This is a genomic window from Paenibacillus barengoltzii NBRC 101215 (genome assembly GCF_004000745.1).
Taxonomy (GTDB): domain Bacteria; phylum Bacillota; class Bacilli; order Paenibacillales; family Paenibacillaceae; genus Fontibacillus; species Fontibacillus barengoltzii.
This window is the reverse complement of sequence record NZ_BILV01000001.1, coordinates 115344-204570: the sequence shown is the minus strand read 5'-3', so window position 1 is coordinate 204570 and position 89227 is coordinate 115344. Positions and strand designations below refer to the sequence as shown.

Annotated in this window: 78 protein-coding genes (1 of these 78 running past the window's edge); 67 read left to right on the top strand and 11 right to left on the bottom strand. The window is 52.8% G+C overall.

Going from position 1 to position 89227, the window contains the following annotated elements; translation table 11 throughout:
• Nucleotides 1-253, bottom strand: a 253-nt coding sequence (locus PBA01S_RS01020) for a transposase (RefSeq protein ID WP_164744059.1), incomplete at its 3' end; no start/stop codon positions are given.
• A gap of 393 nt (nt 254-646) precedes the next feature.
• On the opposite strand from PBA01S_RS01020, the gene PBA01S_RS01015 reads away from it, so the two are divergent.
• Together PBA01S_RS01015 and PBA01S_RS01010 are read left to right on the top strand one after the other, a co-directional pair.
• Nucleotides 647-1552: a selenium metabolism-associated LysR family transcriptional regulator gene (locus PBA01S_RS01015; protein WP_028538323.1), complete on the top strand. Its 906-nt coding sequence runs from the start codon at nt 647-649 to the stop codon at nt 1550-1552.
• Nucleotides 1553-1580: 28 nt separating this feature from the next.
• Nucleotides 1581-2474: a PHP domain-containing protein gene (locus tag PBA01S_RS01010; RefSeq protein ID WP_127575113.1), complete on the top strand. Its 894-nt coding sequence runs from the start codon at nt 1581-1583 to the stop codon at nt 2472-2474.
• 106 nt (nt 2475-2580) lie between these two features.
• On the opposite strand, the gene PBA01S_RS01005 is transcribed toward PBA01S_RS01010, so the two are convergent.
• Nucleotides 2581-4344: an Rqc2 family fibronectin-binding protein gene (locus PBA01S_RS01005; protein WP_127575112.1), complete on the bottom strand. Its 1764-nt coding sequence runs from the start codon at nt 4342-4344 to the stop codon at nt 2581-2583.
• A gap of 199 nt (nt 4345-4543) precedes the next feature.
• On the opposite strand from PBA01S_RS01005, the gene PBA01S_RS01000 reads away from it, so the two are divergent.
• The 18 genes from PBA01S_RS01000 (at nt 4544) to spoVM (ending at nt 25482) form a co-directional block, all read left to right on the top strand.
• Nucleotides 4544-7348, top strand: a complete 2805-nt coding sequence (locus PBA01S_RS01000) for a calcium-translocating P-type ATPase, SERCA-type (RefSeq protein ID WP_028538320.1) — start codon at nt 4544-4546, stop codon at nt 7346-7348.
• A 72-nt stretch (nt 7349-7420) separates the two neighbouring features.
• Nucleotides 7421-8257 (top strand): diaminopimelate epimerase, encoded by an 837-nt coding sequence (gene dapF, locus PBA01S_RS00995; protein ID WP_028538319.1) that lies wholly within the window; start codon nt 7421-7423, stop codon nt 8255-8257.
• A 233-nt stretch (nt 8258-8490) separates the two neighbouring features.
• Nucleotides 8491-10416 carry a bifunctional homocysteine S-methyltransferase/methylenetetrahydrofolate reductase gene (locus PBA01S_RS00990; protein WP_028538318.1) on the top strand — a complete coding sequence of 642 codons (1926 nt, stop codon included), beginning with the start codon at nt 8491-8493 and terminating at the stop codon, nt 10414-10416.
• A gap of 32 nt (nt 10417-10448) precedes the next feature.
• Nucleotides 10449-11336 carry a YicC/YloC family endoribonuclease gene (locus PBA01S_RS00985; RefSeq protein WP_016311613.1) on the top strand — a complete coding sequence of 296 codons (888 nt, stop codon included), beginning with the start codon at nt 10449-10451 and terminating at the stop codon, nt 11334-11336.
• Between the two features lie 53 nt (nt 11337-11389).
• The gene (gene remA / locus PBA01S_RS00980) at nt 11390-11650 is read left to right on the top strand and encodes an extracellular matrix/biofilm regulator RemA (RefSeq protein WP_009225246.1); all 261 of its coding nucleotides are present in this window, start codon (nt 11390-11392) and stop codon (nt 11648-11650) included.
• A 13-nt stretch (nt 11651-11663) separates the two neighbouring features.
• Nucleotides 11664-12242 carry a guanylate kinase gene (gene gmk, locus PBA01S_RS00975; RefSeq protein WP_016311614.1) on the top strand — a complete coding sequence of 193 codons (579 nt, stop codon included), beginning with the start codon at nt 11664-11666 and terminating at the stop codon, nt 12240-12242.
• Between the two features lie 50 nt (nt 12243-12292).
• Nucleotides 12293-12517, top strand: a complete 225-nt coding sequence (rpoZ, locus tag PBA01S_RS00970; protein WP_016311615.1) for a DNA-directed RNA polymerase subunit omega — start codon at nt 12293-12295, stop codon at nt 12515-12517.
• A gap of 108 nt (nt 12518-12625) precedes the next feature.
• Nucleotides 12626-13846, top strand: coding sequence for a bifunctional phosphopantothenoylcysteine decarboxylase/phosphopantothenate--cysteine ligase CoaBC (gene coaBC, locus PBA01S_RS00965; protein ID WP_127575111.1), 1221 nt, complete (start codon nt 12626-12628; stop codon nt 13844-13846).
• Entirely contained in the window at nt 13843-16407 is a 2565-nt protein-coding gene (gene priA, locus PBA01S_RS00960) for a primosomal protein N' (RefSeq protein WP_127575110.1), read from the top strand. The genes coaBC and priA overlap by 4 nt, the downstream gene beginning before the upstream one ends.
• Before the next feature lie 106 nt (nt 16408-16513).
• Nucleotides 16514-16996: a peptide deformylase gene (gene def / locus PBA01S_RS00955; protein ID WP_127575109.1), complete on the top strand. Its 483-nt coding sequence runs from the start codon at nt 16514-16516 to the stop codon at nt 16994-16996.
• 10 nt (nt 16997-17006) lie between these two features.
• Nucleotides 17007-17960, top strand: a complete 954-nt coding sequence (gene fmt / locus PBA01S_RS00950; RefSeq protein ID WP_028538315.1) for a methionyl-tRNA formyltransferase — start codon at nt 17007-17009, stop codon at nt 17958-17960.
• A complete protein-coding gene (gene rsmB / locus PBA01S_RS00945; protein WP_028538314.1) occupies nt 17957-19477 on the top strand; it encodes a 16S rRNA (cytosine(967)-C(5))-methyltransferase RsmB in 1521 nt (506 codons plus the stop codon). Before fmt ends, rsmB begins: the two co-directional genes overlap by 4 nt.
• A gap of 153 nt (nt 19478-19630) precedes the next feature.
• Complete coding sequence (rlmN, locus tag PBA01S_RS00940) at nt 19631-20677, top strand: dual-specificity RNA methyltransferase RlmN (protein WP_028538313.1); 1047 nt, start codon at nt 19631-19633, stop codon at nt 20675-20677.
• 6 nt (nt 20678-20683) lie between these two features.
• On the top strand, nt 20684-21457 hold the full coding sequence (locus PBA01S_RS00935) for a Stp1/IreP family PP2C-type Ser/Thr phosphatase (protein ID WP_016311622.1): 774 nt from the start codon (nt 20684-20686) through the stop codon (nt 21455-21457).
• Complete coding sequence (gene pknB, locus PBA01S_RS00930; RefSeq protein ID WP_127575108.1) at nt 21454-23634, top strand: Stk1 family PASTA domain-containing Ser/Thr kinase; 2181 nt, start codon at nt 21454-21456, stop codon at nt 23632-23634. Before PBA01S_RS00935 ends, pknB begins: the two co-directional genes overlap by 4 nt.
• A gap of 32 nt (nt 23635-23666) precedes the next feature.
• Nucleotides 23667-24584 carry a ribosome small subunit-dependent GTPase A gene (rsgA, locus tag PBA01S_RS00925; RefSeq protein ID WP_028538311.1) on the top strand — a complete coding sequence of 306 codons (918 nt, stop codon included), beginning with the start codon at nt 23667-23669 and terminating at the stop codon, nt 24582-24584.
• Nucleotides 24585-24588: 4 nt separating this feature from the next.
• Nucleotides 24589-25263: a ribulose-phosphate 3-epimerase gene (gene rpe / locus PBA01S_RS00920; RefSeq protein WP_028538310.1), complete on the top strand. Its 675-nt coding sequence runs from the start codon at nt 24589-24591 to the stop codon at nt 25261-25263.
• A 138-nt stretch (nt 25264-25401) separates the two neighbouring features.
• Entirely contained in the window at nt 25402-25482 is an 81-nt protein-coding gene (gene spoVM, locus PBA01S_RS00915) for a stage V sporulation protein SpoVM (RefSeq protein WP_036621610.1), read from the top strand.
• Between the two features lie 157 nt (nt 25483-25639).
• Here the strand turns inward: spoVM and rpmB are convergent, their stop codons facing one another.
• Nucleotides 25640-25828 (bottom strand): 50S ribosomal protein L28, encoded by a 189-nt coding sequence (gene rpmB / locus PBA01S_RS00910; protein WP_009225259.1) that lies wholly within the window; start codon nt 25826-25828, stop codon nt 25640-25642.
• A gap of 211 nt (nt 25829-26039) precedes the next feature.
• On the opposite strand from rpmB, the gene PBA01S_RS00905 reads away from it, so the two are divergent.
• The 14 genes from PBA01S_RS00905 to PBA01S_RS00840 all read left to right on the top strand — a co-directional run bounded on the left by PBA01S_RS00905 (nt 26040) and on the right by PBA01S_RS00840 (nt 39740).
• Complete coding sequence (locus tag PBA01S_RS00905; protein WP_016311626.1) at nt 26040-26399, top strand: Asp23/Gls24 family envelope stress response protein; 360 nt, start codon at nt 26040-26042, stop codon at nt 26397-26399.
• A 15-nt stretch (nt 26400-26414) separates the two neighbouring features.
• Nucleotides 26415-28190, top strand: a complete 1776-nt coding sequence (locus tag PBA01S_RS00900) for a DAK2 domain-containing protein (RefSeq protein WP_127575107.1) — start codon at nt 26415-26417, stop codon at nt 28188-28190.
• Nucleotides 28191-28215: 25 nt separating this feature from the next.
• The gene (locus tag PBA01S_RS00895) at nt 28216-29088 is read left to right on the top strand and encodes a DegV family protein (protein ID WP_028538308.1); all 873 of its coding nucleotides are present in this window, start codon (nt 28216-28218) and stop codon (nt 29086-29088) included.
• Between the two features lie 331 nt (nt 29089-29419).
• A complete protein-coding gene (recG, locus tag PBA01S_RS00890; protein ID WP_127575106.1) occupies nt 29420-31465 on the top strand; it encodes an ATP-dependent DNA helicase RecG in 2046 nt (681 codons plus the stop codon).
• Nucleotides 31466-31771: 306 nt separating this feature from the next.
• Nucleotides 31772-32677 (top strand): N-acetylmuramic acid 6-phosphate etherase, encoded by a 906-nt coding sequence (gene murQ, locus PBA01S_RS00885; RefSeq protein ID WP_016311629.1) that lies wholly within the window; start codon nt 31772-31774, stop codon nt 32675-32677.
• A gap of 42 nt (nt 32678-32719) precedes the next feature.
• Nucleotides 32720-34174: a PTS transporter subunit EIIC gene (locus tag PBA01S_RS00880; RefSeq protein ID WP_016311630.1), complete on the top strand. Its 1455-nt coding sequence runs from the start codon at nt 32720-32722 to the stop codon at nt 34172-34174.
• Between the two features lie 115 nt (nt 34175-34289).
• A complete protein-coding gene (locus tag PBA01S_RS00875; protein WP_127575105.1) occupies nt 34290-35144 on the top strand; it encodes a MurR/RpiR family transcriptional regulator in 855 nt (284 codons plus the stop codon).
• 104 nt (nt 35145-35248) lie between these two features.
• Nucleotides 35249-35539: a stage VI sporulation protein F gene (locus PBA01S_RS00870; protein ID WP_009225267.1), complete on the top strand. Its 291-nt coding sequence runs from the start codon at nt 35249-35251 to the stop codon at nt 35537-35539.
• A 226-nt stretch (nt 35540-35765) separates the two neighbouring features.
• The gene (locus PBA01S_RS00865; RefSeq protein ID WP_085170455.1) at nt 35766-36449 is read left to right on the top strand and encodes a TetR/AcrR family transcriptional regulator; all 684 of its coding nucleotides are present in this window, start codon (nt 35766-35768) and stop codon (nt 36447-36449) included.
• Nucleotides 36446-37192, top strand: coding sequence for a type I methionyl aminopeptidase (gene map, locus PBA01S_RS00860; protein WP_085170456.1), 747 nt, complete (start codon nt 36446-36448; stop codon nt 37190-37192). Before PBA01S_RS00865 ends, map begins: the two co-directional genes overlap by 4 nt.
• 202 nt (nt 37193-37394) lie before the next feature.
• Nucleotides 37395-37781 carry a YhjD family protein gene (locus PBA01S_RS00855; RefSeq protein WP_016311635.1) on the top strand — a complete coding sequence of 129 codons (387 nt, stop codon included), beginning with the start codon at nt 37395-37397 and terminating at the stop codon, nt 37779-37781.
• Entirely contained in the window at nt 37778-38167 is a 390-nt protein-coding gene (locus PBA01S_RS00850; protein ID WP_255315258.1) for a YhjD family protein, read from the top strand. The genes PBA01S_RS00855 and PBA01S_RS00850 overlap by 4 nt, the downstream gene beginning before the upstream one ends.
• Entirely contained in the window at nt 38164-39408 is a 1245-nt protein-coding gene (locus PBA01S_RS00845; protein WP_127575103.1) for a DNA polymerase IV, read from the top strand. The genes PBA01S_RS00850 and PBA01S_RS00845 overlap by 4 nt, the downstream gene beginning before the upstream one ends.
• Entirely contained in the window at nt 39405-39740 is a 336-nt protein-coding gene (locus PBA01S_RS00840) for a YolD-like family protein (protein ID WP_016311638.1), read from the top strand. The genes PBA01S_RS00845 and PBA01S_RS00840 overlap by 4 nt, the downstream gene beginning before the upstream one ends.
• Nucleotides 39741-39846: 106 nt before the next feature.
• Here the strand turns inward: PBA01S_RS00840 and arsC are convergent, their stop codons facing one another.
• The 3 genes from arsC to PBA01S_RS00825 are packed head-to-tail and all read right to left on the bottom strand — an operon-like array spanning nt 39847 to nt 41691.
• Nucleotides 39847-40275, bottom strand: coding sequence for an arsenate reductase (thioredoxin) (gene arsC, locus PBA01S_RS00835; protein WP_016311639.1), 429 nt, complete (start codon nt 40273-40275; stop codon nt 39847-39849).
• 20 nt (nt 40276-40295) lie between these two features.
• The gene (gene arsB, locus PBA01S_RS00830) at nt 40296-41351 is read right to left on the bottom strand and encodes an ACR3 family arsenite efflux transporter (protein WP_016311640.1); all 1056 of its coding nucleotides are present in this window, start codon (nt 41349-41351) and stop codon (nt 40296-40298) included.
• 16 nt (nt 41352-41367) lie between these two features.
• The gene (locus PBA01S_RS00825) at nt 41368-41691 is read right to left on the bottom strand and encodes an ArsR/SmtB family transcription factor (RefSeq protein ID WP_016311641.1); all 324 of its coding nucleotides are present in this window, start codon (nt 41689-41691) and stop codon (nt 41368-41370) included.
• Between the two features lie 185 nt (nt 41692-41876).
• Here PBA01S_RS00825 and PBA01S_RS00820 point away from each other — a divergent pair, with 185 nt between their 5' ends.
• The 9 genes from PBA01S_RS00820 to PBA01S_RS00780 all read left to right on the top strand — a co-directional run bounded on the left by PBA01S_RS00820 (nt 41877) and on the right by PBA01S_RS00780 (nt 52495).
• Nucleotides 41877-42323, top strand: coding sequence for a MarR family winged helix-turn-helix transcriptional regulator (locus PBA01S_RS00820; protein WP_127575115.1), 447 nt, complete (start codon nt 41877-41879; stop codon nt 42321-42323).
• Between the two features lie 71 nt (nt 42324-42394).
• On the top strand, nt 42395-43192 hold the full coding sequence (locus PBA01S_RS00815) for an arsenite methyltransferase (protein ID WP_127575102.1): 798 nt from the start codon (nt 42395-42397) through the stop codon (nt 43190-43192).
• A gap of 922 nt (nt 43193-44114) precedes the next feature.
• The gene (locus tag PBA01S_RS00810; RefSeq protein WP_127575101.1) at nt 44115-46346 is read left to right on the top strand and encodes a hypothetical protein; all 2232 of its coding nucleotides are present in this window, start codon (nt 44115-44117) and stop codon (nt 46344-46346) included.
• A 26-nt stretch (nt 46347-46372) separates the two neighbouring features.
• Nucleotides 46373-47128, top strand: coding sequence for a hypothetical protein (locus PBA01S_RS00805; RefSeq protein ID WP_127575100.1), 756 nt, complete (start codon nt 46373-46375; stop codon nt 47126-47128).
• A 43-nt stretch (nt 47129-47171) separates the two neighbouring features.
• Nucleotides 47172-48569: a glycosyltransferase family 2 protein gene (locus PBA01S_RS00800; RefSeq protein WP_036624697.1), complete on the top strand. Its 1398-nt coding sequence runs from the start codon at nt 47172-47174 to the stop codon at nt 48567-48569.
• Between the two features lie 132 nt (nt 48570-48701).
• On the top strand, nt 48702-49511 hold the full coding sequence (locus PBA01S_RS00795; RefSeq protein ID WP_028538296.1) for a response regulator transcription factor: 810 nt from the start codon (nt 48702-48704) through the stop codon (nt 49509-49511).
• Nucleotides 49512-49577: 66 nt separating this feature from the next.
• On the top strand, nt 49578-50918 hold the full coding sequence (locus PBA01S_RS00790) for a nucleotide sugar dehydrogenase (protein ID WP_036645319.1): 1341 nt from the start codon (nt 49578-49580) through the stop codon (nt 50916-50918).
• An 11-nt stretch (nt 50919-50929) separates the two neighbouring features.
• Complete coding sequence (locus PBA01S_RS00785) at nt 50930-51859, top strand: glycoside hydrolase family protein (protein WP_009225288.1); 930 nt, start codon at nt 50930-50932, stop codon at nt 51857-51859.
• A gap of 123 nt (nt 51860-51982) precedes the next feature.
• Nucleotides 51983-52495: a Crp/Fnr family transcriptional regulator gene (locus PBA01S_RS00780; RefSeq protein ID WP_009225289.1), complete on the top strand. Its 513-nt coding sequence runs from the start codon at nt 51983-51985 to the stop codon at nt 52493-52495.
• A 71-nt stretch (nt 52496-52566) separates the two neighbouring features.
• On the opposite strand, the gene hmpA is transcribed toward PBA01S_RS00780, so the two are convergent.
• The gene (hmpA, locus tag PBA01S_RS00775) at nt 52567-53772 is read right to left on the bottom strand and encodes an NO-inducible flavohemoprotein (protein ID WP_009225290.1); all 1206 of its coding nucleotides are present in this window, start codon (nt 53770-53772) and stop codon (nt 52567-52569) included.
• A gap of 444 nt (nt 53773-54216) precedes the next feature.
• Between hmpA and PBA01S_RS00770 the strand changes: the two genes are divergently transcribed.
• Entirely contained in the window at nt 54217-54882 is a 666-nt protein-coding gene (locus tag PBA01S_RS00770) for a YitT family protein (RefSeq protein WP_127575099.1), read from the top strand.
• Between the two features lie 27 nt (nt 54883-54909).
• On the opposite strand, the gene PBA01S_RS00765 is transcribed toward PBA01S_RS00770, so the two are convergent.
• Nucleotides 54910-55395 (bottom strand): DinB family protein, encoded by a 486-nt coding sequence (locus tag PBA01S_RS00765; protein WP_028538292.1) that lies wholly within the window; start codon nt 55393-55395, stop codon nt 54910-54912.
• A 130-nt stretch (nt 55396-55525) separates the two neighbouring features.
• On the opposite strand from PBA01S_RS00765, the gene PBA01S_RS00760 reads away from it, so the two are divergent.
• A complete protein-coding gene (locus PBA01S_RS00760; RefSeq protein WP_127575098.1) occupies nt 55526-56092 on the top strand; it encodes a CGNR zinc finger domain-containing protein in 567 nt (188 codons plus the stop codon).
• A gap of 65 nt (nt 56093-56157) precedes the next feature.
• Here PBA01S_RS00760 and msrB read toward each other — a convergent pair whose 3' ends face one another.
• On the bottom strand, nt 56158-57147 hold the full coding sequence (gene msrB / locus PBA01S_RS00755; RefSeq protein WP_016311654.1) for a peptide-methionine (R)-S-oxide reductase MsrB: 990 nt from the start codon (nt 57145-57147) through the stop codon (nt 56158-56160).
• 453 nt (nt 57148-57600) lie between these two features.
• On the opposite strand from msrB, the gene PBA01S_RS00750 reads away from it, so the two are divergent.
• Nucleotides 57601-58302: a TerC family protein gene (locus tag PBA01S_RS00750; RefSeq protein WP_127575097.1), complete on the top strand. Its 702-nt coding sequence runs from the start codon at nt 57601-57603 to the stop codon at nt 58300-58302.
• Nucleotides 58303-58384: 82 nt separating this feature from the next.
• On the opposite strand, the gene PBA01S_RS00745 is transcribed toward PBA01S_RS00750, so the two are convergent.
• The gene (locus PBA01S_RS00745) at nt 58385-59206 is read right to left on the bottom strand and encodes an AraC family transcriptional regulator (RefSeq protein ID WP_127575096.1); all 822 of its coding nucleotides are present in this window, start codon (nt 59204-59206) and stop codon (nt 58385-58387) included.
• Nucleotides 59207-59355: 149 nt separating this feature from the next.
• Here PBA01S_RS00745 and PBA01S_RS00740 point away from each other — a divergent pair, with 149 nt between their 5' ends.
• The 9 genes from PBA01S_RS00740 to nirD all read left to right on the top strand — a co-directional run bounded on the left by PBA01S_RS00740 (nt 59356) and on the right by nirD (nt 68339).
• A complete protein-coding gene (locus PBA01S_RS00740; protein ID WP_127575095.1) occupies nt 59356-60414 on the top strand; it encodes a Gfo/Idh/MocA family protein in 1059 nt (352 codons plus the stop codon).
• Between the two features lie 35 nt (nt 60415-60449).
• Nucleotides 60450-61220: a sugar phosphate isomerase/epimerase family protein gene (locus PBA01S_RS00735; RefSeq protein WP_028538287.1), complete on the top strand. Its 771-nt coding sequence runs from the start codon at nt 60450-60452 to the stop codon at nt 61218-61220.
• On the top strand, nt 61213-62295 hold the full coding sequence (locus PBA01S_RS00730; protein ID WP_016311659.1) for a Gfo/Idh/MocA family protein: 1083 nt from the start codon (nt 61213-61215) through the stop codon (nt 62293-62295). The genes PBA01S_RS00735 and PBA01S_RS00730 overlap by 8 nt, the downstream gene beginning before the upstream one ends.
• A gap of 18 nt (nt 62296-62313) precedes the next feature.
• Nucleotides 62314-63282: a sugar phosphate isomerase/epimerase family protein gene (locus PBA01S_RS00725; protein ID WP_085170742.1), complete on the top strand. Its 969-nt coding sequence runs from the start codon at nt 62314-62316 to the stop codon at nt 63280-63282.
• Between the two features lie 169 nt (nt 63283-63451).
• Entirely contained in the window at nt 63452-63769 is a 318-nt protein-coding gene (locus PBA01S_RS00720; RefSeq protein ID WP_009225301.1) for a winged helix-turn-helix transcriptional regulator, read from the top strand.
• A gap of 63 nt (nt 63770-63832) precedes the next feature.
• Nucleotides 63833-64399: an FAD-dependent oxidoreductase gene (locus PBA01S_RS00715; protein WP_009225302.1), complete on the top strand. Its 567-nt coding sequence runs from the start codon at nt 63833-63835 to the stop codon at nt 64397-64399.
• A gap of 169 nt (nt 64400-64568) precedes the next feature.
• The gene (locus PBA01S_RS00710; RefSeq protein ID WP_127575094.1) at nt 64569-65288 is read left to right on the top strand and encodes a hypothetical protein; all 720 of its coding nucleotides are present in this window, start codon (nt 64569-64571) and stop codon (nt 65286-65288) included.
• 239 nt (nt 65289-65527) lie between these two features.
• Nucleotides 65528-67960, top strand: a complete 2433-nt coding sequence (nirB, locus tag PBA01S_RS00705; RefSeq protein ID WP_127575093.1) for a nitrite reductase large subunit NirB — start codon at nt 65528-65530, stop codon at nt 67958-67960.
• Nucleotides 67961-67991: 31 nt separating this feature from the next.
• Nucleotides 67992-68339: a nitrite reductase small subunit NirD gene (gene nirD / locus PBA01S_RS00700; protein ID WP_028538283.1), complete on the top strand. Its 348-nt coding sequence runs from the start codon at nt 67992-67994 to the stop codon at nt 68337-68339.
• A gap of 295 nt (nt 68340-68634) precedes the next feature.
• Here nirD and PBA01S_RS00695 read toward each other — a convergent pair whose 3' ends face one another.
• Complete coding sequence (locus PBA01S_RS00695) at nt 68635-69351, bottom strand: Crp/Fnr family transcriptional regulator (protein WP_028538282.1); 717 nt, start codon at nt 69349-69351, stop codon at nt 68635-68637.
• Nucleotides 69352-69799: 448 nt separating this feature from the next.
• Between PBA01S_RS00695 and adhE the strand changes: the two genes are divergently transcribed.
• From adhE to PBA01S_RS00635, 12 genes are all read left to right on the top strand, one after another.
• Nucleotides 69800-72415 (top strand): bifunctional acetaldehyde-CoA/alcohol dehydrogenase, encoded by a 2616-nt coding sequence (adhE, locus tag PBA01S_RS00690; protein WP_127575092.1) that lies wholly within the window; start codon nt 69800-69802, stop codon nt 72413-72415.
• A gap of 244 nt (nt 72416-72659) precedes the next feature.
• Nucleotides 72660-74927: a formate C-acetyltransferase gene (gene pflB / locus PBA01S_RS00685; RefSeq protein ID WP_016311667.1), complete on the top strand. Its 2268-nt coding sequence runs from the start codon at nt 72660-72662 to the stop codon at nt 74925-74927.
• 115 nt (nt 74928-75042) lie between these two features.
• Entirely contained in the window at nt 75043-75783 is a 741-nt protein-coding gene (pflA, locus tag PBA01S_RS00680; RefSeq protein WP_028538281.1) for a pyruvate formate-lyase-activating protein, read from the top strand.
• A gap of 209 nt (nt 75784-75992) precedes the next feature.
• The gene (locus PBA01S_RS00675; RefSeq protein ID WP_127575091.1) at nt 75993-77378 is read left to right on the top strand and encodes an ABC transporter substrate-binding protein; all 1386 of its coding nucleotides are present in this window, start codon (nt 75993-75995) and stop codon (nt 77376-77378) included.
• A gap of 92 nt (nt 77379-77470) precedes the next feature.
• A complete protein-coding gene (locus PBA01S_RS00670; protein ID WP_009225312.1) occupies nt 77471-78355 on the top strand; it encodes a carbohydrate ABC transporter permease in 885 nt (294 codons plus the stop codon).
• A complete protein-coding gene (locus PBA01S_RS00665) occupies nt 78355-79182 on the top strand; it encodes a carbohydrate ABC transporter permease (RefSeq protein WP_016311670.1) in 828 nt (275 codons plus the stop codon). Before PBA01S_RS00670 ends, PBA01S_RS00665 begins: the two co-directional genes overlap by 1 nt.
• 51 nt (nt 79183-79233) lie before the next feature.
• Entirely contained in the window at nt 79234-81084 is a 1851-nt protein-coding gene (locus tag PBA01S_RS00660; protein ID WP_085170739.1) for a cache domain-containing sensor histidine kinase, read from the top strand.
• Nucleotides 81059-82666 carry a response regulator gene (locus PBA01S_RS23235; protein ID WP_127575090.1) on the top strand — a complete coding sequence of 536 codons (1608 nt, stop codon included), beginning with the start codon at nt 81059-81061 and terminating at the stop codon, nt 82664-82666. The genes PBA01S_RS00660 and PBA01S_RS23235 overlap by 26 nt, the downstream gene beginning before the upstream one ends.
• A gap of 34 nt (nt 82667-82700) precedes the next feature.
• Nucleotides 82701-84308 (top strand): beta-N-acetylhexosaminidase, encoded by a 1608-nt coding sequence (nagZ, locus tag PBA01S_RS00650; RefSeq protein WP_127575089.1) that lies wholly within the window; start codon nt 82701-82703, stop codon nt 84306-84308.
• Between the two features lie 214 nt (nt 84309-84522).
• A complete protein-coding gene (locus tag PBA01S_RS00645; protein WP_127575088.1) occupies nt 84523-86712 on the top strand; it encodes a stalk domain-containing protein in 2190 nt (729 codons plus the stop codon).
• 154 nt (nt 86713-86866) lie between these two features.
• Entirely contained in the window at nt 86867-88462 is a 1596-nt protein-coding gene (locus tag PBA01S_RS00640) for a response regulator transcription factor (protein ID WP_127575087.1), read from the top strand.
• A protein-coding gene (locus PBA01S_RS00635; protein ID WP_127575086.1) for a sensor histidine kinase crosses the window boundary here: on the top strand, nt 88455-89227 show its 5' end (the start). The gene runs 991 nt beyond the window's last position; only the first 773 of its 1764 coding nucleotides appear in the window; the start codon lies at nt 88455-88457; its stop codon lies off the right edge, out of view. Before PBA01S_RS00640 ends, PBA01S_RS00635 begins: the two co-directional genes overlap by 8 nt.

Genomic DNA, 89227 nt, shown 5'->3' with positions numbered 1-89227 from the left:
GGAACCACTTCACCAAAGGCAGATGAGTTCTTTCAAAAATGGTGCCGACCAAAGGCGAGGCTTGATAACTGCATCTTCCGCATTCAAACAAAGGAAGCCGGCGGGTGGATAGACGGTTGCTCTCGGTATAAGCGCAGCGCGGGCAGACAAAGCCATTTGGCCACTTCATCGCGATGATCGCCTCGATGCAGTCGGCTTCTTTTTGAAAACGACGGCTGATAGCTTGATGCTCCGTATTCATGCCTAATTTCATGTCCGCTTCCTCCATTAAATGCGTACATACGTTCTCTTTTCTAAATTATACCAAACGTACGTTCTATCATCAAGAAAAAAATACACATTGACCATCCGATATTCAGAGGTTGATCGGATTTCCGGGTAACCTCCTTACCATCGGGCTTATCGGACCCTCTTTTCTGAACAAAGGGGATAATGGTGCAAAAAGGGCGGTAAGAAGATGATCCTCCTGAATCTCCCTCTTCTGAGCAAAAGGGATAATGGTGCAAAAGAGGCGCACAAGACTATATACAAGCGCGTTTTTTTGATCCTGCATCAAATTCATGGTACGGGCACTTTATGGAGTTGGGGCGAGCATGCTATTGTTAATGGAGAGCTTTGCAATGGAGAGAAAGGGGAGTGCCGGACGATGGCGTTAAACTATCACCAGCTTCATATTTTCTATACGGTGGCGCAGCGTGGCAGCTTCTCGGCTGCAGCCCAGGCCCTGCACATGACTCAGCCTGCGGTTACGATGCAAATCCAATCGCTGGAAGATTACTTCGGCACCAAGCTACTGATCCGTTCTACCAAAAGAATCGAATTAACGGAAGCCGGACAAACTTTAATGCCGTTTGCTCGCCAGAGCGTTGAGTTAATTCGTGAAACGGAGCAGGCCATGTCGCGGCATACGTCGATGCTGGAAGGGCGGCTTCAGCTCGGCTCTAGCTTGACGATCGGGGAATATGTCCTTCCTCGGCTCCTAGGTCCGTTTGGGCAGCGATATCCTCATATTTCAATTGTGATGAAGGTAATCAATACGACGCAAATCATTGAGGAGATTCTGAATCACCAACTGAATTTTGGGTTAGTTGAGGCACCGGTTCAACATCCGGACTTGGTATCTGAACCTGTCATGGAGGATGAGCTTAAGCTGATTGTTCCCGCCGGTCACCCGCTGTCAGGGAGAAGGTCCGTCACGGTGGAGGAAGCGATTCATTACCCCTTTGTACTGCGGGAAAAAGGCTCTGGTACTCGTCAGGTGATGGAGGATGAATTGCGGAGATGTGGCGTTGACATCAACCAACTTCGTACTGTGATGGAACTTGGCAGCACGGGGGCGGTAAAATCGGCCGTCGAGGCCGGGATCGGCATCACAATTATTTCGCCTTCTTCCGTTAAGCATGAGCAGGCGCTGGGACTGCTGGAGGTGCTGGATATTGAAGGGTTGTCTTTTAAACGGATGTTTTATTCGATTCATTTGAAGTCGACGCTGTTGCCGGTCACCGCAGTGACGTTTTTGACTTTCCTGCGGGAATACCCGCAAACTACGTAAAAACTTGCGAAATGAAGGATGGGATCACATGGAACCACATATGGAAGACGAATGTTACGACCTTCATTCACATACCCAAGCTTCGGACGGGATGAATAAGCCGGCGGAAAACGTAAGGCTGGCCAAGGAAAAAGGGCTCACTGGCTTGGCTATCACAGATCACGATACCGTTGCGGGGATTGAGGAAGCATTGCTGGCCGGGAAGGAGCTTGGCGTGGACGTTGTCCCCGGCATTGAAATCAGCACAAGGGCCGGGGGCAAAGACATCCATGTGTTGGGATACTTCCTGGATTACGAGGATGAGCAGCTTCAGGAGCGCTTGGCCCGGCTTCGCTCGGTTCGGGAGGAGCGAAATCATCTAATTATCGCGAAGCTTCAGCAGTTAGGCGTTGAGATTACGATGGAGGAAGTGCAAGCTGGGCTGGACCGGCCGCTGCGTCCGGGGGAAAGCCTAGGCCGGCCTCATATCGCAGATGCCCTTGTTCGCAAGGGATATGTATCGGATATGCGCGAGGCTTTTGATCGATATTTAGCCGAAGGCAAACCCGGCTATGCTTCTCTGCCGCGCATAGCACCGGAAGAGGCCATCATGTGGATTCATGAGGGAGGCGGCGCGGCAGTGTTAGCGCATCCGGGCTTGTACGGGGACGACGAGTTGGTACGGTCAATCCTGGAGCACGGGAAGCCGGATGGGATTGAAGTGTATCATTCTGACCACGGCCCAGAAGAGGAGAGCCGTTATACCGCCATGGCCGAGCAGTACGGGCTAATCGTTACCGGGGGATCTGATTATCACGGTGTGCGGCAGGGGGTTGTTTTTCACGGTGATTTAGGTGGACGCACGGCACCGCCGGGTACGGTGGAACGGTTGAAACAGGCGGCAGAGGCGGTCAGACGGGCTGGGAAAAACTTAGCAAACTGATAAAATCGAAAAAACGGTGGTCCAAAGGGTCTACGCATTGATAAACCCTTTTGGAGCACCGTTTTTTATGACATTTGAGTATCGCCAACAGTCATCTGTCATCCAATCAGCCGTTCTTCACCGTGTTTGGCAACGATTTAATAAGCTGCTCATCCGGTGTGACATACAACGTCCGTTGATGGTCATAAATGACGAAGCCGGGCTTGGCGCCGTTTGGCTTGCGGACGTAGCGGATGAGCGTGCAGTCTACCGGAACGCTGCTGGATTGCTTCGCCTGGCTGAAATAAGCGGCAAGTTGCGCGGCCTCATTCAGCGTTGCGTCTCCGTATGACTCGCTGCGGATCAGGACGTGGGAACCCGGGATATCCTTCGTATGGAGCCAAGTATCGTTGGGTTTGCCGAGCCGGTTGGTGACGTATTCGTTTTGCAGGTTGTTTTTGCCGACGTAAATTTCGATGCCCTCCGACGAAGTATAGACGTGCAGCGTCGGACGGTCGTTCTTTTTCTTCTTCTTGCCCCGCTTGGCCCGGTCTCGCAAATATCCCTGCTGAGTCAACTCCTCGCGGATTTCGTCGATATCGCTTAACGTCGCATCGTTTAACTGCTGCAGCAAGCCGTCGAGGTAAGCAATTTCCTCTTTCGCCAGCTTCATCTGTTCTTCGATGACGGCGAGACTGTTCTTAAATTTGTTGTACTTCTTAAAATACCGCTGGGCGTTCTCCGATGGGGTTAGCAGCGGATCCAGTGGAATCGTCTCCATTTTCTGCTCTTCATCGTAGTAGTTGATCAGCTCCACGCTGGTGTCCCCTTTGCGAATCGCATGCAACGAAGGCAGCAGCAACTCACCCCAGATGCGGTAACGTTCGGCATCCTCGGCTTCGCTTAGATCCTTCTCCAGGTTGGTCAGCTTCTTGATGTTTTTGTTTCGCTCGTTTTGCAGGAAGCGCAGCAGGTCGCTCGTCTTCTGTTTGACCGTATCCCGCAGCGCTTTATCCCCGTAGTAATCTTCCATGCATTCACTGATCGAAGAATAGGTGCGAATCTCCCCGTGGGCGCTTGTGAGACGGACGGCGGAGAAGATGCTTTTTCCTTTGGCGTTTTCGCCGGTCATGGGGGAATAGTTCTGGCTGTGAACCTCCCCCATCAATCCGTTAAAAGCCCCCCATAACCGCTCCGCCTCCTCCGGGTTAAGCCCGATCTCGGCTGCAATGCCGCTGACTCCGGCGCGGGCGTAGATTTCGCCGACGATCAGCGGGCTGAGCCCGGCGAAGGCATCGACCAGCCAGTTGCTGCCTTTGCCTTCGGCTGTTGCCGCTTGCCAGGCGCCCATAAACGCCGCCCGATCCGCTTCGAGCGGATGAAGCTTGTGCTGCTCCGGCGGCGCGGTATAGGCGAAGCCGGGCATGACGACCCGATAGCCGGAAATGGCCGGCGTCACGTGATGTATCCCGTCCAACTGGGTGCCGGTGGCTGGGTCAACCAAGATGATGTTGCTGTGTCGTCCCATCAATTCGATGATGATCCGCTTGATGGATAAATCTCCAAGCTCATCGCGAGTACGGACGTCGATATGGATGATCCGCTCCATGCCGACCTGCGTCACCGCTTCGATGGTCCCGCCTTCGCAGTGCTTGCGCAGCAGCATGCAGAACATCGGTGCCTCCAACGGATTCGGAAATGAACTTTCCGTGAAATGAATCCGCGGGTATGTCGGATTCGCCGACAGCAGGAGCCGCTTATTGCCCGCATGCGTGCGTAAGTGAAAGACGAGGTCGCTTTCTGCGGGCTGGTGTATTTTATTGATGCGACCGCCGATGCAGGCTTGCAATTCGTGTACGATCGCTCGGGTTACGATGCCGTCGAGTGCCATTTTATGATAATCTCCTGTTCTGAAACTGTGGTATAAAAACGGCGGCTTCACGAGAAAGCCCCCTTCTATGATGCCATACTTCGGGCAAAAACTTAAGGGCTCCCCTGTGATAATTTGGGACTGGCTGGAATACATTTACCCTAGGTGGAAAAGCCTTCACGCCGATACTGCATAATAAACGGAAGGGGAATTAAGGAGGATGGAACAAAAAAACTGGCACCAGTGGAGCAGTGATGCGCTTTTGCAACACTTCGGCGTCACGCGTGAACAGGGCCTGACCGATGAAGAAGCGCAGAAGAGACGCGAGGAATTTGGCTGGAACGAACTGAAGGAAGGAGAGCGCATCTCTCCGATTCTGCTGTTCCTGAACCAGTTCAAGGATTTTATGATGCTGGTACTGATGGGTGCCACGCTGATATCCGGTTTTCTCGGCGAGTATCTGGATGCCGTCACCATCATCGCCATCATCATTCTGAACGGGGTGCTTGGATTTATCCAAGAATTCCGTGCGGAGCGTTCCCTGCGGGCATTAAAAGAACTGTCCGCGCCCCATGCCAATGTGCTGCGCCAAGGCGTCGTCAAGCATATTCCTGCCAGAGAGCTTGTTCCAGGGGATATTGTCCTGCTGGAAAGCGGGGACCGGATTCCGGCTGATATCCGGTGGTTATCTACGAACAGCTTGGACGTGGAAGAATCTGCATTGACTGGCGAATCGCATCCGGTGGGCAAACATGCGGGGGTGCTTAGTGAAAGCGACGTCCCGCTGGGCGATCAGAAGAACATCGGCTTCATGGGCACGATGATTACCCGCGGGACGGGCCGGGGGATCGTGATCCGCACGGGCATGGACACCGAGATGGGGAAAATCGCCGATTTAATCCAAAATACCGAAGTCCAAGAAACCCCGCTGCAACGGCGTCTGGAGCAGCTCGGCAAAATTTTGATTTATGTGGCGCTCGGTTTGACCGTCGTTGTGGTGCTGCTGGGGATTCTGCAGGGACAGCCGGCAGCCAGCATGTTCTTCGCCGGAGTGAGTCTCGCCGTGGCTGCGATCCCGGAAGGTCTGCCAGCCATCGTGACGATCGCGTTGGCACTAGGCGTGCAGCGTATGATCAAACGCAAGGCGATCGTTCGCAAGCTGCCGTCGGTGGAAACACTGGGCTGCGCTACGGTCATCTGTTCGGACAAGACCGGCACGCTGACTCAAAACACAATGACCGTAACCCGGGTGTGGCTGGAAGGCCGGTCGCTGGAAGTGACGGGCGAAGGCTATGAGCCGGTTGGCAATATTCTGGACCAAGGCAAGCCTGTCGATATGCGCAATGATCAAAGCTTGCGCCGCTTGTTGCAGATCAGCGCGCTGTGCAGCAATGCGGTGATCTATGAGGACGATCCGGAGAAGCGCGGCCGCCGCAAGACGAAGGAGGAAGCCGCTGCAGGTGGTTCGGTCTGGAAGCTGAAGGGCGATCCAACCGAGGGAGCGTTGGTAACGCTGGCGTCCAAAATGGGAATGACGCCGGGAACCTTGAGCGGAATGTATGTCCGCGATCAGGAGTTTCCTTTTGATTCCAAGCGGAAACGGATGTCCGTCATCGTCTCCCATCAAGGCGGCAAAATGGCGCTTGTCAAAGGGGCACCGGATATGTTGCTTGAACGCTGCTCTTATATCCTGTGGGATGGCAAAGTGGTGCCTTTCACCGGCACGTTCCGGCAAAAAGTGCAAGCAGCCAACGAACAAATGGCCCGCAGTGCCCTTCGGGTGCTTGGGCTGGCCTACCGCGATTTGAAGCCAACCGAGGGGGCGGAGCATGAAGATCAAGTGGAATCCCAACTGATCTTCGTAGGCCTCACCGGCATGATCGATCCGCCGCGCCGCGAAGTGCGGGACGCGATTACCGTCTGCCGCCGGGCAGGTATCAAGACGGTGATGATCACCGGCGACCATGGGCTGACCGCCGAAGCGATCGCCGCCGATCTGGGTATTTTGCCGCGGGGCGGCACCTCGATGTCAGGCCAGCAGCTGGAGATGCTGAGCGACGAGGAGCTGGAGAAGCAGGTAGAGCACACCTACGTCTACTCCCGGGTGTCGCCGGAGCATAAGCTGCGGATCGTGAAGGCGCTGCAGCGGAACGGGCATGTGGTGGCGATGACCGGCGATGGCGTAAACGATGCGCCGGCCATCAAAGCCGCTGATATCGGCATCGCCATGGGCATGACCGGCACCGACGTCTCCAAAGAAGCGTCCTCGCTCATCCTCAGTGATGACAATTTCACGTCGATTGTCGCTGCAATTGAGGAAGGACGCAGCATTTACGAGAACATTCGCAAGTTTATTCGTTATTTGCTGGCCTCCAATGTCGGCGAAATTCTGACAATGTTCTTCGCCATGCTGGCAGGCTTGCCGCTGCCGCTGCTGCCGATCCAGATTTTGTGGGTGAACCTGGTGACCGACGGTTTGCCAGCGATGGCACTCGGTGTCGATCAACCGGAAAAAGACTTGATGGAACACAAGCCGCGCGGCAAGAACGAAAATATTTTTGCCCGTCGGTTAGGGTGGAAGATCATCAGCCGCGGCGTGCTGATCGGCGTATGTACGCTGGGGGCGTTCTGGCTGACGCTGCGCCATGCGCCGTCGGATCCGGCCCAACTGGTCAAAGCGCAATCCGTCGCCTTCGCGACGCTGGTTATGGCGCAGCTGATCCATGTGTTTGATTGCCGCAGCTCGCGGTCGATTTTCCATCGTAACATTTTGCAAAATAAATATTTAGTGGCCGCCGTCCTGTCGTCGATTGTGCTGCTGCTTGGCGTCATGTACATTGAACCGCTTCAGCCGATCTTCAAAACGGTACCGCTTGGCACGCGGGAGTGGGCAATCACGCTGGTGGCCGCAGGCATTCCGACCTTCCTAATGGGCGCGGGCAGCGTCTGGTCAGGCAATCGGAAACGGCGCAGCAGTGGACCGCGTCCCTTTGTTACCGCGAAAAGTACAAACATTCGTGCATAAAATCAATAGCTTTTCTACCGGGCAAAGGCGTAGACTAACCCTATCATCCAACGATGCAGGAGTGGGGTTAGCATGGAATTTACAAAAATGCATGGACTAGGTAACGATTTTCTCGTATTTTATGGTGAACAACAGCTGCCGGATAACGTATCCGAACTGGCGATCCGGTGGTGTGACCGATATTTTGGCGTTGGCGGGGACGGATTGGTATTTATTCTCCCGTCGGACAAAGCGGATTTTAAAATGCGGATTATTAACTCGGACGGTACGGAAGCAGAACAATGCGGCAACGCGATTCGCTGCGTAGCCAAATACGTCTATGACAACCGTCTGGTGGATAAAGACAGCGTAACGATTGAAACGTTGGGAGCAGGCGTTCAGCAAGTGACCTTGCAGGTCGAAGACGGTGTGGTCAAGACGGTGCGGGTCGACATGGGCGAACCGATCCTGGACGGCCTGACAATTCCAACGACGCTGAATCAAAATCCGATAGTAAGCCAGCCGATTGAGACGGACGGTCAAGAATTTAAGTTTACGGCCGTCTCGATGGGCAATCCACATTGCGTCATCTATGTGGATGATGCGCCGAATTTCGAAGTGACCACGTGGGGACCGAAGCTGGAGGTACATCCATACTTCCCGCGCAAGATCAACGTAGAATTCGCCACGGTGACGAATCGTGAGCGGGTGGAGATGCGCGTATGGGAACGCGGGGCAGGCCCAACGCTGGCTTGCGGTACGGGCGCTTGCGCTACGCTGGTGTCCTCCGTCCTAAACGGATTGACGGATCGCGCCGCCTGGATAGGACTCAAGGGCGGAGACTTGTTCATCGAATGGGATGAACGCGACAATCATGTCTATATGACGGGGCCAGCCGAAGCGGTATACAAAGGTAACGTCGAAGTTTAAGTCGGAGTTTACGTGGTCGAAATAATCGAAGCATAACGTTCATCCGAGAGGATGATGAACAATCGCCGGGTTCCCTGATCGGGAGTCCGGCTTTTTTTACGGTAACTACCAGCGATCTTCACCGGCGATACCTTATCAATCAGAACGATTTATGATAAATTAATATGATAATAGTTTGCGCCGGGATTGATTCATAATGCGAGTTAACTTCACGGCAGTCAGGGGGCAGAAGCATGAAACCGGATTTGCGTGCGACTTTGGAGCGCGAAGTTATTGTCGGCGACGGGGCCATGGGGACGTATTTGTACCAATTGGGTTTTCCGGTCGGCATTTCTTATGAAGAATTTAATTTGCTGCGCCCCGACGTGATCGGCGACATCCATCGCCGCTATCTCGATGCTGGGGCAAGGCTGTTGGAAACCAATACGTTTTCGGCAAATTACTATAAATTGTCTAAATTCGGACTGGAGGCCAAGGTGGAGGATATCAACCGGGCTGCAGTACGGATCGCGAAGCAAGCCGCGGGCGAACGTGCGTATGTTGCAGGAGCGGTTGGTTCCATCCGCGGCGGCAAGCGGGCGAACGTCACCGACCAAGAGCTTGGCAAATATTTTGAGCAGCAAATTGCTGCTTTGCTGAGCGAAGGGGTGGATGCGCTGCTGTTCGAGACGTTTTACGACCTTGGAGAAATGCGAATCGCTTTGGGACAAGCTCGCAAGCTGACGGATGTTCCGGTGATTTGCCAGTTCGCCGTCGATCAAATCGGACGCACGCTGGACGGATTTACGATTCCAGATGCGTTTGGAGCGGTGGTTGAGGAAGGGGCGGACGTGGTTGGCTTCAACTGCCATTCCGGTCCAAAAGGAATCATGGGTGTGATGGATGACGTGGAGGGGCCGCTCAACGTGCCGATGTCCGTTTTCCCCAATGCAGGTTTGGCGGACTATATCGATGGAGAATATGTATATGGAGCGACTCCGGATTATTTTGGAAAGTGTGCCCGTGCTTTCGCCGATTTAGGGGCGAGATTGATTGGAGGCTGCTGCGGTACGACACCGGAGCATATTGCCGCGATGGCCAAAGCCTTGGAAGGGTACGCTGCTCAGCCGCTGGCGAAGGAACAGAAGCTGCCTAAGCCGCATCTGTCTGCTAGCCTATCAATCAACGAGCAGTCGAATGCCGTATCTGTCGCCTCCAGCGACAAGGGGACTGTACCCGGCGGTGGGGAGAACCACAAGCTTCCGAGCTTGACCGAGCTCGTGAAAGAACGGCATACCGTTATCGTTGAGTTGGATCCGCCGCGCGACCTGGATATCGGGAAATTTATGGAGGGCGCAGCTGCACTGAAAGAAGCGGGCATCGATGCGCTTACGCTGGCGGATAACTCGCTGGCGGTGACGCGGATGAGCAACATGGCGCTTGGACATCTCGTCCAGTCTCAGCTTGGCGTAAGACCGCTGGTGCACATCGCCTGCCGGGACCGCAATCTCATCGGTACGCAGTCGCATATGATGGGATTCGATGCGCTGGGCATCGACCACGTGCTCGCGGTGACGGGCGACCCTGCCCGCTTTGGCGATTTGCCGGGAGCGAGCTCAGTGTACGACTTGACGTCATTTGAGATCATTCGGATGATCAAGCAGTTGAATGAAGGGATTTCTTTTTCCGGGAAGCCGTTAAAGCAAAAAGCCAAATTCGTCGTAGGCGCCGCGTTTAATCCGAATGTAAAGCATTTGCACAAAGCGGTGGAGCGGCTGGAGAAGAAGATCGCCTCCGGCGCGGATTACATCATGACTCAGCCGGTATACGATCCGGAGCTGATCGTGGCGATCAAGCAGGCAACGGCGCATTTGGACGTGCCGATCTTCATCGGCATTATGCCGCTGGCCAGTGGCAAGAACGCTGAATACTTGCATAATGAGGTGCCTGGAATCCAGCTGTCGGATGAAGTTCGCAAGCGGATGGAGGGCCTGCAAGGTGAAGAGGGACGGGCGATGGGCGTTGAGATCGCCAAAGAGCTGCTCGATACGGCGATGGAGCATTTTAACGGAATTTATCTCATGACGCCGTTTATGTTCTACGAAATGAATGTCGCATTAACGAATTATATTCGCGAGAAGTCCAAACGGGACTCGGCCCACTTGTCTCGGTTGTCATAATCAATTACAATAGGGTAACGGATGTGATGCCTATGTCGCACAGTATGACTGGGTACGGTGGGGCCGTCAGATCATATGGCGGTTACGTCGTCCAATTTGAAATCAAGTCCGTCAACCATCGGTATGCTGAGGTTGTTCTGCGGATGCCGCGGGAATGGACGTGCTACGAAGACGGACTAAGGCGTCTGGTTCAGCGCCATATCAAACGGGGACGCATTGATGTATACATCAGTAAAGAACGCGATGAATCCGGCACCCTTCCTTACGTATTAAACCGTCCGGTCGTCGAAGCATACCTGAAGGCAGCGGGTGAGCTCGCCAAGCACTACGGTGTTGACGCGAAGCTAAGCGCCAAAGATTTGCTATCTCTGCCGGATGTCTTGACGACGCCCGAGGAAGCGGCTCCGGCCGGCAGTGCTGATCCCGGATGGGAACAGGTGCTGACCGAAGGCTTGGAGGAAGCGCTGATTGGGCTTTTGGGCATGCGGGAACGGGAAGGGAAGCATTTGGCCGCCGATTTGGGTGCGCGACTGCAGCGGCTGGAAGCGATCCATGGCGAACTGGTTCGGTTAGCTCCGGAAGTTGTGAAAGAGTACCGAACCCGTCTGAAGAATCGGCTAACCGAACTGCTGGACGGGAACTACGACGAGCAGCGATTTGCGATGGAAGTGGCCGTGTTTGCGGACCGGTCGAACATCGACGAGGAACTGATTCGGCTGAAGAGTCACTTCGAACAGTGCCGCAGTCTGCTTCAAGCTTATGAACCGGTAGGGCGCAAGCTGGATTTTCTCATACAGGAAATGAACCGGGAAACCAATACGATTGGATCTAAAGCCAATCATTTGGCTCTAGTCAACCTGGTTGTCGAGATGAAGGCTGAGTTAGAGAAGATCCGCGAGCAGGCGGCGAATCTCGAGTAAGCCATCTACCCGGCGCCGGGTGAGTGAAGCAAATTAGGGGGAACTACCTGAACATGGCAATTAAACTTATTAACATCGGCTTTGGTAATATCGTATCGGCCAACCGGATCATATCGATCGTCAGCCCCGAGTCTGCGCCGATCAAGCGGATCATTCAAGAAGCGAGAGATCGCCACATGCTGATCGATGCTACATACGGGCGGCGTACGCGCGCGGTGATCATCACGGACAGCGATCATGTGATATTATCGGCGGTCCAGCCAGAGACCGTCGCTCATCGTCTGTCCACCAAGGAAGAAGACAACGACGAATAAAATGGAGAGAGCTATGTCTAAAGGGTTACTTATCGTATTATCCGGACCGTCTGGCGTTGGCAAAGGAACAGTATGCACTGAGCTGCGCAAGCGGATGCCGGAGCTGGTTTATTCCGTCTCGGCCACCACACGGCAACCCCGAGCTGGGGAAGAGAACGGCGTCAATTATTTCTTCAAAACCCGTGAGCAATTCCAGGAAATGATCGAGAATGATCAGCTTCTGGAGTATGCGGAGTACGTCGGCAATTTTTACGGGACTCCCCGCGATTTCGTGGAGGAAACGCTGGCTGGCGGGAAGGATATCATTTTGGAAATCGAGGTTCAGGGAGCGCTCAAAGTGAAAGAGAAATTCCCTGAGGGCGTGTTCGTGTTCCTGCTTCCTCCATCGCTTGATGAACTGAAAGGCCGGATTCAAGGTCGGGGGACGGAGAACCAGGCGACGATCGATCATCGTATGAGCGTGGCAGCCCATGAGATCGGACTGATGGAGAATTATGATTACGCCGTCGTGAATGACGAGATCGATTTAGCTTGTCAGAGAATACAATCCATTATCATCGCGGAGCATTGCAGAATTCGCAAGTCGTGCTAGCTAACGCTTCATATGGCGATGAGTCCAAATAAGAAGAGGTGTTTTTGAACATGCTGTATCCATCGATTGACAAAATGCTTGGAAAAGTCGGCAGCAAATATTCTTTGGTTGTAGCGGCTTCCCGGCGCGCGAGACAGCTGCGTGAAGGGGAGAAGAGCGAACTGAAGCAACCGAAGTCGCACAAGCAAGTGGGCATTGCCCTCGAAGAGATCTACGGGGACTACATTAAGTTGAAACAAGATGACGTAGTGACGGAAGAGATCAACAAAGACTAACACCAGACTCATTCAGAGAACAAAGCATATACGAAAGGCCTCCGGGCTTCTTTTTACGACAACCGCGAGGTTGTTATTTTTTTCGTTTGGGGAAAGCGAGGGATAGCGATGTTAACCGGTAAGAAGGTTTTGTTAGGCGTGACCGGCGGTATCGCCGCGTTCAAAGCGGCATCCTTGTGCAGCAAGCTGGTGAAGGAAGGCGCGGAGGTTCGCGTCATTATGACCCAATCTGCGACCAAATTTATCACAGAGCTGACGATGCAGGCGTTATCGAAAAATTTCGTATACACCGATACCTTTGACGAAAAACACGCCGATTCCATCGCACATATTAATTTGGCGGATTGGGCTGATCTGGTGCTGGTCGCTCCGGCCACCGCGAACATCATCGGCAAAATGGCAGCAGGGATCGCAGATGAGATGCTCTCGACGACGCTGCTGGCGACCCAGGCGCCAATTATGCTGGCACCGGCGATGAACGTGCACATGTACGAGCACCCGGCGGTTGTCCGGAATATGGCAGAGCTGACGGCGCGCGGCGTCATGATGATCGAGCCCGGCGAAGGCCTCCTGGCGTGCGGTTATGTCGGGAAAGGACGGATGGAGGAGCCGGAGTCGATCGTCCGGGTGGTAAAGGATTATTTTGCACGGGAAGCCCGTATCGAGCAGAAACCTTTGGCCGGCAAAAAAGTTGTCGTCACTGCGGGAGGGACCGTGGAACGAATTGACCCGGTTCGCTATATTACCAACGATTCCTCGGGAAAAATGGGCTTCGCCATCGCCAAAGCAGCACAGCGCCTCGGTGCGGAGGTCGTGTTGATCGCCGGGCATACGCAGGTAGAGCCTCCAGTTGGCATTTCGGTTACCCGCGTGCAGTCTGCTCGGGATATGTTCGAGGCGGTACAAGCCGTATGGGCGGATACCGACATCCTTGTTAAGGCCGCCGCCGTAGCGGATTACCGGCCGAAGGAAGCCGCTGAACAGAAAATCAAAAAAACCGGGGATTCGCTTGTGCTGGAGCTCGTAAAAAACATCGATATCCTGGAGACCCTAGGCAAACAAAAAACAACGCAGTTCCTGATCGGCTTTGCCGCTGAAACAGAAAATGTGGAGCAGTATGCCATGGATAAGCTGAAACGCAAAAACTGCGATCTTCTGGTTGCGAACGATGTGACCGTGCAGGGAGCGGGATTTGGTACTGAAACGAACATCGTGAATATCTACGACGCATCCGGCTTAGTTCGATCTGTGCCGCAGATGACCAAGGATGAAGTGGCGCTGCAGATTATGGAGCTGGCTGCCGAACGGTTGGCGGGAATTGACCGATGACCTACCGTATGGCCAAAGTGATTGTTGATGTGCCGAGCCGGGAAACCGACCGGCCTTTTGACTATTTAATCCCTGAATCGATGGCTGGCTGGATCGAGGTGGGCAGCCGGGTGGGTGTTCCGTTTGGGCGCCGTACGGTTCAGGGCTTTGTCGTGTCCTTACATGAGCAGCCGGAGATGGACCCGGCGCGGATGAAGCCGATTCAGGAGCTGCTTGACATGATGCCGCCGCTGCCGCCGGACCTGGTGGAATTAGCGGAATGGATGAGCCGGAAATATGCCTGCAGTCTCATTGCCGCGCTGCAAGCGATGATTCCGGCGGCGCTGAAGGGCAAGGCGGAGCGGTATATTCGCGCGGCGGATGACGCCGCTGAAGAAGGGGCGTTGACCGGGGCGGTTGGACGGGTAGAAGGCGAAACCAATGACTTCACCTTATCGCATTTACTCACGCCGGCGGAAGAGGAAATTTTACGTTTCGTCCGAGCTTCCGACACCGTCACGATGAATCAGCTAGGTGCTAAATATCCGGAGGCTGCCGGCCTCATTAAAGATATGTTAGCCCGGGGCGTGCTGACGGAAAGCCAGGCGATCAAGGACAAGGTGCGCAAGAAGACGGTCAAAACCGTTGCTGCCGCAGTCAGCGGCGAGGCGGCGCAGGAGGCGCTCGCGTCGTTTGGCCCGCAGGCGCGTCGGCAAAAGGAAGTATTGCAATACCTGCTGGAGGTGGGGTTGCCGCAGTCGCTTCAAGACGTTCTGCAGGCGCTGCAGGTAACCGCCGGTACTGTGAAGAAGCTGGCGGAGAAGGGATTTGCCGTCATCGAGGATGTCGAGGTGTTCCGCGATCCGTACCAAGGCCGGCGCTTCCAGCGCAGTGAGCCGCTGCCGCGCACGCCGGAGCAGGAGTTGGTTTACCAACGTCTTGCGGAAACGCTGGACGCTCAGCGGCATGAAGTGTTCTTGCTGCACGGTGTGACGGGCAGCGGCAAAACCGAAGTGTACTTGCAGACGATCGAACGCTGCATTGCTTCGGGTCGCCAGGCGATCGTCCTCGTGCCGGAAATTTCGCTGACCCCGCAAATGGTCGAACGATTTAAGGGGCGCTTCGGCGCGAAGGTGGCGGTACTGCACAGCCGCTTGTCCACCGGCGAACGGTACGACGAATGGCGTAAAATCCGCGAAGGCCGCGTCGAAGTGGCGATTGGCGCACGCTCGGCGATCTTCGCCCCGTTCAGCAAGCTTGGGCTGATCGTAATGGACGAAGAGCATGAAACCTCCTATAAGCAAGAGGAAACGCCAAAATACCATGCCCGCGACGTAGCGGTGAGACGGGCCCGCCAGCATGGGGCTGCCGTGATTCTAGGTTCGGCCACGCCGTCGCTGGAAAGCTACCACGCGGCGCGTTCCGGAGGCGGCGAGTACGGGGAGTTTGCCCCGATTCTGCTGGAGATGAAGCAGCGTCCGGCTGGCAGCCGGCTGCCCGGCGTGCAAATCGTCGATATGCGTGAAGAGCTGAAGGAAGGCAATCGCTCGATGTTCAGCCGCGCGCTGCATCAAGGCATCGCCGCCCGGCTGGAGCGCGGGGAGCAAACCGTGCTGCTGCTGAACCGGCGGGGATATTCGACGTTTGTCATGTGCCGGACCTGCGGGTATGTGGCAAGTTGTCCGAATTGCGACATCTCGCTCACGTATCATCAGAAGTCAAACAACCTGCGTTGTCATTATTGCGGTTATGCGGAAGTCGCGCCCTCTGTGTGCCCGGAATGCGGCAGCGAGCATATCCGTTACTTCGGTACCGGAACCCAGCGGGTGGAAGGTGAGCTGGCCAAGCTGTTTCCCGGCATCCGCGTCATTCGCATGGACGTCGATACCACTAGCGAAAAAGGCGCCCATGAGAAGCTGCTGCAGGCGTTCCGCGAGAAAAAGGGCGATGTCCTGCTAGGCACGCAGATGGTTGCGAAGGGGCTGGATTTTCCTGATGTGACGCTGGTCGGCGTCATCGCGGCGGATACGGCGCTGAATTTCCCGGATTTCCGGTCGGCGGAGAAGACGTTCCAGCTGCTCACGCAGGTTGCCGGGCGTGCAGGGCGGCACCAACTGCCCGGTGAGGTATTTATCCAGTCTTATATGCCAGAGCATTATTCGATTATTCATGCCAGCGGCCACGACTATTTATCGTTTGTCCGCGAGGAGCTGAAGACGCGCAAGACGATGCATTATCCGCCGTACAGCCGGTTGATCCTGGTTACGCTGTCGCATGAGAAGCTGCCGCTGCTGCTGCGCATGGCTGAAAATTTTGCCGGCGATCTGCGGGCAAAAGCTCAACGCCAGGGATGGTTCGGCAGCCTAGATCGGTTCGTGCCGGCGGCGTTGGATATACTTGGCCCGGTCGCTTCGCCGATCCCGCGAATTAAGAACCGTTATCGGATCCAATGCATGGTGAAATACCGCGGTGATCTTGATGCGGTAGGCCTGGTCCGGGAGACGGCCGCGGCAACGCTGGACCAATGGCGCGATGCAATGCTTCAGATCAGTATCGATGTCGATCCGCAAATGCTGATGTAAGCACGGAAGAAATGATCCATTTTTCATCCGCTAGCATATATTTGGGATAAAATAGGGAAAGAGCAAGAGAAACTATGAAAGTGATGACGGGAAAGGGAGTGCCATCATGGCGATTCGGATTATTGTGAAGGAACCGGATGAAGTGCTACATCAGGTAGCTAAAGAAGTGAAGAAGATTACGCCGAATATTCAAAAACTGTTGACGGATATGGCGGATACGATGTATGACGCGGAGGGCGTAGGTCTGGCTGCGCCGCAAATCGGCATCCTCAAGCGGGTGATCGTGGTTGATGTCGGCGATGAGCACGGACTGATTGAGTTGATCAATCCCGAGATCGTGTCCAAGGAAGGTGAGCAATTCGGGCCGGAAGGCTGCCTCAGTATTCCGGGATATCGCGGGGATGTTCGCCGTGCTATGACCGTTACCGTGAAGGGACTGGACCGCAACGGCAATGAAGTGACTTATACGGGCTCCGATCTGCTAGCGCGCGCGTTCCAGCATGAAATCGACCATCTCAATGGTGTATTGTATACGGACATTGCGGAAAGAGTGTACGAAATTACCCCTGAGGGTGAAGAGAAGGAGTGAACAGCGCCCGATGAATATCGTATTTATGGGGACGCCGGCGTTTGCGGTGCCTTCGCTGGAAGGACTGCTGCGCGAAGGATACAACGTCGTAGGCGTGGTCACGCAGCCGGATCGGCCGCAGGGGCGCAAAAAAGTGCTGACGCCAACGCCGGTCAAGGAAGCCGCTTTGCGTCATGGGCTTCCGGTGCTGCAGCCGACGCGGATGCGTGCGCCGGAGGCGGTGGCGGAGGTCGCCGCTTTGCAGCCTGACTTGATCGTCACTGCAGCGTACGGTCAAATTTTGCCGAAGGGCGTGCTCGATCTGCCGAAGTACGGCTGCCTGAACGTACACGGCTCGCTGCTGCCGAAATACCGCGGCGGAGCGCCGATCCAGCGGGCGATTATTAACGGCGAGAAAGAAACGGGCATCACCCTGATGTACATGGCTGAGGGGCTTGATACCGGCGATATGATCGCCAAGACGGTGGTGCCGATCGACGATGAGGATACGTCGGGGACGTTGTTCGAGAAGCTGAGCGAAGCCGGGGCACGACTGCTGCTGGAGCAGCTGCCGTTGATCCTTGACGGCAAGGCAGACCGGATTCCGCAGAACGATGCGGAAGCGACCTATGCACCAAATTTGACGCGGGAGGATGAGCGCATCGATTGGAGCGCGACCTCGCGGCAAATTTATGATCGCGTGCGGGGACTGGTGCCTTTTGCCGGCGGGTTTACAACCTGGAACGGCGAGGTCTTTAAGGTTTGGGCGGTGGCCAAACCTGCGGAGACAGGTGCCTCTGCGAATGGTAAGGCATCTGAACCCGCGCCGGGGACGGTGCTGGAGCTATCGGCGCAGGGCATCAAAGTGAAAACCGGGGACGGCGCGGTATGGCTGACCCGGGTGCAGCCCGCTGGTAAGAAGGCGATGGAGGCCGGCGATTTCATTCGCGGCGGCGTAATGCAAGTTGGGACGGTCTTGTCATGAGCGGCACCGAAAAGCGGCCGGGTTCAGGCTCGGGCGGTGGCAAAGGACCTGGAACCGGCGCGAAAACAGCTGGACAAGCCAGCCGCAGCGGGGGAGTAAATAAGCCGTCTGGCACGCCTTCATCCCGCGGGGGCGGCCGAAATCAGACGGCTGCATCGGCCCGCAGCGTAGCGCTTGAGGTGCTGACCGCCGTTGAGCAGGAAGGAGCCTACAGCAATTTACTGCTGAATGGAGCGCTGCAAAGGTCCGGATTAACCGGGCCGGACGCAGGCCTGGCTACCGAGCTCGTCTACGGCACCATACAGCGGTTGAACACGATCGATTATTTTCTCGAACAGTTTGTGACGAAGGGGCTCGCAAAATTAGCGCCTTGGGTGCGTAATCTGCTTCGACTTAGCTTCTATCAGCTGCAATATCTGGACAGGATCCCTCCGCATGCCGCTGTGAACGAAGCGGTGAACCTGGCGAAACGCAAGGGGCATCAGGGGATATCCGGCATGGTGAACGGCGTGCTTCGCAACGTGCTGCGCCGCAAAGAGGAGTTGCATTTACCGGAGGGACTGGCCCCTGTGCAGCGCATTGCCCTGGAGCATTCGCACCCGGAATGGATGGTGGCGCTCTGGATCCGGCAATACGGCGAATCTGCCGCAGAGGCGATCTGCCGTGCCAACAATGAGCCGCCTTCGGTCAGCGTTCGGGTTAATCGCACGAGAGCGAGTCGGGACGAGGTGTTGCGCCTCATGGAGGAGCAAGGGTTGCGAGCCTCGGCCTCGCCGATCTCCCCGGACGGCATCGTTGTTCACAGCGGCGGCAATATGGCGCTGACCTTCTGGTACCGGGAAGGCTTGATTTCCGTTCAAGACGAAAGCTCCATGCTGGTTGCCGAAGCGTTGGATCCGCAGCCAGGGATGAATGTACTGGACTGCTGCGCTGCGCCTGGCGGCAAGACATGCCATATCGCTGAGATCATGAAAGGCCGCGGCCGGGTGCTGGCGAACGACATCCATCCGCACAAGGCGAAGCTGATCGAGGACCATGCCAAGCGGCTGGGGCTGGACAACGTCGATACGTTGTCAGGCGACGCTCTGAAGCTCGCGGAGCGGCTGGAGGCCGCTTCCTTCGACCGAATATTGCTGGACGCTCCTTGTTCCGGACTTGGCGTGATTCGCCGCAAGCCGGATTTGAAGTGGGCGAAGACGCCGGAGGACATCACGGAGATTACCGGCATCCAGAATGCACTGCTCGATTCGGTGAGCGGGCTGCTCAAGCCGGGCGGCTTGCTGGTCTACAGCACTTGCACGATTGAGCCGCGCGAAAATGCCGAGATGGTTGCCTCCTTCCTGAGCCGCCATCCGGAATTCGAGCTGGCGGATGAGCTGATCAGCTGGGAGGAACGTGGTGCTTTGGCAGCTGCCGCTGGGCGAGTCGAGGCTGGCCTGCAGATTTTGCCGCAGGACGCTCACTCAGATGGGTTTTATATTGTCCGACTTCGCAGGAAGTTGATAGAGAAGAATTGACATGCCAAGGTCAAGCAGCCGTTTGAAACGGCGGGCTTGGCCTTTTTGCGCCGCTGCTGTCGGAAGCTCGACTTTAGTCGGAAGCCAATTTATGATAAAATGGGAAGAATGAGTGGGTAACTTTTCAAAATCGAGATGGACAGGTGTGTGAAGATGAAACCTTTTATATATGATTATACGTTGGAAGAATTACAGGAATGGGCCGTATCGCAGGGAGAACCCGCGTTTCGCGGCGGGCAGATCTTTGATTGGCTGTACGTCAAGCGCGTCAGCTCCTTCGATGAGATGACCAACCTGTCCAAGGCGCTTCGGCAGAAGCTAAATGACGAATTTGCGTTCGTTACGCTGCAGGAGATTACGAAGCTGGAATCTAAGGACGGAACGGTGAAGTTCCTGTTCGGGCTGCATGATGATCATGCTATTGAAACGGTCATCATGAAGCATAACTATGGCAACAGCATCTGCGTGACCACCCAGGTCGGCTGTAAGGTCGGCTGTACGTTTTGTGCCTCGACATTAGGGGGGCTGAAGCGGAATTTGACGGCGGGAGAAATTGTCGCCCAGGTCGTGCAGGCGCAAAAAATTTTGGACGCCAAAGGCGAACGCGTCAGCAGTATCGTGATTATGGGAACCGGCGAGCCCTTTGAAAATTATGATGCCACGATGAAATTTTTGCGGATTATGATCCATGAAAAGGGCTTGAACATCGGACAACGGCATATTACTGTATCAACGAGCGGGATTGTCCCGAACATTTATCGGTTTGCGGACGAGAACACGCAAATTAACTTGGCGATTTCGATCCATGCGCCAAATGATGCGCTCCGCTCGAAGTTGATGCCGGTCAACCGGCGCTTTCCGTTTGACGACGTGATGGAGGCGCTCCGTTATTACATTGCCAAAACCGGCCGCCGCATTACGTTCGAGTACGCGCTGATCGGCGGGGTGAATGACCAGCCGGAGCATGCGGAGGAACTGGCCGACGTGATCAAGGATATGCTTTGCCACGTCAATTTGATTCCAGTCAACTATGTGCCGGAGCGTAAGTATGTGAGAACGTCGCGTAATGATATTTTTAAGTTTCAGCGCGTATTGGCGGATAAAGGCATCAATGTGACCATCCGCCGGGAGCAAGGCCATGATATTGCCGCTGCCTGCGGACAATTGCGGGCGAAGCACATGGAGTCTGGTGCGAGGTGAGCGAATGTGATGAATTGTGTGTTTGTAAGTGATGTGGGACGAGTCCGTTCCGTCAATGAAGATTGTACCTGGGTGGACCAGCTGGAATCCGGATACACGCTGGCGATTGTTGCGGACGGAATGGGCGGCCATCAGGCTGGAGACATTGCCAGCCGCATGGCGGTAGATACCATTACCGAGGATTTGGTATCGCTGCCGGCAGGGTTGTCGGCGGAGGCTTGCGGGGAAGAATTGAAGAAGGCAATTCTTCACGCGAACGAAGCCGTATTCCGCAAAGCGTCAGAGCATGTGGAGTACCATAGTATGGGCACCACAGTTGTTGCGGGGATCTTCGCAGGCCGCGACGGCGTGATCGCCCATATCGGTGACAGCCGGGCCTACCATTTCCGGCAGGGCCAGCTCGTCCAACTGACGGATGACCACTCGCTGGTCAATGAGCTGCTCAAGAACAACCAGATCAGCGCGGAGGAGGCGACGGTGCATCCGCATCGGAATGTCGTAACCCGCGCGCTGGGAACCGATGAGCAAGTTGAGGTCGACTTGAACCGGGTGTCGTTGGAGCCAGGGGATATTTTGCTGCTTTGCAGCGACGGTCTCAGCAACTACGTAACACCGGAACAAATGGCTCTGACGCTGGGATCAGAAGATCTTGGGTTACAGGGCCGGGCCGACCAATTGCTCCAGCTGGCGCTGAACGCAGGAGGCGACGATAACATTAGCGTTGCTCTGCTGGAACAACATGAGGATGCCGGGTCGGGCAAAAAGGAGTGGAATTCATGATCGGACACGAATTGGGCGGTCGTTATCAAATTATCGAGAGGATCGGCGGAGGGGGCATGGCGCTTGTCTACAAAGCGCAGGACCTGCTGCTGAACCGCTACGTGGCCATCAAAGTGCTGCGTCAACAATTTGTGAACGACGAGGAATTTATCCGGCGATTCCGCCGGGAAGCGCAGTCTGCTGCATCCTTGTCGCACCCGAATATCGTCAGCGTGTATGACGTTGGACAAGAAGATGAGATTCATTACATCGTGATGGAATACGTTGAAGGGCAGAACCTCAACGAAATCATTAAGGAGCGGGCCCCGCTTCAGGTCGAGGAAGCCGTTCGCATTGCGTCGCAAATCGCCGATGCGCTGGACCACGCCCATCAGAACCAAATTATTCACCGGGATATCAAGCCGCATAACATTTTGATTGGACGAAACGGACGCGTCAAAGTGACCGATTTCGGGATTGCCCGTGCCGTCACGTCGGCGACCATTACGCAAACCGGCTCCGTGGTGGGCTCGGTGCATTATTTCTCGCCGGAGCATGCGAAAGGTGTAGCCACCGGGGAGAAATCTGACCTGTATTCGCTGGGGATCGTGTTGTACCAGATGCTGACCGGTCGGTTGCCGTTCCTTGGGGAAAGCCCCATCAGCGTAGCCTTAAAGCATTTGCAGGAGCAATTTGATGAGCCGCGCATGGTGAATCCGATGATTCCGCAAAGCGTGGAGAACATCATTTTGAAATCGATGCGGAAGAATCCGAACGAACGCTATCAGTCTGCCAAAGAGATGCTTCGCGACCTGGAGACCTGCTTGTTGCCGGAACGAAGAACGGAATCGAAATTGGCCTTTATAGATGATCATGACGAAGACAGCACGCGAGTCATTCCAGCGATTCGTCCGCAGTATCAACCTCAAGGTGCGGCAGCAGGACCATCCAAACTGTCCCGCGACAGCGGATCAACGATGGCAGAGGAACGAGAAAATGCTCCTAAGAAAAAGGCTTGGAGCAAGCCAACGCTTTGGGTCAGCCTGACGCTGGTTGTCCTGCTCGCCTTAGCCGGTGTGGCCTGGTACGTGACGAGCTTGGTGACCGTTCCTGAAGTCGCTGTGCCAAACGTGCTTAACTTAGAAGAGCAACAGGCAATCCAAACTTTGACCGATAAAGGGATTGCCGTCGGGGAGATCACCCGGGAATACAAAGAAGGCGTGGACGAAGGGATCGTCTATGAGCAGAGCAAGCCGGAAGGGACGATGGTCAAGGAAGGTTCGGTCATCGACTTGAAGGTGAGCACGGAGAAACCGCCGGAGAAGATGCCGTCATTAACGGGCAAAACCTATGATGATGCGCTCCAGCAATTGAAGGATCTTGGAGTAGACGAGTCCCGCGTGCAGAAAGTAGAGGAAAACAACGCCGAGATTGAGCCAGGCAATGTCCTCAGCCAATCGCCGGAAGCGGGAGAGGATTTTAACCCAGAGACGGATACGATCGTGCTGAAGGTCAGCAAGGGACCGTCTGAGGTGAAAATGCCAGACCTCGTGAACAAGACACAAGCGGAAGCGGAAAAAGCGCTCCGAGACGCAGGGCTGGTGTTGGCAGAGGATGGTATCAAAGAAGAATCGAGCTTCGAGGTCGAGGCGGGCAGAGTAACGAAGCAGTGGCCTTATGCCCCGGACGATCTGGTGGCACCGGGTTCAAAAGTAACCTTGTTTATCAGCACCGGCTATCCGCAGGAAGCGATTAACTATACGTTCCAAGTACCGGCTGCACCTGCACAGGAAGGCCAAATCAGTAAATATACGATCGTGTACGGCGATGCTCGCGGGGAGGGGCGCGAATGGGGTTCGCAAAAGGTAGGCAAACCGCAATACCTGTCGGTTGACCTGGTTCTGGCGCCGAACAAGAACGGTTACGTAACGGTGACGCGTGACGGCGTCTTGCTGGACACTTACCCGATCTCGTACATCGATGCGAAGCAAGGAACCGTACCTGTGCCGCAATTCCCGGACCAAGGCGGCGGTACGGAAGATGAGAACACCATGGATATGAACTCGGGCGATAATCCGCCCGATACCGGCATGATCTTATCCGGTAAGCTGGCTTCGGTCCAGAAGGAACAAGGCGCAGCCCAAGGTAAAGGAAAGGCGGGTAAACCCAAAGAACATGGTAAGGGCAAAGACAATTAAGTTAGACCGATATGAAAGCGAGGCCGGCATCTATGCCTGAAGGCTTGATTGTGAAGGCATTAAGCGGATATTACTACGTGAAGCCGGCGACGACGGCGCAGGACGGGGCAGCGGAGGGGTATATCCAGTGCCGCGGACGAGGGATTTTTAAGAAGAAAGGCATTACACCCTTGGTAGGCGACAGGGTGATTTATTCCCCCACCGAAAACGGGGAAGGGACCGTGGATGAAATCCTGCCAAGGGAAACCGAGCTGATCCGTCCGCCGATTGCCAACGCCAAGCTGGCGGTGCTGCTGTTCTCCCTGCGGGAGCCGGATCTCAATCTGCAGCTGCTAGACAAGTTTCTGGTGCATATCGAGCACGCGGGTTTGCAAGCCCTGATCTGCCTTACCAAGGAGGATTTGCTGGAGGAGAATGGAGCGGAAGAAACTCCAGAAATTATTCGCCAGGTCAAAGCCATGTATGAATCCATCGGTTATGAGGTCATTGTCACCAGCTCCGTGACCGGAATGGGAACCGAGGAAGTCAAATCCCGTTTGGCTGGGGAGATCAGCGTCTTCTCGGGCCAATCGGGGGTCGGAAAATCCTCGCTGCTTAACGCGATGCTCGGGTTAGCGCTGGAGACAAGTGAAATTAGCCTCAAGCTGGGCCGGGGACGTCATACGACGCGGCATGTCGAGCTGATTGAGCTGGAGAACGGCGGTTACGTGGCGGATACCCCCGGCTTTAGTCAGCTGGATTTTCTCGAGTTAGGGATCGAGGAGTTATCCAGCTGCTTCCGGGAATTTACCGATTACGCGGAGGGCTGTAAATTCCGCGGCTGCAGCCATTTGCATGAGCCCGGCTGCAAGGTCAGAGAGGCTGCGGACCAAGGAGAAATCGCCGCCAGCCGTTATGAGCATTACGTACAGTTCTATGAAGAGATGAAGGACAAGAAGCGGAGGTATTGACGTCATGAGCAACAACATCTATATCGCGCCGTCGATTTTGTCGGCGAATTTTGCCAAGCTGGGTGAGGAGGTCGCTGACGTAGAGCGGGGAGGCGCTGACTGGCTGCATGTGGACGTAATGGACGGCCATTTCGTCCCGAACCTGACGTTTGGTCCGCTGGTGCTGCAAGCGATCGCTCCGCAAACCAAGCTGCCGCTGGACGTCCATCTGATGATTGAGAAGCCCGAGGAGTATATCCCAGCCTTTGCCAAAGCAGGTGCGCATCTGATCACCGTCCATGCGGAAGCTTGCGTCCATCTGCATCGAGTGCTCCACCTCATTAAGGAGCAAGGGGTGAAGGCAGGAGTAGCAATTAATCCAGCCACTCCGGCTTCAGCTGTTCGCGAGGTGCTGGAAGACGTTGATCTCGTGCTGGTTATGACGGTAAATCCCGGCTTTGGCGGACAGGCGTTTATTCCGGGCACGCTGCGCAAAATTCGGCAGCTGAAGGCCTGGAAGGATGAGCTGGGCTTAACAGACTTGCGGATTGAAGTGGACGGCGGGATTGCTGCGGCGACGGCGCCGCTGGTTGTCGAGGCGGGAGCGGATGTGCTGGTCGCCGGCAATGCGGTGTTTGGCCAAGCTGACCGACGTGCGGCGATGGCAGAAATCCGCGAGAGCCTGGTCGGATTGGCATAGGCGCCTTAAGATGCGCATACATTGGTTACATGAGCGAAGGTTCTCATGTAGCCTTTTTTTTGTGGCGGGAATACACGGGTAAATGACATCAAACATAGAATATGGGTGAAGGCATGAGCACGATGGGGAGGGTGAACGATGAAATTTTACACATTCAAGCTGCCTAAGTTTTTGGGAGGATTCGTTAAGGCGGTACTGAACACGTTTCACAAGAACTAACGGGCGGGGCCTGAATACCCGCCCCGAGCAGCGGAAGGGCGCGCCTAGCGGTTCCCGCCAACAAGGATTGCTTGGGCGCTGACTTCAAGGGAAAATGCGCAGTAAAAAAGCACCTCCATAGGAAAAGGTGCTTTTTGTCTATAATTCGTCCCGTCTGTTACACGCGGGTCACTTTACCGGATTTCAAAGCCCGAGTACTAACGTATACGCGTTTCGGTTTGCCGTCTACCAAGATCCGGACCTTCTGCACGTTTACGCCCCAAGAGCGCCGATTGCGATTGTTTGCGTGAGATACATGGTTACCGCTGCCTGGCTTCTTGCCAGTCACATAACATTTGCGAGCCATTCATTACACCTCCTGTTCCAGATACACCTGTCTTGAAAATAACACTAACACTTCAATATCACGGTTATTGACAATACTTAAATATAATATCACAGTAAAAAAAGCTCCGTCAACAGCTATTGACGTTCGACTCTTTTATTTATTTCTCTCTGCTCTTATAGTACAATATAGTTTAGTCCATAATAATTTCTATGGAAGGAGTGAGATAGGCGTGGCTGTAAATCTTACGACCGAATATGGACGAATCGATATTTCGGAGGAAGCCATTAAGGTGATCGCCGGATCGGCCGCCATGGAGTGTTATGGACTGGTTGGAATGGCAAGCCGAAAGCAGTTCAAGGACGGCATTGCCGAATTGCTGGGGCGCGAGAATTTGGCCCGGGGTGTGGAAGTGAACCTGGATAATCATCGATTAGCTATTTATCTTTATATTATAGTCAGTTATGGCACGAAAATTTCCGAGGTCGCACACAACATACAGCTCAAAGTGAAATACGTATTAAATGAAATCGTTGGACTCGAAGTGGATCAGGTGAATATCGTAGTCCAAGGTGTACGCGTATCAAGCTAGGAAGGGGAATTTTCATTGAGTAAGCGTTCTTTAACTGGAACAGATTTCACCGCTATGGTATTGGCAGGCGCGAAGCGGCTGACAGAGCATGCTGAGCACGTCAATTCCTTGAACGTATTCCCGGTACCCGATGGGGATACTGGAACGAATATGAATTTGACGATGACCGCCGGCGTAACGGAATTGAAAGATCACGGAACCGGAGGTTTGGGCAGCAGAGCAGCCACTTTATCCAAGGGCCTGTTGATGGGCGCACGCGGGAATTCCGGCGTGATTTTGTCCCAACTGTTCCGTGGCTTTAGCCGTTCTGCTGCATCATTGGAAGAGATGAATGCAGCCCAATTTGCCGCTGCGCTGCAAAGCGGGGTAGATACCGCTTATAAAGCGGTCGTCAAACCGGTGGAGGGCACGATTCTGACGGTAGCCAAGGAAGCAGCTAAGCATGCCGTCTATTATTCGCGCAGAACAACGGATATCACGGAATTGATGAGCGAGGTGCTGGCCAAAGCGAAGGAAGCGCTCGCGAATACGCCGGAGCTGTTGCCGGTATTGAAACAGGTTGGCGTCGTGGATTCGGGCGGTCAAGGACTTGTTTATATTTATGAAGGATTTTTACAATGGCTGCAAGGCGGCGCCAGCAGTGAAGCCGCTGCGACATTGGGACAAGCCCCCGCACTCGTTGCCAAACCAGAGCTGCGTGCTCCAGCGGCCGCACCGGTGCATGCTCCAACTTCGGCACAAGCTAAGCTCGAAACAGAGGATATCGAATACCTCTATGACATGGAATTTTTCATTAATCGAAAAATCGGTGAAATCAAGGATGCTGTTTTTGACGAGGATCAGTTCCGGAAAGCGCTTTCGGTCAATGGGGATTCGATTATCGTGATCGCGGACGACGAGATTATCAAAGTCCATGTCCATTCGAAAACGCCGGGCGACGTGCTGAATCTGGCACTGCGTTACGGTGAAATTACACAAATTCATATTTTGAACATGCGTGAGCAGCACCGGGATCTGTTGATCGCGGGGATGGATGCCGCGCCGCCGATGCCGGAGCTGTTCGCCGAGATTCCAGCAGAACCGGCTCAACCGGTGGATCCAGCAGGGATTCCTGCGGATGAGCTGGCGCCTTATGGCTTTATCGCCGTTGCTTCTGGAGACGGGATTTCGGAAATTTTCAAGAGCTTAGGCGTGGATGTCGTCCTGTCCGGCGGGCAGACGATGAACCCAAGCACGGAAGATTTCGTGAAGGCGATCCGGTCGATTTCGGCTCAGCACGTGTTCGTTCTGCCGAATAACTCGAATATTATTCTGGCTGCACAGCAGGCGCGTGATTTGCTTGAAGGGGAGCGCAATGTGACAGTCATCCCAAGCAAAAGCATTCCTCAGGGGATTGCCGCAGCGTTTGCTTTCCAAGAAGAAGAAAGCGTGGAAGCCAACGCGGATAATATGCAGAACGCGGTGCAACACGTGAAGACGGGCCAAGTGACGTATGCGGTCCGCGACACGATGTTTGATGATTTGGAGATTACGGCAGGTCATTATATCGGTATTGCAGATTCTAAAATCGTGGCCACCGAAGAGGGCTTGCTGGAAACGAGTCAGGGCTTATTAGCCAAGATGCTCACTGGCGGCGATGAAATCGTGACGGTGCTGGCCGGTGAAGAAGCTGACGAAGAGATGACGAATGCGCTGGTGGCCTGGATTCATGAGGAGTATCCCGACGTCGAGGTAGAGGTCCATAACGGCGGGCAACCGATTTATTATTATCTGTTTTCGGTAGAATCCTAATCCCCATGAGAGGATGAAGATGCTTATGAATCAGGCTATCATTATTGCCGACAGTACGGCGGATATCCCGCAGGCGACCGTCTCGGAATACGGAATTCATATCGTACCGATGCGGCTGGCCTTCGGAGACCAATCTTATCTTGAAGGCATCGACATCACCGCGGAAGAGTTCTACGATAAGTTGATCCAATCGAAGGAACTGCCTACCACTTCGCAGACCTCGCCGTCTCAGTATGTGGAGGTATACCGCAACTTGCTTGCCGCCTATCCCGGTTCACCGATCATTTCGATCCATATCTCCTCCGGGATGAGCGGAACTTATCAATCCGCAGTGCTGGCGAAGGAGATGCTGGAAGAAGAGCTGGGGCATCCGGTCGATGTCACGGTCATTGACTCGCTGTGTGCGACGTACGGTTTTGGCCTTCAGGTTGTGCATGCCGCGCGGATGGCGAAGCAAGGGGCTTCGGTCGAGGAAATTCGAGCTGAGGTTGAGCGGCTCGGGAAGGCGCGTCGGTTATATTTTCTCGTCGATACGCTGGAATACTTGCAAAAAGGCGGACGGATCGGTAAAGCCGCAGCCATTCTGGGCAACCTGCTGAACATTAAGCCGATCTTGTCGGTGGACCAGGAGGGCGTGATTTACGCTGTCGATAAAGTCCGAGGCCGCAAGAAGGCTATGGCCCGCGTCATCGAGTTGTTTGTGAATGATTTTGCCGGGGTGAAGGACATTAACGTGGCCGTTTGCGATTGCGTGAATCCGGAAGGCTCCGAGGAGATCCTAGCTCTGCTGCGGCAGCACTTTACGCTGCATGAGGTTGTCCGCAACAGCATCGGTGCCGTGGTTGGCACGCACGTAGGTCCGGGGACCGTGGCGACGTTTATTTGGCCGGCGAAGTGATGGGACTAGGGGCGAAACTGGTGATATCCGGATGAAGCACGTCGTTTGTGCCTGGACAGCAAATCTAACGGACAGTAAAGACCTTATTAGCTTTAATTCCCGGATATTTCCTGCGTTAACGGACTCCGGAGACCTTATTTGGCATATACGAACGGTATCTGGTTGGTTTTGATCCAAATAAGGGCTGCTCGGTCCGTTAGAAACGGAAGTTATCGAGAACTGGTGGATTAACGCCTCTGGTGTCCGTTAGACTGCCAGCCGGGCTCGCGCCCGTGCTTCGTGATCCGAAGATGCGTTTTTGAACTACCTCTATAAAGTGAGGGGATGAAAGTTGGATTTACATCACATCCCCGTAAAGCAAGTCAGCGGCGTGAGCGCTCTTAAACAAGAAGAGCTTCACGCCTTTGGCATCTTTACGGTGAATGATTTGATTGAATATTATCCGTTCCGGTATGAGGATTACCGGCTGCGCTCCTTGACGGAAGTGAAGGACGGAGACAAGGTAACGGTGCAGGCGAAAATCATGGGGCTTCCGGTCCTGCAACGGTACGGGCGCAAATCTCGCCTGACCTGCAAAATGATCGCCGATGACTGGATGTTCACGGCGACATGGTTTAACCGTCATTTCCTCAAGGATCAGCTGACGACGGGACGGGAGATTATCCTGACCGGCAAATGGGACATGCGTCGCAGCCAGCTGACGGTGTCCGAGTCGGAGTTCCCTGACCGCGGGACGCTCCGCAGCGGCAGTTTGCAGCCGGTCTATTCGGTCGGCGGTAAAATTACGCAACAGTGGATGCGGAAGACGATTGGACAAGCGCTGCAGCAATATGGGGAGATGATCCCGGAGATTCTGCCGCTCGAACTGCTTCGCAAATATGGGCTGATGCCCCGCAAGACGGCGATTTTGCGGCTGCACCAGCCGCAGGACAGTGAGGAGGGGCAGCAAGCGCGGCGCCGTATGGTGTACGAGGAGCTGTTCCTGTTCCAGCTCAAGCTGCAGGCGTATCGGGCGATGAACCACGAGCGGATGGACGGGGTTGCGCATGTGGTGGATAACGCCACGATTCGGGAATTCGTGCGCAGCCTGCCGTTTGAGCTGACCGATGCTCAGAAGAAGGTGGAGCTGGAAATTCTAAAGGATATGCGCTCGCCTTATTGCATGAACCGATTGTTGCAAGGCGACGTAGGTTCCGGCAAAACGGTCATCGCCGCCATCGCGTTGTACGCGGCGGTGAAGTCGGGGCACCAGGGGGCTTTTATGGTGCCGACGGAAATTTTGGCCGAGCAGCATATGCGCTCCCTGTCCCGGCTGTTTGAGCCGTTTGGTATTACGGTTGGCCTATTGACCGGCAGTGTGACGGGACGAAAACGCAAGGATTTGCTCGGCTCGCTGCAAATGGGGCTCACCGACATCGTGGTGGGGACGCATGCGTTGATCCAAGAGGACGTGTTCTTTCGGTCGCTGAGCTTGGTCATCACGGATGAGCAGCACCGGTTTGGCGTAAATCAGCGCAGCATTTTGCGGCGCAAAGGCTTTAACCCGGACGTGCTGACGATGACGGCCACTCCCATTCCGCGCACGCTGGCGATTACCGCCTTTGGCGATATGGACGTATCCACCTTGTCGGAGCGCCCGAAGGGGCGCAAGCCAATCACGACCTATTGGGTGAAGCACAGCATGATGGACCGTGTGCTTGGCTTTATTGAGCGGGAGGTATCGCAAGGCCGCCAAGCCTACGTCATCTGCCCGCTGATCGAAGAATCGGACAAGCTGGACGTGCAGAACGCCATCGACTTGTACGTGTCGATGCAGCAGGCGTTCCCGCATATGAAGGTCGGGCTGCTGCACGGGCGGATGACGGCGGCGGAGAAGGACGAAGTGATGCGTGCGTTCTACGAGAACGAGGTGCAGCTGCTCGTCTCGACGACCGTCGTAGAGGTCGGCGTCGACGTGCCCAACGCCACGCTGATGATCGTGATGGATGCCGACCGGTTCGGCTTGTCCCAGCTCCACCAGCTGCGCGGGCGTGTTGGCCGGGGGGAGCACGCGTCGTATTGCGTGCTTATCGCCGATCCGAAGTCGGAGGTGGGTCAGGAGCGGATGAAGGTCATGACCGATACGGACGACGGCTTCGAGGTGGCTCGGCGGGACCTGGAGCTGCGGGGTCCCGGGGATTTCTTCGGCACGAAGCAAAGCGGTGTGCCGGATTTTCGTGTCGCGGACATGGTCAGCGACTACGCGGTGCTGGAGGCGGCGCGGGACGACGCCGCCCGGCTGGTTGCGGGCGAAGCGTTCTGGACTTCGCCCGAGTACGGACCGCTGCGGGATTATCTGCGGCGGGAGCAGGTTTTTCAAGGTGAGCTGATCGATTAAATTTCATACGAAAAAGCAAGTATCCAACCGTTCGCGGGATCCGCGGACGGTTATTTTTTACCCGAAAATCCATCCTAAAGTTGACAGGTTGCGTCTAGCGTTGCTCTTTTTACTGGAATATCTGGGATGTCAGGCCTTGAAGCGGATACGTTCTAACCTCTTCAACTAGAACTAGCAAGAAGTGACATGGTTTGACATATTATTTCAACCAAAAAGTTATATATTGAAATAAAATATCAAATGAATTATAATCATGTCGAAAACACTTACAACTAGGGTTGTTGCAAACAAAGGAGTGTATCTGAAATGCTGGAAAATTTGACAACTGAGGCGAGAAACGAGCGAACGATGCGTTTGGATGAAATGGATGTAACTGAGCTGCTTACGGTGATGAACGAGGAGGACGCGAAAGTTGCTGGAGCGGTGAAAAAGGAAATCCCCAAAATCGCCCAAGCCGTGACTGCCATTACGGAATCGCTAAAAAAGGGCGGTCGACTGATTTATATGGGAGCCGGCACGAGCGGACGGATCGGCTTGCTGGATGCGGTGGAGTGTCCGCCGACATTTGGGACTTCCCCGGACCAGGTGGTTGGTCTGATCGCAGGCGGAAGCAACGCTTTTATCAAGGCCGTTGAGGGAGCAGAGGATCGGGCCGAGCTGGGGCGCATCGATCTGCAAAACCTCGAGCTTACCGCCAAGGATGCAGTCGTTGGAATCGCTGCCAGCGGTCGTACACCTTATGTCATCGGGGGATTGGAATACGCGAAGCAAATGGGTGCCAAAACGATTAGTATCAGTTGTAACAAGAATGCGGTGATTAGCACCATTTCCGATATCGCAATCGAGATCGAGAACGGTCCCGAGGTGCTGACCGGGTCGACACGGCTGAAGGCAGGAACCTCGCAGAAGCTGGTCTGCAATATGCTGTCTACCGCGTCGATGATCGGCTTAGGTAAGGTTTACGGCAATTTGATGGTTGATGTTCAGCCCACCAATGAGAAGCTGGCCGATCGCGCGAAGCGGATCGTGATGGAGGCAACCGGCTGCGATGCATCAACTGCGGAGAACACCTTGCGCCTTACCGAAGGTAAACCGAAACCGGCGATTCTGATGATTTTGACGGGATATTCGTATGAGGTCGCTTTGGAGAAATTAGAGGAGAACCAAGGGTTTATCGGTAAAGCTGCGAAGTCTGCGACTGCAATACGTTAAGAAAAAAAGTTAGACCATCCTATAGAGGCAGGAGGCTTCCCAATGAGCAAATATGAAACGATGGCGAAACGGATCTTGGAATCCATCGGCGGTTCTGACAATGTGGAGCAATATACAAACTGCATGACCCGGTTGCGGGTGTCGGTCCGGGATCGCAGCCAAATTGATGAAACTGGGCTTAAACAGATCGAGGGCGTACTTGGGGCGGTGGATGATGAGACGTATCAAGTGATCCTCGGTCCGGGGGTTGTCAATAGTGTGGCGGAGGAATTTGGCAAACTTCTGAAAGCGCAGGGTCACGGCGGCGGTCAAGGAGCTGCAACTGGCGGTCAAACGGCGGCGCTCCGCGAGGGCTCGGACATCAAGGCCGAGCTTAAGAAGAAGAACAACACGCCTTTCAAAAATTTTCTGCGTAAAATCGGCAACATCTTTATTCCGCTGATTCCTGCGTTGGTCGGGGCCGGGATCATTAACGGTATTGCCGGTCTGATCAACAACCTGATTACCTCCGGCAATGGGGCGGATTGGCTGCTGACGCTCCAACCGATTATCAGCGTCATTGGCTCGGCCTTCTTCGGATATTTGACGATCTTTGCCGGGGTGAATGCCGCGAAAGAGTTTGGAGGAACGCCCGCGCTTGGCGGTGCTGTGGCGGCGATTATCGTTGCACCGGCGGTGGCGAATATCTCTTACACCTATCCCTTGTTTGGGGAAATTAAACTGAATGCGGGACAGGGCGGTATCATCGGGGCGATTTTGGCGGCAGGGTTGATCTCGGTGTTGGAAAAATGGATCCGAAAACGGATGCCGGCAGCAATTGATATCATCGTCACTCCTACAATTGCGTTGCTGCTTGCCGGCTTAGTTACCGTGTTCTTCCTGATGCCGGTCAGCGGTATTATCTCTCAAGGCATCGGACAGGCTACTACTTGGCTGCTAGCCCATGGCGGACCGCTGTCCGGATTTGTACTCGCTTCGCTGTTCCTGCCGTTGGTTATGTTCGGTTTACACCAGGCGCTCATTCCGATCCATGCTGAATTGATTTCGCAGGTTGGATACACCGCGTTGCTGCCGATCCTGGCCATGGCAGGTGCAGGTCAAGTTGGCTCGGCGATCGCCATTTATATCAAGTTGAAGCAGAACTCCCGGATGCGCAACATGATCAAAGGGGCGTTGCCCGTCGGATTTCTTGGCATCGGTGAACCGCTCATTTACGGGGTCAGCTTGCCTCTGGGCCGGCCGTTTATCACCGCTTGTCTCGGCGGTGGTTTTGGCGGGGCTGTGCTTGGTTTGTTCGCAATGACCGGCAACTTCATCGGTTCGGTCGCGATTGGACCTTCCGGCCTTGTCCTGATCCCGCTGATTCAAGGACCGATGGGAATCGGAATGACGATTCTCGGTTACTTGGCCGGGCTCGTTGTCTCTTATATCGCCGGATTCTTGCTCACGTATTTCTTTGGTTTTACAAAGCAGATGCTTATAGAGCATAATAGATAATACAAGTCAGCAGAAGAAACGTTGGGCTGCCTTTTACCGGGCTGCCGCGTTTCTTTTGCGTTTTAGGGAATTGGAAATAAGCATCAGACGGATGGGGAAAACGGAGGGGATGCCCGTGACGACGGGAAGTATACTTACGCAAATGGAGGCCATGCTGGAACAACTGCCTGAATCGGAACGAAAGGCGGCCCAATATATTTTGGCGGCTTCGGCGGAAGTCTCCGGCTTAAGTATCCATGCGGTCGCCGATAAAGCGGGGACCAGTGCGGCGGCGATTACCCGGCTATGCCGTTCGCTGGGGCTGAGCGGATTTCCTGATTTGAAAATGCGTTTGTCGGTCGATAATGCCAAACCGCAAAGACCAGGCTATTATGACATCGAACGCGGGGAGACGATTCAAAACGTCATTCAAAAGACGGTCTCCAACAGTCTCCAAGCCATTCAAGATATGATGCTTCACCTGCAGCCCGAACTGATCGAGCAGGTGGTGGACAGCTTCCGAAAAGCTTCCGTCATCCATATGTACGGGGTAGGCGCTTCGGCCATCGTCGCAGCGGATGCCGCACAAAAGTGGCTGCGCCTGGGGAAGCAAGCGTTCGCTCTGCAGGACGAGCATCTAATTGCGGCCGCGCTGGCCAGCGCTCCGCCGGGGGCCTTGTTTATGGGCATCTCTTACAGCGGGAACACCAAGGAAGTGCTGCAATTGTTCCGGGTTGCCCAAAAGTACGGCGTGCGCACCATCGGCTTGTCCCGTTTCGGCAATCATAAAGTAGCCGAGCTGGCCGATTTGATGCTGTACACGCCGCAGGCGCCGGAAGCGACCTTGCGCAGCGGGGCGTCCAGCTCACGGCTTACGCAATTGGTCATGATCGATATTTTGTTCTTTGCGTACGCCTCGACGCAATACGAAGAGACGATCCTCCGATTGAGTCAAACCCATGAGGCAACGGCGTTCCTCAAACAGAACTAGCGGCTTTCCCGCGTGCTTTTGGATTTTCAGGCACTATGGACAGCCTTACCGTCATATATTAGGGTTGAAGTCCGGAAATGACGGGACAGGAGGTGCTAGTCACGATGCCCAGCTATTATCAGTATGGAATCAGTCCGCAGCTGGTCGAACGGGTGAAGTTGAAAATGAAAAATCCGGCGATCAAAGAGCGGATGAAACAGGTCGTCGACGGCCTCACCCGCGCGGATTTGCAGGATCGCGTTAAGGTGCGCAGGCTCGTTAGAACGGCCGCTTCTGTGCTTGGCGAAAGATTGAGCGGCGTTCAGGAAGAGCAAATCGTCCAATTCGTCATCGATCAGCGAATCGACCCGCGGAATACGCTTCACTTGCTGCGCTTATGGGGAATGTTCCGCTAGAGCAAGCGCGCAGAGATGCGGCGGGACGGGTGATAAGGCCCTGGGGACCGGTACCCCGGCGGCCTTTTGCTATTTTCTCGGAGGGATGATCCGGGGCCAGGCGAGATAAGCTAAACGATACATGAGCGGGGCACAAAGCGCCGGGAGTCATTTCTGCTTGCCAATCTCCATGTTTTGTTTTATATTGACATGAGAGTAGGTCAAAAATAAAAGGAGGTTGTGGCGGATGACCCCGCGTACGAAGGAACAAAATGAAGAGATCAGGCTGCGCCGGCTTGCTCAAATTCGTGTCGCGGCCGCCGATGTGTTTCTGGAGAAAGGCCTGACGTTAGAGATTCGGGACGTGGCGACCAAGGCCGGGCTTGGTTACGGCACGGTCTACCACTATTACAGTAATAAAGGGGATCTGCTGCATGACGTGCTGTGGACGGCGATGGACCGGGCTGGGGAATGGATCGACCTGAGGACGGAGGAGCAGGAAGCGGCCGCCGATTCCCTTGTTGCGGCAGGTACCCGGCTGCTGAAGCTGTGGGCCAAGGATCACGGCGTTTATCTGTTGTATAAGCTGGCGGCGGATGGCTTCCAGCTGCTTCCAGAAGCGCGGGCGCTGCCGCTGGCGGAGACGTTCCGCCGTCAGGTGTTGCAGCCGTTCGCCGCGGTGCTGGAGCATGGGGGACCGCCGGGGTCCGGTGTGATCGTTGCGACTGCGAGCACAGCATCGGCGGGACAAGAAGCCGTTGGAGAGGGCGTCCGGCAGGCAGAACGGTTGTTGGCTGCGCTGGCCGGTTGCGCCGGCTCTCCGCTGCGCCAAGGCACGCTGGACCATGAAGCGGAAGACATTGCGCGCCTGCTATTGTATCGGCTGTCGGAGCGAACCCGACAGACCCTCGAAGGAGTGAGAGCTGAATGATTATATTGAAATCGCCGCGGGAAATTGAAGAGATGAAACGGGCGAATCAGATTGTTGCGGATTGTCACCGGGAGGTCGCCAAAATGATTCAACCCGGGGTCACGACAAAGGAAATTAATGATTTTGTAGTCCGGCATATTACGAAGCTGGGCGGCAAGCAGTTTACGAAAGGGTACAACGGGTTCCCGGCCGAAACCTGCGCATCGGTGAACGATGTGGTGGCCCACGGGTTCCCTTCGGACCGGCCGCTGCAGAACGGCGATCTGCTCAAGCTGGACATCGTTGCGGAGGCGGACGGCTGGTTTGGCGATTCGTGCTGGTGTTATGCGGTAGGTCAGGTGAGTCCTGAGGCGGAAAAGCTGATGCGGGTGACGAAGGAATGTCTGGAGCTGGGGATCGCCCAAGCGATTCCAGGCAACCGGCTGGGCGATGTGACTTCGGCGATCCAGAAGCATGCGGAGGCGAACGGTTATTCCGTCGTACGCGATCTGCTCGGTCACGGGATCGGACGCAGCCTGCATGAGGAGCCCAACTACGAGCATGTCGGCGTAGCGGGTAAGGGCATTCGGCTCAAGGAAGGCATGGTGTTTACGATCGAGCCGATGATCAATGAAGGCACTTTCCGCATCGTGATCGACGATGACGGCTGGACGGCGCGTACAGCGGACGGCAAATTGTCGGCCCAATTCGAGCATACGATCGCGCTGACGGCGGATGGACCGCTGATTTTAACAGCTCAATAAGCAGCAAGCAGGAAAGGAAGGCGGATGCCCAAAGTCCGAAGGGACAAGGGATCCGCCTTTTTTGGCATGCTTTCGCTCTGCCAAATTATCCAACATAAACCTGTTGCGAAAGGGAATGTTTGTTCGTATTATGAGTATAATAGGAACAGACGTTCTGATTAGAAGGTGAGCATATGACAGACAGCATGAAGAAGGGAGACGCATGAGCCCTATTCCCTGGCAAACGCAGGAGGAAGCGGAGATGATCAAGCAATATGTGCTGCTTCCTCTGTTGCTTGATGTGCTGGAACGAGACCAGCGCGCATTGGCATCCGCTTCGTTGAAGCTGCCTCAGGTATACAAGGGGCTGATCCGCTTGCTGCAGAACGCCGCAGCCGCGGATTTGGCCCGGGTGCGCCAAGGCATGCGTGAGCATGGACTGAAGGTATTCGAAGAGCGGCGGACGAACCTGGGGATTGAAGCCCGCTATTTATGCCGGGGGTATACGTATGAGTTCTCCATGCTCTGGGGATTGGTGAAGGCGGAACTGATCCGTCGACTTTGCGCCTATCTAGGGATCGATGGGACGAAAGAGGGGATGTCCTCATGAAAGGTATCCCTCCAGCGCCCTTGGAGACGGAAGAAGATCTTCAATTGGTCAAAGAATACATTCTACTCCCTCTTCTCTTGGATGTGTTGGAAAGGGATATGAGAGCATTAGGGACCGTAAAGCTAAAGATGGACGTGGTGTACGCAAGAGCCTTACACACTGCCCAAGATGTGATCACTACAGATTTGACGTCGGTTCGGAAACAAATGCGCGACAGAGGGATCAAGGTGTTCGAGCAACAACGTACTGAATTGGGCATGGAGGCCCGCTATTTGTGCAGGGGCTATCAACATAGATTTTCCATGCTTTGGAGCTTGGTGAAAGCGGAGCTTAATCAATATTTGAGTAAGTATCTTAACGTCGACTTAAGGAGCGACGGCCTATGAAAAGCGATAACAAAAGTCGAGTCATCATGCTGGCGGATTGTCAATCCTTTTACGCAAGTGTTGAAAAAGCGGCCCACCCCGAGTATGCAGACAAACCTGTTGTGGTTGCAGGAGACCCCGCGCGTCGTTCCGGGATTATCCTCGCCGCGTGTCCCCTTGCCAAGCAATATGGGATCACTACGGCAGAGAGGCTGGGAGAGGCACTTGCCAAATGCCCGGATCTTGTGGTCATTCGTCCCCGTATGGAGGAATACATCAGGGTATCCTTGCAAATTACAGAAATTTATCAATCCTACACGGACTTGGTCGAGCCGTACAGCATCGATGAACAGTATTTGGATGTCACGGGAAGCTTACAGCTTTTTGGCGGTCCTGATAACATTGCGCGGAGCATTCAGGATAAAGTCATGAAGGAGACGGGAGTTCGTGTACGCATTGGAATTAGTGAAAATAAGGTGCTCTCCAAAATGGCCTGCGATAATTTCGCCAAACGGAATGCCACAGGGATTTTTTACTTGCCTGTGAAAGACGTGCAAGAAATGCTTTGGCCGTTGCCGATTCATCAGATGTTTATGGTGGGCTCCCGGATGCGCCGGCATTTAATGAGAATGGGGATATATACCATTGGCCAGCTGGCCCAGACTCCCCTGACCAAATTAAGAGCCAAATGGGGAGTGAATGGGGAAGTTCTGTGGCTCATTGCCAACGGCAAGGATCATTCCCCGGTAACGCCAAGTACACATGATTTGCAAAAAGCCATCGGTCATCAAATGACCCTTCCCTACGATTACTGGGAGTTTGATGACATCATGGTTCCCTTGTTAGAGCTGTCGGAGTTAGTGTGTCAACGAGCTCGAACGAAAGGGTATATGGGCTGGGTGGTCTCGGTAGGATGCCAAGGGGCGGATTTTGATCACCCTTCCGGCTTCTACAGACAAATGAAATTACCCGACCCGACGAGCCTCACGGATGAGGTGTTCGACGCAGCGAAAAAACTGTTTAAACGCCATTGGGATGGGTTGCCTGTTCGGAAAATTGGGGTCACTTTAAGTCAGTTAGTAAGCGACCAGGAATATCAGCTTACTTTGTTCAATAACCGCGAAGTTAAGTTAGCCTTGGAAAGAACCACGGACCGAATAAAGGAGAAATACGGAAGCACCGCGATTATGAGGGCCTCTTCTTTAAAAGCGTCGGGCCAGGCGCGGGATCGTGCACAAAAAATTGGAGGACATTATAAATGAGCAAAAAACTGAAAGGAAACGGCTTGTTCGAATCGTCAAGAATGATGCTTCCAGAGCACAAGGAAGCTTATCTCATGCACCAGCAGAATTTGAGAAAGAACACGCGGCCGCAATTAGATGATCAAGAGATGGAACGGATCTCCAGGCTCATTGCTGAATCCATGCAGCTCAGGAAAGAGATCACTTTAGTATTATTTGGCGAATTGAATCGAGCGGAAATAACCGGAGTCGTGACGAAGATCGATCTGCAACAAAAAAACATCAGAATCACTGATGGAAATGATTTTCGTTGGATCAAGCTATCGGACATTATTGATGGTATGTGGAAATGATATGAAATAAAGAATGCCTGAAGAGCTATCCTTAAAAGTCGTCGTAGACGGCTTCCGGGATAGCTCTTTTTATTGAAATATGCAAAGTTAGGATAATGTTGACAGATTAGCAGTCTTCAGCAAGAAACTTTTCGACACGCGACTTAATCGCGTCCCGAACTGCTCGAAATTGGCTTATGATTTCTTCCTCGGTGCCGGTTGCCTTGGCTGGATCATCGAAGCCCCAATGCCACTTCACGACGTTTTTATTCGAAATCACCGGACAATGTTCGTCTGCATGGCCGCATAACGTAATCACATAGTCAGCCCGATTCAAAATCTCCGGATCGATAACATCCGATGTATGACCGCTAATATCGACGCCAGCTTCCTTCATCACCTGGACGGCACGCGGATTCAGCCCATGTGCCTCCAACCCGGCGCTTTTTACTTCGTACCGATCATTACCGAGCGCCTTCAACCAACCATCCGCCATTTGGCTGCGGCAAGAGTTTCCTGTGCAAAGAAAATAAACGAGTTTTTTGTTATCTGACATGATGATACCTCCTGTTTATGTTAAGCAGCTTCCTTTGAAAAGTACTTTCGCTGAAATCGGAGCGCGACGTTGACCAACGCAATCATCACAGGGACTTCTACAAGAGGTCCGATCACGGCCGCAAATGCAGCGCCGGAATGAATTCCAAAGACCCCAACGGCAACAGCGATTGCCAACTCAAAATTATTTCCCGAGGCGGTAAATGCCAGTGTAGAAGTCACTGGATAGTCAGCTCCGGCTTTTTTGCCCATGAAGAACGAAATCAGGAACATAACGACAAAATAAATTAATAGCGGAATCGCGATCCTCACGACATCCGAAGGCAATTGGATGATCATCTCGCCTTTCAGTGAGAACATGACGATAATCGTAAACAGCAATGCGATAAGTGTGATGGGACTGATTTTTGGAATAAAGACCGTTTCGTACCAGGATCGCCCTTTTGCTTTTACAAGCGAATAGCGAGTAATCATTCCGGCTACAAACGGTATCCCTAAATAAATAAACACGCTCTTGGCGACTTCGACCATCGTAATATCAACAACGACGCCCTCCAACCCGAACCATCCCGGCAAAATCGTAACAAAGATATAGGTGTAGACGGAGTAAAACAAAACTTGAAAGATCGAGTTGAAAGCAACGAGTCCCGCCGCGTACTCGGCATCCCCTCTGCACAAATCATTCCAGACGATAACCATTGCAATACAGCGGGCTAAACCGATCATGATCAGGCCGACCATATATTCTGGATAACCTTGGAGAAAAATTATAGCCAAGAAAAACATTAAGATCGGGCCGATAAGCCAATTTTGAATCAATGAAATGGATAACACTTTGCCATTTCGAAAGACACGGCCGATTTCTTCGTATCGTACTTTCGCCAGCGGCGGATACATCATTAAAATAAGGCCAAGTGCAATCGGTATCGACGTGGTTCCAACTTGAAATTCATTCAAACCGGCGACAAAGTTAGGAAATACGTAACCCAAGCCAATTCCTATCGCCATCGCAATAAAAATCCATAACGTCAAATAGCGATCCAGAAATGAGAGTCGCTTTTTCTTTTGTTTACTCAATTACTGTACACTCCCTTTACTCGCATGTAACTGTCATTCCTCGTTGCTCCAATTTCCGCAGCTCCTCGGACAGATCAGGCAAATGGGACAGAGCATAACCAATTTCCTCTAACCGCTTCTCGTTGATCGAATAGAACACCCATTGCCCCTTTCGCGTTTCGCGGACCAATTCAGCCGTTTTTAGACGGCTTACATGTTTAGAAATGGCTGGCTGGGAAATGTTAAAGATGGGAACCAGTTCACACACGCAGCAATCGCGAATACGGAGCAAAGAGAGGATTTTCAACCTTGTCGGATCGGCTAGAGCTTTCAGAATATCCGCTATCTTTTCAAATTCCATTGTCATGATTATCACCCCATATTAAAACCATATAACCATATTGTTATTTGTATTAAAAAAAGTCAATACCGAAATTTACGCCCTCCTCATAACCCATTTCCTGAGATAAAGGTAAAGTTAATACTTGCAAATTGCAAATAAATGCGGTATAACTGTTTCATGAGAGGTGAGGCACCGTGGAAAATGTGGAAAATGTACGTGAATTATTTCAAATCATGACTCGTCGCTTTGGCTTTCTGAATAAAAACTGCTGTTCTGCGGGTGGCTGTGACATCTCCGTCATTCAAAGCCATATCCTTTATGAAATTGATCGTCAGCACAAGCCTTCTATTCAGCAAGTAGCAGAGACATTAGGGACCGATATCACGACATTTAGCAGACAGGTTCAATCGTTAATTAAGATGAATTTAGTCAAGAAAACGCCCGATCCAAACGACCGCAGGGTGCATCTTCTTTCCTTAACGACGGAAGGCAAGTATGTTGCGGGGGCGATTGACCAGCAAATGAAAGATTATTTCAACGAAATCTTCTCGCACATGAACGATTTTGAAAAAGAGACCGTCATCCGCTCGATCAAACTATTAAACGAAGCGATGGCGAAATCCAGCCAATGTTGTTCAGCCCCTTATTAAGGGCGATCTTTTTTCATAATATTTGCAAATTGCAAATAATTACGAATATAAAAGTAAAGGAGAGAGGATTCATGAATCAAGTCAAGAACGATCAAATTCGCCAAAATGTACGCAGCCGGTACAAAGAAATTGCTTTGCAAGGGGCGGAGGAGTCCAACTCGTGCTGCTCGTCAGAATCAAGCTGCTGCGGTACGGTCAATGACGTCTCTTCGCAGTTGGGTTATTCGACTGAAGAACTAGCGGCTGTTCCAACTGGCGCGAACCTAGGCCTAGGATGCGGCAATCCACAGGCAATAGCAGAGCTGAAACCGGGGGAAGTCGTATTGGATCTCGGAAGCGGCGGCGGTTTCGATTGTTTTCTGGCATCAAGGCAGGTTGGGGATACCGGTTATGTGATAGGGGTCGATATGACGCCTGAAATGGTGAGCCGCGCTCGGGGCAACGCTGTCAAAGGCGGGTTCGCGAATACGGATTTTCGGCTAGGGGAGATTGAGCATTTACCGGTTGCGGATCAAACGGTGGATGTGATCATATCTAACTGCGTCATCAATCTCTCGCCGGATAAACAACAAGTCTTTGATGAGGCATTCCGTGTCTTACGCTCCGGCGGGCGTCTAGCCATTTCCGATGTCGTTACGACGGCAGAGCTTCCGACGGAAATCAAAAACGACTTGGATGTTTTGTATTCGGGGTGCGTATCTGGGGCTTCATCGGTTGAGGAACTCAAAGCGATGCTTAAGCAAAGCGGATTTAAGGATATCGTAGTCGAGCCGAAAGAGGAATCTAGAGCGTTTATTAAAGATTGGGTCCCTGGTTCGAAGGTAGAAGACTACATTGTTTCTGCCGTCATCAAAGCAGTCAGACCCTAGGTTCATCGATTCCGGCCGCGCATTCTCGGGCACTCGCTGTGAACCGGAAGGTCGGTTCCCCTAACGTCTCTATGGGGAATGGCAAGGACGAGAGGTCCTAGGAACTGTGCCGAGAGTCGATCCCGGGGCACGACGGGCGCGCCTTCAGACCGAGTCTGGACCAGAAGGGATTGCGTTTGCGGATATTATTGGAGCCGACATCGATTCGCCGGATTAACGACGAGTAAATTTGTGCAAAGCTAAAGTAAAACCAATGAAGCTGCTGATCTGCCGCTGGCGGATCGGGAGCTTTTTTTGTTAACGGAAGGTGAAAAATGGATGAGCTGGGATCTGGAGTGAGTGGGCGGGAAAACGTCATTTTTTAGGAAGGAAGTCGCCGATCAAGGCAGGATGGCATGACGCAAAAACGTATTCCAAGATGCTGAAAAAACGATAGTCCCAAGCTGGGACCTGGGAAGCTTTTTTTGTGAGGGGCTGTAACGGAAGCAAATCGCGAAAAACCGCAGAATGATGCGATTTTCGGACAAGACTTTGGTATCAATTTTGTAACCATTATGGAAAAGGGTGTAAAAATTGAGCGAAACCTAGATGAATTTCGCACGTCTATTATCACGAAATGAACCAACCGGACAAGGGTGCCGAAAATCCGTATCCCCCCGGAAAACAGGCCCAACTGTAAAACACTCCCAACAGCCTAGTTACACGACAGGTCCGGTTGGTTCATGATTAAAAGTGATTTTGAGAAGCGGAGGTGCGAATCGGCCATACTGCATCATCACCTGCATAGCTGCATAGAAAAGCGGCCGTACGTAAGGTTGCTGCCCTTGCTTGCTCATCGGAGGCCAGACACAGCAGGGGCATCGATCTTAAACGGAACGTGCACGAGAAGAAGAACAGCGAGGTGAACTAAGAGGTAAATCCGATGACGACATTAGCGAAGAAACGATTAGCGATCGGGCTCGTTCTGGCAGGCCTCTTGATCGCAGGCTGCGTGGTGCTGGTCGTATTAAACTGGCCGCCGCCCCATTACAGCTATGCGGCAGAGGACGGAACCGAGCTGAAGTTCCGCACCAAAGGGGACAAATTTCTCGCCTATGACGGCGAGAGCCGCTGGGAGGAGCTGTTCGTCAAAGGCGTCAACCTGGGGGCGACGGTGCCGGGACATTTTCCTGGGGAATTTCCGATCACGGAAGACGACTACTTACGCTGGTTCCAACAAATTGACGATATGGGCGCAAACGTCATTCGTATTTATACGGTGCATAACCCGGTGTTCTACAAGGCGCTCGTCAAATACAACCGGGACAAAGGGAAGGATCCCCTCTATTTCATTCAAGGGATCTGGTCGCCGGAAGAGCAGCTCATTGAGCAGCAGGACGCTTATATTCCGGGGATCAAGGATGCCTTTCACAAGGAAATTGAAAAAGCGGTCAAAGCTGTATACGGCGATTTGAAGGTGTCCAAGCAGCCGGGAACATCGGGCGGCAAATATACCGCCAACGCCGCTCCTTATCTCATGGCTTGGCATATCGGCACCGAATGGGACCCGGAAATGGTGGATAATACGAACCGCAAGCACGCGGATGTTACGCCGTATCAAGGACAGTATTTTGCGGCGACCGAGGAAGCAACCCCGTTTGAGAGCTGGCTCGCGGAGCTGGTGGACGACACGGCTCAGAAGGAGCGGGCTTACGGTTGGGAGCATCCGATCACGTTTACGAATTGGGTGACCACGGATGTGCTGGAGCATCCTGGTGAACCGTTGTTCGAGGAGGATCTGGCCAGTGTGGATGCCACCCATATTCGGCCGGTGAAATGGGAAGCAGGATACTTCGCTGCTTATCACGCGTATCCGTACTATCCCGACTTTTTCCATCTGGATAAGACGCTCGAGACGATTCCGGACGGAAATGGGGATTACAACACCTATAAAGCTTACTTACAGGAGCTCAAAGCTTACTATAAGGACATTCCGGTTATGATTACCGAATATGGCGTCCCGTCTTCGCTGGGCGTCTCCCACCTCGGCCGAGGGGGACGGAACCAAGGGGGGCACAACGAACAAGAGCAAGGTGAAATCAACGTCTCTTTGACGAAGGATATTTACGATACCGGATATGCCGGCGCGATCTTGTTCATGTGGCAGGATGAATGGTTTAAGAAGACGTGGAATACGATGCGCTTTGAGATCCCGGAGGATCGACGCGCCTTTTGGCTGAATGTGCTTACGAACGAAAAACAATTTGGCCTGTTGTCCATGGGTCCCGGAAAAGAAGACGATCTCATCATCGACGGCAAGCTGGACGATTGGGACAACCTGCCGGAGGGAGAGGTCCAAGCCTGGGATCAACCAGCATCTGGCATCGACCGGCTGCAGGTGACCCATGACGAAGCTTATGTGTATGTCGGGCTGCGGCTCAGCGAGCCGTTCGACCCTGCGAAGCGGCTCATCCGCCTCGGTGCAAACACACAGCCTGGCGGCAACCAACCGGTGACGGAGATGCCAAGGCTGCGGTTAGACGACGGCCTCGAAGCGATCGTGAATATCGGAAGCGATGAGGAGACTGAGGTGCGGGTGGCGCCAAGCTACGATTTCCACCGCCGTCTCTACGGGCGGTACGGTTATTGGATGCTGGACGATCCTACCGAGGAGCAAACCGTGCAGTTTCAACCTTGGAAGCTGGCGGTCAGCTTGACCATGAAACCTCCGGATACCCGATCGGCCCATCCGTTTCAGGACATGACCGTTGGGCAGCTGATTCGCGGCACAACCGACACGGGAAGCGATGATTTCAACTCTCTCGCTTCGTGGCAGTACAGCGGCAATGAGGTAGAACTGCGCATTCCTTGGATGTTGCTGGGCTTCGCTGATCCCAGCTCGCGCCAGGTCATCGACTACCGGCCTTTGAAGGAGGACCTCGCCTTCTCGACGACCGAGACCGACGGCATCACCTTCGTGCCTTGGATTGAGGAGCGAAGTGAATCGGGGACAGATCACGGTGACAGCGGGGAGAACGTTGCTTTGGACACGTTCCCCAAATACGTATGGCAGCCTTGGGAAACCGTGCAGTACACCGAACGGCTTAAGTCCGGTTATTACGCCTTGCAGGCGTTCTACCGCACCTTGCCAGATCGCAGGACCACGGGAGAATAACCAGGCGCCGAGAGGAGGAAATGAAGATGGCGGGTCAGCATCTTGGCCTGGCAATTGCCTTTATTTATGTATGCCTGGGGCTGATCGGCATAGGCATACTGCTCTTGTTTTACTTAAAGATCCGGCATTTGCGCATTCAGCGTAAAACGAAGGAATACTTGCAGAAGCACCAAGACTATTTCATGTTCCTTCAGGCTCATTTGGGCGATGCTGAGGAGCTTCCGCTGCCGCCGGGCAAGCTGACTGAGCTGGAACGGCGGGTGATCCAACAGCGGGTAACCGAATGGATCGAACAATTTAAGGGCGATCTGCAGCAGAAGCTGATCGCATTATGTTACAACGCTGGCTTTGTCCAGCAGGACCTGAAGCTGCTCGACAGCTTGTTCTACGGCCGGCGGATCGCCGCCGCCTACCGGCTTGGCGGGATGCGGGCGGTGGAGGCGGTGCCGCGGCTGCTCACGATGCTGAAGGATCAGAAATACAGCCCGCTGAGCATCGTCATTGCCCGCTCAATTGCCAAGAGCGCGGAGCATGAGCAGCAGCTCAGAGATATGCTGGTCTATCTGTTGCGTCATGGCAAACCGATTCACCATCTCGCCGCTGACATTCTGATGGAGACGCGGCTTGACACCAGCCGGCTTCTGCTTCAGTTGATGAAGGAAGACAATCCGGATCTGGTGAAGGTGGCGATGGCTGCGATGCGCGGCCAAGAAATGCCGGGGCAAGTCCCGGCGCTGGGGCGTTATGCGTTTGCGCTTGAGAGGAGGGAGACCACTGCTTAGAGATATTTTGCTGATTTATGGTCTGTTTGCGACGTATTACGTCATGTCGGTTAACTTGATTTATTTTTCGATTATGACGTTCTCGTTCCGCCAAATTTTGACGATCTTCCGCCGGGCGGCCTATTCGAAATACAACACGCTGTCCGGTTCTGAACTGGTACCGCCGGTCTCGCTGCTGGTGCCTGCCTTTAATGAGGAACTCACGGTTATTGAGAACGTGAAATGCTTGATGACCCTGAACTATCCGACTTATGAAGTTATCGTTATTAACGACGGATCGAAGGACAACACGCTGGGCGTGCTGCGGGAAGAATTTGAGCTGATGCCGCTAGAGAATCCAGACGTTCGTCACACGATCGACTGTCAGCCGATTACGGCGGTGTACCACAATCCGAAGTACCCGCATCTGTACGTCATCGACAAACCGAACGGCGGTAAAGCCGATTCGCTGAATGCCGGCATCAACCTGGCGCATTATCCGCTCATTTCTTCGATTGATGCCGACTCGTTGCTGGAGAAGGACGCGTTGATCCGGATGGCCCGGATGTATATGGAAAATCCGGAGGAAACGGTGGCCATCGGCGGCGACGTGCGGATTGCCAACGGCTGCGTGATTGAGAACGGGGCAGTGAAAGAGGTTTCGCTGCCTCGCAAAATCTGGCCGATGTTCCAGGCCACGGAATACTTGAAGGCGTTCCTCGGCGGCCGGATCGGCTGGAGCTCCATCAATGGGCTGATCATCGTCTCGGGAGCGTTTGGCCTGTTCCGCAAGGATTACGTTATTGCCGTCGGCGGTTATCGCGGCGGGTATCCCGGCGAGGATATGAACATCATCATTAAACTTCATCGGTACATGCTGGAGAACAAGCTGAAGTACCGTATCGCCTTCTGTCCGGAAGCGGTGTGCTGGACACAAGCGCCGGACACGTACCGGATTCTGTCGAACCAGCGCAAGCGCTGGGGCCGCGGGAACCTGAAGAACATGATCGAGAACTACGACATGGCCTTTAATCCGAGATACAAGGTGATGGGGCTTCTGACGATGCCGTACAACATTATTTTTGAAGCACTGAACCCTTATTTTAAAATCACGGGGTTGCTCGCCCTGATTGGGTACACGCTGATGGACATGACGCACTGGCGGATTCTTGCGATCTTCTGGCTGATCAACTTCCTCAGCGGTTACGTGCTCAGTATCGGGGCGCTCTTACTGGAGGAACTGGCGTTCAAACGCTTCGACAAGCTGTCGGATTTGTGCAAGCTGTTGTTGTTCTCGGCGCTAAAGTTTTTCGGTTACGCGCAGCTCGGGGGATTGTGGCGCATCCAGGGACATATCCAGTTCATGCGCAATAACAACTCCTGGGGGACGATGACCCGTCAAAGCTGGCAGGACAAAGGAGATTCGGCTGCCAAAACAGCCAAGCCGGCCAAGTCAGCCTAGGGATCGGGGAGCTCCCTCCCCCGCTTTGCGGCGGTTGCCGGAAAGGAGATGATAGGGCAAAGGAAGGCTTGGATCCAAGAAGTAACCAAACTTAAGGATAAACTTACGAAAGAAGAAAGGCGGGAATGAATGATGTCAAACCTGACAGCACTGCATAACCAAACGGAACAATCCGGCTTATACGCCGGCATGGGGCAACGCGTGAGGGAAACAGCCAGCGAGGTAAACGGGGTGGTATTCATTTATTCCGCAGGCGGCCCCTCTTACGTGGCATCCCAGGTGCGGGGAATTTTGGAGTCTGAACCTGGACTTCAGTTTGATGTATGGAGCGGGGATGAGCCAGGAAGCGTGGCGGTACTGCTGCCAGGCCTGACACTGGATGCGGTTCACTATCAAGGCTTGCGCCTGAAGCAGCAGCTGCAGGAGCGCATTGCCGATTACCGTCCGCGGATGGCGCTGGCCAGCTTCACTTCGCAGGCAGCGATTACCCCGCAGGTGCTGAGTCAAATCGAGGAAAAAGCCAAACAGAATTACTCCGATGATATTTATATTTTTACCAAGGCTGACATGCTGGTTGTCAAAAGCCGAGTCCTAATCGTGGAAGGGGATCCGGCGGTACGCGAATTCCTTCAAATCCGGCTGAATATGCAGGGCTATGAAACGATGACAGCCGATAACGGCTTGACCGCCCTGGACTTGATTGCCGATTGGAAGCCGGATCTGGTGCTGACGGAGCTGAACCTGTACGGGATCGATGGATTGCCGTATATCCATCAAATTCAGAAGGTCGGCAACGAGCAGATGCCTAAAATCGTTGTGCTAACGGAGCAGCGGGTCGAGAAAACGATCAGCTTATGCTTCCAAAACGGGGTAGACGATTATATCACCAAGCCGTTCTCCCCGGTTGAACTCGACGCGCGAATTCGCCGTTGCATCCAATAACATCTGATTCCAATACAGAGAACATAATGGAGGTAGAAACCTGTGAACAATCATTACCAGAAGCTGATGAATGCGATTGAATCGAAAACCGCCGTACTGGGCGTAGTGGGTTTAGGTTATGTCGGCTTGCCGCTGGCAGTGGAAATGGTGAAGCAAGGATTCCGAGTGGTGGGCATCGATCTGGATACATCAAAAATCGAGAAAATCCACCGCGGAGAATCGTATATTCACGATATCCCGTCCGAAACGCTGGCCGAAGTGATGGCCACAGGGCGATTCCAGGCAACCACGGATTACGCGGTACTGTCCGAAATTAACGCGGTCAGCATCTGCGTGCCGACGCCGCTGAGCGAAAATCAGGATCCCGATACCTCCTATATCGTCACCGTGGTGGATCAGTTGAAGCGGTACATGAAAAAAGGCATGCTGATTACGCTGGAAAGCACAACTTATCCGGGGACGACGGAAGAGCTGATTCAACGCGAGCTGGAGAAGCTGGGCTATACAGTAGGTGAGGACTTCTTCCTCTGCTTCTCGCCGGAGCGGGTCGATCCGTCCAATCCGAAATTTAATACTTACAACACCCCGAAAGTCATCGGAGGAACTACCAAGGCTTGCTTGGATTTGGGGACGGCACTGTATTCCCAATATGTCCAAACGGTTGTTCCTGTGTCCTCGCCGAAAGTGGCGGAAATGTCCAAACTGCTGGAGAACACGTTCCGCAGCGTGAATATCGCTTTTGTGAATGAAATGGCTATGATGTGCGACCGCATGGGCATCGATATTTGGGAAGTCATCGACGCGGCGAAGACCAAGCCGTTTGGCTTTATGCCGTTCTATCCGGGACCAGGCATCGGCGGTCACTGCATCCCGCTGGATCCGATGTATTTGAGCTGGAAAGCGAAGGGCTTCCGGTTCTACAGCCAATTCATCGAGCTGGCGCAGTCGACCAACGACAACATGCCTTATTATGTCGTGAATAAAACGTCCAAAATCATGAATGAATACGCCAAATCGATTAAAAAATCCCGCATCCTGATCCTTGGCATGGCGTACAAGCCAGACATCGCCGACCTGCGCGAATCGCCGGGATTGTCCGTATACGAGCTGTTTAAGGACAGCGGCGCCAAGGTGGACTATTACGACCCGTATGCGACAAGCTTCCGTGAAAAATCCGGCGGCGTGGTGCACAGCGTCGAATACGACCTTGATCGATTCAAAGCCTACGACTGCATCGTCCTGGTGACGAATCACAGCAACTTCGATTATGAAGGCATCGCTCACCTCGGCGTGCCAATCGTGGACACGCGCAATGCGTTCCGTGATTATCCGCTGCCGCATGTGTATAAGATCGGCCACTCGGTTGCACAAGTTCAGGAAGAGTCCCCAGCGTTGATCGTAGGTTAAGGATACGAGTCTTGATACTCAAAAAACCGATCTTCGTCCGCCTTCGGGCGTTGTCGGGAAGCAAGCGGCCGACCCTGCTGGTGCTTGGCGGAATGCTGCTATTGGCTTTGCTTATGTTATTGGCTTTTATCCGGCCATCAGGTTCACAAGCGAAGGCAACCTGGATTTGGGAAACGAAGGTGATCGAACAGCAACCGGACGAGCTGCTGAACTTCGTCCGCAGGCAGGGCGTGAATACAATCTTCTTGCAAATTGGCAGCGGGGTAGAGCAGGGCAGTTACCGCAGCTTCATCCGCGCTGCCTCCCAGGCAGGTATCCAGGTGCATGCTTTAAGCGGTCATCCGGATTGGGCGCTGCGGGAGCATCGGGGCGAAGCCGAGGCGTTTCTGAAATGGGTGATCGACTTCAACCGGGAAGGGAAGCCGGAGGAGCGGTTTGCGGGCGTCCAACTGGACGTTGAGCCCTATTTGCTGGACCGTTGGCGGAACGATCAAGAAACCGTGGTAGAGCAATGGATGGAGGGCATCCGTATCTGGACTGAAGAGGCGAGATATAACGATCTTGCGATCGGTGCGGCCGTTCCATTCTGGCTGGATCGGATAGATCACCCGAGCGGAGCCCTGAAGCTGCCGCTGGGCGACTGGATGGTTGATCAGTTCGATTACTTGGCGATTATGGCCTATCGGGATGCTGCAGGCCGCATCTATGAAATTTCACAGCGGACGCTAAATGAAGCGGATCGGCAAAAGAAACGGGTCTGGGTGGGCGTCGAGCTGGGCGAGAGCCGGGAAGGGCCCGGCGTCTCCTTCCATGATCTGCCGCTTGCTTCGCTGGACCGGGAAATGGAAAGGTTAGAGGAGCTGGGGAAAAGGCACGGATCGTTTGCCGGCATTGCCGTTCACAGCTATGAAGCTTGGCATCGTAAACTCAATGGGCCGTAATAACAGAAGGCTGCCCCATAGAAATAGACGGGGACAGCCTTTGTTTTGATCTTGGTTAGGACAGTCTTCTCTGTTTTTGCTATAATAAAACTAATTGGCAGTTGTGGAAATGGAGAGATTGGCATGATCCTACATAAAGGCGAAATCTTGTTCCGTCAAGGGGACGATGGTTCTTTTCTATACCATATTAAGAGCGGGCTGTTTAAGGTAACGCGTCTGCACCCGAACGGGAACATGGTTTTGTTTAATATTTTGTACCCGGGGGAAACGGTACCGCATCATTCCTTGATTACCCCGAAAGAGGTGCACGGGACGGCGATCGCTCTCATGCGCAGCGAGGTTGAAGCGATCCCTGCGCAGGTATGGTATCGCGAGCTTCAGGAGGATCCGAAGAAGCCGCTGGAGGTCGCGCAGCTGTTGCAGGAGAAGGTTCGGTTCATGCAGGAGCGGCTTGACCATTTGACGATAGGGACGCCGGCTGAACGTCTGGAGCTGCTGACGAAATGGCTGGGACAGCATGCTCATGGCGTACCTTTGACCGATTATTTGACTCAAGAAGAGATCGGACAGCTGATCGGCGTGCGGCGAGAGACGGTGAACCGGCTGCTGCGCAGCCATGGTCACGAACGGTCATAAGAAACGGCTTCACGAACAAAAGCGCGGATAACCGGGGATTGCTCCGGTTATCCGCGCTTTTGGTATGCCGCTTATTCGTCCAGGGTTCCAGCCGGTCCAAAAAATTCAAAGTGAATCCGCTCTTCGGGCACGCCCCATTCCTTCAGGGCGCGGCGAACCGCCTTCATGAAGGGAACCGGGCCGCAGAAGTAAAAGTCGCTGTCAGCTGTCGTAATCGTCTTCAGCCAAGGCAGATCGATATAGCCGGTTTTGTCGCAGCCTTCGCCGGCTTCGGACGTTTCATATACGGTGTAGGTACGCAGATTGTCGTTGGTCCGTGCGAGCTCGGCAATATGCTCCTTCATCGCATGGTGCTTCGCGTTGCGAGCGGCGTGGACATAGACGATATCGCGTTTGATTTCGCCTTGCAGCGCTGCTTCCAACATGCTGACCATCGGCGTAAGACCAACGCCGCCGCTGAGCAACACAAGCGGCAGGTTCGACGATGGATTCAATGTGAAATCGCCGGCCGGCGCGCTAAGTTCGAGCACATCGCCTTCTTCGATCTGGGTATGCAGATAGGTCGAGACAATGCCCGCCGGGCGGTCCTCCGCAGCATCCTCCCGTTTCACCGAAATCCGGTAATACGGCTTGCCCGGTGCCGTGGACAGGCTGTAATGGCGCAGATGGGTAAACTCCTGGCCTTCCGGTTTCACACGGACAGTAATGTATTGCCCCGGCTCATAGGCGGCAATCGCTTGGCCGTCCTCCGGCTTCAGATAAAAGGAGGTGATCACGTCGCTCTCCTTAATCTTCCGGTCAACGATGAAGCGGCGGAATCCGCGCCAACCGCCTTCTTTTTGCTCGGCTTCGCGGTACATCTCCGCTTCTACGCTGATAAATACGTCCGCAATGACACCATATGCCTTAGCCCAAGCATCAAGGATTTCCTCGGTGGCGGCGTCACCCAGCACCGTCTTGATGGCGGCGAGCAGGTTCTCGCCAACAATCGGGTATTGCTCCGGCTGGATTCCTAACGCCCGGTGCTTCTGGGCAATGCCGCGAACGACCGGAAGAATCTCTTCCAGACGGTCAATGTGCGCCGCAGCGGCATACACCGCATTCGCCAGCGCGGTAGGCTGTTTGCCTTGGCGTTGGTTGGCATGGTTAAACACGTTGAGCAGCTCGGGATGATTTTTGAACATGGTCTGATAGAAGGTTTTCGTAATCGTTTGTCCATGAACTTCGAGAACAGGTACGGTAGATTTAATGATTTCGATCGTCTTTGAATCAAGCATCGGTGGAACCCTCTTTCCTTGATTTTTCGTTCCACCTCAGTATAGGAAGGCTTGAATGGTCAAAAGGTGACTTTCGTCACATCGAAAATTGCCAATGTGTGAACTGTTACTAAAATGCAATGACATCTATCACACAATCCAAGGAAATAAATTGGCTTGTCGCTTGTCCCGTGGAGTCATGATTCGTTTTGTGGTATAATATGAATAGAAGAAATTCTAACAGAAAGGATCAGGATACCATGAGTCCCCGAAGGACGAAATCCCAAAGGACGATTTGGAAACGTTGTGATCTCTCTTACACTTAGCTCCTTTCGTAGCTAGTCGGTATTTCGGCGACAAACCTACGAAGGAAGCGTGAAATCATGCGAAGGATGAATTCCTCATGGACTCACTCCGTAGGGTGTTGCCGAATGGTCAACCAAACTACGATAAGAGGGATTCCAAATGAGGACAATAGCAAGATGGCAGACGTACGGTACTCGGTTATTAATGATGTTAGCAGGATCTAGTTTATTGGCGTTTACGTATTACCACATCAATTTTCAGAACGGATTGTCGGAAGGCGGATTTGTTGGCCTGGCGTTGCTTGGCAAATATTTGTTTAACCTGCCTCCGGCCTTGACCATGATCGCACTCGATTTGCCGATCGTGGTGCTTGCCTGGTGGTTGAAGGGCCATCGGTTCGTGCTGAATACGGTGGTGGCATCATTGACGTTTTCGCTGGTTTACGAGTTGTGCGAGCAATTTTCGCCGCTGTCGATGAACCTGCACGGCAACCTGCCGTTGGCCGCATTACTGTCGGGTCTTCTCACCGGTTTCGGTGCGGGACTTGTGCTGCGGGCCGACGGAGCGAGCGGCGGGGACGATATCTTGTCCATGCTTCTAAGCCAGTGGTCCGGCATCAAGATCGGTACGATGTTTATTATCATGGATGCGGTCGTGCTGACGGTCTCATTGTTATATTTACCATTCAAAGAAACGATGTTTACCATATTGGCAGTGCTGATCGCCGGCAAAGTGATTACCTGGACCGTCCATTACGGTCAGGGACAGCTTACGCCGATGCGGCTGCCTTACCATCCAATCAAAGAGAAAACGGCTCGAGCTTAAGGCTCGGGCCGTTTTCTCTTTGATGGATCAGGATCTCCAAGATCCCTGCTGCCGGCGGATCAATACGATTTGTCCGGCATGATAGGCATCATGCAGCATCCAGCGGGAGAGTTCGTGTCCGTACGACTCGCCCGTATTGACATAAGGTGCCGCCAGGGCTTCAGCGGTCAAGGAAGCGATCACTTCGCGCAATTCCAATTGAATTCGTTTCGTTTCAGCGAGCACGTCTTCCCAGGCCGCTTCGTCCTGAACTCCAGTACCGTTGAAGCTCTCTTCGTTCGTTTCGAATCGGGGGCCTGGTTCGATTCCTTTCAAACGGCTGAGCATCCGCCCGTTATAGTAGTTGATATGATTGACGGTTTGCCAGATCGTATTTCCGCCTCCCGGAGGAGCCCAAGCAGCTTGCTCGGCGGTCAATCCCTCCAATGCTGTCGACAACGGCACGATCCATTCCTCGACATCCCAAGTATTGTCCTTTTGCACAACGAGTAAATCGACGGGGGTAATGCTCATTCCATTTCCTCCTTATCATTGTAACTGGCTAATTACGATTTCAAGGGTTACAATGATATTGTAGCAGAAGAAATGAGAAATGTAACCATTTATTTATTGATTAGGTCGTTACGGATTTGGGGGCTTCGAAGTGGAAACATTATGGAGTGATTTTTTGAACAGCGAGTGGCATGACTGGCGGGGAAGCGGACGCAGCGAAGATCGGCTGGAGAAGCTGAACTGGCAGCAGTGGTTCCTTAATCAATGGCAATTGACTGCTCCTGTGCCGATGCCGGCGGAAGAGGTCTTGGCCATGCGTCATTTTCGGGAACGCCTGCATGCCTTAACGGTCAAACTGGCGGGAGGCGGTAAGATGGGGGAGGCGGATTGGCAGGTGCTCAATAAACATTTGGCGCAGGATCTGGTTACCCGCAGGTTGTCCGGAGAACCGGGAGACATCCGGCTGCAATATGTTCCAGTGACGGAGGACTGGCGCCATGTGCGGGCAGAGATTGCCGCCAGCTTCGGTGAAACGCTGCTTCACGGGGAAACGTCAAGAATTCGCCTGTGTGATAACCCGGATTGCCGCTGGTTTTTTTACGATGACACGCGTAACCGGACGAAGAAATACTGTGAAGACAAGACGTGCGGCAATTTGATGAAGGTGCGGAGGTTTCGCGCCCGTAAGAAGGCGGGAACCGATCCAGGCGAGCAATAGCTTGTTCTTCATAAATAACAAGAAACAGGCGGCCGAGAGGGGCTGCCTGTTTCTTGTTTCAGGTATTACTTTTGCGATTTGGGCTCATCTTCAAACAGGTACAGATATTCTCCGTATCCTTCCTTCTCCAAATCGGCCTTCGGCACGAAGCGGAGCGCTGCCGAATTGATGCAATAGCGGAGTCCTGTTGGTTCCGGACCGTCCTCGAAGACGTGACCCAGGTGGGAATCGCCCAGCCGGCTGCGCACTTCAGTGCGAATCATGAAATGGCTGGTATCGGTCTTCTCCTTGATGTGATAGCTCCGGATCGGGCGGGTAAAGCTCGGCCAACCGCAGCCGGCATCGTATTTGTCACGGGAACTGAACAACGGCTCGCCGGAGACGACATCCACGTAAATGCCTTCTTCTTCATGGTCCCAATACTCTCCGGTAAAAGGACGCTCAGTCGCATTATTTTGTGTGACCTCGTATTGGATTGGCGTCAACTTGCGCTTCAGCTCTTCCCGATTGGCAGGGCCGGACCAGTGGCGCTCCAGGAAATCTTCACGTCCGGAACCTTTGCGATACAGCCGATAGTGTCCCGGATTTTTCTTATGATATTGCTGATGATACTCTTCGGCAGGATAGAATGGGGCTGCCGGCAGAATCGGGGTAACAATCGGTTTATCGAAGCGGCCGCTTTGCGCAAGCTCTTGCTTGGAAGCTTCCGCCTCCTGACGCTGCTGCTCATCATGATAGAAAATTGCGGTCCGATACGAATCCCCGCGGTCATGGAATTGGCCGCCTGCGTCAGTTGGATCAATTTGCTGCCAATACAACTCCAGCAGTTTGCGGTAAGGAAAGATGTCCGGATCGTACGTAATCTGCACCGCTTCATAATGGCCGGTGTTCCCAGCGCAAACCTCCTCGTACGTAGGGTTTACCGTGTGACCGCCGGTATATCCAGAAATAATGCCGTGAACGCCGGGCAGCTCCTCGAATGGTGACACCATGCACCAGAAGCAGCCTCCGGCAAACGTGGCTAATTTGAGATTGGAATTTGTTGATGGACTCATTTGGGATCCCTCCATTTCATCACTATTATAACTTGTTTTGACACAAAGCCAAAATGATAGCATAAAAGGCTGGTTCTCTCGTAAAGTGCGTGCTATAATATAACTCAATAAAACATGCATGGTTCCCAAAGGGGAGTAGCTGTTACAATAAAGTCGTCATTACGGGAGTTATACATACCCCGGCTTTATTGGCAACGAAGAGTTGTTAGCGAGACCTTTGCCCGTAGCGAGTATTGGGTAAAGGTCTTTTTTGATGCGTATATGCGTCGTGCCCAATACGGACACGGCGCATTTTTTTTGGAACGGTGGGATCTTCCCGTAGTCCCAGCCATCTCGATCGTCCGATTGAACCGTCTCGCCATCTTGCTGGCCTGAGGCAACGGACGTGAATGGCGAGGCCGTGATCCAAAAAAATAGAACCGCACGCATGGAACATTAGAAAGGGGAGAGAACATGGACTTCTTGTCACCGGAATTTTGGATGGCCTTATTATCCATCGTCCTGATCGACCTCGTCTTAGCTGGGGACAACGCAATCGTTATTGGGCTTGCTGCCCGCAATGTACCGCAACAGGATCAGAAGAAAGTAATCGTATGGGGAACCCTGGGGGCAATTGTGATCCGGGTCGTCATGACACTGCTCGTTGTGCAGTTGCTCAACATCCCGGGACTACGGCTTGCCGGAGGGCTTGCTTTAGTCTGGATTGCTTATAAACTGCTGATTGAGGAGAAAAGTCATGAGATCAAGGCCGGGAACCAAATGTGGGCGGCCATTCGCACGATAATTATCGCCGATGCCATGATGGGTCTCGACAACGTGCTTGCAGTCGCTGGCGCAGCGCACGGGGACACCTTGTTGGTCATTATCGGTTTGGCTGTATCCGTACCGATTATGGTATGGGGCAGCACGATGATTCTGAAGCTGACGGAACGCTTTCCGATCGTCATTACGATTGGGGCGGCTGTGCTGGCTTGGACTGCATCCAAGATGATCGTTGAAGAACCGTTGATTCATGACTGGTTCGCCAGCCCTTGGATTAAATACGGCTTCGAGCTGCTCGTCATCGCTGCGGTCGTGCTGCTTGGCAACCTCATGAAGAAGCGCAAGGCGCGGCTTCACCAAGCGAAAGCGATGCCGCAAACAAACGGAAGCTAATAGGAAACGCAAGAGAACAACGCCACAGGCGGCCGATTAACGGCCGTCGCGGCGTTATTTTTTGTGTTTGTTGGCTCGCTCGTTAATTGTTGTTCTCCCGGGCAGATAAACGAAACTGCTTGGGCGACATGCCAAATCGCTTGCGGAATACTTTATGAAAGTAGTTGTAGCTAGGGAAGCCGGAGCTTTCCGCAACATGCTCCAGCGATAAAGGGCTAAAAATAATCCGCTCCCGCGCCATGTTCAGCCGCACCTCCAGCGTGTATTGAATCATGCTGGTGCCAAAGGCCTGCTTGAAAAGATGCACCGCCCGCGACACGCTGATGCCGACGTGGGCTGCAGCGTCCTCCAGTTTAAAGGGCGAGGAGGCGTTCTCTTCGATATAATTTTTTAGACGGTGGGCAAGATAGGTAGGATAGGTGGGCTGCGGCTGCTCGAGCAAATTTCGTTCAATCTCCAAGCACAGAATCTTCAAGTAATATTCGGAGATTTCCGGCATGGGGTTAGAGATGCGGCGCTGCTCCAGCATAATCTGACGGAAGGCTCCAACCATCCCTTCGGACAGGGGAACCTTCAAACGGTGTGGAAGCGGCCGGCGATTCCACCAGGACTCAATCCATTCCCCGGACAAGAAAATATGGTAATCTCCGCTGGAAACCACGGGTTCACCAGTTCCGTTCGTTTCGGCTTCGATTTTCAACTCGTAAGGGTCCCCGGGGGCGAACAGCAGCAAATCCCCAGGCTCCAGCAGCTCCAGCCGCCCGTTTAGCCGCGTGCGGCATTTGCCTAACGTCTGCAGGCGGATGAGATAATTTTCGTGCCCGTTCGGCAGGGTCGTGTGGAACGGTTTGCGGTGCAACGAATAACCAGCATATAAAATTTGCAGATTTGCCTCTTTGTTCATCGGTGTCCTCCACAGGGTTCTCGAAAAAAATGACCAGATTGTTCATGTTTCAATCATATTATTCATTTTACATTGGAGCAATTTGAAATACCATGGTACATGGGTAGCGCATCAAATAGACAAACATCTGCTTGGCAGGAGTGACCAAAATGACAGACATCCAGATTGGCATTATCGGCTGCGGCAACATCAGTCCGGCTTACCTCCGTCATTTGGCGAAGAGCGACAGGCTGAAGGTTGTGGCGCTGGCCGACCAGTTTCCGGAGAAGGCGCGCGAGCGGGCCGAGGAATTCAGAATTGAAAACGTATTCACAGTTGAAGAAATGTTACGGCATCCTAGAATCGACCTGATTCTGAATCTCACGGTGCCTTCATCCCATGCAGCGATTAACATTGCGGCTCTGCAGCACGGTAAGCACGTTTACGTGGAGAAGCCGTTGGCGATCCGCTTGGAGGACGCCAGACGAATGCTGGAGCTGGCTGCGGCACGCAACCTCCGCGTCGGCTGTGCCCCGGATACCTTCCTTGGCGCCGGGCTGGAAACGGCCCGCAAGGCGATTAATGACGGGTTGATTGGACGTCAGGTGGCAGCTACCGCGTTTATGGTCAGCGGCGGGCCGGAACGCTGGCATCCGAATCCCGAGTTTTTCTATGTCGAAGGCGGCGGGCCGATGTTTGACATGGGGCCGTACTATCTGACGGCGCTAGTCCAATTGCTGGGACCGATTCGCCGGGTCAGCGGTTCGGTGGGAAGTCAGATTCCGGAGCGGACGATCGGCTCGGGACCGAAAGCGGGCACCCGGATCCCCGTTCATACGCCAACCCATTACAGTGCTTCGCTGGATTTCGTGGGAGGGGCGATCGGTACGCTGGTGACCAGCTTTGATGTGCGAGGCGGGAGCATGCTGCCGCGGATGGAGATTTATGGCACCGAAGGCACGCTGGAAGTCCCAGATCCGAACTGGTTTACCGGCGAGGTGAAGCTTCGTTGGGCCGGAGAAGAGACTTGGGAGACGTTGCCGCCGGTATTTGCCAGCGAAGAGAACGAGCGGGGACGCGGTATTGAGGAAATGGTGCAAGCGATGCAGGAAGGCCGGGAGCATCGAGCCAGCGGGAAACTGGCTTATCATGTTCTGGAAGCGATGCATGCGGTTGCCCGGTCCTCGAATGAAGGTCGGCATATCCTGTTGAGCCCTGTAGAGCTCTAAGGGACTTACTTATGATGAAGAGGAGAAATGAACCCATGACGAAACTTGGTTTGCAGTTGTATACGGTTAGAGATCATTTGGAACGGGATTTTGAAGGAACCTTGCGCAAAGTGGCGGAGCTTGGTTATCAAGGTGTCGAGTTTGCCGGTTTTTATGGACGTACCGTAGAGCAAGTACAGGAGATTCTGCGGGAGACAGGATTAACGGCGATTGGTGCGCATACGCCCTATACCCGATTGAAGGAAGCGATCGACGAGGAATTGGCGTTTAATAAAGCGATTGGCAGCCGCTATATTATCGTTCCTTATTTAGCGGAGGAAGACCGCAACCGTTGGTCGGAAATCATCGAAGATTTGAAAATATTCGGTGAAAAGTGCAAAGAGGAAGATTTAGTGCTTTGTTATCATAATCATGATTTTGAGCTGACATTGCAACACGATGGCAAGCCGGTGCTTGACGCCATCTACGAGCAAGTGCCTGAACATCTGCTGCAGGTGGAGCTCGATTCCTGCTGGGTTGCCTTCGCTGGAGCGAATCCGCTGGATTATATCGCTACATATAAGGGGCGGCTTCCGCTGGTGCACTGGAAGGACGTGGTCAAGAAGGCAGACGGTTCACCGGATACGGTTGAGCTTGGCCGCGGGGAAATTGCCATTACGGAGATCGGTGATGCTGCAATTGATGCGGGGGTGGAATGGTTAATCGTCGAGCAGGACCATTGTGCCGGAGATTCGCTCACGAGCATTCAGACAAGCATGGAATGGGTGCGTGACTATGCGCAAAAAGGAGGTAAACTTCATGTCTAAAACGTTGAAAGTAGCTATTATCGGCTGCGGCGGGATTGCGAACGGTAAACATTTGCCAAGCCTGGCCCAGCAGCCTGAGGTGGAGATGGTCGCATTCTGCGATATCATCGAAGAACGCGCAGCCAAGGCTGCTGCCCAATACGGTGGCGAGAATGCCAAGGTATACACCGATTATCGTCAGTTGCTGGCGGAAAGCGATGCCGAAGTCGTACATGTGTGCACGCCAAACGATTCCCACGCTGAAATTACGGTTGCTTCGCTGGAATCCGGCCGCCATGTCATGTGCGAGAAGCCGATGGCTAAGACGGCAGAACAGGCGCGTCAAATGCTGGATGCGGCGAAGCGTACGGGCAAGAAGCTGACGATCGCTTATCAAAACCGCTTCCGCAGCGACAGCTTGTATTTGAAGGAAATTTGCGAAAAGGGTGAGCTCGGTGACATTTATCTGGGGAAGGCGCTGGCGCTTCGCCGCCGGGCCGTGCCAACTTGGGGCGTCTTCCTCGATGAGGAGAAGCAAGGCGGCGGTCCATTGATTGATATCGGTACGCACGCTCTGGATCTGACCTTGTGGCTGATGGACAACTATGAGCCGAAGAGCGTCACCGGTTCTGTCTTCCACAAGCTTGGCAGCCGCGAGAATGCAGCGAATGCATTCGGGCCATGGAATCCGGAGGAGTTCAAAGTGGAGGACTCCGCATTTGGCTTCATTACGATGAAGAATGGCGCGACAATCATTCTGGAATCAAGCTGGGCGCTGAACATCGTGGATATCGGCGAAGCCAAAACACTGCTGTGCGGAACGGAAGGCGGCGCGGACATGACCAACGGACTACGGATCAATGGGGAGAAATTGAGTCGCCTGTATGAAACGAAGATTGATTTGGGCTCGGGCGGTGTTGCCTTCTTCGAGGGGAAACAGGAGACCGAAGCTACTCGTGAAGCAAGAGCTTGGGTACAAGCGATTCTCGAGGATAAGGAACCGCTGGTGAAACCGGAGCAAGCGTTGGTTGTCACGGAAATTTTGGAAGCGATTTACGAGTCGGCGAGAACGGGTAAAACGGTTTATTTTGATTAATCACGGGAGGGACCGGAGATGAAATTAGGCGTATTTCTCGTATTGTTCGGAGGGCTCCCCTTGGAGCAGGCGCTGGATAAGGCAGCGGCACAGGGGCTAAAAGCTGTAGAGATCGGGACTGGAGGTTATCCTGGCAACGCGCATTGTAATCCCGATGTATTGTTGGAAAATAAACAAGCGCGGGAGGAGTTCAAACGGGCGGTGGAATCGCGGGGGTTAACGATCAGTGCGCTCAGCTGCCACGGCAATCCTCTGCACCCGCAAAAGGCGGTGGCGCAAGAGTTCCATGACGCTTTCGTCAAGACCGTTCAATTGGCTGAATTACTGGAGGTGCCGGTGGTAAATACGTTCTCCGGCTGTCCCGGCGATCACGAGGACGCGAAATATCCGAACTGGCCGGTTGCACCGTGGCCGAACGATTACCAGGAGATCCTCGATTGGCAGTGGAACCAGAAGGTGATTCCGTATTGGTCGGAAATGGGCCGTTATGCCGCAGAGCATCATGTGAAGATCGGTCTGGAGCTGCACGGCGGGTTCTCCGTGCATACGCCGGCCACGCTGCTTCGCCTACGCGAAGCGGCTGGGGAAGCCATCGGCGCCAATTTGGACCCCAGCCATATGTGGTGGCAGGGAATTGATCCGGTGCAGGCGATCTCGATCCTTGGCCGGGCTGGGGCGATTCACCATTTCCACGCCAAGGACACGACGATTGATCCGGTGAACGTGAACCGTTACGGGCTTACGGATATGCAGCCTTATACGATGATGCAGGATCGGGCCTGGCAGTTCCGTACAGTAGGATATGGCCATGATTTGAAAACCTGGGCGGACATTATCAGTGCCCTTCGCTTGTATGGCTACGATTATGTTGTCAGCATCGAGCATGAAGACGGCCTGATGTCGATCGACGAAGGGTTCACGAAGGCGGTACGCAATCTCCAGCAGGTGTTGGTGGAAGATTCTGCCGGCGAAATGTGGTGGGTATAAGTTACAACCAGCGTAATATACTATACTAGCGGCCGCCGCCTAGGCGGTCGTTTTTTTAAATGACCGGGCATCCCCCTTACTTTCCTCTAATAAATATGCTATTATGAAATATACTAACAAATTGTAAGCTTTCAGCCCTTAGGTCGGCGATGATAACGAGGTGAATTTTATGGATGAGCATTCCCAGGCAATGTGTCCGCGATTTGAATCGGCATTTTCGTTTTTAGGCAAACGTTGGAACGGTCTGATCATCAAAACGCTGATGGACGGTCCCAAGCGATTTAAGGATATTTCGAATCAGATTCCTTCCATGAGCGATAAAATGTTATCCGAGCGGATGAAGGATCTGGAATGTGAAGGAATCCTGGTTCGCCATGTCTATCCTGAGACGCCGGTCCGGATTGAATATGAACTAACGGAGAAAGGCCGGGCGCTTCGTCCCGTTATGGAACAAGTGCAGTCCTGGGCGGAAGAGTGGATTAAATAAACAACGAACATGCCGTTACCGGCGAGCGGGCGGCATGGAATATCATAGAAAGTAGGTGTACGTGTGGCTGATGTAATTGTTATTGGAGCAGGACCTGCAGGAGCTAGTGCAGCACTTTTCTTGGCGAAGGCAGGTAAAGAAACGCTCGTTCTGGACAGCAACTCCAGTATGACCAAACGGGCATGGATCGAGAATCATTACGGTGCGAAGGACATTTCCGGACCCGATTTGCTGAAGGTCGGCCGGGAGCAAGCGGAGAAATTCGGCGCGAAGTTCATTGAAGAGAAAGTGACTGACATCGATACGAACGGTGGTTCAACGGTTACGGTGAAGACCGAATCCGGCCGCAGTTATGAAGCGTCCCATATCATATTGGCCACCGGCGCGTTAACCGACCTTGCAAGCGCTATCGGTTTGGAGCTGAAGGAAGGCCGCGAACCTCGAATCAAAACGGTGATTGCTACGGATGGCCAAGGCCGTACGAGCATTCCGCGCATTTGGGCAGCAGGAACGGTTGCCGGGGTAAGCGTGCATACGATCATTACCGCGGGCGACGGCGCGAAGGTCGCGATTGAGTTGATCAGCGAAATGAACGGCGAACGCTACGTTGATCACGACGTACTTAAGTAAGACATCTGAACATACAACAGGCTTCCGATGACGGGGGCCTTTTTATTTTTGCCAATATCCATCAGGGAGCCTGAAATTTGAGAACCTGCACTTTGTCCGGTATGCTTAAGAAGAAGGAATACGATCTGGCCGAAGTTGGGAAAATGATGAGGAGAAAGGCAGGGCGGCTATGTTTAACAGATGGCGATGGTTCGTTGGATGTATGGCAGGACTGACTATAATCATAATCGCGTCGGCGTGCGCCCGCGGCCAGATTATGGATCAACCGACACCAGCGGAGACGCAGACAACAGAAGTAGAACACCCCCACGATATCACATTAATGATTGATGGAGGCACCTTTATCCCTGATGTGACGCGTAACCTGCATTTTGATTATATCGACGGGTTAACGGTACGTCATGCCTTGGCAAGCAGCGGGATTGTCAAATTTACAGAGGACCAGTCCGCCATTCAATCGGTGGGGGAGGTGTCGCTGGATTCGGCGTTGGAATGGGGGACCCGGCTAAATGATAAGGAGCTGGCCTCTACCAACTGGGATCAGGAGCTGCAAATGGGTGACAAGCTGCTGGTTTACGTCAAGACGGTGGACAGCTATGAAGCGATCTCGCCGCTGGCGTCCTTGCTGTTGATTATCGACGGGGGCAGTCAGAAGCAATATTTTGTCCATAAATACAGTGATAACACCACCGTTCGAGATCTCCTGAAGCACAGTGGATTGGTACAGTTTAACCCTAACCATAAATCAATTATCTCCGTCGGCGGCTATACCCCTAAGCAGGACGAGCAATGGATCCTGAAAGTGAATGGGAAGAAGCTGCTGGATAATGGCCTGGATATGAGATTAAAGCCGCAAGACTACGTGGAGATTACCTTGGCGACGCAATAGAAGTACGATGTAACTTAGAGATCCGTAATCCTGGTGATCATCCGGGAGAGCGGATTTTTTTACAGAACATTGAAAAAGTTATGACAAAAGTATGTTAATATTTTCACAATTAATGTGAATGGAATCACAAAGTCCTCCTTATTTGAAAAGTATACTGGGAGCATGGGAGCACTTCAAATTTTAACTATCGTCAAGTTGCATGAGACCCAGGTGTTTATTGGAGGAGGCATTTTAAAGATATGGGAATGGAACGAGAGAAACTAGTTGTTATCGGTAACGGAATGGCCGGAATCAGCACGGTAGAGCAAATCCTGAAGTTGACTACGAAATTTGACATTACGGTATTCGGAAGCGAGCCGCATCCGAACTACAATCGAATTATGCTGTCATATGTGCTGGAAGGCAGCAAAACGCTGGACGATATCGTGCTGAACGATTTGAACTGGTACAAAGAGAACGGGATCACCTTGCATCTCGGAACTGCAGTGGAACGGATTGATGCCGAAGCCAAAGAGGTCGTCGCCGATAATGGGTTGCGCGTCCCGTACGATAAAGTGCTGATCGCAACGGGCTCCAATTCGCTGATCTTGCCGATTCCAGGCAGCGATAAGGAAGGGGTCGTTGGCTTCCGTGACATCGCGGACTGCAAGCAAATGTTGGAGGCGGCGAAGACCTACAAGAAGGCGGCCGTCATTGGCGGTGGACTGTTGGGATTGGAAGCGGCCAAAGGCCTTGTGCAACTGGGGATGGACGTGACGGTTGTACATTTGATGGAAGATCTGATGGAACGCCAGTTAGACCATCAGGCAGCGAGCATGTTGAAAGCAGAGTTGGAGCGGCAAGGGATCAAATTTAAGATGGGCGCACAAACGACGGAGCTGTTTGGCGACCATCGGGTTCGCGGCCTGCGCTTTGCCGACGGGACGGAGCTGGAGGCGGAATTCGTCGTTATGGCTGTGGGAATCCGACCTAATGTTGCGGTTGCTAAAGCCAGCGGCATCGAAGTGAACCGTGGGATCGTCGTGAACGACTATCTGCAAACCTCGCTTGAAGGTGTGTATTCTGTGGGGGAATGTACGGAGCACCGCGGGGTTTGTTACGGTCTGGTTGCGCCTTTGTTCGAGCAGGGGATGGTGTTGGCGAAGCATATCAGCGGCGTGGATACCGCGCCTTATGAGGGTTCGGTCGTATCGACCAAGCTCAAAATTTCCGGCGTGGATGTATTCTCCACCGGTGAATTTATCGATGGACCGGAGCATACGGTGATCGTCAGCAAGGACGAGTGGAAACGCACCTATAAGAAAATTTTGCTGAAGGACGGCAAGCTGGTTGGGGCAGTGCTGTTCGGGGATATCACAGATTCGGCTGAACTGCAGAAGCTGATTAAGCAAGGCGCGGAGATGACCGATGAGTTGTACGAATCGCTGATGGGCGGGGGCTGCTGCGGCGGCACCAAGAAGAAGGCATCGGTCGAAACGATGAGCGATGAGGAAATCGTCTGCGGCTGTAACGGGGTGACGAAAGGCACGATCGTGGACTGCATCGTAAATCAAGGGATGACGACGGTCGACGAAATTAAAGCGAGCACCGGAGCGACTCGATCTTGCGGCGGCTGTAAACCGGTCGTCGAGCAGATCCTGCAATATGTGCTTGGCGATGGCTTTACCCAATCGGCGAAACAGGGGATTTGCAGCTGCACTACGCTTAGCCGGGACGAGATCGTTGCCGAGATTAAAGCGAAAGGGCTGCAGACAACCAAAGAAGTGATGAATGTGCTCGGATGGACGCAGCCGGAAGGCTGTTCGAAGTGTCGGCCGGCGATTAACTACTATCTAGGCATGATCTACCCGGATACCCATGAAGATGAAAAAGCTTCGCGTTTCGTCAACGAACGGATGAATGCCAACATTCAAAAGGACGGCACGTATACCGTGGTGCCGCGGATGTACGGCGGCGTCACAACGCCGGAAGATCTGAAGAAAATCGCCGATGTTTCGTTGAAATACAATGTCAAGGTGGTCAAGGTCACGGGCGGACAGCGGCTGGATTTGATCGGCGTGAAGAAAGAGGACCTGCCGAAGGTGTGGGCAGAGCTGGATATGCCGTCAGGTTATGCTTATGCCAAATCGTTGCGCACAGTAAAGACCTGCGTTGGTTCGCAGTTCTGCCGTTTTGGCACCCAGGATTCAATGGGTATGGGCGCGCTGCTGGAGCGCAAATTCGAGCGGCTGGACTTCCCGGCGAAATTTAAGATGGCGGTTAACGGCTGCCCGCGTAACTGCGCCGAGTCGTGCACCAAAGATATCGGGATCGTTGGCAATGACGGCGGTTGGGAGGTCTTCATTGGCGGCAACGGCGGGATCAAGCCGCGCTTGGCGGACTCGCTGTGCAAGGTGAAAACCGATGAGGAATTGATTGAAGTGTGCGGCGCGCTGATGCAGTACTACCGTGAAACCGGCAACTATCTGGAGAGAACGTCGGAATGGGTGGAACGGATGGGCCTTGAGCATATCCGCTCGGTTATCGTTGACGATGTGAAGAACCGCAAAGCGCTGATGGAACGGATTGAATTTGCTTTGAAGCAAGTATCCGATCCATGGAAAAAAGTGCTGAACGACAACGAACAGCTTGGCAAATTGTATCACTCGTTAGAAGTGAGCAGCCAGCTGTAATACAGCGTCCTAGAGAAAGGGGTCATGGTGCATGAGTATGGAGAGTAAGGGCGAAACGTTTTATCCTGTTGGTGCCTTGGAGGATTTTCTGCTGCAAATCGGGCGTGTCGTGGAAGTGGCCGGCCTGCAAATTGCCGTGTTCCGAACATCGGATGGCCGGATTTTTGCGGCGCTGAACCAAAATCCGCATCCAAAGGGCGGACCGCTGGCCGAGGGGATCGTATCGGGTCATTATCTGTATGATCCGTTGTATGATTGGAAAATCGACCTGACCACCGGGCTCGTTCAAGCACCGGATACCGGGCAGGTCACGATGTTCCCGGTCAAGGTGGAGGACGAACAGGTCTACATTGCCGCTGCTGCTTTGCAGCAAGCGTAGTGCGGCTATCGACAGCGCGGTGATCGGAAGGTCGCCGCGCTATTTTTGAAGCATGAGGCAAGTTTGATTTGGGGGCGGTGCGGTATTCGTCGCAATGGCATATTGGTTCATTTCGCCCATGCGCAAGAAAGCATAGGGCTCATAACCACATAAGTATCCCCCAACCTCATTGGGTAGCGAAGAGGATTGGGGGATTTTTTTACGCGATGGGAAGAAAGCAAAAAAACCGCCCTCCAATCATGGGACGGTTCAATACACCGGAACTAACGCCGTATATAGGGCGAGTACTAGGCGGTTAAATACGGCAGATTTCGTTCGGGCACAGCTCGCAGTGGCAAATATCTTGCAGCATGACCAGGTCTTTGATTACGATCATCCCGTTCTCATAGTCCAGCGCTTCCTTTTTGCGCAGGTCGCTTAGCATTCGGTTGACACTTTCGCGCGTTGCCCCGATCATGTTGGACAAGTCAGTATGGGTGATCTTCTTATTGATCAGAATTGCATCTCCGTGCGGTTCGCCGTACGTATTGCTCAAGCGAATCAAGGTCGAGCACAAAGCGCCCGGTTTGCCGTACATCATCAGATCGCGGAATTTGGTTTGCGTCAAACGGTGATGGATGCCCATCCATTTCATGAAATCGATGGCGAAATCGCAATGCTGGCAAATCATGATTTCCAGGTCCTTCTGCTCAATAATGCCGATTTCACAGTCTTCGATGACTTCGGCGGTAAAGCTATGCTTCGAGCTGAAGAACGGATCGGCTTGCCCAACCATATCGCCGACACCATACATGTAGAGGATCAACTCTTTGCCCTCATCTGTCGATTTCGTCAACTTCACGCGGCCGCGCTTGATGTAGAACAGTTTATCGGAATAGTCTCCTTCCCAGAACAAATGTGTCCCCTCGGGATAAGATTTGTCTTTCATCGTAACGAGAAGGCGATTGAAGTTTTGCTCTGAAAAACAGCTCGTATTGCCGCGGGGCAGGGTGGCATTCACAATTTCACTCATCATCGATTTCCCCTTTGTGCTCCAAATTTTTCTGAAAATTTTAAATTAATTATAACTGGTTTTTTATAATTTTTGGGGGCTTTAAAGCCCGAAAAAGTGAACATTGTGAGAAATTTCACTATGTCGAATCGGATATTCACGCTAAAAACGGTGCAAAATAATAAACTGGCGTTCGCAGCATTCGATAAGTATTTCAAAGAGACACTATGTACACAATGTAAAGTATATATGAAAAATTTATCGTGGCAAGTGAAAAACTTTCAACTTTTTTAAAGTATGTGAAAAAATTCACTATACAAAACAAAAAGCCTGTGCTATGATCAAGACATAAAGAGAAGCACACACGCTTCATAGGGATTCGCTCATAAGTGAATTTTTTCACAATATAAAACTTAGTCCACCATGTGCAAGCAAATCCCTAATCCAAAAATTTAGGAGGATGAGAGAGATGGCTGTTAAAAACGAAGTGGCTGTGAAAGCTCAGCCAACCGCACAAGAGTATATTCAAACGTTGATCGACAAAGCGAAGAAAGCTTCCGAAGCTTTCATGAGCATGGATCAGGAGCAGATCGACAAGATTGTGCAAGCGATGGCTTTGGCTGGACTCGACAAGCATATGTATCTGGCGAAAATGGCGATCGAGGAAACGGGACGCGGCGTTTACGAAGATAAAATCATCAAGAACATGTTTGCAACGGAGTATATTTGGAACAGCATTAAGTACCAAAAAACAGTTGGCGTCATCGAAGACAATCCTTACGAAAGCTTCCAAAAAATCGCCGAGCCGCTCGGGATCATTATGGGGATTACTCCAGTTACGAACCCGACGTCGACTACGATTTACAAAGCGCTGATCGCCGTGAAGACACGCAATCCGATCATCTTCGGCTTCCATCCATCCGCGCAAAAATGTAGTGCAGAAGCCGCTAAAATATTGCTTGAAGCGGCCGTTAAACACGGCGCACCTGCGGACTGCATCCAATGGATCGAAGATCCTTCCATGGATCGCACGAACGCGCTGATGAATCATCCGGACGTAGCTTGCATTCTGGCTACCGGCGGTTCCGCGATGGTTAAAGCGGCTTATAGCTGCGGTAAACCGGCCCTCGGCGTAGGTCCTGGTAACGTTCCTTGCTTCATTGAGAAGAGCGCCGACCTGGATCAAGCGGTTAACGACCTGATCTTGTCCAAAACGTTCGACAACGGCATGATTTGCGCATCCGAACAGGCGGTAATTATCGAAGAACCGATCTTTGACCAAGTGAAGAAGAAAATGATCGCCAACGGCTGCTATTTTGTAAATAAAGAAGAAGCTGCGAAGCTGACCGCAGGCGCGATCAACGCTGAAAAATGTGCGGTGAACCCTGCGATCGTTGGTCAATCGGCCGTAAAAATCGCGGAAATGTGCGGCATCGACGTCCCGGCCGGAACGAAAATTCTCGTTGCCGAGATCGAAGGCGTTGGCCCGAAATTCCCATTGTCTGCAGAAAAGTTGAGTCCTGTACTCGCTTGCTACAAAGTGAAAAATGCAGAGGAAGGCATTAAGCGTGCGCTGGAAGTGGTGCAATTTGGCGGTATGGGTCATTCCTCGGTCATCCACTCGAATAATGATGAAGTGATTCAACAATTCTCCGAACGGATGCCAACCTGCCGGATCCTGGTGAACCAACCTTCTTCGCAAGGCGGTATCGGCGACATCTACAACACGAACCTGCCGTCGCTGACACTGGGCTGTGGATCGTACGGACGCAACTCGACTTCGTCGAACGTAACGGCCGTGAATCTGATCAACGTGAAAAGGGTGAATCATCGTACCGTGAACATGCAATGGTTTAAAGTGCCTAGCAAAATTTACTTCGAGAAAAACTCGACGCAATACTTGGCGAAGATGCCGGACATCTCCCGCGTCATGATCGTGACTGACCCGATGATGGTGAAGCTTGGCTACGTGGAAAGAGTCGAACATTTCTTGCGTCAACGCCAAACGCCAGTCGCCATCGAAGTGTTCTCGGACGTTGAACCCGATCCATCGACCACGACTGTACAACGCGGTACAGAGATGATGGCGAAATTCCAGCCGGACTGCATTATCGCGCTGGGCGGCGGTTCGCCGATGGACGCAGCCAAAGGCATGTGGCTGTTCTATGAATATCCGGATACCGACTTCCACAATCTGAAGCAAAAATTTATGGATATTCGCAAACGGATCTACAAATATCCGCGTCTCGGCCAAAAAGCGAAGTTCGTGGCGATTCCAACAACGTCGGGTACCGGTTCCGAAGTGACCTCGTTCTCGGTAATCACGGATAAAATCAACGGCAATACGAAATACCCGTTGGCGGATTACGAGCTGACGCCGGACGTCGCGATTATCGACCCTGAATTCGTATACAGCTTGCCAAAAGTTGCAGTCGCAGATACCGGAATGGACGTACTGACGCATGCGATCGAAGCTTATGTCTCGGTTATGGCGAACGACTACACAGACGGTCTGGCGATTAAAGCGATCCAACTGGTGTTCCAATACCTGGAGAAATCGGCACTGACCGGTGACAAGCTGGCCCGTGAGAAAATGCACAACGCTTCGACGCTCGCAGGGATGGCGTTCGCCAACGCATTCCTTGGCATCAACCACAGCTTGGCGCACAAATGGGGCGGTCAATACGGTACGGCTCATGGACGTACCAATGCGATTCTGATGCCGCACGTCATCCGCTACAACGCGAAGAAACCAACGAAATTTGCGGCATGGCCGAAATACAGAAATTTCGTTGCCGATGAACGTTATGCAGAAATTGCCCGCATTCTGGGTCTGCCGGCTCGCACGACGGAAGAAGGCGTGAAGAGCTTGATCAAAGCGGTGCGCGATCTGAACAAGAAGCTGGGCATTCCGGAATCGTTCCAAGCGCTTGGTTTCGATGCGAAGGATTTCGAATCGCGCGTCGATTACCTGGCGGACCGTGCCTTCGAAGACCAATGTACGACGGCGAATCCGAAGCTGCCGCTGGTCAGCGAGCTGGCTGAGATTTATCGCGATGCCTTCTATGGTAGATTTGAAGAATAAGTGAACAGGCGGGTAAAAAAGGTGACAAATATCACTCAATGTGATATTTGTCACAATCTTTTTGGATAGGAAGAGCTATGATTACAGTATAAATGATCCCTCAGAAATAAGTGAGTGGAACCCGGTCTTTCGGGGCCGGGTACCATAATTGTCTAAGTTGTGAAAAGTATCACAAATTTTAGGGATCATGAGGCGCGGGATAGACCTTCAACCGCGACCACATATATAAATGGAGGGAATCAAGATGTCGGTGATCGAAAGAGAAGTAACAGAAACGAAGGCACAAAACGCATGGAGAGGCTTCAAAGCTGGGAAATGGATGAAGGAAGTGGATACGCGCGATTTCATCCAATCCAACGTGAATCCTTATGAAGGAAATGAATCCTTCTTGAAAGGCGCTACGGCGAACACGAAAGCGTTGTGGGATATCGTATCGCAGCTGTCCGTGAAAGAACGGGAAGCTGGAGGGGTCCTGGATGTAGACGTGAATACGCCGTCGACGATTACTTCCCATGCTCCTGGATATTTGGATAAAGAGAAAGAACAAATCGTTGGCGTTCAGGGTTCGGCCCCGTTCCAACGCACGATCCATCCATTCGGCGGGATCAACATGGTTATCAATGCATGCAAAGCTTATGGCTTCGATCTGCCAGCTGAGATCGTCAACCTGTTTACAACGATTCGTAAAACCCATAACCAAGGGGTATTTGATGCTTATACATCGGAAATGAGAGCCGCCCGTAAAGCCGGGATTATCACTGGCCTTCCTGACGCATACGGCCGCGGTCGGATCATCGGGGACTATCGCCGCGTTGCTCTGTATGGCGTAGACTTCTTGATCAAGCAAAAACAACAAGAACTGAAATCCCTTGAAGTGGATGTCATCGATGAAGATGTGATTCGCTTGCGGGAAGAAATTTCTGAACAAATTCGCGCTTTGGGTGAATTGAAACAGCTTGGCGAAATGTACGGATTCGACATTTCCAGACCGGCGAACAATGCGAAGGAAGCTTTCCAATGGCTGTACTTCGGTTATCTGGCAGCGGTCAAAGAACAAGACGGTGCCGCGATGTCCCTCGGACGTGTATCTTCGTTCCTCGATATTTACATTGAACGCGACCTGGCTGAAGGAACGCTGACTGAAGAAGCAGCCCAAGAATTGGTTGACCATTTCGTTATGAAGCTGCGCATCGTGAAATTCTTGAGAACGCCAGAGTACAACGAACTGTTCAGCGGTGACCCAACTTGGGTAACGGAATCGATCGGCGGGATGTCCGTAAACGGTCAGACGCTTGTAACGAAGAACAGCTTCCGCTTCCTGCATACGCTGTACAACCTGGGACCGGCTCCAGAACCAAACCTGACTGTGCTCTGGTCGGAGCAACTGCCTGATGCCTTCAAGAAATACTGCGCGAAGGTATCGATTGAAACGAGCTCGATTCAATACGAAAACGACGATCTGATGCGTCCGATTTACGGTGACGATTACGGGATCGCCTGCTGCGTCTCCGCGATGAGAATCGGGAAACAAATGCAATTCTTCGGCGCTCGTGCGAACTTGGCGAAAGCTCTGTTGTACGCGATCAACGGTGGTAAGGATGAAAAATCCGGCGTCCAAGTGGGTCCGGAATATCCAGCGATCACTTCGGAATATCTCGACTATAACGAAGTAATGAAACGCTTCATCCCAATGATGGAATGGTTGGCTAAGCTGTACGTGAACACCCTGAACGTGATCCACTACATGCATGATAAATACTGCTACGAACGGATCGAGATGGCGCTGCATGACCGTGACATTCTTCGTACGATGGCTTGTGGTATCGCCGGCTTGTCCGTGGCAACCGATTCGCTCAGCGCGATCAAATATGCGAAAGTGAAACCGATCCGCAACGAAAACGGCATTGCAGTAGACTTCGAAATCGAAGGCGACTTCCCTTGCTACGGCAACAACGACGACCGCGTTGACCAAATTGCGGTAGAGCTGGTTGAAACGTTCATGAGCATGATCCGCAAGCATAAAACGTATCGCAACTCGCTGCCAACTCAATCGGTGTTGACAATTACGTCGAACGTTGTATATGGTAAGAAAACAGGCAGCACGCCGGACGGACGTAAAGCTGGCGAACCGTTCGCACCAGGGGCGAACCCGATGCACGGCCGCGACAAGAAAGGGGCGTTAGCTTCCCTGAGCTCGGTAGCCAAACTGCCATATGAGCACAGCTTGGACGGCATCTCGAATACGTTCTCGATCGTGCCGAAGGCATTGGGTAAAGAAATCGAAACTCGCCAATCGAACCTCGTATCGATGATGGACGGATACTTCGGCAGCAACGCGCATCACTTGAACGTCAACGTCTTTGACCGTGAACAACTGCTTGACGCTATGGAACATCCGGAGAACTATCCGCAATTAACGATCCGTGTATCGGGGTATGCGGTGAACTTCATCAAGTTGACTCGTGAGCAACAATTGGATGTCATCAACCGGACCTTCCACGGCAAAATGTAATAACCTGCTGACTAGCAGCAACAATTGAAGCTGAACGATAAAATGGGGAGTTGGGCTTGGATCGCCTTTCTCCCCATTCCATTATCGGGAGCGATTTAGGGAAAGGGTGACGAAGATGCTTAAAGGTCGCATACATTCATTAGAAACGTTCGGAACCGTAGATGGACCGGGGATTCGTTTCGTCCTCTTTATGCAAGGCTGCTTGTTGCAGTGCCAATATTGCCATAACCCGGACACCTGGAGTTTGACGGAAGGCAAGGAGATGACGGTTGAAGAAGTTTTGGCTGAAATCGAGCCATACTTGAACTACTATCGTACATCGGGCGGTGGGCTGACGGTTTCGGGCGGCGAAGCGACGCTGCAGGCGCCGTTTGTTACGGAATTGTTCCGGGAAGTGAAGCGGCGCTGGAACCTTCATACGACGCTGGATACGAACGGCTATAACGAGGGCGACAAGATCAAAGATTTGCTGGATGTCACCGATTTGGTCCTGTTGGATTTAAAACATATCGACAACGAGAAGCACATCAAGCTAACGGGCAAACCTAACGATCGAATGTTGAAGATGGCTCGCTGGCTGTCGGATCATGATCGGAAAATGTGGATTCGTCACGTATATGTGCCCGGCATCCACAACGATGAACAAGATTTGCTGGAGCTCGGGCGGTTTATCGGCAGCCTGAAGGGGGTAGAGAAGTTCGAAATTCTCCCTTACCACCAAATGGGCGTATACAAATGGCAGGAGCTCGGTTGGGCTTACCCGCTGGAAGGTGTACCTTCGCCCACGGATGAAGAGATCGAACGAGCTTATCGGTTGATTCGCGAAGGTGAGCAGCAAACAGCAGCTAAACTTTGAACTATATGTTATATATCCTTACACGAAAATACAATATCTCGAATACAAACGGTTAGACCTCTCGTTATACGTTAGGTTTAACCGTTTTCATTTTGGTTTTTAGATGATATTATCCCCTTTATAGAAAAATGTCCTCCTTATCAAAGGGAATGACGCTTTCTATAATGAGGGTGTATCACATAAATGAGTTTGAGGAGGGTCTATCTAACATGAGGAAGAGTTTGGTGCTGCTGCTGTCTCTTGTGTTTGTTGCATCCGCGCTGCTCGCCGGCTGCGGCAAATCCGGCAACAACGGAAGCAATGCTGCCCCTGCCCCGTCGAATAGTCAGGGCACAAATGCGGGGACCGAAACGGAAACGAACAACGATCCGTTTGAGATCACGATCCGTCACACCCAGGTTGGCGAATCCAAGAAGTTCCGCCTGGCGATGCTGGAGGACGTCGTTAAGAAGACGGAAGCTGCTGTACCGGGCTTAACGATCAAGCTGGATGCGGTAGACTCCGAAGTGAACCGCAAAGAGAAGCTGCGGGGTGAAATGGCTGCTGGCAAACCGCCGGAAATCTTCGACGTCTTTGGCAGTCCGGATGCCCAGCTGTATGCCAAGGAAGGCTTGATGCTGGATTTGACGCCAATCATCGAAGAATTGGGGATCAAAGATAAATTTACGACACTAGATCCGTTTACCCTTGACGGCAAAGTATACGGCTTGCCAATCGGGGGTTCTATCGAAGGGTATTTCTACAATAAAGAGTATTTTGAATCCAAAGGGCTGACGGTACCGAAGACGCTTGGGGAACTGGAGCAAATCGCCGAGAAAATTAAGGGGGACGGCAAAATTCCGTTTGCACAATCCTCGAAGGATGCTTGGATTCCGCTGATGACGACCAATAACCTGTGGTCCTATTATGCCGGTCCGGAGATCACTTATGGCTTCAAGACAGGCGCAACGAAATGGACAGACGAGAATATGGTCAAGGCGATTGCCAAACATCAGGAATGGGTTGAAAAAGGTTACTTTAAGAAAGGCGAGCTCGGCTTTGAATACGCGGATATGAGAAACCAAGTCATTACAGGCGAGGCCATCATGATGATGGACGGCTCCTGGGCGAACTCCGTATTCCGTGATCCGGCTCAAGCTGGCGACATGGTTGGCAAAATCGGCTTCTTCAACATGCCGCCATTAAATGAAGGGGATCCAGTTGTTGTCATGCAGGATGCCAATAACGGTTATGGCTTCTCCAGTGCCGTTGCGGAGGATCCACGCAAGCTGGCAGCCGTTAAGGAATTCATCAAGAACATGTGGACGGAAGAAATGCAACTGCGCGGTTTGAAAGAAGACGGCGTACTGCCAGCCATGAAGATGGATCTGGAGCAAATGAAGACGGCGTCCGACGACCCGCTGATGCAGGATATCTTTGCAGCGGTAAGCGAGATCGGCACTTCCTTCCCAGCGTTTGACGCGCTCGTACAAGCGGAAGTGAATACGGCGCTGAGCATGGGCATTCAGCAAATCATCGGCGGCGAAATCGACCCGGCGAAGATGCTGGAGAATGTGCAGGCCGCGCAAGATGCAGCCAATGCTGCGGCGGAATAATTGTGAAATCTCAAGTTTGATCATGAACAAGGGCGTCACCCGCCGGCAGCGGTTCTGGGGACGCCCTTGCTTCCAACTACGGAGGTATAGGCATGAATAAAGCGCTCAGAAGTCCTCTGATTTACAGCTTATTTGTTCTCCCGGCATTGATCTTGTTTGTTGCCTTTTTCATCTATCCGATCTTTAACGCCATCAACAACAGCTTTACCAGCTGGAACGGCATTTCTAAGCATATGACCTATATTGGTTTGGACAATTATGAGATGGCCTTCAAGGATCAAGCATTCTGGAAATCGGTGCGCAACAATGTGTACTTCATTCTGTTCTCCTGTCTGATCCAAGTTCCGCTGATCGTTTTTTTCTCCCTCTTAATCGCAAACGTCAAGAAGCTCAAGGGACTGTATAAGACCGCGGTCTTTATGCCGTCGATCATGTCCACCGCCGTCATCGGGATCTTGTGGGGGTTCATTTATAATCCTGATTTCGGGCTGATGAACCAAGTGCTTGGGATCTTTGGCATTCCTCCGGTGTACTGGCTGTCGGACAAAAATTGGGCCATGCTCTCCATCCTGATGACGAATGCTTGGCAGTGGACCGGGTTCTATATCGTAATGGTGCTGGCGGCGATTCTGGCAATCCCGCGTGAACTGGACGAAGCCGCGGCGATCGATGGAGCGAGCGGCATCCAACGGGCGATCCGAATTACCCTTCCGCTGATCATGCCGATCATCAGTGTCGTCGTGATGCTGTCGGTGGCCGGCGCCATGAAAGCGGCCGATATCGTATTAGTTATGACCAAAGGCGGACCGGCCGGCTCAACGGACGTCATGGCAACGTACATGATCCGCTACGCGATCACCAGCTTCCGTCACGGATTTGGCAACGCCATCGCCGTGCTGATCTTTGCCTTTACGATCATTATTACTGCCTTGTACCAAATCCTGGTCGTTCGACGCACAGAAAGGATTGAATACTGATGAGAGTGCTGAAAAAGTCGATCCCGCATCTGTTCCTGATGGCGTATCTGCTCATCATTTTGTATCCGTTTCTGTTCGTGTTGTTCTCTTCGGTCAAAACCGATAACCAAGCGATCGCTTCTAATCCGTTTGGGTTGCCGTCGTCGATTATTTTTGACAATTACATTAATGCTTGGGTGAACGCCAAGATCAGCACGTATTTTTTCAATAGCTTATATATCGGTGTATTATCGGCGTGCTTGTCGATTCTGTTTGCGGCGATGCTGGCCTTTGCCGTGACTCGCATGCGGTTCAACCGGCTCAGTGCGGTCGTATTCCAGCTCATCCTGCTGGGGATGCTGATCCCCAACAACTCGCTGCTGCTGCCGATCTACAGCATGATGCGGAACCTGAACGTTCTCGACACGCACATGGCCTTGATTTTGCCTTATGTGGCGAACGCGATTCCGTTTTCAGTCATTATTCTAGCGGCGTTTATGCGCTCGATCCCGGGTGAAATTGAAGAAGCTGCCGTTATGGACGGCTTAGGCTCTGCGGGGGTGTTCTTTCGCGTGATGCTGCCGCTAACGGTGCCGGCAATCGTGACCGTGTTTATCATTAACTTCCTCGGCAACTGGAACGAGTTTTTGCTGGCAAACTATTTCCTGTCCAAGGATGAACTTCGCACGCTCCCGGTTGGGATGGTCGGATTCCGTGATGCGTACAACACCAACTACGCGCAGATGTCAGCTGGTATCGTGTTCAGCGTACTGCCGGTCATGATCATCTATGCAGTGCTTCAAGAAAAAATAATTGAAGGCGTTACGGCTGGCAGCGTTAAAGGTTAGATCGTGGCGTGGTAGAATAGGGTTAGTCTTACCAATTGGGAGCTGCCGCTGATGAATTTGCGCATTAAGCTGTTTACCGCCTTTTTGGGGTTAGTCATCATTCCATTGTTTATATTAGGCATTATCACGTTTTGGATTACGTTTAATTCGATTGAGAAGAAATACAGCCAGCAGGCGGAATATTCGCTGAAGGCCATCGGCTACAGCATTAAGAACGTCTTTCAGGAGATGGATAACGTCACGGATAACGGGATTGCCAAAGGGGTTTTTCAAGCTGCTTTATCCGCCAAGGATCCGGATTCCCAGGATTTGACGGCCACGACCCAGCTGGAGCTGAACGCCAATCAGCGAAATTTCCGTTCTCTGCTGTACAGCCATCCGGCCATTGACTACGCGTTTTTGTACAACATTCATGGAGGCCGGAAGTCCAATGTCATCGCGATCTTTAATAAGGAAAATTTCGAGACGCTGCCCTATGAAAAATTCAAGGAGCATCCTTTATATAACGAAGTGATGGCCCTGAACGGCCAGCCGAAATGGATCGCTCCCCACGAATATCCGGAATTAACCGGATCGGACAACGTGTTTACGCAAATCCGCCTGATCAAAGAGCTTAGCAACCTGGAGCGGGTTGGCGTGCTGGTGGTGCAGATCAAGAATTGGGAGTTTGAGAAGATTTTTCAGAACCTGAAGCTGGGCAGTCAGATGCGCGATACCCGGTTTATGCTGGTGAATGACAAAGGACTGATTCTGTACGATTATCATTTGGAGTTGGATGGCCAGCAAATCAAGGCGTATCTGCCAAAGAAATTGAAATGGGAAAGCGACGAGAGGTATCGGAGTTTTAAAGGGAAATTTAACAACCAAGAGAGCGTCATCTCCATTTATAAATTACAGGATTATCCGTGGAGCCTCGTTTCGGTTACATCCTGGAGTTATTTGTCGCAGGAGGTGACGACCTTTGCCAAATGGTTTGTTGCCATTATTTGTGTGTGCTTGCTGACGGCGATGTTATTTAATTTGATCTTTATGAATCGGATCACAGGGACCATCGGTGTGATTGTCCGATTCATGCGCAAGGTGGAGAGCGGCGACCTGAAAGCTCGGGTAGACGAGAAGGGCGACGATGAGCTGCTTCTGCTGCAGAAGGGCTTCAACAACCAGATGGATAAAATCAATGAGCTGTTTGAGCAAGTGAAACGGGAGCAACGGCTGAAGGCCAATGCCGAGCTGCGCGTGTTGCAGGCTCAGATTAAGCCGCATTTCTTATTTAATACGTTGGAGTCGATTAACGTGCTTGCCGTCCAAAACGAAGGGCGCAAGGTCAGCGAAATGGTGCTACGGCTGGCGAATATTTTACGGATTAGCATTCAAGACAAAGAAGAGATCAAGCTCAGCCTTGAAATCGAGCATTTGCGCAGCTATTTGGAAATTCAGAAGTTCCGATTCGAGGAGTTGTTCGAATATTCGATCGATATTCCGGACGAAATGATGAACTGCCTGCTGTTGAAGCTTACGCTGCAGCCGCTTGTGGAGAACAGTATTCAGCACGGGTTTGAGGGCATCGATTATAAAGGCAGGATCACGGTCACGGGGAAAATGGAGGAAGATCGCATTCTGCTGCGGGTTGAAGATAACGGAATTGGGATGACCAATGAGCAGTTGGCGAAGATTCAATATGCGGATTTGGACGATCCGGCATATCGGTCCTTGACACCCTACCCGAACCATGAACGTCGGGGCTTGGGACTTCGCAGCGTGTCGGATCGGCTGAGATTTCAGTATGGCAGCAGGTACGGATTATTTATTTGCTCGCAGCCCGGGTACGGGACGACGATTCAGTGTGTGATACCAAGATATGAGGCGGGTGTTCACGATGAAGTTAAAAGCGTTGCTGGTTGACGACGAAATTCATATACTCACGAACTTGTCGAAGGTTTTGCCTTGGGAGGAAATGGGGTTTGAAGTTGTTTTGTTGGCCAAGAACGGCAAGGAAGCGTTAGAGATCGCTTCAAAGCATCGTCCCGACTTGATCTTAAGCGATATCCGCATGCCAGTGATGGACGGCATTCAACTGCTGCAGGAGCTTCGGGAGCGGGAGATCCCTTGCGAAATTTTGTTGTTGACCGGGTATCAGGAATTTGAATATGCTCGAACTGCAATACGTTACGGCGTGAAGGATTACATTTGCAAACCAATCAACTATTTTGAGCTGGAGGAGACGGTTCGAGGGATTGCCAAGCAGATTCGCGAGAAGCGCAAAAACCTGAACAAGGAGCAGCGGCTGAACCAGGTGGTTGATCTAGCCAATGAAAACTTCCTCTTACATTCCTTGCTCGGACAAGAGACGGATGCGGAAGGGCTGTTGTGGGATGACGAGGATGGAAGTAAAGAGCAACGACGCTACGCCATGCTGCTCTTGGATTTGGAAGGTTATTCACACCGATCGATTGCCTGGACGCTCCATGAACGAAAAGCGTGGAATCTGCACATTAAGCATGTGTTGAAGGATGTTTTTGGCGAAGTATTACCCGGCTTAACCGTGCTGCAGATCCGGGAAGGAGAATGGTGCCTCGTGTTCCCATCCCCTTCAGGGGATCGGACCGTTGATGAGCAGGCATTGATGCCGGGCTTTGAGCGGATCCGACAGCTCATTCGCAGCAAGGAGGAGCTTCCTGTTCGGATGTGCATGGCGGCAGGACCTCATGGATTGCAGGAAATATCGCTGGTGTACCATCGCTTGCAGCATCGGTTGATTTTGGGAGCGGCGCAGGAAGGTTTCGTGAAGGCGGATGCGCTGCCAACGGACGATTTTGCTCCGGATCAGGACGCGATGGAAGTGCAATGGGGTTGGATCGAGCAGCTGGGAACCGGATTGCGCAACGGGAGCGGCGAGGTCTTGGAACGCATTGCCGGGGAATTGAAATCGTATATCGGAGGTCTGGATGAACGGCAGGCGTGTGCGGCGGAGAAGCTGATGCACTATTTGCTAATCCATTTGCTGCGTGAAATGCGCGAGCTGCAGATGCTCCCAGGGGAACAGGAAGAAGGGTTATGGAAGCGGCTGCGGGAGCCGATGAGTTTGAAGGAGCTGCTGTCCATTATCGTTTCGCTCATCGAGCATGCGCGCAGCTCCCTGTCCGCGAAGAAGTCCTCGGAACTGCTGATGATGTCTGCACAAAATTATATCCAGAACCATCTCGGCCGTGACTTTGGAATTGAAGACATCGCCGACTATCTGGGCATTAGCAGCAGTTACTTTTGCTTGCTCTTTAAGAATCATTTTGGCGAAACGTTTGTTGAGTATTTGACCAAACAGCGAATGGAAATGGCGAAATGCCTGCTGCGGACCAGCGAACGTTCGATCGCTCAAATCGGCAGCTCCATCGGTTATCAGGAACGGCGATATTTCACAAAGGTCTTTCAGAAGTACACCGGCATGACGCCGTCGGATTACCGACAGAAGGAATCAAACGTATCTTAAAACGAAATGGAGAATTCAACAAGGAGGACGGCTCGTGGACTTAACCGCATGGACGTTAGAGGAGAAAGTCGGGCAGTTATTTATTTGTGGATTCCATAGCTTGGTGCCGGACGAACAGATTCGGACGCTGGTGCAGCAGTATCATGTGGGCGGCGTCGTATATTTCCGCCGGAACATTGCTTCAGTGGAGCAGCTCGCTGAGCTGTCGCGGAGCTTGCAAAGCTTGCCGCGCAGCAAACCGGAGCTTCCACTGTTTATCTCGATCGATCAGGAAGGCGGGATGGTCGCTCGACTGGATCATGAAGGGATGAGCCGGATTCCCGGCAATATGGCGCTTGGGGCGGCGAATGACCCTGCGCTCACGGAGGAAGTGGCGCGGCTTGCAGCCAAGGAGATGCTGCAGCTCGGCATCAACTTCAACTTTGCGCCGTGCGTCGACGTCAATAACAATCCGGCCAATCCCGTGATCGGCGTCCGCTCGTTTGGGGAGCGGCCGGACCAGGTGGCCGTGCATGGCGCAGCGGCGGTTCGCGGTTATCAAGCCGAAGGCGTGATCGCGACGGCGAAGCACTTCCCCGGCCACGGGGATACAGCCGTGGATTCCCACCGCGGCTTAGCCAGCGTCCCGCACGGGAAGGAGCGGCTGTACCAGGTTGAGCTGGTCCCGTTCCGGGAGGCGATTGCCGAGGGCGTGGATGCGATCATGACGGCGCATGTGATCTTTCCGGCGTTTGAGCCGGAAGGGACGCCAGCCACATTGTCGCATCGGGTGCTGACCGGCTTGCTGCGAGAGGAGCTGGGCTACGGCGGGCTGATCGTCACCGATTGCCTGGAGATGCAGGCTATCGCGGGACATTATGGCATCGCCGAGGGTGCGGTGCAAGCGATTGAAGCCGGCGCGGATCTCGTGCTCGTGAGCCATACGCTGGCTGAACAGCGTGCGGCGATCGAGCGGGTGGCCGAAGCGGTGCGCAGCGGCCGGATCAGCGAGGCGCGCCTTGACCGCTCGCTCGAGCGCATCTTGGCGCTCAAGGCGATGCGGATCGGCAGTGCGGCGCAGGCGGAAGCCGCTGCAACCGCGACGACAGCGCCGCTGACGCCGGAGGCGGAGAGCGCTGCGCTGCTACGCCGAGCGGCTGAGCGCAGCGTGACGCTCGTGAAGGGAGCGGGCCGCTTGCCGCTCAAGAGCGACCAGCCGGTGCTGGTCGTCTGGCCGGAGCTGCGGCACCGCACCGAGGTCGATGAGCCAGCGGTGCATCAATATACGCTGGCGGACGCGCTGCGGCCGCGTCATGCTCAGGTGAGCATGACGGTCATTGGCACACAGCCCAGCGAAGAAGAGATTGCCGCGGTGCTGGAACAAAGTGAAGAGGTCGACCAAATCGTTGTGGCGACCTACACAGCGGAGGGAGAGATTCCTGAAGGCCAGCAGAAGCTCGTCCAGCGCCTTCAGCAGCTCCCGGGCAAACGTCTGATCGTCATATCTACGCGAAATCCTTATGACTTGAACGCCTTTCCTGAGATTGAGACCTATCTCTGCTTATATGAAAATCGTCCGTTTTCGTTGGATGCCGCAGCCAAGGTGCTGGTCGGTGAGCTGCAGCCGCAGGGAGTATTGCCCGTCTGCTTAAATCAGGATTAGTCCATCTTCTCATAGAAACGCCCGGGAGTGATTTCCGGGCGTTTTTTACGGGGATTTGTTAAAAATAAGTAAAATCGGCAACAAACGACGGAGTTTGTGGATATTTTGCGAATATTTTGTTTTTAATTGTAAGCAACTTTTCTTTTATCTATGCGTTTAATACAGTGTGAGTTAAAGGGAGAAACACAAAATGGGAGAGTAAGGGAGTTTAGGCATGAAATTTAAGAGATTGTTGATCACCACGATGTTGGTTGCATCGCAAGTAGCTATGGTGCTTCCAGCCAGCGCAGAGGAAATCGGGCAAGGAAACGGTCTGGAACCTTCGGCCGAAATGCAACAGCTAGATGTGAACGGGACAACAAACGATGGGGTACAGCCTGGCGATCTGCCTGCAGATCAAGGAACAACCGATGGAACGATAGGGGATACGGTTCCAGAAGACGGGCAGGAAGGGACGGGAAGCGGGGATGAGATGATCCCGCCAACTAGTCCGGTGACGCCGCCTGCAGACCCAAGCATGAGCCAAAGTAACTCCGGTCAACTGATTCTGATGGTGAACAGCAATAAGATGTATCAGAACGGGAAGGAATACCTTGCCCCATATCCGATGGAAGTGAAGGACGGCGTATCTTACATATCGATCCGGGCTATTGTGGAGCGTGCCGGATTCCAGCTGTCTTTTGACAATACTACAAAAGAAACGATCATTAAGCGGGGGAACGACGAACTGCGCTTTAAGCTGAATACGACTTATTATAAAGTTAACGGTGTGACGCAGACGATGCGGGGGAAATCCTATTCTGTGGAAAACAACTTCATGGTGCCGTTAACGGCGATCACGAAGGCGTTAAACATCTCGTATTCCTATGATGCGGCAGGCAAACGAATAATCGTGAATCTGAACACACTGCCGGTCGCTTCGTTTAGTATTGGCAACAATGAAGTGATTGCGGGCGAAACCCAGGTTCAATACATCACCAATGCGACCTCGCCTATCGGGCTTCCGATCGTGAACGAGGAATGGATTGGACGCCAGGATATCTTCATGACGCCGGGGGATTATACGGTGACTTACCGGGTGCAGGATTCCAGCGGCCAATGGAGCAATCCGTTTACGCTGACCATTCATGTAGACAAGCCGCATACTCCACCGGTGGCTAACTTTACGACGGACAAAGACACCTATAAAATGGGTGAATTAATTACGTATACAGATCTAAGTACGGATGAAGTTGGCATCACCGAGCGGATTTGGGAAAATAAAGAACTGGCGTTCTTTACTCCAGGTCAAATGACGATCCGCCTGAAGGTTGTCAATAAATTCGGCTTGTATTCGACCGTCGAGAAGACGATTACGATTACGAACGAGACGCTCTACACGCGGGACGAATTTAACAAGCTGTTCATTCCGGTTGGGGAAGAATATACGTTTGACGGAACCCAGGTCCCAAGCTGGGAGCGGATCCGATACGCATTCACATCGGATGCGGTCACATTGATCCGCAGCAACAGCCCGGAAACGGTATATTCTAAAGGGATTCTGTATAAGGAATCGGCGATTGGGAATACACGTTTCATGATCCATCACGCCAACTCGACCGGGATGCCGGTGAAAATGTACGTCATCGCGACGAACAACAATAGCGAGACGACCCGTTTGACTCAGAGCAATTTAGGCTTTGGCGGCCCAAGCAATTATGCAACGGCTGCGGGGAAAGCTTCGGTTGCGCGCTATTACGAATCGATGCAAACCGGCAGCAAATACAAGGATACTTGGTTTGCTCCAGGGGAAAGCAAGATCATCTTGAACGAGCTGAGCGCGACGGCGATGAAGCAAGGGGATGTCATCTCCCTGTTTGCGGATTTGTACAGCGACCATACCTTAAATTACACCGTCATTATGGTCGGTCAGGATCAAGATCCATTTAAGACGTTGCCTTATCTCAGCGTCTTAAAACCTGACATCCATAACCGTGGTACTTATACGGAAGCTACGCGCAATATTGTAGTGACCGACCTGATTGGCAATACGCCATCCCGTTTGCTTATCGGCGACAATTCCAGCGATCCGTTCTTGATTGGATGGGACGGTCCTACCGGGGAATATCGCATGAACGCCGGAAACTTTGGCGTCTTGTACAAGGTTAAGCTCTACCGCGTTGCGCCAAACACGCTGATCACGTTTAACCCGCGCGGCGGTCATTATATGGGCTCAATTATGGTCAACGGAGATATTGTAGGCTTACCTTCTTCCGGCTCACTCAGCGCACCTAACGAGAACGCGGTGTTGTTCCGGACCGGCGAGCGCGAGCAAACCGTAGACCTGGTGTTCACGGCAGCTCCGGGCAGCAACTTGTCCGTTAACCTGCTGTTCCAACAATTGCCGGAGAAGAAAAGCGAATAAACACGAACTGAACTTTAAGGCACGGCGCGGAAGCGCCGTGTTTTTTTTCGTCCAAAATCGGAAGATTCTCCATCAAATTGAGAATGAAATCAATTGTGTGAATTCGCGTTCTCCTGTAAGTTGAAAGAAAGCAGGGAAGAAGGAGGGGGTAACTGTGAACCATCTGAAGGTGATGATCGTCGATGATGAAATATTGGCCATCGAACACTTGAAGCGTTTAATTCGTTGGGAAGAGCTGGGGTTTAAGGTGACCGGAGAAACTGTTCATCCGCGGAAGGGGTTGGAATTGGCGGCTAAGCTGAAACCGGATCTCATTTTTGTGGATATTCGGATGCCTGGCATGGATGGCTTGATCCTAAGCGAGAGGCTGGCGGAAGCCGGCAGTCAAGCCAAGATCGTAATTCTTACCTCCTATAAGGAATTCGAATATGTTAAGCAATCGCTGCGGATTGGTGTCCATGATTACTGGGTCAAGCACGAATTAACGCCGGAGACCTTAACGCTGGAGCTGGAGAAGCTGAAGGATACGATCAATAAGGATAAGGCCATGCAAAGAAAAATGAGCAAGACATTGCTTGAGCAGGTGAAGGCAGGCAAAGAACTTTCTCACGAAGAATTGAAAGCGCTTGCTAATTATATGGCCTTGTTTGGATCCCAATATGTGTACATCGCTATCGAGTTGGATACCCCTTATCCGGTTGTGGGGCGGCCTGTAGTTCCACAAGATGCGGGGATTCAAATGTCATGGGAGGCTATGGACCGAGCGGAATACCGCTGGATTGAGACGTTTACGACCATTGCGGCGGGAGGAACCCGGATTGGGGTTTTGCTTGGATTTGACGGGATGGTCAGCCGGAGACAACAGCATGAGGAACTTTTTCAGAGGAGCACGCATTTGAAACAAAGGTTTTCCGAGCAGATTGCTTCTAGTGGGAGAACGGTATCTGCTGCGTGCTCAACCGTGTTTCAGGAGGTAACTGAGCTGTTTGCTGCCGCGACGTGGGCGGAGAAGGCGTTGGACCTGCGTATTTTTACCGGGATGGACAGCGTGATTATGTTTACCGAAGACAAGGAAGACACTGTCTTTGCATTGGAGGCCATAGAGACCGATTGGGCAGCGTGGACCCAGCAACTCCATCATGGTGTTGAGGCGCATCGCCTTGCCGAAATTGAAGAGGAGATCGACAACATGTTTACCCGTGTCAAGAAAATGGCCCGCCTTGATAAATTGCGAATCGTTTGCAACGAATTGTCCAAGGAACTGGATCAGCTTCGCACGAGCAAGGGAAAGCCGCCCTTTCGCGATGAACCATACAGGGAGATTGAAGGCTCGGATGAGTGGACATCGGTGACCGGCATTGCGCGTTGGTTTAAAAACCAGTTCCGAGCTGTGATGGAGGACGAGCACGGGGATGTCTATTCAGCGAAGGTCAGGAAAGCGATCCAATATATTCACCGACATTATGCCAAAGATTTAAGCGCCGAACAAATTGCTGAGCATCTTGCCATCAGCGGCGATCATTTGCGACATTGCTTCAAAAACGAAACCGGCCGTACAATCCTGGACTATATAACGGAGGTCCGCATGGAGAAAGCCAAGCGTTGTTTGGCGACAGGACAATACAAGCTGTATGAGGTGGCGGAAAAAGTGGGATACCGCAACAGCCATTATTTCAGTAAAGTGTTTCAACGAGTGACTGGACAGCATCCGCTGGAGTATTCGGAAAGGAAGCAAGTTCACCATGAGTAACTTATCCGGATTTAAAATGCGTGCTCGGATCCGCACCAAAATTATTGCCGTATGCGCTCTGATCCTGTCCTCGTCCTTACTCATCAGCAGTTGGGTCACTTATTCGTATGTTAAGGATATTATGCGGGAACAAGCCGTTCGAGATAATACGACGAAGCTGGAACAGACGTCTTCATTCATCAATCGGATGCAAGAGCAATTACGTGAAACCGCGGAATATATCATCAGCGACTCCGAGATGAATGCGTTGATGGTCAAGGATCCATACGATACGTACGAGCAAAGTTACTTCAAGAAAAATAAGGTTCGAGAGAAGCTGAAGCTGTTTCCCATGATGAATTCCAGCTTGTTAAATGTGATGATTATTCGGCCGGACGGCGAGGTGTTTTCTAATTACCAAGGGTATGACAGCTACTATAAAGAGTATCTGAATCAGGCTTGGTTTGCCGCTTACCGGATGGGGCGCAGCGAATCGCGTTTTTCCGATCCCCATGATTTTATTTTTCTCAACCGTCGGCAGCAGGTGATTAGTTATGTTGTGGATTACAGGAACTTTAAGGACGATGGTGACGAACGGTATTACCTTGTGCTGGATTTCAATCAAAAAGATCTCGCGAGCTTATTTGAACAGAGCAACAAGGATTTTGAACGACTGCTTCTATTAAATCAAAACGGCGTTCCATTGTTCGACAGCAACCCTGAAGTGACACCTTGGACCGATAGCGATTCGCAAGGGGGAAAATATATCGAAATTGTTGACGATAC

Coding starts and splice junctions, on each gene's coding strand:
- PBA01S_RS01015 (WP_028538323.1), top strand. CDS start 647: ATGGCGTTAAACTATCACCAGCTTCATATTTTCTATACGGTGGCGCAG.
- PBA01S_RS01010 (WP_127575113.1), top strand. CDS start 1,581: ATGGAACCACATATGGAAGACGAATGTTACGACCTTCATTCACATACC.
- PBA01S_RS01005 (WP_127575112.1), bottom strand. CDS start 4,344: ATGGCACTCGACGGCATCGTAACCCGAGCGATCGTACACGAATTGCAA.
- PBA01S_RS01000 (WP_028538320.1), top strand. CDS start 4,544: ATGGAACAAAAAAACTGGCACCAGTGGAGCAGTGATGCGCTTTTGCAA.
- dapF (WP_028538319.1), top strand. CDS start 7,421: ATGGAATTTACAAAAATGCATGGACTAGGTAACGATTTTCTCGTATTT.
- PBA01S_RS00990 (WP_028538318.1), top strand. CDS start 8,491: ATGAAACCGGATTTGCGTGCGACTTTGGAGCGCGAAGTTATTGTCGGC.
- PBA01S_RS00985 (WP_016311613.1), top strand. CDS start 10,449: ATGTCGCACAGTATGACTGGGTACGGTGGGGCCGTCAGATCATATGGC.
- remA (WP_009225246.1), top strand. CDS start 11,390: ATGGCAATTAAACTTATTAACATCGGCTTTGGTAATATCGTATCGGCC.
- gmk (WP_016311614.1), top strand. CDS start 11,664: ATGTCTAAAGGGTTACTTATCGTATTATCCGGACCGTCTGGCGTTGGC.
- rpoZ (WP_016311615.1), top strand. CDS start 12,293: ATGCTGTATCCATCGATTGACAAAATGCTTGGAAAAGTCGGCAGCAAA.
- coaBC (WP_127575111.1), top strand. CDS start 12,626: ATGTTAACCGGTAAGAAGGTTTTGTTAGGCGTGACCGGCGGTATCGCC.
- priA (WP_127575110.1), top strand. CDS start 13,843: ATGACCTACCGTATGGCCAAAGTGATTGTTGATGTGCCGAGCCGGGAA.
- def (WP_127575109.1), top strand. CDS start 16,514: ATGGCGATTCGGATTATTGTGAAGGAACCGGATGAAGTGCTACATCAG.
- fmt (WP_028538315.1), top strand. CDS start 17,007: ATGAATATCGTATTTATGGGGACGCCGGCGTTTGCGGTGCCTTCGCTG.
- rsmB (WP_028538314.1), top strand. CDS start 17,957: ATGAGCGGCACCGAAAAGCGGCCGGGTTCAGGCTCGGGCGGTGGCAAA.
- rlmN (WP_028538313.1), top strand. CDS start 19,631: ATGAAACCTTTTATATATGATTATACGTTGGAAGAATTACAGGAATGG.
- pknB (WP_127575108.1), top strand. CDS start 21,454: ATGATCGGACACGAATTGGGCGGTCGTTATCAAATTATCGAGAGGATC.
- rsgA (WP_028538311.1), top strand. CDS start 23,667: ATGCCTGAAGGCTTGATTGTGAAGGCATTAAGCGGATATTACTACGTG.
- rpe (WP_028538310.1), top strand. CDS start 24,589: ATGAGCAACAACATCTATATCGCGCCGTCGATTTTGTCGGCGAATTTT.
- spoVM (WP_036621610.1), top strand. CDS start 25,402: ATGAAATTTTACACATTCAAGCTGCCTAAGTTTTTGGGAGGATTCGTT.
- rpmB (WP_009225259.1), bottom strand. CDS start 25,828: ATGGCTCGCAAATGTTATGTGACTGGCAAGAAGCCAGGCAGCGGTAAC.
- PBA01S_RS00895 (WP_028538308.1), top strand. CDS start 28,216: ATGAATCAGGCTATCATTATTGCCGACAGTACGGCGGATATCCCGCAG.
- murQ (WP_016311629.1), top strand. CDS start 31,772: ATGCTGGAAAATTTGACAACTGAGGCGAGAAACGAGCGAACGATGCGT.
- PBA01S_RS00880 (WP_016311630.1), top strand. CDS start 32,720: ATGAGCAAATATGAAACGATGGCGAAACGGATCTTGGAATCCATCGGC.
- PBA01S_RS00870 (WP_009225267.1), top strand. CDS start 35,249: ATGCCCAGCTATTATCAGTATGGAATCAGTCCGCAGCTGGTCGAACGG.
- PBA01S_RS00865 (WP_085170455.1), top strand. CDS start 35,766: ATGACCCCGCGTACGAAGGAACAAAATGAAGAGATCAGGCTGCGCCGG.
- map (WP_085170456.1), top strand. CDS start 36,446: ATGATTATATTGAAATCGCCGCGGGAAATTGAAGAGATGAAACGGGCG.
- PBA01S_RS00855 (WP_016311635.1), top strand. CDS start 37,395: ATGAGCCCTATTCCCTGGCAAACGCAGGAGGAAGCGGAGATGATCAAG.
- PBA01S_RS00850 (WP_255315258.1), top strand. CDS start 37,778: ATGAAAGGTATCCCTCCAGCGCCCTTGGAGACGGAAGAAGATCTTCAA.
- PBA01S_RS00845 (WP_127575103.1), top strand. CDS start 38,164: ATGAAAAGCGATAACAAAAGTCGAGTCATCATGCTGGCGGATTGTCAA.
- PBA01S_RS00840 (WP_016311638.1), top strand. CDS start 39,405: ATGAGCAAAAAACTGAAAGGAAACGGCTTGTTCGAATCGTCAAGAATG.
- arsC (WP_016311639.1), bottom strand. CDS start 40,275: ATGTCAGATAACAAAAAACTCGTTTATTTTCTTTGCACAGGAAACTCT.
- PBA01S_RS00825 (WP_016311641.1), bottom strand. CDS start 41,691: ATGGAATTTGAAAAGATAGCGGATATTCTGAAAGCTCTAGCCGATCCG.
- PBA01S_RS00815 (WP_127575102.1), top strand. CDS start 42,395: ATGAATCAAGTCAAGAACGATCAAATTCGCCAAAATGTACGCAGCCGG.
- PBA01S_RS00810 (WP_127575101.1), top strand. CDS start 44,115: ATGACGACATTAGCGAAGAAACGATTAGCGATCGGGCTCGTTCTGGCA.
- PBA01S_RS00805 (WP_127575100.1), top strand. CDS start 46,373: ATGGCGGGTCAGCATCTTGGCCTGGCAATTGCCTTTATTTATGTATGC.
- PBA01S_RS00800 (WP_036624697.1), top strand. CDS start 47,172: ATGTCGGTTAACTTGATTTATTTTTCGATTATGACGTTCTCGTTCCGC.
- PBA01S_RS00795 (WP_028538296.1), top strand. CDS start 48,702: ATGTCAAACCTGACAGCACTGCATAACCAAACGGAACAATCCGGCTTA.
- PBA01S_RS00790 (WP_036645319.1), top strand. CDS start 49,578: ATGAATGCGATTGAATCGAAAACCGCCGTACTGGGCGTAGTGGGTTTA.
- PBA01S_RS00780 (WP_009225289.1), top strand. CDS start 51,983: ATGATCCTACATAAAGGCGAAATCTTGTTCCGTCAAGGGGACGATGGT.
- hmpA (WP_009225290.1), bottom strand. CDS start 53,772: ATGCTTGATTCAAAGACGATCGAAATCATTAAATCTACCGTACCTGTT.
- PBA01S_RS00770 (WP_127575099.1), top strand. CDS start 54,217: ATGAGGACAATAGCAAGATGGCAGACGTACGGTACTCGGTTATTAATG.
- PBA01S_RS00765 (WP_028538292.1), bottom strand. CDS start 55,395: ATGAGCATTACCCCCGTCGATTTACTCGTTGTGCAAAAGGACAATACT.
- msrB (WP_016311654.1), bottom strand. CDS start 57,147: ATGAGTCCATCAACAAATTCCAATCTCAAATTAGCCACGTTTGCCGGA.
- PBA01S_RS00750 (WP_127575097.1), top strand. CDS start 57,601: ATGGACTTCTTGTCACCGGAATTTTGGATGGCCTTATTATCCATCGTC.
- PBA01S_RS00745 (WP_127575096.1), bottom strand. CDS start 59,206: ATGAACAAAGAGGCAAATCTGCAAATTTTATATGCTGGTTATTCGTTG.
- PBA01S_RS00740 (WP_127575095.1), top strand. CDS start 59,356: ATGACAGACATCCAGATTGGCATTATCGGCTGCGGCAACATCAGTCCG.
- PBA01S_RS00735 (WP_028538287.1), top strand. CDS start 60,450: ATGACGAAACTTGGTTTGCAGTTGTATACGGTTAGAGATCATTTGGAA.
- PBA01S_RS00730 (WP_016311659.1), top strand. CDS start 61,213: ATGTCTAAAACGTTGAAAGTAGCTATTATCGGCTGCGGCGGGATTGCG.
- PBA01S_RS00725 (WP_085170742.1), top strand. CDS start 62,314: ATGAAATTAGGCGTATTTCTCGTATTGTTCGGAGGGCTCCCCTTGGAG.
- PBA01S_RS00720 (WP_009225301.1), top strand. CDS start 63,452: ATGGATGAGCATTCCCAGGCAATGTGTCCGCGATTTGAATCGGCATTT.
- PBA01S_RS00710 (WP_127575094.1), top strand. CDS start 64,569: ATGTTTAACAGATGGCGATGGTTCGTTGGATGTATGGCAGGACTGACT.
- nirB (WP_127575093.1), top strand. CDS start 65,528: ATGGGAATGGAACGAGAGAAACTAGTTGTTATCGGTAACGGAATGGCC.
- nirD (WP_028538283.1), top strand. CDS start 67,992: ATGAGTATGGAGAGTAAGGGCGAAACGTTTTATCCTGTTGGTGCCTTG.
- PBA01S_RS00695 (WP_028538282.1), bottom strand. CDS start 69,351: ATGAGTGAAATTGTGAATGCCACCCTGCCCCGCGGCAATACGAGCTGT.
- adhE (WP_127575092.1), top strand. CDS start 69,800: ATGGCTGTTAAAAACGAAGTGGCTGTGAAAGCTCAGCCAACCGCACAA.
- pflB (WP_016311667.1), top strand. CDS start 72,660: ATGTCGGTGATCGAAAGAGAAGTAACAGAAACGAAGGCACAAAACGCA.
- pflA (WP_028538281.1), top strand. CDS start 75,043: ATGCTTAAAGGTCGCATACATTCATTAGAAACGTTCGGAACCGTAGAT.
- PBA01S_RS00675 (WP_127575091.1), top strand. CDS start 75,993: ATGAGGAAGAGTTTGGTGCTGCTGCTGTCTCTTGTGTTTGTTGCATCC.
- PBA01S_RS00670 (WP_009225312.1), top strand. CDS start 77,471: ATGAATAAAGCGCTCAGAAGTCCTCTGATTTACAGCTTATTTGTTCTC.
- PBA01S_RS00665 (WP_016311670.1), top strand. CDS start 78,355: ATGAGAGTGCTGAAAAAGTCGATCCCGCATCTGTTCCTGATGGCGTAT.
- PBA01S_RS00660 (WP_085170739.1), top strand. CDS start 79,234: ATGAATTTGCGCATTAAGCTGTTTACCGCCTTTTTGGGGTTAGTCATC.
- PBA01S_RS23235 (WP_127575090.1), top strand. CDS start 81,059: ATGAAGTTAAAAGCGTTGCTGGTTGACGACGAAATTCATATACTCACG.
- PBA01S_RS00645 (WP_127575088.1), top strand. CDS start 84,523: ATGAAATTTAAGAGATTGTTGATCACCACGATGTTGGTTGCATCGCAA.